Genomic DNA, 91,897 nt, shown 5'->3' on the forward strand with positions numbered 1-91,897 from the left:
CGAACCCGTCAGCTAACTCGGTAGGCGGTTGCTGAGGAAGAAACGGAGAGCCGCCGCCCGTGGCGACCCCCCGCCCTGCCCTGGGGCATGCACGCGAGAAGTCCACACCCACCACCCGGATCGCCGGCCCGCACCGCCCGTCGCGGGCCCGCCGCCTCGGCCGGGTCACCCTGGTCGGCACCACCGCCGCGCTGACCCTCACCCTGCTGTCCGGCACCGCGGCCGCCGACCCCGAGCGGGCCGGCACCCCGGAGCAGGCCGCCCAGCTCGCCGCCGAGGCCGGTCACCGGCTCGAGGTCGTCACCGAGCAGGTCAACGAGGCCCGCGAGGTACTCGCCCAGCAGCAGGCCGCCGCCGACGAGGCCGACCGGGCCGCCGCCGAGGCGCAGGACCGGCTGCAGGACCTCGACGGCCGGATCCGCGAGGTGGCCCGCAGCGCCTACACCGCCGGCAACGGCGACGGCTTCGCCGGGCTCGACCTGCTGATGACCAGCGACTCGGCCGAGGACTTCGTCGCCTCGCTGGCCACCCTCGGCCAGATCGCCGACCACACCACCTCGGTCCTCGACCAGGTGAACGAGGCGGCCGCCGCCGCCCGGCAGGCGCAGGCCGACGCCGAGGCCGCCGAGACCGGGGCGCAGCGCACCCTCGACGACCTGAGCGCCCAGGAGGCGCAACTCCAGGGCGACATCGCGGACTACCAGGCGCAGTTCGCGGCGCTCACCGAGGCGCAGCGGCAAGCCGCGCTCGCCGCGCAGGAGGCCGGCCTGGCCGCGGGCGCGCAGGCCGGGCCCGGCGGCGCGGGTGAGGAGAGCGCGCCGACCACCGCGGGCACGCAGGCCGCGGCCCCCGCTGCGGCCCCGGCGCCGTCGGCGGGCAGCGGCGGCAGCGGTGCCGCGCAGACCGCGGTGCAGACGGCGCTGGCCCAGGTGGGCGACCCCTACGTGTGGGGCGCCGGCGGGCCGAACGCCTTCGACTGCTCGGGCCTGACCCAGTACGCCTACGCCGCGGCCGGCATCAGCCTCCCGCACTCCAGCAGCATGCAGTCGCGCATGGGCACCGCCGTCTCGCGGGCGGACCTGCAGCCGGGTGACCTGATCTTCTACTACAGCCCGGTCAGCCACGTCTCGATGTACATCGGCAACGGCCAGATGGTGCACGCCTCCACGTCGGGGCAGCCGGTGAAGGTCGTGTCGGTCGACTCGATGGGCGGCATCACCGCCATGCGCCGCATCGCCTGACGGAGGACCTCCCTGCCCCCACCGCTCGCGAGCTCGCGGCGGGCCCTGCAGGGAGGCCGTTCCAGCACGTCGCGCGGCCGAGGGCCGGTGACCCGGACGGGTCGCCGGCCCTCGGCGTCCGCCGGGGGAGCGCACGGTGCGGCACCGGCGCGCGCCTAGGATCGGCCGGGTGGGCAGGGCGGGCGGGACGAGCACCCGCCCCGGCCCCGAGGCCACCCGGCCCGACCGCACCGGCTCCCGCCGGGCCGCGCTGCTGGTCGCGCTCGTGCTCGGCGCGGCGCTCGTCCTCGTCATCGCGCTCCGGACGCCCTGGACGCCGCTGCCCACCCCGCCCGGCGGCGCCTCCCCGGTCACCGACGACGCCGGGCTGCCCGCCGAGGTCGTCCGCCGCGCCGAGGCCCTCGCCGCCGACATCCGTCCCGCGTCGCTGACCAACCTGGTGCTCGGGCTCGCGGTCTCGGCGCTGCTCGGCCTCACCCGCCTGGGCAGCCGCCTGGTCACCGCGGTCGGCCGGGCGGGAGGCCGCCGCTGGCCGCTCACCGTGCTGCTCGGCACGGTCACGCTGGTCGTCGTCGGCCGGCTGGCGACGCTGCCGATCTCCGCCTACGGCGAGGTCGTGCGGCACCGCTACGGGCTGTCCACGCGCTCCTGGCCGCTGTGGCTGCGCGACGTCGCGGTCTCCACCGCCATCGACGCCGGGCTCACCGCCCTGGGCCTGCTGGTGCTCGTCGCGCTGGCCCGCCGCGCCCCCCGCGCCTGGTGGGCGTGGGCGGCCTGCGGCGCGGCCGCGCTGGTCGTCGTCGGCTCCTTCCTCCACCCGGTGGTCATCGAGCCCGCGTTCAACAGCTTCACGCCGTTGCCGGCCGGCGAGCTGCGCACCGACCTGCTCCGGCTGGCCGAGGAGAGCGGCTCCCCGGTCGAGGACGTCCTGGTCGCCGACGCGTCCCGGCGGACGACGTCGCTCAACGCCTACGTGTCCGGGTTCGGCTCGACCCGCCGGGTGGTGCTCTACGACACGCTGCTGGCCGACGTCCCCCCGGACGAGATCGAGTCGATCGTCGCCCACGAGCTCGGGCACGTGGCCACCGACGACGTCCTGACCGGCACGCTCATCGGGGCGCTCGGCGCGGCCGCCGCCGTCGCCCTGCTCGGCTGGCTCCTGACCTGGGCGCCGTTGCTGCGCCGCGCCGGCGCGGACTCGGCGGGCGACCCGCGCGTGGTGCCGCTGGTGCTGCTCCTCGTCGCGGTGGGGTCCCTCGTGTCGACGCCGGTGCGGAACCTGGTCTCCCGGCACGTCGAGGCCCGGGCGGACCTGGCCGCGCTCGACCTCACCCGGGACGCCGCCGCGTTCATCGAGATGCAGCGCCGGCTGGCCGAGACCAACGTCTCCGACCCGAGCCCGCCGGCGCCGTGGCAGTGGTTCTTCGGCTCCCACCCGACGGCGGCCGAGCGGGTCGCGATGGCCGAGGACTGGCTGCGGCTGGGCGACCGGTGAGCGACCGCGGCCGCACGCTCGTCGTGACCAACGACTTCCCGCCGCGGCAGGGCGGCATCCAGACCTTCGTCGCGGCGCTGCTCGAGCGCCGACCGCCGGACTCCCTCGTCGTGCTGGCCTCCCGCTCACCGGGCTGGGAGGCGTACGACGCGCGGCTGCCCTACCGGGTGGTCCGGCAGCGGACGGCGGTGCTGCTGCCCACGCCGGCGACCGCCCGGGCCGCGACGGCCCTGGCCGCCGAGCACGGCTGCGACACCGCCTTCTTCGGCGCGGCCGCGCCGCTGGGCCTGCTGGCGCCCGCCCTCCGCGACGCCGGGGTGCGGCACCTGGTCGGCGCCACCCACGGGCACGAGACCGGCTGGGTGGCGCTGCCCGGCGCCCGCCGGCTCATGCGCCGCATCGCCGGCGGCCTGGACGTGCTGACCTACATCAGCGAGTACACCCGCAGCCGCCTGGAGCCGGCGCTCGGCGGGCGCACCCGGCTGGCGCAGCTGTCGCCCGGGGTCGACGTCGACCGGTTCACCCCCGCGGTCGACGGCACCGCGGTGCGGCGGCGGCACGGGCTGGGGGAGTCGCCGGTCGTCGTCTGCGTGTCCCGGCTGGTGCCGCGCAAGGGGCAGGACGTGCTCGTGGCCGCCTGGCCGCAGGTCCTCGCGCGGCACCCGGGCGCGCGGCTCCTGCTGGTCGGCGGCGGCCCGGACGAGGCCCGGCTGCGCCGCGCGGTGGCCGACCGGCGGCTGGGCGACTCGGTGGTGCTCACCGGCCCGGTGACCCCGGACCGGCTGCCCGAGCACTACGCGGCGGGGGACGTGTTCGCCATGCCCTGCCGCACCCGCCGCGGCGGCCTGGACGTCGAGGGCCTGGGCATGGTCTACCTGGAGGCCGCCGCCGTCGGGCTGCCCGTCGTCGCGGGCACCTCGGGCGGGGCGCCGGAGGCGGTGCGCGACGGCGAGACCGGCACGGTCGTCCCCGACCCGCGCTCCCCGGACGCGGTCGCCGCCGCGGTCACCGCGCTGCTCGACGACCCCGCCCGGGCGCGGGCCATGGGCGCCGCCGGGCGGGTGTGGGTGGAGCGGCGCTGGTCGTGGACGACGATCGCCGCGCAGTTCGCCGGGCTCCTGGAGCCCCGCGACGACTGAGGCCCGCGACGACCGAGCCCCACCACGACCGACGGCCCGCCACGACCGAGCCCCGCCCCACGCAGCGGCGGGACGGGGCTCGGACGATCCGGTTCAGCTGTTGTAGAGGGCCTCGACCTCCTGGTCGAACTCCTTCATGACCACCGCGCGCTTGAGCTTCAGGCTCGGCGTCAGCATCCCGTTGTCCTCGGTGAAGTCCGTGGTGAGGACGCGGTACTTCTTGATCGCCTCGGCCTGGGACACCGCCCTGTTGGCGTCGGCGACGGCGGCGTCGATCTCGGCCCTGACCTCGGGGTCGTCGACCAGCGCGGAGGGCGGGGTGTCGGCCGGCTTGCCCTTGCTCTCCAGCCAGGCGGGCAGGGCCTCGGCGTCCAGGGTGATGAGCGCCGCGATGAACGGCCGCTGGTCGCCGACGACGATGCACTGGCTGACCAGCCGGTGGGCGCGCAGCCGGTCCTCGAGCACCGCGGGGGCGACGTTCTTGCCGCCGGCGGTCACCAGGATCTCCTTCTTGCGGCCGGTGATCCGGGTGAAGCCGTCGGCGTCGATCTCACCGATGTCCCCGGAGTGGAACCAGCCGTCGGTGTCGATCGCCTCGGCGGTGGCCTGCTCGTTCTTCCAGTAGCCGCGCATGACGACGCCGCCGCGGATGAGGATCTCGCCGTCGTCGGCGATCCGGAACGAGACGCCGGGCAGCGGGCGGCCGACCGTGCCGATCCGCAGCGCGCGGTCGTGGTTGACCGAGGCGGCGGCGGTGGTCTCGGTGAGGCCGTAGCCCTCGTAGACGGTGACGCCGGCGCCGCGGAAGAAGTGGCCGAGCCGCTCGCCGAGCGGGGCGCCGCCGGAGATGGCGCCGAGGCAGCGGCCGCCGAGAGCGGCGCGCAGCCTGCTGTACACGAGCCGGTCGAACACCGCGTGCTGGACGCGCAGGCCGAGGCCCGCGCCGCCGGTGTCCTGGGCGCGGGACCAGGCGACGGCCACCTGGGCGGCCCGGTCGAAGATCCTCCCCTTGACCGGGCTGTCCGCCTCGGCCTTGGCCTTGGCCTGGTTGAAGACCTTCTCGAACACGCGCGGGACGGCCAGGACGAACGTCGGCCTGAACCCGCCGAGGTCCTCGACCAGGTTCTTCACGTCCGGCGTGTGGCCGATGACGGTGCGGGTCTTCACCGCGCCGACCTGCATGACGCGGGCCAGCACGTGCGCCAGGGGGATGAACAGCAGCAGCGAGCCCTGCACGTTCATGAACCGGTCGAGCAGGCTCATGCCGTTGCCGACCTCGAACAGGAAGTTGCCGTGGGTGAGCTCGCAGCCCTTGGGGCGGCCGGTGGTGCCCGAGGTGTAGATGAGCGTCGCCAGGCTGTCGGCGTTCAGCGTCGCGCGGCGGGCCTCGAGCTCGCTGTCGGGGACGGCCTCACCGGCGGCGGTGAGCGTGCCGACGGCGTCGTCCTCGATGACGTACAGCGGGCCGAGGTCGGGGGCCTGGTCGCGCACCGAGTCGACGGCGGTGGCGTGCTCGGCCTTCTCGACGATCGCGGCGACCGCGCCGGAGTCGGAGAGGATCCAGGCGACCTGGTCGGGGCTGGAGGTCTCGTACACCGGGACGGTGACCGCGCCGGCCGTCCAGATGGCGAAGTCGATGACGGTCCACTCGTAGCGGGTCTTGGCCTGCAGCGCGACCCGGTCGCCGGGCTGCACGCCCGCGGCGACCAGCCCCTTCGCGACGCCGGCCACCTGCTCACCGAACTCCCGCCAGGTGACGTCGACCCAGCGGCCGTCCCGCTGCCTGCGCAGGCCGACCTCGTCGCCGTGCTCGGCGACGTTCTCCGCCAGCATGTCGGTGAGCGCCTCCGAGGCACCCACCTCGGTCGTCGCCGGGACGCTGTACTCGCGCACGCTCCGTCCTCTCCTCCCCGTGCGGCCGGGGCGCCGCTGCCCGCGGTCCCCGCGCGGGACACGTCCCGCCGAATCTACCGGCTGGGGCTACCGGTGAGTAGGCGTGCCCGGTCCACCCACCCTGCGTCTTCCGGGTGAACGGCTAGCCTCAGGCGCATGGCGGAGCAGTCCACCCAGTCGATCGTCGTCTCCGCGCCGGCGGCCGAGGTGATGGCCGTGATCGCCGACTTCGAGGCGTATCCGCAGTGGGTCAAGGCGGCCCGGACGGTCGAGGTGCAGGAGCGTGGGCCCGACGGCCGCGCCCGCCGCGTCCGGTTCGTCATCGACGCGACCGTCCTCACCGACGAGTACGTCCTCGACTACACCTGGGACGACGACCGGCAGGTCTCCTGGACCCTGGTCACCAGCAAGATCATGAAGCGGCAGGACGGCTCGTACACGCTGCGCGAGACCGGCGGCGGCACCGAGGTGACCTACCGGCTCGCCGTGGACATCGGTGTCCCCATGCTCGGGATGATGAAGCGCCGCGCGGAGAAGGTCATCCTCGACACCGCGCTCAAGGAGCTCAAGAAGCGCGTCGAGGGCTGAGCCCGTGCGCACGCTGCTCCTCACCGGCCCCGGCGGGGCCGGCACGACCACCCTCGCCGCCGCGGCCGCGGTGCGCGCCGCCCGGGGCGGGCGCCGGGTGGTGCTGGTGACCCGCCAGCCGGTCCCCGACGGGACGGCGGCGGCGGGCGTCGAGGTGGTCGTCGCCGAGCCGCAGGCCGGGCTCGAGGCGCTGTGGGCCGAGCGGGTGGTGGGCCCGGCGTCGGCGGTGCCCGACCTCGAGCTGCCGCCCGCGACCTCGGTGGTGCCGCTGCCCGGCGCCGGTGAGCTCGGCGTCCTCGCCGCGCTCGGCCGGGTGCGGCCGGACACCGACCTCGTCGTCCTCGACGCCGGGCCCCTGCCCGCCGCCACGGGGCTGGTCGCCCTGCCCGGCGCGCTGCGGTGGTGGTTGCAGCAGGTGCTGACCACCCGCGTGCGGGTGCTCGCCGCCGTCCGCACCGCCGCCGTCCGCGCCGGCACGGTCCGCCGCGGCGCCGCCGACCTCGCCCTCGACGCGGTGCCCGACCTCGAGGCGCTGCTCGACCGGCTGCGCCTGACCGACCCCGCCGCCACCGCGGTCTGGCTGGCGGGCCGGCCGCGGCCCTCCGCCGTCGCCGCGCTGCGGACCGCGACCACCGCCCTGGCCGTGCACGGACAGCACCCGGTGGGCGTGCTCGCCCGCCGGCTGCCCGCGGCGGCCGGGCCGGCGGACTGGGCGGTCGCCCGGGCCGCCGAGGAGGAGGCCGCGCTCGCCGGGCTGGCCGGGATCGCGCCGGTGCGGGACGTCGCCGAGGCCCCGGTCGAGCCGGCCGGCGCCGAGGCGCTCGCCGCGCTGCTGCCCGACCTGCCCGACCTGCCCGGGCCCGCGGGCGACCCCGCCCCGCCGGTGCCCGCACCGGAGCGCGTGGACGGCGGGTGGCGGCTGACGCTCCCGCTGCCCTTCGCCGAGCGCGCCGGGGTGCGGCTCACCCGCTGGGACGACGACCTGGTGGTCACCGCCGCCGGCACCCGCCGCTCGCTCCGCCTGGACCCCCTGCTGCGCCGGTGCGTGGTCACCTCGGGCACCCTGGCCGACCCGGGCACCGCCGCCGCGCGGCTGGAGGTCGGCTTCGCCGCCGACCCGCAGCAGTGGCCGGCCGACCTGCTGGCGGCCGTCGGGGCGGACGGTGCGGAGGGAGCGCCGTCGAGCGGTGCGGCGGACGGCCCGGCGGACGACAGGGGGACACGGTGAGCGAGGGAGCCGACTGGCTCGATCAGGCGCGGCGGCTGGCCGCCGGGCTGGGACAGGCCTGGGCCGAGACCGGCGCCGCCGCGGAGGGGGAGACGCCCGGGCATGAGCCGGGCGGGGACTGCCGCTGGTGCCCGCTGTGCCGGGCGGCCGCCGTCGCCCGCCGGCCGGACGTCAGCGAGGCGCTCGCCGACCTGCTGACCAGTGCCGCGGGCGCCCTGCGGTCGGGAGCCGCCCCGCCGGCACCGCCCGCGCCGGAGCCGGCCCCGGCGCCGGAGCCGGCGCAGGTCCAGCACATCGAGCTCGGCTGAGTGGCCGGCGACCGCACCGGTCCCGCCGCCCTGCCCGCGCTCGGCGTCGACGTCGGCGGGACCAAGGTGGCCGGCGGCGTCGTCGCGCCGGACGGGACGGTGCTGGACACCGCCCGCCGCTCGACGCCGACCGCGTCGGTGACCGAGACCGAGGCCGCGATCGCCGGGGTGGTCGAGGAGCTCGCCGTCCGGCACGGCGGCCCGCTGGCGGCGGTCGGCGTCGGCGCGGCCGGCTGGTTCGACCGCACCGGCGACGTCGTGCTGTTCAGCCCGCACCTGGCCTGGCGGCACACCGCCCTGCGCCGCGACCTCGCCGCCCGCCTGCAGCGGCCGCTGTGGGTGGGCAACGACGCCGACGCCGCCGCGTGGGCCGAGTACCGCTTCGGCGCCGCGCGGGGGGCCGAGCTGGCCCTGTGCATCACCCTCGGCACCGGCATCGGCGGCGGGATCGTCGCCGGCGGCCGGCTGCAGCGCGGCGCGCACGGGGTGGCGGGGGAGTGGGGGCACATGCGGGTGGTCCCCGACGGGCGGCTGTGCGCCTGCGGCAACCGCGGCTGCTGGGAGCAGTACGCCAGCGGCAGCGCCCTGGCGACCACCGCCCGCGAGGTGGCCACCCGCTCGCCGGCCGCGGCGGCGCGGCTGCTCGACCGCGTCGACGGCGACCCGGCGCGGCTGAGCGGCGAGGACGTGGCCCGCGCCGCGGCCGACGGCGACCCGGTGGCGCTCAGCCTGGTGAGCGACGTCGGGGAGTGGCTCGGCCAGGGCATCGCCGACCTGGCCAGCGTCCTCGACCCGGACGTCGTCGTCATCGGCGGCGGGGTGAGCGTGCTCGGCGACATGGTGCTCGACCCGGCGCGCGAGCGGCTCGGGCGCGCGCTGCCCGGACGCGGCTTCCGGCCCGGCCCGCGGGTGGTCGCCGCGGCGCTCGGCGCCTCGGCCGGCCTGGTCGGCGCGGCGGACCTCGCTCGCGCGGCGGTCTGCGCCGGGCTCTAGACGACGGCCCCGTCGTCGCCGTCGTCGTCGCGGTCGCGCATCCGGGACAGCGCCAGGGCGGCGCTGCCGACCAGGGCCGCGACGCCGAGCACCAGGCCGGTCTCGGTCCTCAGGCCCAGCACGCCCGGCGCGCCGACCAGCACCACGCCGGCCGCGGCCAGCAGCACCGCGTAGAGGGTCGACGGGGAGGGCATCGGCACCGGCGGGGCCGGCGGGGGCTCGTAGTGCTCCTCGGCGAGCGGGTCGTCCTCGTCGTCGTCGGCCGGCGGCGCGGCGGGCCGGACGACGGCGGGCTCCGCGGGGTCGGCGTCCTCGACGACGGTGCGCCCGTGCTCGGCCTCGTAGGCGGCGACGATGCGCGCCCACTCGGCGTCCTCGTCGAGGTCGCGCCGCAGCGGGCGCCGCTCGGCCGCGGGACCGCCGGCGGGGGCGTGGTCGTCGGCGTGCCGCTCGACCAGGGACCGGCCCTCGCCCAGGCGGGTGCGGTCGACGAACAGCCGGTCGGCCGGCGGGCTGGGGAGGAAGACGGTGCGGGTGTAGGGCCCGACGTCGGCGGCCGGCTCCAGGTAGGCGGCGATGCCGGCGTCGCGCAGCACGTCGAGCAGGTGCTCGCCCACGCGCGGGTCGACGTCGCGCAGCGGCGCCCAGAGCGCGGCGTCCAGGCCGTTGTCGCGGCGGCCCCGCCCGCGCCGCGGCCCCGTCACGCCGCGGCTCCCCGGGGGAGCGGCCGGTCAGCAGCCACGGTGGTCCTCCTCCGGGGTCGGGCGCGGGTGCGGCCGGGACGACGCGCGGAGCCGATTGTCGCCGGGGCACCCGGATCCCTAGTCTGGCAGTTCGACAGGGAGGCGTGTTGTTCTACTGGTTCCTCAAGTTCGTGGCCATCGGGCCGGTCGTGAAGCTCGTGTTCCGCCCGCGGGCCGAGGGGCGCGAGCACGTCCCGGCCGACGGCGCCGCGATCCTGGCCAGCAACCACCTCTCGGCCTCGGACTGGATCTTCATGCCGCTGTCGCTGCGGCGCCGGGTCACCTTCCTGGCCAAGCAGGAGTACTTCACCGGCACCGGCGTCAAGGGGTGGCTGCAGCGGGCCTTCTTCTCCGGCGCGGGGCAGGTGCCCATCGACCGCTCCAGCGCCACGGCCGCCGAGGACGCGATCCGCACCGGCCTCCGGATGCTGCGGGAGGGCCGGCTGCTGGGCATCTACCCCGAGGGCACCCGCTCGCCCGACGGCCGCCTGTACCGCGGCAAGGTCGGCGTGGCGCGCATGGCGCTGGAGACCGGCGTGCCGGTCGTCCCGGTGGCGATGGTCTACCGGCCCCGGCGGATGCCGTTCGGCAGGAAGCTGGTCCGCGTGTGCGTGCGCTTCGGCGAGCCGCTGGACTTCTCCCGCTACGAGGGCCTGGCCGGCGACCGCTTCGTCGAGCGGTCCATCACCGACGAGATCATGTACGAGATCATGACGATGTCGGGCCAGGAGTACGTCGACGTCTACGGCGCCACCGTCAAGAAGTCGATGCAGGCCACCGGCGCCAGCGCCTCCGACGTCGTCGGGCGGCTGCAGCCGCCGGCCGGCGAGGCCGGCGACCGGGCGCCGGACACCCTCGCCGGCTGAAGGACCCCGGCACGCCTCGCAGGCGCAGGCGGAGGGCCCCCGAGGGGTGGCCGTCCCAGCAGGTCACCTCCGGAGCAGTCGCTCCAGCAGGTCGGTGAGCAGGGCCAGCAGCTCCTCGCGGCTGGTCGCGGGCTCGCGCACCCACTGGTGCACGAGGTCCTCGGTGAAGGCGAACCACGAGCGCACCAGCTGCCGGCGCAGCGGGTCCTCGAGCCCGCCGAGCGCGCCGATGCCGAGGTCGACCAGCGCCTCGCGGGTCTCCTCGTAGACCTCGGCCACCCACGGGTCGCCGCCGGCCGCGCCGCGGACGAACGCCAGGTGCGACTCCCGGTAGGTCTCCACCCAGCCGACGTAGCGGTCGAGCATCCACGCCGGGCGCTCCGCGGCCGGCAGGTCCGCCGGCGGGGTGAGGTGGGCGCGCAGCAGGTCGGCCGCCGCGCGCGTCACGGCCTGGTAGTACTCCCGCTTGGACGGGAAGTAGTGGAACAGCAGGCTGCGGCTGATGCCGGCCCGCCGGGCCACCTCGTCGATGGTCAGCTCCTGCACCGGCGTGGTGGGCAGCAGCTGCAGGCCGATGCCGACCAGCTGCTCCCGCCGGTCGGCGGCCGACCGGCGGGAGCGCCCGGGGGGAGACGACACCGGCGGCCGGCTCAGGCGGCGGCCCGGGACGCCGCGGCGTCGGTGAGCAGCCGCGCGATCGACGCGGTCACCAGCGACGGCCGCTCGTTCGGGAGCATGTGCCCGGTCCGCGGGACCACCTGCACGTGCGCGCCGGGCAGGGCCTCGGCGAGCCGGCGGGTGTGGCGCACGGGGGTCAGCTTGTCGGAGTCGCCGACCAGCACCTCGACCGGCACGCGGGTCAGCGCGGCGAGCTCGGCGAGCTCGTCGTGCTCGAGCAGCGCGGGCAGGAACGCGGTGAACGCCCGCACGGTGGTCGCGTGCACGATCTCCGCCCCCGCGCGCACCATCGCGTCGGTGGCGTCGGCGCCGTAGAGCAGGTCGCGCACGACCGCCCGGTGCCGCGGGTGCTCCGGCGGCACCAGCCGGCGCAGCCGCTCGACGACGCGGGCGCCGGCCAGCGCCAGCGCCAGCGCGCCGGGGGTGAGCCGCTGCCGGACCCGCTCGGCGCGGGTGCGCGGCGGCCGCTGCAGGTCCCCGGCCGACGTCGACACGAGCGCGACGCCGAGCACCCGGTCGCCGAACAGCTCGGGCCGGGCCGCGGCCAGGCCCATGACCGTCATCCCGCCCATCGAGTGCCCGGCCAGCACCACCGGGCCGGACGGCGCCAGCTGGTCGAGCACCGCGGCGAGGTCCGCGCCCAGCCGGTCGATCGAGACGTCCGCGGTGCCCCAGCCGGAGCGGCCGTGGCCGCGCTGGTCGTAGCGGACCAGGCGCAGCCGGCCGTCGGCGACCTGCGGGGTGAGGAGCGCGGCGACGTCGTCCCAGGCGGCCTGCGCCAGCGTCCAGCCGTGCACGAGGACCAGGGTGACCGGGGCGTCGTCGGGACCCTCGACGGTGGCGTGCAGCAGGGCGCCGTCGGGGGTGGCGACGGCGGCGGTGCGGCGCAGGCGCGGGGGAGCGGTCGTGCTCACGCGGCCACCTCCGGGGTGCGGGCGGGCACGCCGGCGGGGGTGCCGACGTAGTTCTCCCGGTCCAGCCGCCGGGTCAGCCTCCGGAAGCGGAAGGTGAAGTCCGGCCAGAGCGTGGTGTTGTGGCCGTGCCGGTCGAGGTACCAGCTGCCGCAGCCGCCGGTCAGCCACACCGTGCCGCGGGACCGGCGGGCGACGAGCTCGCGGTAGGCCTCCTGCGCCTCCGGGGTGGTCTCGAGGGCGTCCAGGCCCTCGGCGGCCATGGTGCGCAGCGCGTCGTCGACGTAGGCCACCTGCGACTCGATCATGTAGACCATCGACGTGTGGCCGACGCCGACGTTCGGCCCCACCAGCAGGAACAGGTTGGGGAAGCCGGCGACGGTGCTGCCCCGGTTGGTGACCATGCCCCCGTCCCACACCTGCGCGAGGGTGCGGCCGTCGCGGCCGGTGATCCGCCGGGCGATCGGCAGGTCGGTGACGGAGAAGCCGGTGGCCAGCACGATCGTGTCGGTGGGCCGCTCGACGCCGTCGACGGTGACGACCGAGTGCGGCCGGACCTCGGCGATGCCCGCGGTGACCAGCTCGACGCCGGGTGCCGACACCGCCGGGTAGTAGTCGTTGCTGATCAGGATCCGCTTGCAGCCGATGGTGTAGTCCGGCGTCAGCGCCTCGCGCAGCCGCGGGTCCCGGACCTGCCGCTGCAGGTGCGCCTTCGCCACCCGCCCCACGGGCGTCAGGAACCGCCGGTGCTTGGCCAGGCCGAGGACGAGGAACTCGCGGATCAGGTACAGCACCGCGCGGACCAGCCGCTGGAAGCCGGGGGCCAGCCGGTACAGCTGCTGTACCCACGGGGACACCGGGTGGTCGGTGCGAGGCACGATCCACGGGGGCGTGCGCTGGTAGACGGCGAGGCTGCCGACGCGCGGCTGGATCGCGGGGACGATCTGGACGGCCGAGGCGCCGGTGCCGACGACGGCGACCCGCTCGCCGGTGAGGTCGTGGTCGTCGTCCCAGCGCGCCGAGTGCACGACGGTGCCCCGGAACGAGTGCAGCCCCGGGATGTCGGGCCGGTGCGGGTCGGCCAGCGCACCGGCGGCGGAGACGAGCACCCGGGCGCGGAACCGGCCGGCCGTCGTCTCGACGTCCCAGCGACGGTCGGCGTCGTCCCAGCGGGCGGCGGTGACCTCGGCGCCGAACACGCAGTGCCGCCGGACGTCGAAGCGGTCGGCGGTGGCCTGCAGGTAGGCCTGGATCTCCGGCTGCTCGGAGTAGGAGCGCGGCCAGTCCGGGTTGGGCGCGAAGGAGAAGGAGTAGAGGTTGGACTGCACGTCGCAGGCGGCGCCGGGGTAGTGGTTGTCGCGCCAGGTGCCGCCGACGTCGCGCGCCCGCTCGAGCACCACGAAGTCGGTCTCGCCGCGCTGCCGCAGCCGGATCGCCATGCCCAGGCCCGCGAACCCGGAGCCGATGATCGCCACCCCGACCTCCCGGGTGTCCTCCGCGCCCGGGGCGGGCCTGTCCAGCGTGCTGGTCACCGGGTGCTCCTCCTGCAACGACGTCCGGCTTGCTGAGCAACGCTCGACAAGCTACAACCCTCGTTGAGCAGTGCTCAACAGGAGCGGCCGAGACCCAGGGAGCACCGATGGCGCTGTCGCCCCGCAGGAGGACCCGCACCCCGCTGGCCGGGAGGGCCGTGCTGGTCACCGGCGCCGCCCGCGGCATCGGCGCCGAGCTGGCCCGCCGGGCCGCCGCCCGCGGCGCCCGGGTGGCGCTGGCCGGCCTCGAGCCGGAGCTGCTGGCCCGGGTCGCCGACGAGCTCGGCCCCGGGCACCTGTGGGTGGAGTGCGACGTCACCGACGCCGAGGCGCTGCGGGCCGCCGTCGCCCGCGCCGTGGACACCTTCGGCGGCCTCGACGTCATCGTCGCCAACGCCGGGATCGCCCCGCTCACCACGGTGATGACGAGCTCGGCGCACGCGCTGTCCCGGACGATCGAGGTGAACCTGACCGGCGCGGTGCTGACCGCGCACGCCGCGCTGCCCGAGGTGGCGCAGCGGCGCGGGCACGTGCTGCTGGTGAGCTCGGCGGCGGCCTTCACCGTGCTCCCGGGCATGAGCGCCTACTGCGCGGCCAAGGCGGGGCTCGAGCGCTTCGGCGACGCGCTGCGGCTGGAGGTGGCCCACCGCGGCGTCACCGTGGCCAGCGCCCACCCGACCTGGATCGACACCGACCTGGTGCGCGACACCGAGGCGGCGCTGCCCACCTTCGCCGCCACCCGCCGGTCGCTCCCGGGGCCGCTGGGCGCGTACACGTCGGTGGAGGACTGCGCCGAGGCGCTGGTGGAGAACCTGGAGACCCGCGGCCGCCGGGTGTTCGTGCCGCGCTCGGTCGGCGTCGTCTCGGCGCTGCGCCAGGCGGTCACCGGCGCGGTGGCGGAGAAGCTGATGATCCGCCTGTCGGCCGCGCGGGTGCCGCAGCTCGAGCGGGACGTCGCCGCGCTGCAGGGCCGGGAGTTCGGCCGGTCCTCGGTCGGCGGCCGCCGGGCCGGCTGAGCGCACCTACGGTGGGCGGCGTGCGGCGGTACTTCTACGACACCGAGTTCATCGAGGACGGGACGACGATCGACCTCGTCTCCATCGGCGTCGTCGACGAGACCGGCCGGGAGTTCTACGCCGTCAGCACCGAGTTCGACGAGCGCCGGGCCATCCCGTGGGTGCGCCGCAACGTGCTCGACCAGCTCCCGCCGCCGTCGGACCGGGCCTGGCGCAGCCGCCGGCGCATCCGCGACGACCTGCTCGCCTTCCTCACCGGCCCGGGGGAGGAGGTCGAGCTGTGGGCGTGGTTCGCCGCCTACGACCACGTGGCGCTGGCCCAGCTGTGGGGGCCGATGACGGCGCTGCCGCGGGCGGTGCCGCGGTTCACCCGGGAGCTGCGGCAGCGGTGGGACGACGCCGGCCGGCCCGAGCTCCCGCCCAGGCCGGCCGGCACGCACGACGCGCTCGTCGACGCCCGCTACAACCTCGCCCGCTGGAACGCGATCGAGGCCGCCCGGGCCCGCTGAGCAGGGCCCGGACGGCCTCGACGGGTGCACCTCCGCGGAGGTGCGCGGCTACACCGTGAAGACGGCGAGCAGGCGGGTGAGCTCCTGGGACAGCCCGTCGAGCTCCACCGCGGCGGCGTGCGCCCGCTCGACGTCGTCGGCGCTGTCCCGGGCGTCGGCGCTGACCGTGGTGAGCGTGGCGGACACCGAGCCCGCGCCCTCGGCGGCCGCGGCGACGCTGCGGGTGAGCTCGCGGGTGGTCGCCGACTGCTCCTCCACCGCGCTGGCGATGGTGAGCTGGTGGTCGTTCATCGCGTGCACGACCTCGGCGATGCGGGTGATCGAGCCGACCGCGGCGCCGGTGTCGGCCTGGATGGCCTCGACCTTGCGGGCGATGTCGTCGCTGGCCCGGGCGGCCTCCTGCGCGAGCTCCTTGACCTCGTTGGCCACGACGGCGAAGCCCTTGCCCGCCTCACCGGCGCGGGCGGCCTCGATGGTCGCGTTGAGCGCGAGCAGGTTGGTCTGCTCGGCGACGGCGGCGATGACTCGCACCACCTCGCCGATCTCCGCGGAGCTGGTGCCCAGCGCGGCGATCGCGCCCTCGGTCCGGCGGGCGAGCTCGGCGGCCTGCCGGCCCACCTGCGCGGCCTCGGCGGCGCTGCGGGCGATGTCGGTGATCGACAGGCCCATCTCCTCCGCGCCGGCCGCGGCCGCGGACACGCCGGTGCTGATGTCGCTGGCCGCGGCGTGCGCCGACTGCGCCTGGTCGCGGCCGCGGGCGGCGCGGGTGGCGAGCCCGTCGGCGACCGCGGCCACGCCCGACGCCGACGCCGCCACCTGGCGGGCGCAGCCGCCGATGTCGCGCACGGTGCCGGCGACCTTCTCCACGAACCGGTTGAACGCCGCGGACAGCTGGCCGACCTCGTCGTCGCCGCTGACCGTCATGCGCTGGGTCAGGTCCCCCTCGCCGTCGGCGATCTCGGCCATGCGGGCGCGAAGCTGGTGCAGCGGCGCGGTGAGCCGGCGGCCCAGCTGCCGGGCGACGACCCCGCCGAGCAGCGCGACGAGGACGGCGGCGAGGACCAGCGCGGTGACCATGGCGGCGCGGCCGTCGGCGAGCCGGTCGACCGGGCCGGTGAAGTCGGCGTCGCGGGCGATCGTGACCAGCACCCAGTCCCACGGCGCGTAGTAGGTGACGGTCGCGGTGCTCGCGCCGGCCTCGGGGTCGGTGAAGCGCACGGTCGCCTGCGCGCCGTCCTCCAGCGCCACGGCGGCCTCGACGATCTCCCGGGCGTAGGGCTTCCCGTCGGCGTCGGTCGCGTCGATCAGCTGCTCGCCGTCGCGCTCGCCGCCAGGGCTGACCAGCACGGTGCCGGCCCGGTCGCCGGTGCCGCCCCAGACCTCGACGTGCCCGTTCTCGCCGACCCGGGTGGCCTCGAGGCTCTCCCGCAGCGCCGGGATGGACTGCTGCTTCTCGCCCACGTAGAGCATGCCGACCAGCTGGCCGGCCCGGTCGAGCAGCGGCGTGTAGGCGGCGACGTACCAGGAGTCGACGACGAAGGCGTTGCCCCGGTAGGTCTGCCCGGCGGTGACCGCCGAGACGACGGGGTTCGGCGTGCCGCCGGGGTCGGTGGCCGGGATGTAGGTGCCGATCGCGCGGGTGCCGGCGGCCGACGTGACGTTGGTCGCCACGCGCAGCATGTCGCCCGACAGCGTCCGCTGGAAGATCGTCGCGGTGCCGCCGACCAGCGCCTCGACCTGGTCCACGACGGCGGTGGGCACGGCGGGGTCGGCGTTCTGGCCGAGCCAGGCGCCCCCGACGGTCACCCGCGGCAGGTCCACCGGCGTGACCTCCCCGGAGAGCTGGTTCCTCGCCTCCCAGCGCACCGGCCCGCCGGGGCCGCCCACGGCCAGCCCGCCGGAGCGGGCGAGCACGTCGAGGGCGACGGCGAGCTGGCTGTCGACCCGCGCGGCGGTGGACTGGCCCTGGGTGGCGACGACGTCCCGCACCCCGGCCGCGGTGCGCGCGACGCTCTCCTCGACCAACTCGGTCACCGACTCCTGCGTGGTGTCGGCGAACCGCGCGCTCTGCCACGCGCTCACCCCGGCCATCGCGCCGCCGGTCGCCGCCACGCTGGCGACGGCCAGCGCGACCACCTTCGTCCTGATGCCCCACCGTCCGAGCACGCCGTCCCCCTCCCGGCCCGGGCAGAGCACCCGGCACCGCGCCGCAGCGTCGGCACGCCGCGGCCGGTCCTGTACCGGAACCGGCGGCGCCGGGGCGGCTGGGGCGGGTGGGGCGGACCGTGACTCAGGCGGGTCCGAGCACGGCCTGGGTCTGGGTGACCGAGGCGACCGGGCGCCCGTCGTCGTCGGTCACCTCGGTGAGGACGACGACCGTCGAGCGGCCGACGTGCAGCGGGCGGGCGGTGGCGTGCGCGGTCCCGCCGCGGACCGCGCGCAGGAGCGACGTCGACGAGGCGAGGGTCGACGTCGAGGCCCCGGGCGGCAGGTTGAGAAAGGCGCACACCGCGCCGACGGTGTCGGCCAGCGTCATCAGCGCGCCGCCGTGCAGCACCCCGCCGGCGGTGCACCGCTGCGGCGCCCACGGCAGCCGGCCGGCCACCTCGCCGGGCCCGGCCCGGTCCAGCTCGACGCCGGTGGCGACGGCGAAGGGCATCAGCGCGAGCAGTTCGGCGGGTTCCACGCCGGCGATCCTGCCGGTTCCGGCGCGTAGACGGTGACCGCGGTCACCGATCGGGTGCAGGATCGTGCTGACCTGCGGTTCGTCCCTCCGGGAGGCGTCGTGCGCATCGGGATCCTGACCGGCGGGGGAGACTGCCCCGGCCTCAACGCGGTCATCCGGGCCGTGGTCCGGTGCGGCATCGGCTCCGGGGACGAGGTGGTCGGCTTCCGCGACGGCTGGCGCGGGCTGCTCGACGACGACGCCGTCCCCCTGGACCTGGCCGCCGTCCGCGGGCTGCTGCCCCGTGGCGGCACCGTGCTCGGCACCTCCCGCACCAACCCCTACGCCATCGACGGCGGGCCCGCGCGGGTGATGGCCACCCTCGAGCGGCACGGGATCGAGGCGCTGGTCCCGGTGGGCGGCGAGGACACCCTCGGCGTCGCCGCGAAGCTGACGGGGGAGGGGGTGCGGGTGGTCGGCGTCCCCAAGACGATCGACAACGACCTCGACGGCACCGACTACACCTTCGGCTTCGACACCGCGGTCGGCGTCGCGATGGAGGCCATCGACCGGCTGCACACCACCGGTGACAGCCACCACCGGACGCTGGTCGTCGAGGTGATGGGCCGGCACGCCGGCTGGATCGCGCTGCACGCGGGGATGGCCGGCGGCGCCACCGTCGTGCTGGTGCCCGAGCGCCCGTTCGACGTCGAGGCCGTGGTCGCGCACTGCCTGCACCGCTTCGAGTCCGGCTACTCGCCGATCGTCGTCGTCTCCGAGGGGGCGCGGCCGGCCGACGGCGACCTGGTGACCGCCACCGGCGAGCGGGACGCCTTCGGCCACGTCCGGCTCGGCGGCATCGGCGCCGCGCTGGCCGCGCTGCTCGAGGAACGCACCGGCCGGGAGGCGCGCGCGGTGGTGCTCGGGCACATCCAGCGCGGCGGCACGCCGTCGGCGTTCGACCGGGTGCTGGCCACCCGCTTCGGCCTGGCCGCGGTCGGCGCGCTGCACGAGGGCCGCTCCGGTGTCATGGTGGCCCTGCGCGGGACCGACGTCGTCCCCGTGCCGATCGCGGAGGCGACCGCGCGACTGAAGCTGGTCCCCCTGGAGCGGTACGCCGAGGCCGAGGTGTTCTTCGGGTGAGGAGCTGACCGCCGTACCCTCGACCGCGTGAGCCTGTCCCCATCCCCGCAGCCGGTGCCCGGTCTCGACCGGTGGCGGGAGCTCCCCGCCGCCCAGCAGCCGACCTGGCCCGATCGCGCCGCGCTCGACGGCGTCCTGAGGACGCTGTCGTCCGTGCCGCCGATCGTGGCGCCCAGCGAGGTCGACGAGCTGCGCGGCCGGCTGGCCGAGGTGGCGCAGGGGCGGGCGTTCCTGCTGCAGGGCGGGGACTGCGCGGAGACCTTCGACCTCAACACCGACGCGCACCTGCAGAGCACCACGCGCACGCTGCTGCAGATGGCCGTCGTCCTCACCTACGGCGCGAGCGTGCCGGTGGTCAAGGTCGGCCGGGTGGCCGGGCAGTACGCCAAGCCGCGCTCGTCGGACACCGACGCCCTGGGCCTGCCGTCCTACCGGGGCGACATGGTCAACTCGCTGGAGCCGGTGCTCGAGAAGCGCATCCCCGATCCGAACCGGCTGGTGCGCGCCTACGCCAACTCGGCCGCGGCGATGAACATGATCCGCGCCTACGCGCACGGCGGCCTGGCCGACCTGCACGCCGTCCACGACTGGAACAAGGACTTCGTCGCCAACTCGCCGGCCGGTGTCCGCTACGAGGTCATCGCCCGCGAGATCGACCGGGCGCTGGCGTTCATGAAGGCCTGCGGGGTCGACGACAGCGCGCTGCGCGGCGTCGAGCTCTACAACAGCCACGAGGCGCTGGTCCTCGACTACGAGGCCGCGCTGCTGCGGGTGCACGAGGGCCGGCCCTACGCCGCCTCGGCGCACTTCGTGTGGATCGGCGAGCGCACCCGCCAGCTCGACGGCGCGCACGTGGAGTTCATGTCGCGCATCGCGAACCCGATCGGCGTCAAGATCGGGCCCTCCACCACCCCGGAGCAGGCCACCGAGCTGGTCGAGCGGCTGGACCCCGACGGCGTCCCGGGCCGGCTGACGCTGATCAGCCGCATGGGCAACGGCAAGATCCGCGACGTCCTCCCCGCCATCGTGGAGAAGGTCACCGCCGGCGGCCACCAGGTCGTGTGGCAGTGCGACCCGATGCACGGCAACACCCACGAGTCCTCGACCGGCTACAAGACCCGGCACTTCGACCGGATCGTCGACGAGGTGCTCGGCTTCTTCGACGTGCACCGCGCGCTGGGCACCTGGCCCGGCGGCATCCACGTCGAGCTCACCGGCGAGGACGTCACCGAGTGCCTCGGCGGGGCCATGGAGATCAGCGACGAGGACCTCAACAGCCGGTACGAGACCGCCTGCGACCCGCGGCTGAACACCGGGCAGTCCCTGGAGCTCGCCTTCCTCGTGGCGGAGATGCTGCGTGGGTAAGGGCCTCGTCCTCCTCATGCCTCGCGGGCCCGGGACGAGCCTCGGGACGAGGCCGTGATCGACCTCCGGTCCGACACCGTCACGAAGCCCACCCCCGGCATGCGCCGGGCGATGGCCGAGGCCGAGGTCGGCGACGACGTCTACGGCGAGGACCCGGCGATCACCGCGCTCGAGGAGCGCGTCGCGGACCTGTTCGGCCACGAGGCCGCGCTGTTCGTGCCGTCCGGGACCATGGGCAACCAGATCGGCATGCGGCTGGTGTGCGAGCCCGGCCAGGAGGTGCTCTGCGACGCGGACGCGCACGTGGTCACCTACGAGATGGGTGCCGCGGCCGCGGTGTTCGGCATCTCCACCCGCACGGTGGTGTCCTCCGGCGGGCTGCTCGACGCCGGCGCGCTGATCGACCAGGTGCGCCCGCGCGGTGACTGGCACCTGACCGCCACCGCCGCCGTCGCCGTGGAGAACACGCACAACCGCGGCGGCGGGCGGGTGCAGCCGCTGGCCGAGCTCGAGCGGCTGTTCGCCTGGTCCCGCGACGCCGGCGTCGCCGTGCACCTCGACGGCGCCCGGATCTGGAACGCCTCCGTCGCCGCCGGCACCGACCTCGCCACCTACGGGCGGCTGGCCGACACCGCGTCGGTCTGCCTGTCCAAGGGGTTGGGCGCGCCGGTCGGGTCGGTGCTGGTCGCCTCCGCCGAGCGGATCGCCGCCGCCCGGCTGTGGCGCAAGCGCCTCGGCGGCGGCATGCGGCAGGCCGGGGTGCTGGCCGCGGCCGGGCTGTACGCCCTGGACCACCACCTCGCCCGGCTGGCCGAGGACCACGAGCACGCCCGGCTGCTGGCCAAGCGGCTGGGCGTGGACCCGGCGATGGTCGAGACGAACATGGTCGTGGTCGACGACGTCCCGGCGCCGGTCGTGGCCGAGGCCGCCAAGGCGCGTGGTGTGCTGGTGTCCCAGGTGAGCCCGCGGCGGATCCGCCTGGTCACCCACCTCGACGTCGACCGGGCTGCGGTCGACCGCGCCGGCGACGTCCTCGCCGACCTCCTCGACCGCTAGGCCCCGAGGACGGGGAGCGATCCCCACGTCCTCCCGCCGAGGACGCGCGGATCGCTCCCTACGCCGCGGAGGCCTGCAGTGGGTGGCCGTCGCGCAGGGCGCACAGCAGGGCGATGTCGCGGGCGTGGCCGCGGTCGGCGCTCGGCGTCTCGACGACGACCGGCACCCCGGCCATCGACGGGTGCGCCATCAGTTCGCCGAAGGCGCCGACGCCGATCGAGCCCTCGCCGATGGTGGTGTGCCGGTCCCGCTTGGAGCCGCGCTCGTCGAGGGAGTCGTTGGCGTGCACCAGCCCGAGCCGACCCGGGCCCACGGTGGCCTCCAGCGCGTCCAGGGTCGCCGTCGTCCCGCCGGGGGTGGCCAGGTCGTGCCCGGCCGCCCACGCGTGGCAGGTGTCCAGGCAGACGCCGACCCCCGGGTGCCAGTCCAGCGCCGCGAGGTAGGGGCCGAGGTCCTCGACGGTGGCCGCCAGCGACCGGCCGCCGCCCGCCGTCGGCTCGACCAGCAGCCGCGGGCCGTCGTCGGGGAGGGCGTCGAGCACCGGCAGCAGCCGCTCGTGCAGCTGGCGCAGCGCGGCCTCGTAGCGGTCCTCGTCGACGGCGGACCCCGCGTGCACGACGACGCCGCGCACGCCGAGCTGCACGCCGCGGGCGAGGTCGGCGGCGATCGTCTCGACCGAGCGGTCGACGGTCGCCGGGGTGGGCGAGCCGACGTTCACCAGGAACGGCGTGTGCACGAACGACGGGACGCCGCGCTCGGCCAGGCCCGCGACGAACGCGGCGTCCTGGGCGGGGTCGCCGGCCGACCGCTTCCAGCCGCGCGGGTTGCCGACGAAGACCTGCACCGCCTGCGCGCCGACGTCGTCGGTGTAGCGCAGCCCGCCGGTGGCCAGGCCCCCCGCGACCTGGACGTGCGCACCGACCGGGGTGGAGGGGGCGCCGCTCACCCGAAGCTGAGCAGCAGGCTCACCTGGCTGCCCTGGTCGACGACGGTGCCCGCGCCCGGGCTCTGCCGGTACACGCGGTCGCCGGTGATGAAGGTGGACGTGGTGACCGTCAGGCCCGCGGCCTCCAGGGCCGCGGTCGCCTCGTCCTCGCCCATGCCGGTCACGTCGGGCACGGTCACCTGCGGCACGCCGACGGAGACCTGGATGGTCACCTCGCTGCCGTAGGGCGCCTCGGTGCCCGGCCCCGGGGTGACCGCCATGACCGCCCCCGTGGGGACGTCGGCGCTGCGGCCCTCGGTGCGGACGACGGTGAAGTGCTGGGCCTCCAGGTTGGCCTGCGCGGCGTCGGCGGGCTGGCCGACGACGTTGGCGACCGCGACCGGCGCCGGCCCGCGGCTGACGAACACCGTCACCGGGTCGCCGCGCCTGACCTCCGTGCCGGCCTCGGGCTCGAAGCCGGTGACCGACCCGACCGGGATCTCCTCGTCGTAGTCCTGCTGCTCGGTGGGGACGACGGGGATGCCGGCCAGCGCCTCGCGCACCGCCTCGACCGGCTGCCCGACCAGGTCGGTGGGCACGGTGAACCGCTCGGGCCCCTTGGAGACCACCAGCTCGACGTCGCTGTTGCGGATCGCCTCGCCGCCGTCGGGGTCGGCGGCGATGACCGTGCCCTCGGGCACGGTCTCGCTGAACTGCTCCTCGGCGAAGACGGGGTCCAGGCCCGCCTCCTGCAGCAGGTCGACCGCGGCGGCGCGGTCGCTGCCGACCAGCGAGGGCACCTGCGTCCAGCGGCCGGAGCCCATCCACCAGCCGATCGCGCCGATGGTGACCGCCAGCAGCAGCACGACCGCGACGGCCAGCCGCGCGCGGCGGCGCCGCACCTGCGGGGAGACGCCGGTGCGCTGCGGCGGCGCGGGCCGCCGCCCGCCGACGTCGGCCGTCGAGCCGGTGCCCACGCTCGGCAGCAGGCTGGTGCGCCCGGCGCGGGAGGGACGGCTGCCGCCGAGCACCTCGGTGCCGGGCTCGCTGCCGTCGCCGGGGTCGCTGGGGTGCCGGCGCGGGGGCCGGTTGGTCGGGCGGATGGTGGCGGGGCCCGCGGAGCTGCGCCCGGTGGGGACCGGCACGCGGGCCAGGCCCAGGTCGCTGCGGACGTCCTCGAGGTCGGCGAGGAAGGCGCCGGCGTCGAGCGGGCGGACGGCAGGGTCGCGGCGCGTCGTCCGCTTGACCAGCTCGTCGACCTGCCACGGCACGGCCGGCACCTCGGCCGAGGGCAGGGGCACGTCGTGGTGCACGTGCTGGTAGGCCACCGCCAGCGGGGTGTCGCCGCCGTAGGGCGGGTGGCCGGTGAGCATCTCGAACAGCACCAGCCCGGCGGCGTAGACGTCGCTGCGGGCGTCGGCGCGGCCGCGCTCGAGCTGCTCGGGGGACAGGTAGGCGACCGTGCCGATGAGCACGCCGCCGGTGTGGCTGGTCTGCCCGGTGCCGGTGAGCGCGCGGGCCAGGCCGAAGTCGGCGACCTTCACCGTGCCGTCGTGGCCGATGAGCACGTTCTCGGGCTTGACGTCGCGGTGCACGATGCCGGCGCGGTGCGCGGCCGACAGCCCGGCCAGCACCGGCTCGAGGACGGCGAAGGCCTCGGCGACGGTGAGCCGGCCGCGGGCCTGCAGCAGGTCGCGCAGGGTGCGGCCGCGGACCAGCTCCATCACCAGGAAGACCAGCCCCTGGTCGCTGCCCTGGTCGCTCACCCCGACGACGTTGGGGTGGCTGAGCATCGCGGCGGCGCGCGCCTCGCGGGTGAACCGGCCGACGAACGTCGGGTCGTGCGCCAGGTGCTCGGCCATGACCTTGACCGCGACCGTGCGGTGCAGCCGGAGGTCGGTGGCGGCGTAGACGGTGGACATGCCGCCGCGCGCCAGCCGCTCCTCGAGGCGGTAGCGCCCCTCGAGGACCAGGCCGACCACGGAGTCGGTCACGGCGGTGTCCACGAGCAGGATTCTAGGAGCGCCCGGCCCGGGAGCGGTCCGCACACGCGCAGGCGGGCGGGCCGGCGCACCCTCCCGTCACACCGGTCACGGGAGGGTCCGCCCGCGTGCTCCCGCCCCGGCGGGGGTAGGCGTGCGGGCACCGACCGACGAGCGAGAGGACGAGCACGTGAGCGAGCAGACACCCGAGCCGGGCCCGCAGGACGAGGCCGGGGTCGAGCGGGGCGGGATGGACGAGGCCAGCGGCGCCCCGGTCACCGAGACCGAGATCGAGACGTCGAAGAAGCCCGAGGACCGCGACAGCGACGTCTGACGGTCCCGGCCCGGGGCACCCGCCCCGGGCCGGGCCGCCGTCGCGGGCTCAGGACAGCTCGAGCCCGGGGTAGAGCGGGTGCGCGGCGACCAGCTCGGCCGCGGCCGCGCGGGTCTTCTCGGCCAGCCCGCCGTCGACGACGTACCTGGCCTTCGACGGCGAGCCGTCCCTGGTCGCGGTCGGGCTGGTGTGCGACAGCACGTCGACGATGAGCTCGGCGGTGCGGTCGAACTCGGCGGCGCCGAACCCGCGGGTGGTCAGCGCCGGGGTGCCCAGCCGCACGCCGGAGGTGTACCAGGCGCCGTTGGGGTCGGCCGGGATCGCGTTGCGGTTGGTGACGATGCCGGCGTCGAGCAGCGCCGACTCGGCCTGCCGGCCGGTGAGGCCGAAGCCGGAGACGTCGAGCAGCACGATGTGGTTGTCGGTGCCGCCGGTGACCAGCCGGGCGCCGCGGCGGGACAGCCCCTCGGCGAGGGAGACGGCGTTGTCGACGACGGCCTGCGCGTAGCCGGCGAACTCCGGGCGGCGCGCCTCGGCGAAGGCGACCGCCTTGGCGGCCATGACGTGCGGCAGCGGGCCGCCGAGCACCATCGGGCAGCCGCGGTCGACGGCGTCGCTGTACTCCGGCTGGGCCAGCACGAACCCGCCGCGCGGGCCGCGCAGCGACTTGTGGCTGGTGCTGGTGACCACGTGCGCGTGCGGCACCGGGTCGAAGTCGCCGGTGAAGACCTTCCCGGCGACCAGGCCGGCGAAGTGGCTCATGTCCACCACGAGCGTCGCGCCGACCTCGTCGGCGATCTCGCGCATCCTCGCGAAGTCGACCTTGCGCGGGTAGGCGGAGTAGCCGGCCATGAGGATCAGCGGGCGGAACTCGCGGGCGCGGGCGGCGACGGCGTCGTAGTCGAGCAGCCCGGTCCCCGGGTCGGTGCCGTAGGAGGACTGGGCGAACATCTTGCCGCTGATGTTCGGCCGGAAGCCGTGGGTGAGGTGGCCGCCGGCGTCGAGGCTCATGCCGAGCATCCGCTGGTCGCCGAGGGCGTGGCGCAGGGTGGCCCAGTCCTCGTCGGTGAGGTCGTTGACGTGCCGCACGCCGGCCCGCTCCAGGGCGGGGGACTCGATCCGCTGGGCGAGCACCGCCCAGAACGCGACCAGGTTGGCGTCGATGCCCGAGTGCGGCTGGACGTAGGCGTAGGGGGCGCCGAACAGCTCGCGGGCGTGCTCGGCGGCCAGCGCCTCGACGGTGTCGACGTTCTGGCAGCCGGCGTAGAAGCGGTGGCCGACCGTGCCCTCGGCGTACTTGTCGCTGAACCAGTTGCCCATGGTCAGCAGCACCGCGGGGCTGGCGTAGTTCTCGCTGGCGATGAGCTTGAGGGAGGCGCGCTGGTCGGCGAGCTCCGCGCCGATCGCGTCGGCCACCCGCGGCTCGACCTCGGCGATGACCGACAGGGCGCTGCGGTAGGCGGTGGACGCGGCGGCGGCGTCGAAGGAGGGGGTCACGTCGCTCATGGGGGCTCCTGGCGGGTGTCGGCGTCAGCGGTGCCCAGGCGCCCGGCGGGGGAGTGCAGGCCGCTCCCCGGTGGTGCCCCACCTCGATGCGCCAGTCACGGCCCGCTGCCGATGGTAGCCGGGTCCCGCGCCGTCCTAGGCTCGGACCGTGCAGTCCGACGAGATCAAGACCCTCACGCCGGCCGAGGTCGCCGACGCGCTCGGGGTCTCGCCCAACAAGGTCCGGCAGCTGGTCCGCGAGGGCAAGCTCATGGCCGTGCCGGGCAGCGGCAACAGCCGCATCCCCGCCGACTTCCTGCAGGACGGCGCCGTGCTGCGGCACCTGCCCGGGCTGATCACCGTCCTCAAGGACGGCGGGTTCACCGACGCCGAGGTCTTCGAGTGGCTGTTCCGCGCCGACGAGTCGCTGCCCGGCACCCCGGTCGAGGCGCTGCGCGGGGACCGGCACACCGAGGTCACCCGGCGCGCGCAGGCCCTGGCCTTCTAGGAGCGCCGCCTCCTCAGCCGCACCGCCTGGGCGCTCGCGAGGCAGCGGGCGAAGACCCCGAGCCGGCGCGGCCTGGACACCGTCACCCGGCGGTCGAGCACCCGGTAGTCGGCGCGCTCGATCTCGGTGAGGATCCCGCCGTAGAGCGCCGTGGCCGCGCGCACGCAGTCCCGGGACTCGGGCGCGAGCATCGGCGTCCCGGGGGCGGCGTCGTCGTAGCGGCGGCGGACGATCTCCACCATCTCCTGCATGAGCGCGCGGAAGCGGGCGTCGTGCCGCTTGGCCTCGATCTGCTCGCGGGTCACGCCGTGGGCGGCCATGACGTCGGCGGGGAGGTAGACCCGGCCGCGGTCGGCGTCCTCGGCGACGTCGCGCAGGAAGTTGGTCAGCTGGAACGCCTCGCCGAGCGCGATGGCGTGCGGCGCGGCCTCCTCCTGCGTGACGCCGGGCGCGGTGCCCAGGACGGGCAGCACCTGCAGGCCGATCACCGACGCCGAGCCCCACATGTACCGGTCCAGGGCGGCGATGTCGGCGTAGCCGGTGACGGTGAGGTCGCTGGTCATCGCGGCGAGGAAGTCGACGAGGTGCTCGACCGGGATGCGGTACCGGCGGTAGGTGTGCACCGTCGCCAGGCGCACCGGGTCGTCGGACCAGCCGGCCTCCAGCTCGCCCAGCAGCGCCCGCGACCAGTCGGCGAGGTCGGCCTCGGGGTCGGCGCCGGGGTGGTCGACGAGGTCGTCGGCGGTGCGCGCCGCGGCGTACAGCGCGTGGATCGCCGGACGGCGGTCGGCGGTGAGCAGCCGGGTGGCGAGGTGGTAGCTCTTGCCGTGCTCGGCGTTGACCGCGGCGCAGTACCGGTAGGCGGCGTCGAGCCGCTCCTGCCGCTCGGCCTGGCTCAGCGGCCGCTCGGTCGCCGTCACCGCGTCACCGGCCCGGTGATCCGCTCGGCGGCCAGCCGGCCGCTGATCACCACCATCGGCACGCCGACGCCGGGCTGCACCGACGAGCCGGCCAGCACCACGTTCTCCGGGCCGCGGCGGGGCAGCGTCGGCGTCCGGAAGGGACCGGTCTGGCCGAAGGTGTGCGCCAGGGCGAACGGCGTGCCGGCCGCCATGCCCTGCCGCGCCCAGGTCAGCGGGGTGTCCACGTGCTCCACCTCGATCGCGTCGGAGATCCCCGTCCAGCCGCGGGCCTCGAGCACGCCCAGCACCTCCTCGCGGTAGCGGGGGGCGAGGGCGTCCCAGTCGATGCCGGGGTTGCCGCCGGAGTGCGGGTCGAGGTTCGGCGCGGGCGCGACGACGCTGAGCACCTGCCCGCCGCCGGGCACCAGCGACCGGTCGGTGACCGAGGGCGTGCTCACGAGCAGGCTGGGGTCGCTCATCGGCCGGCCGTCGCGGGTGAGCTCGTCGAACACCTGCCGCCAGGCCGCGCCGAAGCTGATCGTGTGGTGCGCCTGCCCGGGCAGCTCGTTCCGCACGCCGAGGTGCAGCGTCACGCACGACGGCGAGTAGGTGGGCCGCCGGCGGCGGGCGAAGCCCGGCACCAGCCGCTCGGGCACGTCGGCGGTCACGACGACGGCGTCGGCGGGCAGCCGCTCGCCGCCCGCGAGGCAGACGCCGGTGACCCGCCGGCCGCGCAGCTCCAGCTCCTCCACCGTCGCGCCGTACCGGAACACCACGCCGGCGTCCGCGGCCGCGGCGGCCATCGCGCGCGGCACCGCGCCGATCCCGCCGACCGGGTGCCAGACGCCCGCGCCGATGTCGAGCTGCGCGATGACCGCGTACGCGGCGATCGCCCGGAACGGCGACACCCCGGCGTAGAGGGCCTGGAAGCTGAACAGCCGGCGCAGCCGGTCGTCGGTGAAGAAGCGCGCCACGTGGCTCGACAGCCGCCCGAACCCGCCGCGCCGGACCAGCGCCCACAGCTCGGGGCCGAGCAGGTCCAGCGGGGTGTCGAGGTTGCGGTCGATGAAGGTGTCCAGCTGCAGCCGGTACAGCTCGGCGAGGTCGGCGAGGTAGCGCCGCAGCGCGGCGGCCTCGGCCGGGCCGGCCAGCGTCTCGACCTCGGCGGCGAACCGGTCGACGTCGGCGTGCACGTCCAGGTGGGAGCCGTCGGCGAACTGCGCCCGGTAGGTGGTCTCCAGCGGCACCAGCGTCAGCCGGTCCTCGAGCTTCTCGCCGACGGCGGCCAGCGTGTCGGCCACCAGCTCCGGCGCGGTGAACACCGAGGGGCCGGTGTCGAGGACGTAGCCGTCGCGGGCCACGACACCGGCGCGCCCGCCGGGGCCGTCGCCGCGCTCGACGACGGTCACCTCGCGGCCGGCGCCGCGCAGCCGCAGCGCCGTCGCGAGGCCGGCGAGGCCGGCGCCGACGACGACGACCCGGTCGGTCGGCCCGGGGACGGTGCGCACGTTCAGGCGGTCCGCGAGGTCGCCGCGACCGCGAGCGCGTCGAGGGCGGCGCGGGCCTCGTCGGCGATCGGGGCGTCGGCGATCGCGCGGCGGGCGGTGGCGGTGCGCTCGGCGATCCGCTCCTCGACCCGGGCGCGGGCGCCGGTGTCCTCCATCAGCCGGCGCAGCGCGTCCAGCTGCTCGGCGTCGCAGTCCGGGTTGCCCAGGCAGGTGCGCAGCAGGCGGCGGCCGGCGTCGTCGGCGGCCTCCTCGGCGAGGGCGACCAGCAGCGTCTGCTTGCCCTCGCGCAGGTCGTCGTCGGCGGACTTGCCGGTGACGGCGGGGTCGCCGAACACACCGAGGACGTCGTCGCGCAGCTGGAACGCCTCGCCCAGCGGCAGGCCGACGGCGGTGTAGACGTCGGCGGCGCGGGGTCCGGCGCCGGCGATGGCGGCGCCGAGCTGCAGCGGTCGCTGGACGGTGTAGCCGGCGCTCTTGTAGCGGGCGACGGTGAGCGCGCCCTGGGCGCCGGGCAGGCCGCCGGCGGCGCGCAGCAGGTCGAGGTACTGGCCGGCGGTGACCTCGGTGCGCATGGTGTCCCAGACCGAGCGGGCGCGGGCCAGCGCCGGGGCGCTGATGCCCGAGCGGCGCAGCAGCTCGTCGGACCAGACGAGCGCGAGGTCGCCGACGAGGATGGCCGCGCCGACGCCGAAGGCCTCGCCGTCGCCGGACAGGCCGCCGTCGCCGTGCCGGGCGGCGAAGCCGACGTGCGTGGCCGGACGGCCGCGGCGGGTGAGCGCGCCGTCCATGACGTCGTCGTGGACCAGGGCGCTGGCGTGGACGAACTCCAGCGCGGCGACCGCGCGCAGCACCGCGGCCTCGTCCTCGGCCGGGCCGCGGACGTCCTCGGTGACCCCGCGCCAGCCCCAGTAGGCGAACAGCGGGCGCAGCCGCTTGCCGCCGTCGGCGAGCGCGCAGACCTCGTCGACGACGGGAGTGAGCGCCGGCGCCATCCCCGCGAGCGTGGTCCGCTGCTCCTCGAGGAACCCGGTCAGCGCGGCGGAGACGGCGCCGCGGATCCGGTCCAGGTCGGCGGCCTCCAGGGGCGGCGCCAGCGGCCGGACCACGGACTCTGCCTCTGCCGCCCCGGTGATCACGCGGCCAGTATCGCCCCATCGAGTCGCGCGCGTCCTGTCCAGGGGCCGGTGGTGGGCGCTCACGGGACCTCCTCGCCGCGCTGCCGTCGCGGTGTCGTCGTCTTCCCCGGGTCTTCTGCCGGGAGCGTGTGGACGGATGCAGTGGCTGCGACTCCCCGTACCCTCGGCACCCGTGACCCGAAGCGTCCGCGAGCTGCTCGCCTCGTCGCGGCCCACGTGGTCGTTCGAGTTCTTCCCCCCGAAGACGCCCGAGGCCGAGGTCCAGCTGTGGACGGCGCTGCGGCAGCTCGAGCGGCTGCAGCCGTCGTTCGTGTCGGTCACCTACGGCGCCGGCGGCTCGACCCGCGAGGGCACCGTCGCCGTCACCGAGCGGATCGCCGCCGAGACGACGATGACCCCGCTGGCGCACCTGACCGCGGTCAACCACTCGGTCGCCGAGCTGCGGCACGTGGTCAGCCGGCTGGCCGCCGCGGGCGTGCGCAACCTGCTGGCGCTGCGCGGCGACCCGCCGGGCACCGATCCGCAGGCCGAGTGGGTCCGGCACCCCGAGGGCCTGGAGTACGCCTCGGAGCTGGTGGAGCTGATCCGCTCGATGGGCGACTTCTCCGTCGGCGTCGCGGCCTTCCCCGAACGGCACCCGCGCTCGCCGGACTTCGAGACCGACGTCGAGATGTTCGTGCGCAAGTGCCGCGCCGGGGCGGACTTCGCGATCACGCAGATGTTCTTCCGCGTCGAGGACTACCTGCGGCTGCGCGACCGGGTCGCCGCCCACGGCTGCGACGTGCCGGTGATCGCCGGGGTCATGCCGGTCACCAACGCGCGGCAGATCGCGCGCATCGTCCAGCTGTCGGGCCAGGCGTTCCCCGAGGAGCTGGCCGCGCGGTTCGCCGAGCTCGACGGCGACTCACCCGAGGAGAAGGCGGCGGTGCGCGCCTACGGCGTCGAGGTGGCGACGTCGATGTGCCGGCGGCTGCTGGACGAGGGCGTGCCGGGCATCCACTTCATCACCATGAACCGGTCGACGGCGACGCGGGAGGTCTTCACCAACCTCACCGACGCCGGTACCGGGACCTCGGTGCCCTCGACGCTGGCCGCCACCCCCTGACCGACGCGGTTGCTCCGCCTCCTGCGGGCAGCGGCTCCCCGTCCCGCACGTCCGGCACGACCGTTCCGGGCGTCGGCTCACCCCCTCCGGTGGTGAGCCGACGCCGAACTGATCTCCTGACTCAGAACGGTGGCGGGTCGTCACCCGGGTCGGCCGGCGGCATCCCGGCGTCCTCGGGCGGTGGATCCGGTTCCTCCGGTGGCGGGTGCAGGCCCGGTGGCCGGGTGGTGCGGGTGATCCCGGACGGGGTGGTGACGGTGAGGGTCCCGTCGGCGCTCATGTGGAAGCGCCAGCCCGTCGCGAAGGTCTTCAGGCGGTGGTGGCTGCGGCACAGGCAGCACAGGTTGGCGCAGTCGGTGGCGCCGCCGGCGGCATGGGGGGCGACGTGGTCGGTGTCGGCCCAGCCGACGCGCTGGCCGCAGGTGGGGAAGCGGCAGGTGCGGTCGCGGGTGTGCACGAACCGCTCCAGCGCTGCGGACGGCTCGTAGTTGTCCGTCTCGGCCGGGCGGTCGAGCACCGCGCACTCGCAGTCGGCGTCGGCCGGGTGGTCGGCGCAGCCGGTGCGGGTGAGCCGGCGCAACCGGTCGAGCGTGGTGGTGGCCCGCAGCGTGCCGTCGTCGTCGACCAGCGCCAGCGTCACCGACCCGCCCTCCGGTGCCCGGACGCCGAGTGCCTCCAGTTGCTGCAGGAGCTCCCGCAGGTGGGCAGCGGTGATCGGCAACCCGTTGACCTGGCCGGCCTCGCTGCTGCGGCCGGTCAGCGCGGCGAGGGTGGCGATGACCTGCAGGTGCGCGGTGACCGGCGGGCGGCCGGTCTCCCCCGGGCGCTGCAGCAGATCGGCGTAGACCAGGGTGCGCAGCTGCCCGATCGGGCGGGGGTCGCCGTCGGCCTTGAGCATCCGCGCGAGGGAGTCGATGAAGGCGTGGCAGGTGGCGGCGACGTCGGCGGGCAGGTCGGCGGCGAGGGTGGCCATGCCGTCGAACGCGCAGTCGTACAGCCGCACGTCGGCGTGCCGCTCGGCCTGCTCCCGGCGGCCGTCGATGGCCTCGGCGTCGGCTGCGAGCAGCAGCGCCAGCGCGCGGTCCTTGAGCTTTCGCACCGTCAGGGACATGGCCTCCGGCAGCAGGTGGGCCTCGATCGTCCGGGCGGTCGCCGCGCTCGTGTGCTCGAGCACGTCGACCAGCGCCTTGGCGCGCGCCTCGTCCAGCCGCCCGGCGGCCAGCGCCGCCCAGGTGCCGGGCAGTCTCTCCCGGTAGGTCCACGCCCGGTGCGCCAGCTGCGCGGCGGCCAGCCGCCCGCAGTTGAGGACCATCGCGAGCTCGGCGGGGAAGAACTCCGACACCCCGGGCAGCTCGGCATCCGGCGCCCACGACCCGCGGCGGGCGCCCGGGGTGCCGGGCGCGGGATCCAGATCGGCCGGTGTGTCGTCGGCGAGACCGAGGACGAGTTCGGCCTTGTACGCGGCGGTCCTCGCCTCCAGCGCGGTGATGCGCTGCAACTCGGCGGCCTTCTGCTCCCGGGACAGCAGCGCCACCGGCAGCCGGCGGAAGGGCGCGGGCAGCTCGATCACCGCGTCGAGCAACGCCTGCTCGACCGGTGACCGGTACTCCGCGACCTCCTCCACACCCCGCACGCTACGGCCGGGGTACGACAGTTCCCGCAGCTCAGAGGGGCATGCGGCCGAAGAAGATCACCGCACGCTGACGCGGCGGCCGGGCTCCAGCAGCTCGGCGGTCATCCGGGCGGCGCGGCGCAGCGCCTCCCGCTCGGCGGCGTACCCGCCGAGGACGCCGACCACCGGCAGCTGGGCCAGTGCCCGCGCGCCGATGCGCCCCTTCGGGCGGGCGTCGAGCGCCTCGTCGATGCGGCCGAGCAGCCGGGAGGCCCGCCAGATGGTGCGCACGACGCCCCGCAGGCCGGCCCGCTCCTCCTTCGCGCCGATCGCGGTCTCGGTGTAGGCGCCGCGCACCCGTTCCAGCAGCGGGCGGACCCGGCCGGGCGGGAGGTCGCGGTCGAGCAGGACCTCCGACAGCAGGGAGACCCGCTCCGCGGGGTCGGTGACGCCGTGCTCGTTGGCCACGCCGAGCACCACGAGCGACTGGACCGCCGTCCCGACGGTGTTCTGCAGCGGCAGGAGGTCGGCCAGCCGGCCGGCCACCCGCGGCAGGCTGCTCGCGACCGCGCCCACCTGGGCGGCCTGCTCGGCCCACCAGGCGTCGCGCTGGGTGGTCGGGAGCTCCGGTGGGCGGGCCAGCCGCCGCACGAGAGGGGCGGTGAGCCGGTCCAGCCGGCGCAGGACGTCGACGACGACGGCGTCGCTCAACGGGGGTGCCATGCCCATGGGCTACCCGTGGCGCGGCGCTCGTACCGTGGCCGTCATGGCCGCACGCGGGTACGGGCGGGCCCGCCGCTGGACGGTCGTGGTCGGGCTGGTCGCCGTCCTCGCGTCACTGCCCGCGCTCGTGGGCGCACTGCCGGCCGACGACGCCGACGTCCCCGCCGCCGACCTGCGGGAAGCCGTCCTCGCCAGCGACGGCGTCGGCTTCTCCGGCTACGCCGTCTCGGCGGGCGGGCTCGCGCTGCCCGTGGGCGACCAGCTGCCCGCCGTCGCCGACCTGCTCAGCGACCGCACCGCGATGCGCGTCTGGTGGCGCGGCCCCGAGGAGCACCGCGTCGACGTCGTGTCGGCGACGGGGGAGACCGGCGTGCACGTCGACGTGGGCGGTGCGTGGACGTGGGAGTACGAGTCCGCGACCGCCACCCGCACCGCCCCGGCCCCGCTCACCCTGCCCGCCCCGCCGGACCTGGTGCCGGCGACCCTGGGCCGGCGGCTGCTGTCGGAGGCCACCGACGACGAGCTGTCCCGCATCGGCGCCCGGCGGGTCGCCGGCCGCGACGCTCTCGGCCTGCGGCTGGTGCCCGCGGCGCCGGCCGCCTCCGTGGCGCGCGTCGACGTCTGGGCCGATGCGGGGACCGGCCTGCCGCTGGCCGTGGAGGTCGTCGCCGGCGGCACGTCGGTCCCCGCGCTCGACACCCGCTTCCTCGACCTCGACCTGACCGTCCCGCCGGCCCGCGTCGTCGCGTTCGTCCCGCCGGCCGACGTCCGCGCCCGGGCCGGCCAGGACGCCGAGGGCCTGCTGCGCGAGGCCGACCGCCGGCTGCGGCTCGTCCCGCTGCCCCGCGAGCTGGCCGGCCTGCCGCGGCGGGAGCTGGCCGGGGCGCCGGAGGTGATCGGCGTGTACGGCAGCGGCGTGACGCTGCTGGCCGTGGCGCCGGTCCCCGGCCGGCTGGCGGCGGCCGTCCGCTCCGCGCTGGCCGCCGCCCCCGACGCCGTGCGCGACGAGCGCGGCACCCGGGTCGCCGTCGGCCCGCTCGGCCTGATGCTGCTCGACACCCGGGGCTCCGGCACCTACCTGCTGACCGGGACCGTCACCCTCGACGCGCTCGCCGACGCCGCGGCCGGCCTCCCCGGGGCGCCGTCGTGAGGGTGCTGTCGTGACGTCGGTGGTCGTCACCCGGGGGCTGGTCAAGCAGTACGGCCGGGTGCGCGCGGTCGACGGCATCGACCTCGACGTCCGCGCCGGCGACGTCTACGGCTTCCTCGGCGCCAACGGCTCGGGCAAGACGACGACGGTGCGCATGCTGCTGGGCCTGGTGCTGCCCACCCGCGGCGAGGTCGAGCTGCTGGGCGAGCGGATGCCGCGGGCCGGGCGCCGGGTGCTGCCCCGCGTGGGCGCGCTCATCGAGGGCCCGGCGCACCACCGGCACCTGTCGGGCGCGGCCAACCTGGCGCTGCTCGACGCCGCCGGCCCGGGCGGCTCCCGCCGCACGCGGCGGCGGCGGATCGCCGAGGTGCTCGACCAGGTCGGCCTGGGCGGGGTGGGACGGCGGAAGGTCGGCGCCTACTCCCTCGGCATGCGCCAGCGCCTGGGCCTGGCCGGCGCGCTGCTGCGCCGGCCGGAGCTGCTGGTCCTCGACGAGCCGACCAACGGCCTGGACCCGCAGGGCATCCACGAGGTCCGCGAGCTGCTGCTCGAGCTGCACCGCGGCGGGACGACGGTGTTCCTCTCCAGCCACCTGCTGGCCGAGGTCGAGCAGCTGTGCAGCCGGGTCGGCGTCCTCGACCGCGGGCGGCTGGTGCTGCAGGACGAGATCGCCCACCTGACCGCGCCCACCGGCGCCACCGTCGTCGACACGCCGGCGCCCGAGCGGGTGCGCGCGGTGCTCGACGGGCGCGTGCTCGGCACCGACGGCGGCCGGGTGGTGGTGCGCGGCGCGGACCCGGCGGAGGTCAACGCGCTGCTCGTCGGCGCCGGCGTCCCGGTGGCGGGGCTCGCGCTGCAGCGGCCCACGCTCGAGGAGGTCGTGCTCGCCGCCGCGGGCACCAGCGCCGACCGGGTGGAACGGGCGTGATCGGCCGGGAGCGGGCGTGATCGGCGTCGAGCTGCGCAAGACCTTCGGCCGGCCGCGCACCTGGACGACGATCGCCGTCCTCAACGCGCTGCCGGTGCTGGTGGCGGTGCTGCTGCAGGTCACCGACCTCGCGCCGCGGCCGGGCGAGGGCCCGCCGTTCCTGTCCGCCGTCCTCACCAACGGGCAGCTGTTCCCCCTGGCCGCGCTGGCGATCGTGCTGCCGCTGTTCCTGCCGATCGCGGTCGCGGTGGTCAGCGGCGACGCCGTCGCCGGGGAGGCGCAGGCCGGGACGCTGCGCTACCTGCTCGCCCGCCCGGCCGGCCGCACCCGGCTGCTGGTGGCCAAGCTGGTCGCGGTGCTGGCGTTCGTCGTCGTGACCGTCGTGGTGGTCGCCGCCGTCGGCTACCTGGTGGGCACCCTGCTCTTCGACGCGCAGCCGGTCGCGGCCGGGACGTCGGTGTCGGGGACCTCGCTGACGCCGGAGGAGCTGGCCGGCCGGACGCTGATGGCGATCGGCTACGTCGCGGTCTCGATGCTCGGCGTCGCGGCGTTCGGGCTGTTCTTCTCCACGCTCACCGACTCGCCGCTGGCCGCCGCGCTCGGCGCGCTGGCGGTGCTGGTGACCTCGTCGCTGCTGTTCACCCTCGACGCCGCCTCGCCGATCGCGCCGTACCTGCCCACGCGCTACTGGCTGGCGTTCGTCGACCTGTTCCGCGACCCGGTCCTGTGGCGCGACGTCGTCCGCGGGCTGGCGCTGCAGGGCGTGTACGTCGGCGTGCTGCTGACCGCGGCGTGGGCGAACTTCACCACCAAGGACGTGACCAGCTAGCCGCCGAGGCGGGCGCAGTCGGCGGGGCCCAGCGGCACGGGGTCGCCCGGCGCCAGCTCGGCCAGCACGATGGCCTGCACCAGCGGGTCGCGCGGCAGGTCACCGTGGCCGACCTCCGCCTGCGCGCACACCGACTGCACGGTCAGGTTCAGCGCGCCGTCCAGGCGGGCGGAGTCCGGCGGGGTCACCGTCGCGTCCTGCGTCGTCCACACCGACACCCACGTCGGTCCGGCGGGCGTCTCGTCGTCGGCGTTGAGGCCGGCGAGCAGCTCGCTGTCGGTGGCCAGCTGCCGGCACGCCTCGGGGCACTGGCCGGGCGCGACGCCTGCGGCGAGGTCGGCCAGCGTGGTCCCGTGGTGCGGCGAGCCGAGGGTCACCACCCGGCGGGCCACCTCCACGCCGTCGCCGGCGGCCCAGAGCCGGGCGACGACGCCGCCGGCGGAGTAGCCGACGACGTCGACGCTCCCGGCGTCCGTGCGCTCGAGCGCGGCGTCGGCGGCGTCGTCCAGCGCGCCGGCCGCGGCGGTGAGGTCGCCGGTGCCGTTGCCGGGCAGCGCGACCACCGTGGCGTCGCGGCCCGCGGCGGTCAGCCGGTCCGCCAGCGACGTGAGCGATCCCGTGGCGCCGCCGTAGCCGGGGACCAGCAGCACCGGGCCGGGCTCCTCCTGCGACACCGGCGCGGCCGGGCCCGGCCCGTCCGCCCGGGTGAGGAGCAGGACGGTCGCGGCCACGGCGGCGACGAGGAGGAGGGCCAGCACGGCGAGGACCAGGCGGCGGCGGGCGGGGGACAGGCCGGCGAGCACCCGTCCACTGTCCCCGGTCCCGCCGGCGTCGGCCCGCACTGGGGGAGACTGCGCCAGTGAGAGGGTGCCCGTGCTGAGCCGCGACGAGTACCTCGCCGAGTGGTCGCGGTGGCACGGCGGCACCGACCCGGCCGCGAGCCGGCTGGTGCACGGCTGGCTGTCGCTGGCCTACGCGCTGGCCCGCGCGCTGTCCTGGCTGCCGCCGCTGGCCGCCACCGCGCTCGGCCTGCTCGTCGCACTAGCCGCCGTCGGCCCGGCGCTGGCCGGCGGCGCGTGGCTCGTGGCCGGTGGCCTGCTGATCGGCCTGTCGGGCCTGCTCGACTCCCTCGACGGCGCGCTCGCGCTGGCGGGCGGGCGGGCGTCGCGGCGCGGCTACGTCCTCGACTCCGCCGTCGACCGGCTCACCGAGGCCGCGTACGCGCTCGCGCTGTGGGCGGCCGGGGCGCCGGGCTGGCTGGCCGCCGTCTTCGGGGCGCTGTGCTGGCTGCCGGACTACCTGCGCGCCCGGGCCGGGCAGGCCGGGGTGGCCGAGACGGGGGCGATCTCGGTGTGGGAGCGGCCCACGCGGGTGGCGATGGCCGGGTTCACCGTCGGCGGGGCCGGGATCGTCGCGGCCACCGGCCTGGACGCGCTCGCCGGCGTCGACGACGGCCCCGCGGTCGTGGTCACCGCCGGGGCCGCCGTCGGGGCCGTGCTCGGGCTGGTCGGCACGGCGCAGCTCGGGATCTCGCTGCGCCGGGCGCTGGGGGACTAGTCGTTCGCCTCGGCGTGCTCGGTGAGGCGGTCCAGCGCCGCCTGCTTGTCCGGCTCGGGGTCGCTGCGCCAGCCGCAGGCGCAGACGGCGACGTGGTCGCCGAGGCTGCCCTTGCCGTGGCCGAGGTCGAGCTTCTCCATGGTCGCGAGGGTGTGCCGGTCGCTCATGGGACGGCCCTACCCGTTCCGTCCCGGCGCACGCCGGGGCGCGTGTGACCGGGACCGCCTTCTAGGGTTGCCGTGCTCGCCGTCCCGCCCGCCCGTCCCGAGGAGCCCCCGTGCCCGTCGTCGTCACCGGCTCCATCGCCACCGACCACCTGATGACCTTCCCCGGCCGGTTCACCGAGCAGTTCGTCGAGGGGCAGATGGAGAACGTCTCCCTGTCCTTCCTCGTCGACGACCTCATCCAGCACCGCGGCGGCGCCGGCGCCAACATGGCCTACGGCCTGGGCCTGCTCGGCCTCTCGCCGGTGCTGGTCGGTTCGGTGGGCAGCGACTTCGCCGACTACGACGCCTGGCTCACCCGCCACGGGGTCGACACCCACGCCGTGCGGTGGTCCGAGCTCAAGCACACCGCCCGGTTCGTGTGCACCACCGACGCGGTCAACAACCAGATCGCGTCGTTCTACTCGGGTGCGATGAGCGAGGCCGGCGAGATCGAGCTCGGGCCGGTCTGCGACCGCGTCGGCCACCCCGACCTCGTCGTCATCGGTCCCAACGACCCGAAGGCGATGGTGCGGCACACCCAGGAGTGCCGGGACCGCGGCTACCCCTTCGCCGCCGACCCCAGCCAGCAGCTGGCCTGGGCCGACGGCGAGATGATCCGCGAGCTGGTCGACGGCGCGGACCTGCTGTTCACCAACGAGTACGAGTCGGCGCTGCTCACCCAGAAGACCGGCTGGGACGCCGGGGAGGTCCTCGCCCGGGTCGGCACCTGGGTCACCACCCGCGCCGCCAAGGGCGTGCTCGTCCGGCAGCAGGACGCCGCCCCGATCGAGGTCATCGCCGTCCCCGAGACCAAGCCGGTCGAGCCCACCGGCGGCGGCGACGCGCTGCGCGCCGGGTTCATCGCCGGCCGCACCTGGGGACTGGGCCTGGAGCGGGCCACCCAGCTGGGCTCGGCGGTGGCCACCGAGGCCGTCGAGGTCGTCGGCACCCAGGAGTACGAGCTGCGCCGCGAGCCGTTCCTCCGGCGGTTCGCCGCGGCCTTCGGCGACGACGCCGCGGCCGAGGTCGCCGAGCACCTGCCGGCCTGACCTCCTCCGCCCGGGGAGCGGGCGGTCACCTGCCGCGGACCTGCTCGCCGATCGAGGGGTCCTCGGCCCACCGGGTGTAGGGGATGCGCGGGATCGCGCGCACCTCGCCGACCGTGCACCACTCGTTGCCGCCGAGCCGGGCCAGCGGCCGCAGCGCCTCGATCCGCGGGCGGCCGTCGCGGACGGCGTCGGCCCACACGCTGATCCACTCGACCCGGCCGAAGACGACGGTGCTGTCGCCGAGTCGCACCGTCGAGTGCAGCGTGCACTCGATGCTCACCGGCGACTGCGCCACCCGCAGCGCGCCCACCCGCTCGCTCGGCTCCAGCCGGACGCCGGCGGCCTCGGCCTCGCTCTGGTCGGGCGGGAAGTCGGTGCCGGTGGCGTTGGCCTGCTCGAACAGCTCCTCGGGGACCAGGTTGACCGTGAAGTCGCCGGTGGCCTCGACGTTGTTCAGCGAGTCCTTGCGGCCCACCGAGGTGAACTGCACGACCGGCGGCCGCACGCACGCCACCGTGTAGAAGGAGTGGGGCGCCAGGTTGTGCACCCCCTCGGCCGAGCGGCTGCACACCCAGGCGATCGGCCGCGGGACCACCACCGAGTTCATCACCCGGTAGAAGTCCGTGGGGCGCATGTCCCCGGGGTCGAAGGCGGTGCGGGCCGGGCTGCTCGAGGGCGAGGTCACGCCCCATCCTGGCCCGGGTCAGGGCAGCGCGCGTCCGCGCCAGGTGAGCGTGCCCCGCCGGTGCCCGGCCACCGACCCGGCCAGCAGCACGTCCAGGGCCAGCAGCGACAGCGGGTGCGCCAGGGCGTCGGGCCACACCCGCCCGCCGGTCGCCGCCGCGCTCACCGCCCGCCCCGCCACCCCGGCCAGCCAGCCGGTCAGGCCCGCCCGCGACCCGCGCAGCGCCGCCAGCGGCGGGACGAGGCCGACGGCGGTGAGCACGGCCGCCGCGGCCACCGACGCCGCCGGCGACCCGCCGACCGACGCCCACAGCGACTTGCCGTAGCCCTCGCGCATCGCCGCCCAGCCGTCGTACATCCGGCACTCGGCCAGCGTCGCGCCCGCCGCCGGCACCGCCCGCCCGCCGGACCGCTTGACCGCCCGCGCCAGCGCGACGTCCTCCACCACCTCCGCGCGCACCGCCGCGTGCCCGCGGGCGCGCAGGTAGCCGCGCCGGGTCAGCGCGAGGAACTGGCCGTTGGCCGCGGTCAGCGACGGCCGCGGCGAGCGCTCGGCCACCCGCAGCGGCAGCGTCGTCATCCACAGCCACGGCGACAGCGGCTGCACCAGCCGCTCGGCGAGGGTGCCGGCCACCGGCCGGGGCCACGGGGAGACCAGGTCCAGGCCGTGCGCCTCGAGCAGCCACGCGGCGGCGGCCAGCGCGCCGGGCGCCACCCGGACGTCGGCGTCGAGGAACACCAGCACGCCGTCGTCGGTCCCCGTCCGCGCGCCGACCCAGCAGGCGTGCGGCTTGCCCAGCCAGCCCTCCGGCGGGTCCCCGGCGGGCACCAGCCGCACCCGCGGGTCGCCGGTGCCGCGGACCACGGCCGCGGTGCCGTCGGTGGAGCCGTCGTCGACGACGACCACCCGCAGGTCCGGGACGCGGGCCGAGGCCAGCACCGCGGCCAGGCAGTCGCCGACCTGCGCCTCCTCGTTCCGGACCGGGACGACGACGGTGACCGGCCGGGTCGCCTCCGGCGGGTCGGCCGGCGGGCGGCGCAGCAGGACGGCGTTGACCGCGGCGTGCGCGGCGCCGGCGACCGCCAGGCCGGACAGGACCCGGACGACCGCGCCGCTCACCGGCGGCGGGCCTGCACCACGAGGACGGCGGCGACGACGGCGGTCAGCGCCGCGCCCCACGCCGCGGAGCCGGGCAGGCCCAGCCAGACGCCGTGCGCGAGCGCCCCGCCGGCCACCATCCAGGCGATCACCAGCAGCGGCGCGGCGTCGACGCGGACGGTCGGGGGGACGGCCAGCTCGAGCAGCGTCATGAGCACCAGCCCGGCGAGCAGCCAGCCGGCGAGGTTGGTCAGCGGCACGGTGTCGATGCCGGGCAGCCCCGGGGTGGGGTGCGCCCAGGTCCAGTAGCCGGCCTGCACCAGCTGCGGGTCGAGGACGACGTCCCAGCCGGCGAACACCGCGGCGGCGACGGCGACCCGCGCGACCCGCCGGCGGCCCGGCCGCACCCGGCGGGTGAGCAGCCCGGCGAGGACCCGGCTCGGCCAGGCCATCATCAGCCAGGCCAGCGGCACGAGGAACGGCACGCCGAGCAGCGTCGGGCCGAGGGCGTCGCTGTAGGAGTAGGCGCCGTAGGGGACGCCGGTGGCCAGCCCGACCGACTCGAACGCGACCGCGGTGACCGCCACCAGCCCGAGCACCGCGGCGCCGGTGCGCGCGCCGTGCGCGGCGGCGGCCGAGGTCACCGACACCGCCGAGCCGAGCAGCACGATCGTCCAGGACACCGTGTCGCGGGCCGCGCCGTCGGTGAGCGGGTAGGCGACCGCGGCCAGCACCAGCAGCACGGCGAGGGCCAGCGGCAGGCGGGCGGGCGCGGGTGCCCGCCGGAGAGCCGCCACACCGGGACCCGCTGCTGCGCTCACCGGGCCGCCCGCGCGAGCCGCCCCGCCGCCGCGCGGGCGCGGGCGAGCGGCCGCCGGTCGGCGAGCACCACCCGCGCCGCCGTCCGGCCGGAGTTGCCCGAGACCCCGCCGCCGGGGTGGGTGGAGGCGCCGGCCAGGTACAGCCCGGCCAGCCCCGGCACCCGGTAGCCGGCCAGCGCCGGCGTCGGGCGCAGTGAGAACATGCTGGCCAGGCCCATCTCCACGTGCATGACGTTGCCACGCGGCAGCGACAGCTCGCGTTCCAGCAGCACCGGCGTCTGGACGTACACGTCCTGCACCGAGGCGGCGAAGCCGGGGGCGTACCGGTCGACGGCGGCCACCAGCCGCTGCGCCTCGGCGTCGGCGAGGGCGTCCCAGTCGCCGCCGTCGGCGAGGGCGTAGGGGTACCACTGGCCCCACACGGTGACCACGTGCCGCCCGGGCGGGGCGAGGGTGTCGTCGCCGGCGGAGAAGGACATCGCCAGCGGCACCGGCTCGCGCGGCAGCCGGCCGCCCAGCCAGTCGCCGTGCGCGGCGGCCAGCTGCGCGCGGTCGGTGCACAGCAGCTGCAGGCCCTGCGCCGACACGGCCGGGTCCACGCCGGGGTAGGCCGGCAGCGCGTCGGTGAGGCAGCGCAGCACGAGGCCGAAGCCGTTGCCCACCGGCGGGGCGGCGTCCGCGAGGGCGGGCGGGGCGGCCTCGCCGGCGAGGTCGCGGGTGGCCAGGACGTGGCAGGCGGCGACGACGACCGGCGCGGACACCCGCCGTCCCGACTCCGTCTCGACGCCGGTGACGCGGCCGCCGTCGGTCAGCAGCCGCGCGGCGCCGTCGCCGAGGACGGCCCGGCCGCCGTCGGCCTCCAGCCGGCGCCGGAGCGCCTGGGTGAGCCCGCCGGAGCCGCCCACCGGGTGGCCCGGCGGGGTGTCGTGCAGCAGCGCCACCCAGGCGACCATCGCCGCGGTGCCGGGCTCGCTCGTCGGCGGGCCGGACTGCGCGCCGAACCAGGCCAGCGCCGCCTTGAGCCGCTCGCTGGTGAACCAGCGGTCCAGCAGCGCGTCGCCGGAGCCGAGGAAGTCGGCGGCGAGGTCACCGCCGGGGGTGCGCGGGGCGCCGCCGGTCGGCGCGCCCAGCGGCCAGAACGCGCGGGCCAGGCCCAGCGGGGTGGGCCGGCGGCCGAAGGAGTCGACGACGGCCCGGCTGCGCGGGCCCCAGACGCCGACGAACCGGCGGTAGGCGTCGGCGTCGTCGGGCCCGCAGGCGGCGGCGATCGAGGCGCAGGTGGCGTCGAGGTCGACGGAGAACACCAGCGGGCGGCCGTCCGGGCCGGGGCCGCCGGGCGCCGGGGCGGGTGCGAAGCCCCACGGGTCGCAGTCCACGTAGCGCAGGCCGTGGGCGGCCAGGTCGAGCTCCTCGACGACGCCGCTGTGCCGGACGATCACGTGCGCGCTGGAGCCGCGGTCGACCCGGACCCCGGGCCAGCGCTCCACGGTGGACACCGCCCCGCCGAGGACGTCGTCGCGCTCGACCACCTCGACGGCCAGCCCGGCGCGCGCCAGGTAGCAGGCGGCGACCAGCCCGTTGTGGCCGGCGCCGACGACGACGGCGTCGACGGCCCGGTCCGGCTCCCGCACGCTCAGGTGCCGGGGACCGGCCGCAGCGGCAGCCGGGCGCCGAGGATGGCGAAGGGCCGGGCGTCCCCGGGGAAGTGGTGGCCGCGGGCGAGGTCGACGAAGCCGTCGGCGTGGTACAGCCGGAACGCCTTGGTGTCGGCGTCGGGGGTGGACAGCAGCGCGGCCGGCGCGTCCACGCCCTCCACCAGCGCGTGCAGCAGGCGCCGGCCCAGCCCGCGGCTCTGCGCCTCGGGGTGCACGTGCAGCTCGCACACCTCGAACGCGCCGGGCAGCCAGCGCTTGGCGGTCCGCCGGTCCAGCGCCGCGCGCACCTGGTCGTGCCACCACTGGCCGGGGGCGACGAGGTAGCCGTAGCCGAAGCCGACCAGCTGCTCGCCGTCCGGGGTGGCGGCGAAGGCGCCGACCGCGCGGAAGCCGGGGCGCTCGGTGTGCTGGACGGCGTAGCCGTAGCGGCCGGCGACCACCGAGGCGTCGTAGCCCATCGCCTCGCCGTAGATGGCCAGCGCCTCGTGCATGTGCTCGCGCAGCCAGCCTGCGGGCAGTTCGGTCACCCGCGTCGCGGGCGTCGTGCCGGTCACGGGGTTCTCCTCGTTCACGGGCCCACCGCGGCGGGGTGGGGAGCGGCGGCCGGACCGTCGGCGGTCGGGCCGCTCCCGACCTCGGCGGGGGTGCCGGCGGTCAGTCGCAGCAGCTCGTCGTAGCTGGTGGGGAAGACGGCCGACGGGTGGCCGGCGGCGGCCCAGACGCGGTCGTACCGGGCCAGCTCGACGTCGACGAGCGTGCCGATCGGCCCGGGGTGGCCGATGGGGGCGACCCCGCCGATCGGCTGGCCGGTGTGCTCGCGGACGAAGGCGGCCGAGGCGCGCTCCACGCGGGGCACGCCGAGCAGGGCGGCCACCTTCGCGACGTCGACCCGGTGCGCGCCGCTGGTCAGCACGAGCAGCGGCTGCCCGCCGACGTCGAACACCAGGCTGTTGGCGATGGCCCCGACCGGGACGCCGAGCTGTGCGGCGGCCGCGGCGGCGGTGTGCGCGCCGTCGGCGAGCTCGTGGACCCGCCCGGTGGCGCCGGCCCCGGCGAGCAGGTCGGCGATCGCGGCCACCCGGGGGTGGGCGGGTCGGCTCATGCGCTGATCCTGCCACCGCTGTCGGACCCCCGCCGTACCGTCCGGCACGCGGTCGGGAGGGGCTCCTCCCGGGGAGGACGCGGTGGCGCGTCCGGCTTGACGGGACCGGCGCGGTCGGGTCTACTCGACCTGTTCGAACACACGTTCGAACAGGTCGGCCACCGCCCCGGGACCTTCCCCGCCCGGGCGGTGGGCGGACCGTCGGACGGCACGGGGTGGGGAGACGGGCATGAGCCGGGTGCTGGGTGACGTCGGCGAGCGGGCCGGCGAGGAGGTGCAGGTCGAGCGCGGTCCGCTCGGGCCGGCGCAGTTCTGGCGCGGGCAGGGCCGCTACGTCGTCGGCGAGCTGCTCGACTCGTGGGTCGAGACCGCGCCGTGGTGGCAGCGGGCCGCCGGCACCACCGGCGGCGCCTCGGCCGACCTGGTCGCCCCCCGCGAGGTGTTCCGGGTGGAGGCGCTGCGGGCCGGCCGCTCGCGGATGAGCTTCGCCGGTGTCTACGACCTGTGCTGGGACGCCGCGGACAACCGCTGGTCGCTCGTGCGGGTGCACGACTGATGGGCGCCGCGCGCGCCGTGGCCGAGCAGCTGCCCCTGCCCCCGCCGCTCCCGGCGGCCGCGGGCCAGCTGCTGGACCAGGCCACCCGGGCCCTGGCCGAGGCCCGGCACGCCCCCGACGCGTGCCGGCGCTACGCCACCGCGCACCTGGCGGCGCTGCGGGCCGCCGCGGGGGTGCTGGCCGCCCGCACCCGGCCGGAGAGCGGCCGCCGCCGGCCGCGCAGCGCCTGGGTGCTGCTCGAGCAGGTCGCCCCCGAGCTGGGGGAGTGGGCCACCTTCTTCGCCGCCGGCGCGGCCAAGCGCGCCGCCGCCGAGGCCGGGCTGTCCCGCGCGGTCACCGAGCGCGAGGCCGACGACCTGGTCCGCGACGCCGGGACCTTCCTCGCCGTGGTCGAGGAGCTGCTGGCCACCACGCCCGAGCCGGCGCCCCGGCCGCGCGTGGTCGGCGGCACCGCGCACCGTCCCGCCCGCGGGCGGTGAGCGGGGACCCCTTCGTCCACCTGCACGTCGCCTCCGGCTACTCCCTGCGGTACGGGGCCAACCACCCGGCCGACCTGGTCGCGCGCGCCGCCGAGCACGGCATGACGGCGCTGGCGCTGACCGACCGCGACGGTCTGTACGGCGCGGTCAAGTTCGCGCTGGCCTGCCGGTCGGCCGGGCTGCGGCCGGTGTTCGGCGTCGACCTCGCGGTCGCGCCGGCGGTGGACACGACCGTGCCGCCGGCACGGGCGCACGTGCTGGGCGAGGACGAGTTCTCCCTGCGCCGCACCGGGCACGCCCCCGCGCGGCCGGCGCCGGCGCGGCGCAGCCCCGTGCGGGGCGGCGCCGGCGTCGACCCGCGGCTGCCGCGGGTCACCTTCCTCGCCCGCGACGGCGCCGGCTGGCGCTCGCTGTGCCGGCTGACCAGTGCCACGCACCTGCGCGGCACCCGCGGCGAGCCGGTGGCCTCGCTCGCGCTGGCCGCCGAGCACGCGCCCGGGCTGGTCGCGGTGCTGGGACCGGACTCGCCGGTGGGCCGGGCGCTCGCGGCCGGGCGGGCCGACGTCGCCTCCGCGCGGCTGGACGCCTGGCGGTCGGTGTTCGGCCCGGGCTCGCTGGTGCTGGAGGTGGTGCACCACCGCGGCCGGGGCGACCGCTCCCGCGCCCAGCGGCTGCTGCGCTTCGCCGAGGAGGAGGGCGTGCCGGCGGTGCTCACCAACGCCGTCCGCTACGTCGACGCCCTCGACGCGCCCACCGCCGACGTCCTCGACGCCTCCCGGCGGCTGGTCGCCCTCGACACCCGGCACGTCGACCGGCGCACCGCCGAGGGCTACCTCAAGTCGGGCAAGGAGATGGCCGAGGTCGCCGCCGACCTCGCCGGCCCCGACCGCGACGCCGCGCTGCGGCTGACCGAGCGCACCGCCCGGCTGGCCGAGCAGTGCGCCGTCGACGTCCGCGAGGACCTCGGCATCGGCACCGTGCGCTATCCCGAGCTCGACGTCGTCACCGCGCCCGGCGAGCGCGGGACGGACCCGTCCGAGGTGCTGCGCGCCCGCTGCGAGGCCGGGCTCGGCCGGCGCGGGATGGCCCGCACGGAGAAGGTGACCCGGCGGCTCGAGGAGGAGCTCGCCGTCATCGACTCCCTCGGCTACCCCTCCTACTTCCTCACCGTCGCCGACGTCGTCGACCTGATCAGGGGCCTGCGGGTCCGGGCCGCGGCGCGGGGGTCGGGCGCGGGCAGCCTGGTCACCTACCTGCTCGGCATCTCCGACGTCGACCCGATCCGCTACGGCCTGCTGATGGAGCGGTTCCTCTCCCCGCTGCGCCACCAGCTGCCCGACATCGACATCGACGTGGAGTCCGCCCGGCGGACGGAGGTCTACGACGCGGTCCTCGACCGCTTCGGCGCCCACCGGGTCAGCTGCATCTCGATGATGGACACCTACCGGGTGCGGCACGCCATCCGCGACGTCGGCGCCGCGCTCGGCCTGCCGCCGGCCGAGATCGACGCCGTCGCCAAGGCGTTCCCGCACGTCCGGGCCAACCAGGTGCACGCCGCGCTGCGCGACCTGCCGGAGCTGCGGGCCAGCCGGATGGGCTCGCGGCGGGGCGGCGGCACCGGCGACCTCGACCTGCTGTTCGACCTGGTCGCCCGGCTCGACGGCCTGCCCCGGCACATCGCGCTGCACCCGTGCGGCGTGCTGCTGTCCGACGCCACGCTGCTCGACCGGACGCCGGTGGAGAGCAGCTACCTCGGTTACCCGATGAGCCAGTTCGACAAGGACGACGTCGAGGAGCTCGGGCTGCTCAAGCTCGACCTGCTCGGCATCCGGATGCAGTCGGCGATCGCGCACGCCCTCGACGAGGTGGCCCGGGTCGACGGCGAGACCGTCGACGTCGACGCCGTCCCGCGCGACGACCCGACGACGTTCGAGCTCATCCGCAGCACCCGGACGCTCGGCATGTTCCAGATCGAGTCGCCGGGGCAGCGGGAGCTGGTCGGCAAGTTCGGGCCGGAGACGTTCGAGGACATCGTCATCGACATCTCGCTGTTCCGGCCCGGGCCGGTGAAGAGCGACATGGTGACGCCGTTCCTGCTGGCCCGGAACGGCTGGCAGGACCCGGTCTACCCGCACGAGGACCTCGCGCCGTTCCTGCGGGAGACCGCCGGGGTCGTCGTCTTCCACGAGCAGGTGCTGCAGATCGTGGCGCAGATGACCGGCTGCGACCTCGCCCAGGCCGACGAGGCGCGCCGCGCGCTGGGCGACCGGGAGCTGCACCCGGAGGTGCGGGCCTGGTTCGTGCCCGAGGCGCTGCGGCGCTACCCGGTCGACGTCGTCGAGAGGGTGTGGGAGGTGCTCGTCGCCTTCGGCTCGTTCGGGTTCTGCAAGGCGCACGCGGCGGCGTTCGCGCTGCCCACCTACCAGTCGGCGTGGCTGAAGACCCACCACCCGGCGGCCTTCCTCGCGGGGGTGCTCACCCACGACCCGGGCATGTACCCGAAGCGGCTGATCCTCGACGACGCCCGCAACTTCGGGATCCGGGTGCTGGGCCTGGACGTCAACGCCTCGACCGGCACCTACCGGGTGGAGCGGCTGGCGCCGGAGGACCGGCGGGAGGACTGGCGGCGGCCGGAGTGGATGCCGGCGGCGATGCCCGACCCGTCGGGCTACGGGATCCGGCTGTCGCTCACCGACGTCAAGGGCATCGGCGAGGACGAGGTGGAGCGGATCGTGGCCGGGCAGCCCTACCGGTCGCTGACCGACTTCTGGTCGCGGGCCGCGGTGTCCCGGCCGGTGGTCGAGCGGCTGGTGCTCGCCGGCGGGTTCGACTCGCTCTACGGGTTCGGCGTGCGCGACCGCGAGGCCGGCCGGCCCACCCGCTCACGCCGGTCGGTGACCCGCCGCGACCTGCTGCTGCAGATCGGCGAGCTGGACCGGTGGAGCCGCAGCGGGGCGAAGGCCGGGTCGGTGGGGCAGCTCAGCCTGGACCTGCTCGGCCTCGACCCCGGGGACGCGGGACCCCCGGGAGGAGGCGGTCCCGAGCAGACCGGGCCGGAGTGGGGCGGGGGGTCCGGGCTGCCGGAGTTCACCGACGCCGAGCTGGTCCGTGCCGAGCTGGAGGTGCTCGGGCTGGACGCCAGCCGCCACGTCGTCGACTTCTACCGGCCGTTCCTCTCGGCGATCGGGGCGGTGCCGGCGGGGGAGCTGCTCGGTGCCCGCAGCAGCGCCGAGGTGCTGGTGGCCGGGGTCAAGGTGGCCACCCAGACCCCGCCGATCCGGTCGGGGCGCCGGGTGGTGTTCGTGACCCTCGACGACGGCACCGGCTGCACCGACTCGACCTTCTTCGAGGACGTGCAGGGCCCCTACGCGGCGACGGTGTTCCACTCGTGGCTGCTGGTGATCCGCGGGGTGCTGCGGCGCACCGGCCCGCGCGGGGTGTCGATCCGGGCCACCGGCGCCTGGGAGCTGCCCGCGCTGTACGAGGCCTGGGAGACCGGCGGCCTCGCCGCGGTGGCCGAGCACATGGCTGCGCCGGGGGAGTACACCGACCAGGCCATCGCCGGGGCGGCGGCCTCGCACGGCTCGCGGCCGGTGGTGGTCAAGCCGGTGCTCGTGCACCCGACCGGCTTCCGGATGTCGCCGTACGCGGACGTCAAGCCCGCCGGGGACGACGCCGCGACCGCCGCCCGCCGCGCCGCGGCAGGACGGAGCGCCGCGGCAGGACGGAGCGCCGCGGCAGGACGGAGCGCCGCAGCGGCCGCGCCGCGCAAGGTCTGGCACTCCAGCCCGGGCAGCTCCGGCCACTGACGCCCGCCCGCCCCGCACCGGCCGGCGCACCGATGAGTCCCGGGCGTCCGCGGCGTCTGCCCTCCCGAGCGCCGGCGTCCCGGCCGGCACCGTGGAGGAGGACAGCCGTGCCGAAGCAGATCCCGTGCCTGTGGTTCGACACCGAGGCCGAGGAGGCCGCGCGCTTCTACACGTCGATCTGGCCGGACGCCGAGGTCCTCGGCACCGTCCGCTACGGCGCCGAGGACCCCGCGCGGGAGGGGCAGGTCCTCACGGTCAGCTGGCGGCTCGGCGACACCGAGTACGTCGGCCTCAACGGCGGCCCGCAGGACTGGCGGTTCAGCGAGGCCATCTCCTTCCAGGTCCTGTGCGCCGACCAGGCCGAGGTCGACCACTACTGGGACCGGCTCACCGACGGCGGCCAGGAGGCCCCCTGCGGCTGGCTGAAGGACCGCTTCGGCGTCTCCTGGCAGGTCGTGCCCGTCCGGCTGCTGGAGCTGCAGGCCGACCCCGACCCCGACCGGCGGCGCCGCGCCGTCGAGCAGATGTTCACCATGCGGAAGATCGTCGTCGCCGACCTGGAGCGCGCCGCCGACCCGGTCTCCGCCTGAACCGGCCGCGGGCCGGTGCGGGGAGACCCCCGCCACTAGGGTCGGACGGGTGACCGCCCCCGCACCGTCCACCGGCGAGCAGCTGCCCGTCCGGACCGCCGCGGTCTGGGCCGCGCTCGACCCGCTGGCCGGCGCGGGGACCCCGCTGCGGGTCCTCGACGTCGGCGGCGGCAGCGGCGTCTTCGCCGTCCCGCTGGCCCGCCGCGGCCACGAGGTCACCGTCGTCGACCCCAGCGCCGACGCGCTGGCCACCCTCGAGCGCCGGGCGCAGACCGCCGGGGTGGGCGACCGGGTCCGCGGCCTGCAGGGCGACGGCGACCTGCTGCACGAGCTGCCCCTCGGCAGCGACGGTCCCGACGGCGGCGGCTACGACCTCGCGCTGTGCCACGCGGTGCTCGAGGTGGTCGACGACCCCGCCACCACCCTCGGCGAGATCACCCGCGCGCTGCGCCCCGGCGGCCGGGTGAGCGTGGCGACCGCCAACCGGGCCGGCGCCGTCCTCGCCCGGGCGCTGGGCGGCCACCCCAAGGAGGCGCTGGCCCTGCTCGAGGACCGCGACCCCGCCCCCGGCCGCACCCGCCCCGCCCGCCGCCGGTTCGCCGCCGAGGACCTGCTCGCGCTGCTGCGCAACGCCGGGCTCGAGCCGGAGGAGTGGCGCGGCGTCGCCGTCGTCGCCGACCTGCTCGACGCGAGCTCCGGCGCCGACCCCGAGGCCGTCCGCCGCCTCGAGCTCGCGCTGGCCGGCACCTCGCCCTACCGCGACGTCGCCGCCGGCCTGCACGTCCTGGCCACGCGCCCGTGACGGCGCTGCCGCCGGACCTCGTCCGCCCCGCCTACGGCGCGGCCAGCCTCGCCGACGTCCTGCCCGGCGCGGCCGCCGCCCTGGGGGTCGGCGTCGACCGCGGCGGCCTACCCGCCGACCCGCTCGGCCTCACCGCGGCCCTGGCCGGCGCCCGCCGGGTCGCGGTCCTGCTCGTCGACGGCCTCGGCGCGCACCTGCTGCGCGCGCACGCGCACCTCGCCCCGGCCCTCGCCGCGCTGGCCACGCCCGCCGGCGACCTCGCCGCCCCCTGCCCGAGCACCACCCCGGTCAGCCTCGCCACGCTCGGCACCGGCGTCCCCCCGGGCGGGCACGGCGTCCTCGGCTTCGTCACCGCCGTCCCCGGCGAGGACCGGCTGCTCAACCACGTGCAGTGGGCCGACGACCCCGACCCCCGCGACTGGCAGCCCCGCCCCACGGTCTTCGAGCAGGCCGCGGCCGCCGGCCTGCCGGTCACCGCCGTCGCCCCCTACGCCTACGCCGGCTCCGGCCTCACCACCGCCGTGTACCGGGGCGCGGCCTACGCGGGCACGGTCGGCGCCGGCGACCTCGCCGCCGTGCTGCTGCAGTCGCTGGCCGCCACCCCCACCGGGCTGGTCTACGGCTACACCCCCGAGCTCGACCTCACCGGCCACGTGCGCGGGGTCGACTCCGCCAGCTGGCGGGTGCAGCTCACGCTGGTCGACCGGGTGGTCGAGCAGGTGGTCGCCGGCCTGCCCGACGACGCCGCCCTGCTGGTCACCGCCGACCACGGCATGCTCGACGTCCCCGCCGGCACCCGCCTCGACGTCGACGACGAGCCCGCCCTGCTCGACGGCGTCGCGCTGCTGGCCGGCGAGCCCCGCGCCCGCTACGCGCACACCGTCCCGGGCGCCGCCGCCGACGTCCTCGACGCCTGGCGCGGCGTGCTCGGTGACCGGGCGTGGGTGGCCGGGCGGGAGGAGGCGGTCGCCAGCGGGGTGTTCGGCGCCGTCGGCGAGGGGATGGCCGCCCGCATCGGCGACGTCGTCGCGCTCGCCCGCGGCCCGTGGGCGGTCACCGCCTCGGCCACCGAGCCGGGACCGAGCCGGCTGGCCGCCTACCACGGGTCGCTCACCGACGCCGAGGTCGCGATCCCGCTGCTGCTCGCCCGCGGCCGGGCGCTGGCCTAGCGGCCGGGCTCAGCGGACCGGGGACACCGACAGCGCCGTCCACGTGCGCGGGTGCGCCGCGTGCACCGCCCGGCAGGTCAGCTGCGCCGCCTCGTCCGCCGGCCGGCTCTCCACCCGCACCACGACGTCGCCGTCCGCGCCGCCGAGCACCACCTCGAACCGCTCGACGCCGTCGGCGTCCTCCGCCGCGGTGGCGGCCAGGCGCCGGGAGCCGCGCACCGGCAGGTCGTCGACGCCGAGCAGACCCAGCCGCTCACGGGCGGCCTGCTGGGCGGCCTGCGCGGGCAGCGGCAGCCCGGCCCGCCCGCGCAGCCACGGCAGCGCCACCTCGCCGCGCGCGTGCGCCGCGACCAGGTCGGCGCCGTCGCCGGGCACCTGCCCGTAGGCGAACCCGTGCGGCAGCACCAGCACGTTGGAGGCGAACCGGCAGCCGCCGAGGTGGCTGCACTCCCAGACGTCGGCGGGCGCGGGCATCGCCGCGGCCAGCGGCCGGCCGCGCAGCGCGCAGCAGGCGTCGTGCTGCCCGTGCGTGCACACCAGGTACACCGGCCGGTCGGCGCGGTCGCCCACCGAGCCGTCCCAGGGCACCTCGACCAGGTCGGCGTCGTCGGTGCGGGTGGACCACCACAGGCCCTCGCGGCCCGGGCGGCCGTCGGCGTAGGCCCAGCGGCGCCCGGAGTCCGCGGCCCGGTCGCCGGGCCGGCGAACGAGCAGCACCCGCACGCCCTCGGCGCGGGCGCGCGCGGCCAGCCGGGCGGTCACCGCCGGGTCGATGCGGGAGCCGGTCAGCGCGTCGCGGCCCCACGGGCCCGGCTGCTCGACGAGCAGCCAGCGCTGCGCCGGCCCGGCCGTGGCCACGGGGGAGTCCCCCCGGACCAGGGCCGTGACCGAGCAGCGGGTGGCGTCGAGCCGGCCGGCGCGCGCGGGGACGGGAGCGGTCACCCGGGGGCGGGTGACGGGGTCACGACCCGGTCCCGAGGGCGTCGGCACGCTCCCCATCGTCCCCGCCGGCGTCGGGCGCCGGGGCGCCCGGTCCGTGCGGGCCCGGCTCGGGGGCGGTGGCCGGGACGCCGTCGAACCCGTGCGCGCCCTGCACCGCCGCGTCGGCGACGAGCGCGATCGACTCGGTGACCAGCCGGCGGGCGAGGACGAGGCGGTCGTCGGCGTCGAGGCCGGCCAGGTCGGCGACCTTGAGCTCGCCGGCGGCCAGCAGCCCCTCCAGCGCGGCGCGGGTCGAGGCGGGGAACTCCAGCCGGCGGCGGCCGGCCAGCAGCGCCACCCGCTCGCCCTCGGCGGTGGCCGGGGCCTCCCGCAGCGCGCAGCGCAGCCGGCGGCGCAGCCGCAGCACGGTGTCCGGGGTGAGTGCGGCCGCCGCGGTGGCCTGGGCCAGCGGCGCCACCGGCTCGGGGCGCACCTGCGACCAGGTCCGCGAGCGCAGCCGCTCGGCGACCTCGCCGGGGTCCACCCGGCCCAGCCACTCCTGCAGCGCGGTCACGACCGTGGCGACGTCGTCGCGGACCGACGCCGGGTCGGACAGGTCCAGGCCCAGCGGCAGGGCGCGGCGCAGCTCCCGGTCCTCGGCGGCCAGCACCCGCACCAGGTCCAGCGCGGACTCGGCCGCGGCCCAGCGGGTCACCGAGTGCACGCCGATGGTCAGGTGTGCGCTGGTCCGCCCGAGCGCGACCGCCGAGTGCAGGTAGCCGCGCGGCAGGTAGAGGGTGTCGCCCGGGCGCAGCACGGCGTCGACCACCGGCTCGCGCCCGGCGGCCGCGGCGACGGCGGCCCGGCGGTCGGTCCACGGCTGGGTGCGCAGCGGCTCCTCGAGCACCGGCTCGTGGACGGTCCAGTGCTTCTCGCCGGCCACCTGCAGCACGAAGACGTCGTGGACGTCGTAGTGCGGGCTGAACCCGCGCGAGGACGGCGGCGTGACGTACGCGTTGACCTGCGTGGGGTGCCCCAGGTCGGCGGCGAGCTGGTCGGCGAACTCGATCAGCGGCGGCCACAGCCGGTGCAGGCCCTGCAGGACCACGGTGCTGCCGTCGGCGAACAGCCGCAGGACGGCGTCGGAGGAGACCTGGTCGGCCACCTCGGCGCCGGCGCCCCCGGAGGTGGTGAACCGCTGGGTGTCGACGACGGCGCCGTCCTTGGCGATGCGCAGGAACGGCGTGCGCAGGCCGCGCCGCGACAGCAGCTCGTCGACGTCGGTCAGCGTCAGCAGGTCGGTGAACGACTCCCCGGTGTCCTCGGCGCGGGCGAGCAGCGGGCGGCGGGACCAGTACTGCTCGGCGAAGACCGCGGGGTCGAGGTGCGTGCACCGGCGCAGGGCCGGGCGGGCGTCAGCCCCGCCCGGCCCCGCGGCGGTCGGGTCCTGGCTCAGGCCGAACCGTCCGCGCCACCGTCGGCACCGCCGTCGGCACCGCCATCGGCACCGCCATCGGCGCCACCGTCCGCGCCGCCGTCGGCGCCACCGTCCGCACCGCCGTCCGCACCGCCGTCCGCGCCGCCGTCGGCACCGCCGTCGGCGCCACCGTCCGCACCGCCGTCCGCGCCGCCGTCGGCACCGCCGTCGGCACCGCCGCCGGCCGCGCCACCGTCGGCCGGGCCGTGGCCCGCGCCGCTGTCGGCACCGCCGTCGGCGCCGCCGTCGTGCTGGCCGGGCGTGCCCTCGCCGGCTCCGCTGTCGGCCGGACCCTCCGTGCTGGTCATGTCGTCGTCGTCGAGCGCCATCGGGCTCCTCCGGGATCCGGGTCGGGACCGTCCGCCGGACGGCGGTCGGTGGTGTCCCACCTACCTCGCCCGTGGGCCGGTCACACATGCGCCGACCAGCGTCTTCCCGAGGCGCCCGGACACGCCGGGGACGGCGCGCCGCCTCTCGGGGAGGGCCGCTAGTCTCCGAACACGTGTTCGAACGGGGAGGTCGCGTGGGGTCGTCGGGGGGGCGTGCCGAGGGGTGCGCGGTGCTGCACGTCGACATGGACGCGTTCTTCGCCAGCGTGGAGGTCCGCCGTCACCCCGAGCTCGCCGGCACGCCGGTCATCGTCGGCGGCGCGGGCAACCGCGGGGTGGTCACCTCGGCCACCTACGAGGCCCGCGCGTACGGCGTGCACGCCGCCATGCCGACGGCGCGGGCGCTGCGCCTGTGCCCGACGGCGACCGTGCTGCCGGGGGACACGGCGCTGTACGCCGAGGTGTCCCGCGCGGTCATGGCGCTGTTCCGGTCGGTGACCCCGCTGGTGGAGCCGCTGAGCCTGGACGAGGCCTTCCTCGACGTCGGCGGGGCCGGGCGCCGGCTGGGCGACGCCGCCGAGATCGGGGAGTACCTGCGCGCCCGCGTCTTCGACGAGCAGGGCATCACCTGCTCCGTCGGCGTGGCCGGCACCAAGTTCGTGGCCAAGCTCGCCTCCACCCACGCCAAGCCCGACGGGCTGCTCGTCGTCCGCCCGGCCGAGGTCATCGACTTCCTGCACCCGCTGCCGGTCGGCGCCCTGTGGGGTGTGGGCGCGAAGACCGAGCAGGTGCTGCTGCGGCTGGGGCTGCGCACCGTCGGCGACCTCGCGCACGTCCCGGCGCGCACCCTGCAGCGGGCGCTGGGCCCCGCCGCCGGCGGCCACCTGCACGAGCTCGCCTGGGGCCGCGACCCCCGCCGGGTGGTGCCCGACGAGCCGGAGCGGTCGACCGGGCACGAGGAGACCTTCCCCACCGACGTCGACGACCCCGCGGTCGTCCACCGGGAGCTGCTGCGGCTGTCCGAGCGGACGGCGGCCCGGCTGCGCGCGGGCGGCTGGCTGACCCGCACGGTGAGCATCAAGGTCCGCTTCGCCGACTTCACCACCCTCACCCGCAGCCGCACCCTCGGCGTCCCCACCGACGTCGGACAGGACGTGTACGAGACCGCGCGCGCCCTGTTCGACGCCCTCGGGCTGGACCGGGCGCGGATCCGGCTGGTCGGCGTGCGGGCCGAGCGGCTGGTCCCGGCCGGCCAGGCGCCCCGCCAGCTGGAGCTCGGCGCCCGCGAGCACGGCCGCCGCGACGCCGAGCTGGCCGCCGACCGGGCCGCCCGCCGGTTCGGCGCCGGCGCGGTGCGGCCGGCCACCCTGCTGCACCGCGACCGCGACCGCCGGGTGCGCTGAGACGGGCCCGGGGACCGCCCGGGGACCCCCCGGAGGGGTGGTCACGACGGCGGTACGGCGGGTCGCCGCGCACTCGCCTTTCGCACCCCGCCGACGGCTCGTATCCTCGGTGTCACCACCGGGTACGGACCCGGCGGTGTCTGGCTCCGCCCACCTGGAGGTCTCGGTGCCGCTCTCCGAGCACGAGCAGCGACTGCTGGAGCAGATCGAGCGCGCCCTCGTCGACGACGATCCCAAGTTCGCCTCCTCCGTCCGCACCGGCGACCGCAGGCTCAGGGCGCGGCGGAAGCTGCAGCTCGGTGCGCTGCTGGTCGTGGTGGGCCTGGCCGTCCTCGTCGGTGGTGCCGTCGTCCCGTCCGTGCCGCTGGGCGTCCTCGGGTTCCTCGTCATGTTCGGCGGCGCCGCGCTCGGCGTCCTCAACTACCGCTCGGCCACCGGCGCCGTCGAGACCGGCCCGGCCGGTGCCCGCGGCGCGCAGGGCGGCCGCGGCCGGGGCGGCAGGCCCCGCAAGCAGCCGCTGAAGAACCGGCTCGAGGAGCGCTTCCGCCGCCGCTACGACCAGTAGCCCGCGAGACCCCGCGACGGCCGCCGTCCCACCCGGGACGGCGGCCGTCGCCGTTCCCGTGGCCGCGGGAGCCGACCCGTCCCGGGGGGACGAGGACGATGGGGCCTGCCCCACGAGCCGATCGGGAGGGGGAGTCCGGACGACGCAGACACAGCCCCTGGAGCACCTGTCCTTCGACCGCCCCGACGAGGTCCGGCAGGGTGAGAACTGGCGGCTGGAGCTGCTGCACCTGGCCGGCGGCGCCGAGGTCGGCCGCATCACCGTCCAGCCCGGCTGGCGGTGGTCCGAGCACGTCCGGCCGGTGGCCGGCGCGGACCTGTGCCAGGCCCCGCACCAGCAGTACCAGGTCTCCGGCCGCATCCACGTCGTGATGGCCGACGGCACCGAGATCGAGTCCGGTCCCGGTGAGGTCACGTCGCTGCCGCCGGGGCACGACGCCTGGGTGGTGGGGGACGAGCCGGTCGTGGCCATCGACCGGCACGGCGCCTCGGTCCGGGCGGCCCGGCCGTAGCCCCGCCGGCCCGGGACCGGCGGGGCGGGCTCAGGCGGCGGGGTTCCGGCGGGGGAGCCTCGCGGTGACCGCGGCCGCGAGCGCGTCGCCCAGCGACGCGGGCCACAGCAGCGCCCGCAGCCGGGCCCGCGGCGCCGCCGCCGCGGTCAGCCCCCGCCGCGCCCGGGTCAGCGCGGCGCCCAGGGACGGGTCGGCGGGCGCGCCGGGGCGGCCGTAGCTGGCCGCCTCCTCCGCCCGGGCCAGCCGCCCGACCGCGTCGGCCGCGTCGGGGACGCCGGCCCGGTGCGCGCCCCCCGCGACCGCGACGCCGTCGAGGGTGCGGGTCAGCGCCGCCGCCTGCTGCCGCGGGGTCTGCGCGGGGTCCCAGGGCAGGCCCAGGTCCCGCGCGGTCGCGGCGAGCTCGTCCCACAGCGCGGCGGGGCTCCCGCCGGCCACCCGGCGGCGCCGCTGCAGCGCGCGGGCGCCGGCCGGAGCGGCCAGCAGCGCGGCCAGCCCCAGCAGCACGCCGGCGGCGACCAGCACCGGCCGCGCCGACGACGTCTGCGCGGCCGTCGTGCCCTGCGGGGTGGCGCCGTCCACCCGGTCCTGCTGCGGCGTCGGGACGCTCTGCGGCGCGGTCGGCGCGGTCGGGACGTCCTGCGGGCGCTCGAGCACCTCCTGGTCGGCCGGCCGCGGCGCCCACGGCAGGTCGACGGCGCGCTCGCTGTCGATCGGGGTGGGGTCGAACGGCACCCAGCCGAGGTCGTCGAAGTACACCTCGACCCAGGCGTGCGCGTCGTCGCTGGTGACCAGTCGCCCGCCGCCGGGCTGCACCCGGCCGGGCGTGTAGCCCAGCGCGACCCGGGCGGGGATGCCCGCGGCCCGCACCATGGCGGCCATCGCCCCGGCGTACTGCTCGCAGTAGCCCTGCTTGAGCTGCAGGAAGTCGACGAGGTCGTCGCCGCTGGTGCCCGGCCGGGTCGCGAGGCTGTAGACGAAGCCGTTCGCGCGGGAGAAGTGGCCCTGGATGGCGCGCACCGCGTCGTAGGGGGTGGCCGCGCCCGCGGTGAGGCTCGCGACCAGGTCGGTGACGGCGGGGTCCAGCGGCGGCAGCGCGGTGTCGCGCTCGCGCACCGGCGAGCCGGGCGGCACCTCGCCGGCGGCGCGCAGGTCGTCCTCGGTGGGGCGGGCCTCGACGGCGGTGACCCGGTAGCTCTGGGCCGCGGTGGTGACGTCGCGGCCGAAGACGGTGCCGGTGGTGGGGTCGAACCGCCAGGCCCCGGGGTCGGCGATCTCCACCGTCAGGGGGGAGGTGAGCACCGGCAGGAAACGGTCGTCGTGGCCGACCGCGGTGATCGTGGCCTCGACCCGCCGGCCGTCGCGGCGCCCGGGCAGCGGCGCGAGGTCGTCGGGCTGCCCCACCGACGTCTCGCCGTCGAGGTTGCCCACCGTCCAGCCGTCCTCGGCGCTGTAGACGTCGAGGGTCACCACGCGCAGGTAGCCGGGGTCCAGGACCGAGGCGTCGAACCGCAGCAGGTCGATCGGCTGGGGCAGCGTGAGCTGGCCCTGCAGCGCCGCGGCCGCGTCGAGTGCGGTGCCGGTCGACCCGCCGCCGCCCCCGGGACCGAAGCCGGCGACCACCCGGCCCTCGGGCAGGGTCGGCACCACGCTGCCGCCCACCAGGGCGGCGGCCAGGGCCAGCGCGGCGGTGCCGGTCGCGGCGAGCCCGCCGGCGCCGCCGCGCCGCCCGGCCCGCGCGGCCAGCCGCCGCGCCTGGTCGGCCCACAGCAGCAGCGCCAGCCCCGCGGCCGGGGCCGCGACCGCCGTCAGCCCGATGCTGCCGGTGACCGTGCTGACCGGCACGCAGAACAGGACCAGCAGCCCCAGCCCGGCGAGGGCCGGCTGCCGACCGCCGACGGCGATCAGGTCGACGACGACGGCGACGATCCCGACCAGCAGCACGGTGAGCGTGAGCAGGCCGGTCAGCGGCAGCGCCGGTGTGGACTGCTCGCGGATCTCGGCCGAGCCGTCGGTGAGCACCGCGGCGAGGTCGCCGAGGGAGCCGGGGGTGGGCAGCCAGCCGCCGATCGCGTCGCCGGGGGCGAACAGCGCCGTCATCAGGCAGAGCAGGGCGGCCAGCTGGCCCAGCGGCACCAGCGGGACGCCGGCGGCGCCGGCGCGGGCGGGCAGCGCCCGGCCGCCGGACGCCCACGCCCACAGCGCCGGCCCGGCCGCGCGCAGCGCCAGCCCGGTGAGGGCGACCACCGCGATCGCCGCCAGCGCCGGCGGCGCCCAGGCCGGGCGGGTGAAGACCGGCGCCAGGGCGCAGCTGCCCAGCGCGGTGGCGACCGCGGCGGCCAGCGTCGTGCCGCCCTCGCGGGACAGCGTGCCCGGCGGCACGGGCGCCGGCGGGGGGGCGGGGACCGGCGGCGGGACCGGCCGGCCGGACCGGACCGGGGGCGGCGGCGGGGCGAGCGTGGTCACGCCGGCACCCCCAGGACGCCGCCGCCCCGGACCCCGGCGGAGGCCGGGGCGAGGTCGGCCCACACGGCCTCGACGGTGCACGAGGAGCCGGCGACGACGACCTGCCAGCCCGCGCCGCGCAGCAGCGTCGCGGACTGCTCCAGCTGGGCGGTCAGCGCCGCGCGCGCCGTGGCCGACAGCCCGCGCTTGCTGCGGGCGCCGGGATCGGCCCAGCTGGCCACGTCGAGCAGGACCGCGACGTCGGCGGACGGGCCCGAGCGCGCGGCGACGAGCTCGGTGAGGTCGTCGGGGCCGACCGCGCCGAGCAGCGCGACGACCGGGCCCTCGCCCGCCACGCGGTGCAGGAGCTCCGCGGCCGGTCCCAGGCCGGTGCCGCGGCCGGGGCCGAGCGTGGCCAGCCGGTCCAGCAGCTCGCCCGGTCCCAGGGCCGCCCGCGCGGCGGGGGCGGCGCGGCCGCCGTCCGGCGCGGTGGGGGTGAGCTCGCCGGCGGTGGTGACCACGCGCAGCGCCGCCCCCCGCCGTGCCAGCGCGGTGCCGATGCTCGCCGCGGCCTCCACCAGCCACTCGAGGCTGTCCTGCGGCGGCGTCGGGTCACCGGGCGGGCCGGGGACGGCGCCGCCGGCGACCGGTCCCGGGCCGGCGGCGCGGGTGAGCAGGTGGGCGCGGGTGCGGGTGTCGAGCAGCAGCGCCGCCTGGGCGCGCCAGGGCCGCTCCTCCAGCCGGACCATGAGCTCGCCGGTGCGGGCGGTGGCCCGCCAGTGCACCTTCCGCAGGTCGTCGCCGTGCCGGTACGCGCGGGTGCTCACGTCGTCCTCGCCGTGCACCGCGATCGAGCGGCGGGCGCCCTCGCCGCCGCCTCCGTGCCCGCCGCCCGGGCCACCGGGCCCCAGCGGCCGGACCCGCGGCACGACCACCAGCGGCGCGCCGTCGGTGCCGCTGGTGGTGCGCTGCACCAGCCCGAAGGGGTCGACCAGGCGCAGCCGCAGCGGGCCGAGCCGGAACCGGCCGCGGCGGGCGCCGGCCACCCGGTACCGCATGCCGGCGGTCGCGGCGGCGGGCAGCCGCTCGACGACGAACGAGGGGGAACGGCCCAGCTCGGGCGGCAGGTGCTCGGACAGCAGCCACAGCCGTCCCGTCCGCCGGTCGGCGTTGGTCACCTCGAGCAGCACCTCGGCGTCCTGGCCGCGCGGCACCCGAGACGGCGACACGGTGCGCCGGACGCCGACGCGGAACCGCTGCCGGGCGACGGCGACCGCCGACACCAGCGGCAGCGCGAGCACGAAGACGGCGATCTGCACCAGCGGCCGCTCGCCGAGCAGCGCGCCGAGCCCGAGCAGGGTGGCCCCCGCGGCGACCAGGCAGCGGCCGCGGAGGGTGAGCGAGGTCAGCGCCGTGCGCAACGGCCCACCCACGGCGGTCAGCGCCCGCGGAGGACGGGCACGGTGGACAGCAGGGCGGTGACCACCTGCTCGGCGGTGCGGCGCGCGGCCGCGGCGTCGGCGGTGAGCAGCAGCCGGTGGGCGAGCACCGGGACGGCCATCGCCTGCACGTCGTCGGGGAGCACGTGGTCGCGGCCGGACAGCGCCGCCGACGCGCGGGCGGTGCGCAGCAGCTGCAGCCCGGCCCGCGGGGAGGCGCCCAGCCGCAGCTCGGGGGAGCGGCGGGTGGCCTCGACCAGCGCGACGACGTAGCGGCGGATCGCGTCGGAGACGTGCAGCGACTGCACCGCCGTCACCAGCGCGCGCACCGTGCCGGCGTCGGCCACCGGCGCAAGGGAGGCCAGCGGGTCGGCGGTGCCGCGGTCGTCGAGCATGGCGACCTCGGCCTCGCGGTCGGGGTAGCCCATCGAGACCCGCGCGGTGAACCGGTCGCGCTGGGCCTCGGGGAGGGGGTAGGTGCCCTCCATCTCCACCGGGTTCTGGGTGGCCATCACCAGGAACGGCCGGGCCAGCTCGTAACTGACGCCGTCGACGGTGACCTGCCGCTCCTCCATGCACTCCAGCAGCGCCGACTGCGTCTTGGGCGAGGCCCGGTTGATCTCGTCGGCGACGACGACGTTGGCGAAGACCGCGCCGGGCTTGAACTCGAAGGCCCGGGTCTCCTGGTCGTAGACGGCCACGCCGGTGACGTCGCTCGGCAGCAGGTCGGGGGTGAACTGGATGCGCCGCACGCTGGCGTCGATCGAGCCGGCCAGCGCCTTGGCCAGCGTCGTCTTGCCGGTCCCGGGCACGTCCTCCACCAGCAGGTGGCCCTCGGCGAGCAGCACCACGAGGGCGAGGCGGACGACGTCGGGCTTGCCCTGGACGACGCGGGACACGTTGGCCGCGATCCGCGCGCCCTCCGCGGCGACGTCCACCGGCAGCCCCGCCGTCCCGCCCGCCGCACGCATGGTGTCGGTCACCCGGCCCACGGTACGTGCCCGGAGCGGTCCGCAACGTGTCCGCGCACCGCCCCCACCGGGCCCCTCCCGGGTCCCCACCACGACGGCCCCCGCGACCCCTCCCGGTGGGCCGTCCCCCCACCGTGCCCCACCCGGCCGCCCCCCGCCGTCCCCGCGCCCCTGACCTGCACGCCAACGGGTGGAGCGGGTGGGTCACGACATGGTGTCGAGTGGTGTCTGGTGGGGCGTAGTGGGTTAGTGTGTGGCGCGGTGGGGAGCCAGGGCCCGTCCCGGGTCCGCGGAGGACACGAGGAGGACCACATGGGGGAGGTGATCCGGTGTTCGTCGGCAGCTTCGCCCTGCGCCTCGACGAGAAGGGCCGGCTCGCGCTCCCCGTCCGGTTCCGCGACCAGGTGGCCGACGGCATGGTGATCAAGAAGGGCCAGGAGCGCTGCGTCTACGGCCTGACCATGGCCCGGGTCGCCGAGCAGAGCCGCGCCGCCGCCAGCATGGCCCCCGCCGACACCGCCGAGGCCCGGATGCGCGCCCGCATGAGCTTCGGGTCGATGGTCGAGGTCGAGCCCGACAAGGCCGGCCGCATCACCATCCCGGCCAACCTGCGCCAGTACGCCGGCCTCGACCGCGACGTGGTCGTCGTGGGTGTCGACACCCGCTTCGAGATCTGGGACCAGGCCACGTGGGACGCCTACGTGGAGGAGCAGGAGGCGGCCTTCGCCGCCATGGAGAGCGAGGGGATGCCCACGCTGTCCTGACCCCGTCCCGCCGGTCGCCCCGACCCCCGCGCGCGCCCGTCCGCGAGCCGACTTCCCCGCGGCTCGACCGGGTGCGGCCCGAACCGTCTTCCCCGCGGCTCGGACCCCGTGCGCAGGCGGCGTTCCCCGCCGCCGGTCGGACCGGCCACCGGCATCCGGCGACCCCCGCTCCCGCGGCCGCCTCCTGACGCTCTTCCCCGGCGCCAGGCGGCACCGCGGGGGCGGGGGTCTCCCTTTCCCCGGGCCACCCCGCCGGCTCCCTCCCCGGGCCCGCGGCGCCGTTCCCCGCGCGGCACGCCCGGCCGGCTCCCCCAGCCGGAGCGCCGTCCGCGCCACCATGAGACACCCGCCCTGCCCGCCCCGCCGGGCCCGACCCGCGAGGAGGACGACGTGAGCGCACCGGCCGTCCACGTCCCCGTCCTCCTCGACCGCGTCACCGACCTGCTCGGCCCGGCCTGCGCCGCCGACGGGGCCGTGCTGGTCGACGCCACCCTGGGGCTGGCCGGGCACTCGCTGGCCCTGCTCGACGCCCACCCCGGGCTGCGCCTGGTCGGACTGGACCGCGACCCGCACGCCCGCGCCGAGGCCGCAGCCCGCATCGCCGCCGCCGGCCACACCGACCGCGTCACCCTCGTGCCCGCCGTCTTCGACGAGCTGCCCGAGGTGCTCGGGGGCCTGGGCCTGGCCGAGGTGCAGGCGGTCCTGTTCGACCTCGGCGTCTCCTCGCTGCAGCTCGACCGCGCCGACCGCGGGTTCAGCTACGCCGCCGACGGGCCGCTGGACATGCGGATGGACCCGGGCGCGCCGCGCACCGCCGCCGACGTCGTCAACACCTACTCCGCGGCCGAGCTCACCCGCGTGCTGCGGGTGTACGGGGAGGAGCGCTTCGCCTCCCGGATCGCCGCGGCGATCGTGCGCGAGCGGGCGCGCGAGCCGTTCACGCGCACCGAGCGGCTGGCCCACCTGGTGCGCGACTCCATCCCCGCCGCCACCCGCCGCACCGGCGGCAACCCGGCGAAGCGGACCTTCCAGGCGCTGCGGATCGAGGTCAACGACGAGCTCGGTGCGCTGCAGCGGGCCCTGCCCGCGGCGCTGGACGCCCTCGCCGTGGGCGGCCGGATCGCCGTCATCACCTTCCACTCGCTCGAGGACCGCATCGTGAAGCAGACCCTCGCCGCCGGTGCCACCGACCGCACGCCGCCGGAGCTGCCCGTCCGGCTGCCCGAGTACGGCCCCGTGCTGCGGCTGCTCACCCGCGGCGGCGAGGGCCCCACCGACGACGAGGTCGCCGCCAACCCGCGCGCGGCGTCGGCCCGCGTCCGCGCCGCCGAGCGCATCCGGCGGCCGGCGTGAGCGCCGCCGCGCGCGCGTCGCGCACCGAGCCGTCGGCACCGGGGGAGCGGGTCGCCCGGACCCTGCCCTCCCGCCCGCTGCGGGCGCTGCCCTCGCGGCCGGCCCGCACCCGCACCACCGGCCCCGCGCCCCGGGTGGGGACCTCCCGGACGGCGGCCCGCACCACGGCCCGCACCACGGCCCGCACCACGGCCCCCGAGCTGCGGCTGCTGCCCGGCGGCGCGGCGCGCACCCGCTCCGCGGCGGCCCGGCGCCGGGCGCCGTTCGCGCTGCTGGTCGTCGCGCTGCTGGTGCTCACCACCATCGGCCTGCTGGTGCTCAACACCTCCATCGCGGTCAACTCGCTGCGGGCCACCGAGCTGCGCAACGCCAACGCCGAGAAGGCCGAGGAGGTGCAGGAGCTGGAGCAGCAGGTCGTCTCCGGCAGCACGCCGGTGCAGCTGGCCGCGGCCGCCGTCGCCGCGGGCCTGGTCCCGGCCGGCGCGGCCGGGCACCTGGTGATCGGCGCCGACGGCAGCGCCACCCTGCGCGGGACCCCGGAGCCGGCCCCGGACCCCGCCGCGGCCGGGGACGAGGGCTGAGCGTGCTCCCGCCCGCCCGCGGTCCCCAGCCCGCCCGCCGCGCCGCCCCGCGCACCGCCGCCCGCGGCGGCCGGGGCGCGGTGCCCCGACCCGTCCCGCGCGCCGGTGGGCCCCGCGGCGCGCGGGAGCCGCTGCCCCGCTCGGGCGCCTTCGTGCCGCGGCGCGCCCCGGGCAGCCGCCGGGTGGGCCGGCCGCTGCGGATGGGCGCCAAGCGGCTCCGGTGGGGACTGGTGCTCGTCGTCGTCCCGCTGCTGCTCGTCACCGGCAAGCTGGTGCTGCTGCAGGGCGTGGACGGCGCCGACTACGCCAACGCCGCCGAGCAGGACCGGCTCGCCGAGTACCCGATCTCCGCCCTCCGCGGGGCGATCGTCGACCGCGACGGCCACCCGTTCGCCTACACCGTCGACGCCTCCCGGGTCGTCGCCGACCCCACCGTCGTGGAGGACCCCGAGCGCACCGCGCTCGCGCTCACCGCCCTGCTCGACGTGCCGGTGCCCGAGCTCACCGAGCTGCTCGGCCGCGACGGCCGCTACGTCGTCCTCGCCCGCCAGGTCTCGCCGGAGACCGTCGACGCCATCGACGCCCTGGGTCTCGCCGGCATCGTCTTCGAGGACGACCCGGTGCGGCTCTACCCGACCGGGGCCGTGGGCGGCCAGGTCGTCGGCTTCGTCGGCCGCGACGGCGACGGGCTGGCCGGGATCGAGCAGCGGTTCCAGGACGAGCTCGGCGGCACCGACGGCATGCGGCGGGTGGAGGTCGGCAGCGGCGGCCACCCGATCCCCTCGGGCATCGACGAGTCCACGCCGGCCACCGACGGCAGCACCGTCGAGCTGACCCTCGACCAGGACGTCCAGTTCACGACCGAGCAGCGGCTCGCGGAGGCCTGCTCCGACGGCGCCACCACCCGGGCCTCGGCCGTGGTGCTCGACGCGCACACCGGCCAGGTGGTCGCGATGGGCTCCTGCCCCGGCTACGACCCCTCCCAGGCCGGCAGCACCGACCCCGAGCTGCTGGGCAACCCCGCGGTGTCCAGCATCTTCGAGCCCGGCTCGGTGATGAAGGCGGTGACCCTGGCCGCCGCCGTCGAGGAGGGGAAGGCCACCCCGGACCGGGTGCTGAACGTCAACGGCCACATCCAGGCCGGCGACGCCGTCGTCACCGACGCCCACGACCACGCCCCGGTCGACTGGACGGTCACCGGCATCCTCGCCAAGTCCAGCAACGTGGGCACGATCATGCTCGCCCGCGAGGTCGGCGACGCCACGCTCGAGCGCTACCTGCGCGCCTTCGGGGTGGGGGAGGAGACCGGCGTCGAGCTGCCCGGCGAGAGCGGCGGCCTCCTCGCCGCCTCCGACGAGTGGGAGGCCAGCCGGGCCGCGAACATCGCCATCGGCCAGGGCGTGTCGGTGACGACGCTGCAGATGGCCTCGGTCTTCCAGACGATCGCCAACGGCGGCGTCCGCGTCCCCCCGCGGGTGGTCGCCTCGGTGACCGCCCCCGACGGGACGACGTCGACGCCGGACGCGCCCGAGCCCACCCGCGTGGTCAGCGAGGCCACCGCCGACGACCTCGCCCACATGCTCGAGGCCGTCGTCGGCCCGGGCGGCACCGCGCCGCTGGGCGAGGTCGAGGGCTACCGGGTGGCCGGCAAGACCGGGACGGCGCAGCGGGCCAACCCCGAGTGCGGCTGCTACGCGGGCGGCGGCTACGTGACGACGTTCGTCGGGTTCGCCCCCGCCGACGACCCGCAGTACGTCGTCGCCGTCGAGCTCGAGCGGCCCAGCAGCTCCGCCGAGGGCGGCCAGGTCGCGGCACCCGTGTTCGCCGACGTCATGCGCTACGTGCTCACCGAGCGCGGCGTGGTGCCGTCGGGGACGCCGCGGCCGGACTTCGCGCTCACCGGCGAGGACCTCGCCGAGGCCGCGACCGGCGGCCCCGCAGGGGACTAGTCGCGCACCGCCGAGGCCGTGCGGGTGCGCGGGACGGGCGGGTGCCGACGGTAGATTGGCCAGACGTGAGCCCGACCGGAACCGGGTCGGTGCCCCGGCCTGCGGGGACCCGCCCGCTCGCCCTCAGCGCGCTGCGCGACCTCGTGGGCGACCCCGTGCAGGGCGACCCCGCCACGCCGGTGCGCGGCGTGACCCTGGCCACCCCCGAGGTGCGGCCGGGCGACCTCTACGCGGCCCTGCCCGGCGCCCGCACGCACGGCGCGCGCTTCGCTGCCGACGCCGCCGGCCGCGGCGCGGTCGCCGTCCTCACCGACCCCGCCGGCCGCGACCAGGCGGTGGCCACGGGCCTGCCGGTGTGCGTCGTCGACGCGCCGCGCGCGCTGCTCGGCGACGTCGCCGCGCGCGTCTACGGCGAGCCGGCCCGCCGGCTGCCGGTCGTCGGCATCACCGGCACCAACGGCAAGACGACGACGGCGTACCTGGTCGAGGCGGGCCTGGCCGCCGCCGGGCACGGCACCGGGCTGATCGGCACCGTGCAGACCCGCACCCGCGCCCGCGGCGCCGAGACCGCCTTCCCCAGCGTCCGCACCACGCCCGAGGCGCCCGTGCTGCACGCGCTGCTCGCCACCATGGCCGAGTCCGGCGTCGACACCGTGGTCATGGAGGTCTCCAGCCACGCGCTGGTGCAGGGCCGGGTCGGTGGCGTCCCGTTCGCCGCGGCCGGGTTCACCAACCTCAGCCAGGACCACCTCGACTTCCACCGCGACCTCGAGGACTACTTCCGGGCCAAGGCGCTGCTGTTCGACGGCCGCGCCGCCCGCGAGGTCGTCGTGGTCGACGACGGGCACGGCCGCCGCCTGGCCGGGATGCTCGGCGGGCGCGCGGTCACCGTGTCCGCCGAGGGGAACCCGGCCGACTGGACCGCCGCCGACGTCGCGCCGGCCCCCGACGGCGGCTCGGTGTTCACCCTCACCGGCCCCGGCGGCACGTGGCCCGCCCGCGTGCGGCTGCCCGGCCGGTTCAACGTCACCAACGCCGCGCTCGCCGTCGCGCTGCTCGACGCCGTCGGCGTGCCGGTGGCCGCGGCGCTGGAGGGGATCGCCACCGCCGTCGTGCCCGGGCGGATGGAGCCGGTCGACGCCGGCCAGCCCTTCACCGCGGTGGTCGACTACGCGCACACCCCCGACGCCGTCGCCTCGGCGCTCGCCGCGCTGCGCGGCGCCACGACCGGCAGGCTGGTGACCGTGCTCGGCTGTGGCGGCGACCGCGACCCCGGCAAGCGCCCCGCGATGGGCGCCGCCGCGGCGCTCGGCAGCGACCACCTCGTCGTCACCGACGACAACCCGCGCTCGGAGGACCCGGCCGCCATCCGCGCCGCCGTCCTCGCGGGCGTGCCGGCGGAGCGGCGCGGCAGCGTGGAGGAGATCGGCGACCGCCGGGCGGCCATCGCCCGCGCGGTGGAGCTGGCGCGGCCCGGGGACACCGTCCTGGTCGCCGGCAAGGGACACGAGACGGGGCAGGAGGTCGCCGGCACCGTGACGCCGTTCGACGACCGCGCGGTGCTGCGCGAGGTCCTCACCGCGGCGGCCGCCGGGGCGGCCCGCCGGTGATCGCCCTGACCCTCGCCGAGGTCGCAGAGGCCGTCGGCGCCGCGCTGACGCCCGCCGCCGACCCGGCGGCGACCGTCACCGGCGTCACCCTCGACTCCCGCACCGTCGCCGCCGGCGACCTGTTCGTCGCGGTCGCCGGCGAGCGGGTCGACGGGCACGAGTTCCTCGACGCCGCGGCCACGTCCGGCGCCGTCGCCGCGCTCACCACCCGCCCCGGCGGTCCGCTGCCGGCGCTCGTCGTCGACGACACGGTGGACGCCCTGGGCCGGCTGGCCGCCGCGGTGCACGCCCGGCTGGCCGCGGGCGGGCCGCGGGCAGACGGGTTGCTGACGATCGGCATCACCGGCTCCTCGGGCAAGACCTCCACCAAGGACCTCCTCGGCCAGGTGCTCGCCGCCGCCGGCCCGACGGTCAGCCCGCCCGGCTCGTTCAACAACGACATCGGCCTGCCGCTGACCGTGCTGTCCGCCGACGAGGGCACCCGCCACCTGGTGCTGGAGATGGGCGCGCGCGGCGTCGGGCACATCGCCCGGCTGTGCGCGGTCGCCCGCCCCGACGTCGGCGTGGTGCTCAACGTCGGCTCCGCCCACCTCGGCGAGTTCGGCTCGGCCGACGTCATCGCGCAGGCCAAGGGCGAGCTGGTGGAGGCGCTGCCGGAGACCGGCACCGCCGTCCTCAACGCCGACGACCCGCGGGTGGCCGGCATGGCGCCGCGCACCCGCGCCCGGGTGGTCACCACCGGCCGGTCCGACGGCGCCGACGTCCGCGCCACCGGCGTCACCCTGGACGACGCCGCCCGCGCCCGCTTCACCCTCGTCGCCGGCGGGGAGGAGCACCCGGTCGCGCTGCAGGTGGTCGGCGGGCACCAGGTGGCCAACGCGCTGTCGGCGGCGGCCGCCGCGCTCGCCGCCGGCATGACCCCCGCCGCCGTGGCGCAGGCGCTGTCGGCCGCCGAGCCGCGCAGCCGCTGGCGCATGGAGGTCACCCGCCGCGCCGACGGCGTGACCGTCGTCAACGACGCCTACAACGCCAACCCCGAGTCCATGCGCGCCGCGCTGGCCGCCCTCGCCGGGCTGCCCGCGACCCGGCGGGTCGCCGTCCTCGGCGGGATGGCCGAGCTCGGCCCCGACGCCGGCGCCGAGCACGAGCGGCTGGGCCGCGACGCGGTCGGCGCCGGGGTCGACCTGCTCGTCGCCGTCGGACCCGATGCGGTAGGGATGGTGTCGGGTGCCACGGCCGCCGGTGCCCGCCACGGGGAGGGCCCCGGGCCGCAGGTCGCGTCCGTGCCCGACCGAGCGGCCGCTCTCGACCTGCTCTCGGAGGTGCTGGTGCCCGGTGACGTCGTGCTGGTGAAGGCCAGCCGGGCCCACGGGCTGGAGGTCCTGGCCGACGGCCTGCTGACCGCCGGGGCAGGCGCGTGAAGTCCGTCCTCATCGCCGCGGCCTTCGGGCTGTTCATCTCGATCCTGTGCACCCCGCTGGCGGTGCGGGCCTTCCGCCGGCGCGGGTTCGGGCAGGAGATCCGCGACGACGGCCCCGAGAGCCACCTGTCGAAGAAGGGCACGCCCACCATGGGCGGCACCGTCATCGTCGGGGCGACGGTCGGCGGCTACCTGATCTCCCACCTGTTCCTCATCGGGCAGCCCAACCGCGGGGTGACCGCCAGCGGCCTGCTGGTGCTGTTCCTCATGGTGGGCCTGGGCACCGTCGGGTTCCTCGACGACTACCTGAAGATCCGCTTCCGGCGCAGCCTCGGGCTCAACAAGACCTCGAAGCTGGTCGGGCAGCTGGTGGTCGGCGTCGCGTTCGCGGTGCTCGCGATCAACTTCCCGGACGAGGCCGGGGTCACCCCGGCGTCGGAGTTCGTCTCCTTCGTCCGCGACATCGACCCGCTGTTCCTCGGCTCGGTCGGCTTCGTGGTCCTCGCCTACCTGTTCATCGCCGGGTTCTCCAACGCGGTGAACCTGACCGACGGCCTGGACGGGCTGGCGGCCGGCTGCTCGGCGATGGTCTGCGGCGCCTACACGATCATCTCGTTCTGGCAGTTCACCCACGACTGCTCCGGCGAGCTGGTCGACGGCTGCTACCAGGTGCGCGACCCGCTCGACGTCACGCTGGTCGCCGCCGCCGGGCTCGGCGCGTGCCTGGGCTTCCTGTGGTGGAACACCAGCCCGGCGCGGATCTTCATGGGCGACACCGGGTCGCTGGCCCTCGGCGGCCTGCTCGCGGGCCTGGCCGTGGTCACCCGCACCGAGCTGCTGCTCATCGTCCTCGGCGGCCTGTTCGTCGCGGTGACGCTGTCGGTGGTCATCCAGGTGGCCTTCTTCCGCGCCACCCGGCGGCGGGTGTTCCGGATGGCCCCGCTGCACCACCACTTCGAGCTCGCCGGGTGGGCGGAGAACACCGTCATCGTGCGGTTCTGGCTGGTGACCGGGATGGCCGTGGCCTTCGGGCTCGGCCTGTTCTACGCCGACTGGCTCTCCGTCACCGGGCTGTGAGAAGGGACCGCCTCGCCCCCCACGCCTCGCACGCTCGGCGCGGGCCCCTGCGAGGGGGCCGCTCCGGCACCTCACCGCGGGGCCCGGTCGGCGACGACCGGACGCGACACGCGCCGCCGGTGCTCCTGCTGCGCGGGCGCAGCGGCGACGATGGCGGGATGGACGGCCGGAGCGAGTCCACCCGCCCCCGGCGCACGGCCCGCCGGGTGCCCGTGGCCGCGGCGCGCCGGCGGCTGCGTGGGCCGGCCTGGCTCGACGGGCCGATGACCAGCTGCCACCTGGTGATCGGCGCGGCCGGGCTGCTGCTGGCCATCGGGCTGGTCATGGTCTTCTCCGCCTCGGCGATCGAGGCCGCGCTGGCCGACCAGCCGGCCTGGCGCCCGGGCGTGGACCAGCTGCTGTTCGCCGCGCTCGGCCTGGTCGCCCTCGGCGTCGCGGTGCGGCTGCCGGCCGGGCTGGTGCGGCGCTGGTCGCCGGTCGCGCTGCTGGTCGTCGTCGTGCTGCTGGTGGCCGTGCTGGTCCCGGGCATCGGCGTGGAGTACAACGGCTCGCGGGCGTGGATCAGCCTCGGGTTCACCGACTTCCAGCCCTCCGAGCTGTCCAAGCTCGTCGTCTCCCTGTGGGGGGCGCACGTGCTGGCCGTGCACGGGCGGCACCTCACGGTGAAGACGCTGCTGCTCCCGCTGCTGCCGGTGTTCGGCCTGCTGTCCCTGCTCCTCATGCTCGAGCCGGACTTCGGCGCCGTGATCAGCCTGCTGCTCGTGGTCTCGGGCCTGCTCTACGCCGGGGGCATGCCCTGGCGGCTGTGGGCGGTAGGCGGCGCGACCGTGGTCACCGGCGTGGTGCTGCTGGTCGTGGCCGAGCCGTACCGGATGGAGCGGATCACCGCGTTCCTCCACCCCTTCGACGACCCCACCGACACCGGCTTCCAGGCCATCCGCGGCTTCTACGCGCTGGCCAACGGCGGCCTGTGGGGGGTGGGCCTGGGCAACAGCGCCATGAAGTGGAACCTGCTGCCCGAGGCCGAGTCGGACTACATCTTCGCGATCATCGGCGAGGAGCTCGGCTTCCTCGGCTGCCTGGTCGTGATCACCCTCTACGCGGTGCTGGCCTACGCCGGCTTCCGCATCGCCTGCCGCGCCACCGACCGCTTCGTGTCGCTGGCCAGCGTGGCGATCACCGTCTGGCTGGTCGGCCAGGCGGCCCTGAACATGGGCTACGTGGTGGGCCTGCTCCCGGTCACCGGGGTCACGCTGCCGCTGGTCTCCGCCGGTGGCACCTCGCTGGTGCTCACCCTCTTCATCGTGGGACTCCTCATCCGCTTCGCCCGATCCGAGCCCGACGCCATCGAGCACCTGCGCCGCACCCCCCGCGGCCGCCTCGCCCGCTGGCTGCTGCCCGTCCCCGCCCACGCCGTCGACCCGGTCCGGCCGCCCCGGTCCCGGCCCGGGCGCGCGCCCCGCCCGGTGCCCCGCCGCCCGGTGGAGGCCCACCCCGTGCGCCGGCCCGCCGAGGACCGCCCGGCCGAGCGCCGGGTGCCGCCCCCGCCCGCGCGCCGCCCCGACCGCGACCGGGTGCCCGCCCGGCCCGCCGACCGCGGCCCCGTGCGCCCGGCCGACCGCCCGGTGCGCCCCGCCGACCGTCCGGGACGGTCCCGGTGAGCGCGCCGTCGGTCGTCCTCGCCGGCGGCGGCACCGGCGGGCACATCGAGCCGATGCTGGCCCTGGCCGACGCCCTGCGGCGGCGGGACCCCGGCCTGCGGGTCACCTGCCTGGGCACCGCCCGCGGCATGGAGACCCGGCTGGTGCCCGCGCGCGGCTACGACCTGCGGCTGATCCCGCCGGTCCCGCTGCCGCGCAAGCCCACGCTGGACCTGCTGCGCGTGCCCGGCCGGGTGCGCCGCTCGGTCCGCGACACCCGCGCGCTGCTCGACGAGCTCGCCGCCGACGTCGTCGTCGGGTTCGGCGGCTACGTCGCGCTGCCGGCCTACCTGGCCGCGCGGCGGGCCGGCGTGCCGGTGGTCGTGCACGAGCAGAACGCGCTGCCCGGGCTGGCCAACCGGATCGGCGCGCGGATCGCCGCCCGGGTGGCGGTGACCGTGCCCGGCACGCCGCTGCACCGCGGCGAGCACGTCGGCATGCCGCTGCGGACGGCGATCAGCGGCCTGGACCGCGCCGCCCGCCGCGCCGAGGCGCGCGCCGCCTTCGGCCTGGACGCCGACCGGCCCACGCTGCTGGTGTTCGGCGGCTCGCAGGGCGCGGCCTCGCTCAACCGGGCGGCGGTCGCCGCGGCCGACGCGCTCACCGCCGCCGGGGTGCAGGTGCTGCACGCCCGCGGCCCGAAGAACACCGACGTCGAGGTGCCGCCGCGGCCGGCCGGCGCCGCGCCCTACGTCGTCGTCGACTACCTGGAGCGGATGGACCTCGCCTACGCAGCCGCGGACCTGGCGCTGTGCCGCTCGGGCGCGGTGACCGTGGCCGAGCTGTCCGCGGTCGGCCTGCCCGCGGCGTTCGTGCCGCTGCCCATCGGCAACGGCGAGCAGCGGCGCAACGCCCTGCCGGTGGTCGAGGCCGGCGGCGGGCTCCTGGTCGACGACGCCGACCTCTCGCCCGCCTGGATCGAGGCGACCCTGCTGCCCCTGCTCACCGACCCCGCGGCGCTGTCGGGGTACGCCGCGCACGCCGCCGCGGCCGGGGTCCCCGACGCGGACGAGCGGCTGGCCGACATCGTCCTGGAGGTGGCGAGCGGTGACCGCTGACGCGACCGCCGCGTGGTCCGGGCCGGTGCCCTCGCTGGAGCAGCTCGGCGCGGTGCACTTCATCGGCATCGGCGGCGCCGGCATGAGCGGCATCGCCCGCATCCTGCTGGCCCGCGGGGTGCCCGTCTCCGGCAGCGACCGGCGCGACACCCCGACCCTGCTGGCGCTGCGGGCCCTCGGCGCCCGGGTGGAGGTCGGGCACGACGCCGCGCACCTCGGCGACGCCGACAGCGTCGTCGTCTCCTCCGCGATCCGGGAGGACAACCCGGAGCTGGCCGCCGCACGCGCCCGCGGGCTGCGGGTGCTGCCGCGCGCGGTGGCGCTGGCCGCGGTGATGGCCGGGCGGCGCAGCGTCGCCGTCGCCGGCACCCACGGCAAGACCTCGACCACCTCGATGCTGACCGTCGCCGTACAGGCCTGCGGCGTCGACGCGTCGTTCGCCATCGGCGGCACGCTCAACGAGTCGGGCAGCAACGCGCACGCGGGGGAGGGCGACGTCTTCGTCGCCGAGGCCGACGAGAGCGACCGCTCGTTCCTGCTGCTGGCCCCGCACGGCGCGATCGTCACCAACGTCGAGGCCGACCACCTGGACAACTACGGCGACCTCGCCGCGGTCGAGGCGGCCTTCGACCGGTTCCTCGGCACGGTGGACCCCGCCGGGTTCGTCGTCCTGTGCGCCGACGACCCCGGCTCGGCCCGGCTGCGCGGCGTCCCGACGCCGGCCCGGGTGCGCACCTACGGCACCGCCGAGGACGCCGACCTGCGGATCGTCGACCTCGACGTCGGCCCCGACGCCACGAGCTGGACCGCGGTCCTCGACGGCGCGGTGCTCGGCCGGGTCCGGATCCGGGTGCCCGGCGAGCACATGGCCCGCAACAGCGCCGCCGCGCTGCTGGCCGGGCTCGGGCTCGGCCTGCCCGCCGACGGGCTGGTCACCGGGCTCGAGCGCTTCGGCGGGGTGCACCGCCGGTTCGAGCTCAAGGGCGTCGCCGCCGGCGTCCGGGTCTACGACGACTACGCCCACCACCCAACCGAGGTGACCGCCCAGCTGCACGCCGCCCGTGCGGTGGCGGGGGAGGGGAGGGTGGTCGTGGCGTTCCAGCCGCACCTGTACAGCCGCACCCGCGAGTTCGCCGGCGCCTTCGGCGAGGCCCTGGGCCTGGCCGACGAGGTGGTGGTGATGGACGTCTACGGCGCCCGGGAGGACCCGGTGCCCGGCGTCACCGGCGCGCTGGTCGCCGACGCCGTGCCGCTGCCGCCCGACCGGGTGGCCTTCGAGCCGTCCTGGTCGGCGGCCGCCCCGGCGCTCGCCGACCGCGCCCGCCCCGGCGACGTGGTCATCACCATGGGCGCCGGCAACGTCTCGATGCTCGGCCCCGAGGTGCTCACCGCCCTCGGTGGCGGGGCCGCCGGCGCGGAGGGTGCGGCGCGGTGAGCCGCACCGGCCTGACGACCGCCGACCGGGAGCGCGGGGTCCCGGCCGACGTCGCCCGGCCGGCCCGCCGCCGACGCCGGCGGGACAGCCCGGCCGACCGACGCCGCCGTCGCGTCCTGGGAGCCGCGGTCGCGCTCGTGCTCGTCGCCGCGGCGGGCTGGGCCGTGTGGGCCAGCCCGCTGCTGGCCGTGCGGACCGTCCGCGTCGACGGCGCCACCACGCTCACCGCCGAGCAGGTGCGCACCGCCGCGGGCGTCCAGGAGGGCACGCCGCTGCTGCGGGTCGACACCGACGCCGCCGCCGCGCGGGTGGCCCGGCTGCCGCAGGTGGCCGACGTCACGGTCACCCGCGGCTGGCCGCGCAGCGTCGTGGTGACCGTGGTCGAGCGGCGGCCGGTCGCCGTCGTCGAGCAGGCCGGCACGCGCTCCCTGGTCGACCGCGACGGTGTGCCGTTCGACACCGTCACCGGCGAGGTGCCCGACGGCGTCGTCCCGCTCGACGTCGCCACGCCGGGCCCGGACGACCCGGCCACCCGCGCCGCGCTCAGTGCGCTCGTGTCGCTGCCGGCCGACGTCCGCGGGCGGGTCACCGGCGTGCAGGCCACCACCGGCGAGGACGTGACGCTCGCCCTCGCCGACGGCACCACCGTCGTCTGGGGCGGCGCGGACGGCGCCGACACGAAGGCCGCGGCGGTGGTCGCGCTGCTGGACCAGGTCGCGTCCGGGGTGATCGAGCCGGCGACGACGATCGACGTCAGCTCGCCACGCGCCGTCGTCCTGCGCTGAGCCGGCGGACCGCTCGCGCTCCGTGTGCGGCCGTTCGCGGACGGCAGCCGGAGCGGCGCGCCGCCGACACGCCGGTCCTCGCGACACGCCCGACACGCTGCACGGGTCAGATTCACCTCCGTGCCGCCGGCGTCCCGGGTCTCGACCTCGGGATGAGGCCTGCGACAGGCGGGTCGTCACCGACGGTGGTGCAGTTGTGACACCGGGGTCGTCAGGTGACGGTGGGGTGTCGCCCTGGCGACACGCCGGGCCGGGGAGGGTGCTTGTAGGGCCCGACGCGGCCCACCTAACTTCGTCCGCGTCGACCCAGTTGACATAACACTAAGTCTGTACTTGAGGATGAGGGTCGAGGTCGGGAGCCCCACATGACACCTCCGCACAACTACCTCGCGGTCATCAAGGTCGTCGGCATCGGCGGCGGCGGTGTGAACGCGGTCAACCGGATGATCGAGGTCGGTCTGAAGGGGGTGGAGTTCATCGCCATCAACACCGACGCCCAGGCGCTGTTGATGAGCGACGCCGACGTCAAGCTCGACGTCGGCCGCGAGCTCACCCGCGGCCTCGGCGCCGGCGCGCAGCCCGACGTCGGCCGCCAGGCCGCCGAGGACCACCGCGAGGAGATCGAGGAGGTGCTCAAGGGCGCCGACATGGTCTTCGTGACCGCCGGCGAGGGCGGCGGCACCGGCACCGGCGGTGCGCCGGTGGTCGCCTCGATCGCCCGCAAGCTCGGCGCGCTCACCATCGGCGTGGTCACCCGGCCGTTCTCCTTCGAGGGCAAGCGCCGCGCGGTCCAGGCCGAGTCGGGGATCGAGGAGCTGCGCAACGAGTGCGACACGCTCATCGTCATCCCCAACGACCGGCTGCTGCAGCTCGGCGACCGCAACGTCAGCGTGATGGACGCCTTCCGCACCGCCGACCAGGTGCTCCTCTCCGGTGTCCAGGGCATCACCGACCTGATCACCACCCCCGGCCTGATCAACCTCGACTTCGCCGACGTCAAGTCGGTCATGTCCGGCGCCGGGTCGGCGCTCATGGGCATCGGCAGCGCCCGCGGGGACAACCGCGCGCTGCTCGCCGCGGAGCAGGCCATCGCCAGCCCGCTGCTGGAGGCCTCGATGGAGGGCGCCCACGGCGTCCTGCTCTCTATCTCCGGCGGCTCCGACCTCGGCCTGTTCGAGATCAACGAGGCCGCCTCGCTGGTCTCCGACGCCGCCCACGCCGACGCCAACATCATCTTCGGTGCGGTCATCGACGACGCCCTGGGCGACGAGGTCCGCGTGACCGTCATCGCCGCGGGCTTCGACGGCGGCCGGCCCTCCGCCCGCAAGGACGCCACCGTCGCGGCCACCCCGGCCCCCGCCCCGGCCGCCCCGCCGGCGCCGAGCCGGTTCGGCGGCAGCCCGCCGCCGGTGGCGTCGGCCGCGCCGCGCGCGACGGGGGAGCGCCTGGTCCCGTCGGCGCCCGCGGTCGCCCCGGTGCCCGTCAGCCCGGCCCCGGTCCGCCCGGCCCCGCCGGCCGGCGGGGGGATCACCGTCCCGCCGCTGCCGCCGGTGCAGAACGCCGCGGCTGCCGCCGCGGGCCGCCGGCCGCTGGGCAACGAGGACTTCGAGGAGGAGCTCGACATCCCGGAGTTCCTGCGTCAGTGAGGGAGGAGTCCAACTCCTCGGCCCCCTCGCAGGGGCCCGCCGCGAGCGTGCGGGCGGTGGGGGGCGAGGGGGCCCTTCGTCCGCCGGCGGTGCGACCCCGCCGGGTCGTCACCGACCGGCGGGGCGGCCGCTCGCGTGCGCCCTACGACTCGTTCAACCTCGGCGGCCACGTCGGCGACGACCCGGCCGACGTCGCCGCCAACCGGGAGCGGCTCGCCCGCGAGCTGGGCGTGCCCGGCGACCGGCTGGTGTGGATGGACCAGGTCCACGGCACCGGCGTCGCGGTCGTCGACGGCCCGGCCGACCGGCCGCTGCCGGCGACCGACGCCCTGGTGACCCGCACCCCCGGCCTGGTGCTGTGCGTGCTGGTCGCCGACTGCGTGCCGGTGCTGCTGGCCGACCCGGTCGCCGGCGTCGTCGCCGCCGTCCACGCCGGCCGGGAGGGGGTCCGGCAGGGCGTCGTCCCGGCCACCCTGGCGGCCATGGCCCGGCTGGGCAGCCGCCCGGCCGACACCACCGCGCTGCTCGGCCCGGCCGTCTGCGGCGCCTGCTACGAGGTCCCGCGGGAGATGCAGGCGCAGGTGGCCCGGGTGGCGCCCGCGGCCGCCGTGCGCACGCGCAGGGGCGCGCCGGGGCTCGACCTGCGCGCCGGGCTCGCCGAGCTGCTCGGCCGCGCGGGACTGGCCCAGGTGGTGCACGACCCGCGCTGCACCGTCGAGGACCGGCGGCTGTACAGCCACCGCCGCGACGGCGTCACCGGCCGCCAGGCCGGCGTCACCTGGCTCGGCTGACGGTCGCCGCCGCGCGGGATGATCGTCCCGTGACCACCCCGGCCGACCGCCTGCGCGCCGTCCGCGAGCGCATCGCCGCCGCCGCCCGCGCCGCCGGGCGCGACCCCGCCTCGGTGGCGCTGGTGGCCGTGAGCAAGACGCGGACGGCCGGCGACGTCCGCGAGCTCGCCGCGCTCGGCCAGGCGGCGTTCGGCGAGAACCGCGCCCAGGAGCTCACCGCGAAGGTGGCCGACCTCGCCGACCTGCCGCTCGAGTGGCACTTCGTCGGCCAGCTGCAGCGCAACAAGGCCGCCGCAGTCGCCCGCACCGGCGCCGTCGTCCACTCCGTCGACCGGCTGCCGCTGGCCCGGGCCCTCGCCCGCGCGGGGGAGGAGGCCGCCCGGCCGGTGGAGGTCTTCGTGCAGGTCGACCTCGGCGGGGCGGCCGGGGAGATCGCCGAGCGCGGCGGCGCCGCACCGGACGACGTCCCCGCCCTCGCCGACGCCGTCGCCGGCCTGCCCGGCCTGCGGCTGCGCGGCCTCATGGCCGTCGCCCCGCGGGACGAGCAACCCGCCCCCGCCTTCGCCCGGCTGGCCGCCCTCGCCGACCGCGTGCGCGCCGACCACCCCGGCGCCGCGGAGCTGTCCGCCGGCATGAGCGGCGACCTGGAGGAGGCGATCGCGGCCGGCGCCACGCTCGTGCGTGTCGGAACCGCGCTCTTCGGTCCCCGGCCCCTACCCTCGCCCGCAGTCACACCAGTCACAGGGGTCCCACCCGGGACGCCGGAGGAGGTCGTCTGATGGCCGGTGCCATGCGGAAGATGGGCATCTACCTCGGACTCGTCGAGGACGACGACGCCCGCGCCTACGGGCGCTACGACGCCCGCCAGCCCGACCACCACGACCGGTACGACGAGGGCCGCTACGACGAGGGCCGCTACGACGAGGGCCGCTACGACGACGGCCGGTACGACGAGGGGCGCTACGACGGCGCCCGCTACGACTCCGGGCGCCTGGAGGCCCCGCGGCTGGACGCGGGCCGGTACGACTCGGGCCGTTACGACGAGCGCCGCTACGACCGGTTCGACGACTCCTACCCCGGTGACCGCGCCGACGAGGGCCGCCGTCCCGCCGGCGACCGGCTCGACGGCGACCGCTTCGACGACCACCACGCCGGCGACCGTGCCGACGAGGACCGCCCCGGCCCGCGCGTCGCCGCGCCGGCCGCGTCCGAGCCCGCCCCCCTGCGCCGCGCGGGCGCGACCCGTCTCGGCCTGGCGCAGCAGCCGCCGTCGGCCGCGACCCCGGCCGCGGCCTCGGGCCCGTCCCGGCTGGGCTCGGTGAGCGGCGGCACCGGGGGCGCGGCCGCCGGCCTGGCCGCCCGCGAGCCGGTCGCCGCGCCGGAGCCGGCGCCCGTGGCGCAGCCCTACCGGATCACCGCGCTGCACCCGAAGACCTACAACGAGGCCCGCGCGATCGGCGAGGCGTTCCGCGAGGGCAGCCCGGTCATCATGAACCTGACCGAGCTCGACCACGCCGACGCGCGGCGACTGGTGGACTTCGCTGCAGGGCTCGTCTTCGGACTGCGCGGTAGCATCGAGCCCGTCACGGCCAAGGTGTTCCTGCTCAGCCCGCGGGACGTCGACGTGACGGCCGAGGACAAGGCCAAGATCCGCGAGGGCGGGTCCTTCCCCGAGTCCTGAGCCGTCGGCCGGGGCGCGGAGGGCAGGCAGAGACGGCACCGCAGGTGCCCCGGGACGAGCGAGGACAGTGGCTCTCTTCTGGCAGATCGTGTCGTCGATCCTGCTCGTCTTCCTGATCCTGCTGTTCGCGCGTTTCGTCGTGGACTGGGTGATGGTGCTGGCGCGCAGCTGGCGCCCGTCCGGCTTCGTCGCCGCGGGCCTGGAGGTCGTGTACGCGACCACCGACCCGCCGCTCAAGGCGATCCGGAAGGTGATCCCGCCCCTGAACCTGGGGTCCATCCGCCTGGACCTCGCGTTCATGGTGTTATTGATCGCCGTCTACATCCTGCGGAGCATCACGTCCGGTCTCGCCCTCACCGCGTGACCGACGTGCGCGCGCCCCGCGCGTGATCCGACAGAACCCGTATCCGCCGTCCGACCCGAGGTGAGCCCCTTGCCACTCACGCCAGCCGACGTGCACAACGTCGTCTTCAAGAAGCCGCCGATCGGTAAGCGTGGCTACGACGAGGACGAGGTCGACGCGTTCCTCGACGTGGTGGAGGCCGAGCTCGCCCGCCTCATCGAGGAGAACAACGAGCTGCGCGCGGGCTCGGGCACCGGCCGTGTCGCCGCCCAGCCGGTCGCCCCGGAGCCGGCCCCGGCTCCCGCCCCGGTCCCGCCGCCGGCGGCGCGCGAGGACGACACCACGCGCGCGTCCCGGATGCTGGCGCTGGCGTCGGAGACCGCGGACCGCTACGTCAACGAGGCCAAGGCCCAGGCCGACCAGATGGTCGCCGGCGCCAAGACCCAGAGCGACCGGATGGTCGCCGAGGCCCGCGCCAAGAGCGAGCAGATGGTCAACGAGGCGCGGCAGCGCGCCGAGTCGATGGTGAACGACGCCCGCACCCGCGCCGACACGATGGAGCGCGAGGCGCGCGCCAAGGCCGCCGCCCTCGACCAGGACGCCGAGCGCCGGCACCGCGAGGTCATGGGCCCCCTCGAGGAGAAGCGGCAGAACCTCGAGCGCAAGATCGAGGAGCTGCGGACCTTCGAGCGCGAGTACCGCACCCGCTTCCGGTCCTACCTCGAGTCGCACCTGCGCGACCTCGACGCCCGCGGCTCCGCCGAGCCGTCGTCGGCCAGCCGGCAGACGCAGCACGCGCCCGCCTGACAGCACCCGCACAGGGCCCCCGGACCACCGGTCCGGGGGCCCTGTCGCGTCCCGGGGCCGGTCCGCGCGGGCGACGGCGCCGGGGACGCGGAGGGCCCCGGACGTCGCGTCCGGGGCCCTCCGCCCGCCTGCACCCCGCTGCCGGCGCGGGGACCTCCCTCAGCCCTTGACGCTCCCGGCCAGCAGGCCCCGCACGAAGTAGCGCTGGAGGCCCAGGAACACCGCCAGCGGCAGCACGATGGAGACGAACGCCCCCGCCGCGAGCAGGTACCAGTCCGAGCCGCGGGTGCCGGCGAGCTCGGCGACCCGCACGGTCAGCGGCACGACGTCGGGCGCGCCACCGGCGAAGGTCAGCGCGACGAGCAGGTCGTTCCACACCCACAGGAACTGGAAGACGGCGAACGCCGCGATGGCCGGCGTCAGCAGCGGCAGCAGCACCTGGAAGAAGATCTTCACGTGGCCGGCACCGTCCATCCGGGCGGCCTCCACCAGGGAGGGCGGGATCTCCTTCATGAAGTTGTGCAGCAGGAAGACCGCCAGCGGCAGCGCGAAGATCGAGTGCGACAGCCAGATGGTCCAGAAGGAGCCGGCCAGCCCGGTGTCCACGTAGAGGCTCAGCAGCGGGATGAGCGTCACCTGGATCGGCACGACCTGCAGGGCGAACACGGCGACGAACAGGATGTTGCGTCCCCGGAACGGGATCCACGCGAACGCGTAGGCCGCCAGCAGCGCCAGTGAGATCGGGATGACGACCGCCGGCAGCGTGATCACCAGCGAGTTCACGAACAGCGAGGCGAAGTTCGTCCCGCCGCCGTAGAGGACCTCGTTGTAGTTGTCGACGGTGAACGTCGGGTCGGTGAACACCGTCCACCAGCCGGAGCGGCGGATGTCGAGCTCCGGCCGGAAGGAGGTGATGAGCAGGCCGAGGGTCGGCACCGTCCACAGCACCGCGATGACCAGCGCGATGACCGACGCCGCGGGCGAGCTGAGCTTCGTCCGGGCGGCGACCGCGCGGCGCTCGGCCCGGGTGAGCCGGCGCTCGTCGGCGGGGACGGGCGCCATGACCGGGGTGGTCGTGGTCATCGGATCTCCTCGGCGAGACGCAGCTGTCGGACGTTGTAGGCGATGATCGGGACGACCAGCACGAACAGCAGGACGGCGAGGGCCGCGCCCAGACCGACGTTGAACTGGCGGAAGGCCTGCGTGTAGAACTCGTTGGCCACGACGCTGGTGCCGAACTGGCCACCGGTCATCGTCCGCACCACGTCGAAGACCTTGAGCGTCACGATCGCGACCGTCGTCAGCACCACGACCAGGGCGGGCCGGATGCTGGGCACGGTGACGTAGCGGAACATCTGGAGGCCGCTGACGCCGTCGAGGCGGGCGGCCTCGACGATGTCGTCGGGGATGGCCTTGATGGCCGCCGACAGCACGGTCATGGCGAAGCCGGCCTGGATCCAGATCATCACGACGATCAGGTAGAAGGTGTTCGACGGCGCGTCGAGCAGGAACTGCCGCGGCTCGATGCCGACCATGACCAGCAGCTGGTTGAGCAGGCCGATCTGGTTCACGCCGGGCTGGTCGGGGCGGTACTCGTAGACGAACTTCCAGATGACGCCGGCGCCCACCATCGAGATCGCCATCGGGAGGAACACCAGCGCCTTGGCCAGGCCCTCGAACCGCGTGCGGTCGACCAGGTAGGCGTAGACCAGCCCGAGGCCGGTGGTCACCAGCGGGACGAGGACGACCCACAGGAGCGTGTTGAGCAGCACGGTCTGGAAGTTGTCCTCGGTGAAGACCGTGACGTAGTTGTCCAGGCCGACGAACTCCGAGCCGTCCCGGTCGTAGAACGACCCGCGGATGGTGTCGAGGGCGGGGTAGACCAGGCCCACCGCGAGCAGCAGGAGCGTCGGGCCGACGAAGCCGGCCGCGACGACCCAGTTCGGCACCCGCCGGGGCCGGTCGACGGCGAACAGGATCGCCGCCATCACGGCGGCGAACAGGAGGATGGCGACCACCATCAGGGCGATCTTGTGCCCCGTGGTGCTCGCGTCGAGGAACCACTGCACGGCTGACGACCTCTCTCCGGCAACGGAGGGCCGGGGGGACCGCAGCCGTGACTGCGGTCCCCCCGGTCTCCAGGGATGGGTACGGCGGTCCCGTCAGCCGGTGGCTGCCGGGACCGCGGGGATCAGGCCGTCGGCCAGGCGTTCTCGACGTCGGTGAGGACCTGCTGGGTCGGCTTGTCGGACGCGATCCAGTTGGTCAGCTCGGTCCACAGCGCACCGGCACCGATCTCACCGGGCATCAGGTCCGACCCGTCGAAGCGGAAGACGGCGTCCGGGTTCTGAAACTGCTCGGCGGCCAGCTGGTCGATCGGCGAGACGAGGTTCCCGACGTCGAGGCCGGTGTTGGCGCTGACCCAGCCGGGGCCGGAGACCTGGGCCTTGACGTTGGCCCAGTCCGCCGAGGACAGGTAGGTCTGGAACGCCTGGGTCGCCGGGTCGTCGTTGAACGCCGCGGTGAACTCGCCACCGCCGAGCACGGGGGCCGCACCGTCGCCCTCGATGGCCGGCAGCGGGAAGGCGAAGACGTCGCCGTCCTCGGCGACCTCGGTGCCCTCGGGCCAGTTGGCCTGGTAGAAGGACGCCTGGCGGTGCATCCAGCAGCTGCCGTCGAGGATGGGCAGGCCCGCGTCGCCGAACTCGGTGGAGGCGATGGACTGCACCTCGCCGAGGCCGCCGTTGACGTAGGCGGGGTTCTTCAGGATGCCGCCGACGGTGTCCAGCGCCTCGACGATCTGCGGGTCGTCGAACGGGATCTCGTGGGCGACCCACTGGTCGTAGACGTCGGGACCGGCGGTGCGCAGGACGACGTCCTCCAGCCAGTCGGTGGCCGGCCAGCCGGTCGCGTCACCGGAGCCGATGCCGGCGCACCAGGGCTTGGCGCCGGAGGCGGCGATCTCGTCGGAGAGCGCGACCATCTCGTCCCAGGTCGTCGGGACCTCGTAGCCGGCGTCCTCGAACGCCGACGGGGAGTACCAGACGAAGGACTTGGCGTTGGCGCCCAGCGGAGCCGCGTAGAAGGTGCCGTCGACGGTGCCGTAGGCCTTCCAGCTCTCGTCCCAGTACTCGTCGACGTTCGCCTCGACCTGCTGCGGGGCCGGGACGACGGCGCCGGTGCCGGCGAGCGTCGCCAGCAGACCCGGCTGCGGGATGAAGGCGATGTCGGGGGCGTTGCCGCTCTGGACGCGGACGACGAGCTGCGCCTCGAACTCGCGCGAGCCCTCGTACTGCACGTCGATCCCCGTGCACTCCTCGAACGGCACGTAGGAGTCGATGTGGGGCTGGTCCTCGGGGTCGACGATCGACGTGTAGACGCTCACCGTCTCGCCCTCGACGTCGCCGAACTCCTCGTACGGAGCGCAGTCGATCGTCAGGTCGGAGGCAGCCGCCGTCCCGCCGCCGCCCCCGCTGGTCTCACTGGCGCCGCAGCCGGCGAGCACCAGTGCCACGCCCAGGCCGCCGGCCAGCGCACCCTTGCGCCGGCCTGTCGCGCGCATCGTCATGTACGTCCCTTCAGGGTTCCCGCGGTCGTCGACCGCGGCGTGTGGTCACGTGCGAACGGGCCGGTCAGCTGCCGGCCCGTCTGGTACGCCGGGGGACCATAACCTCGCGGCCGACGCCGTCCGGGCACGTTGCCGAAACCGTTATGCAACGCGTGCCCCGTCCGGGGGAGGAGACCCCGGTCACGGTCCGCGCAGGTCACGGGCCGGTCACGGTCGGCGGCCCGGACGGGTGCTGCCCGGGCGGGGCGCTGGTCCCCGGCGAACGCTGCGTGTCACAGTGGGCGCGCTCTGCACCGGCGCAGAAGGGATGCTGAACGAACGCCATGGCCGCCATCACCTACGACCGGGCCACGCTCGTGTACCCGGCGGCGACCCGCCCGTCGGTCGACGCGCTCGACCTGTCCATCGCCGACGGCGAGTTCCTCGTCCTGGTCGGCCCGTCGGGCTGCGGCAAGTCCACGTCGCTGCGGATGCTGGCCGGCCTCGAGGACGTCACCGACGGGTCGATCCGCATCGGCGACCGGGACGTCACGCACCTCCCGCCCAAGGAGCGGGACATCGCGATGGTCTTCCAGAACTACGCGCTGTACCCGCACATGACGGTGGCCGACAACATGGCCTTCGCGCTCAAGATCGCCGGCATGTCCAAGGAGGACCGGCTGACCCGGGTGCGCGAGGCGGCCCGGCTGCTCGACCTGGAGCAGTACCTCGACCGCAAGCCCAAGGCGCTCTCGGGCGGCCAGCGGCAGCGGGTGGCCATGGGCCGGGCGATCGTGCGCAACCCGCAGGTCTTCCTCATGGACGAGCCGCTGTCCAACCTCGACGCCAAGCTCCGCGTGCAGACCCGCACCGAGATCGCCGCCCTGCAGCGCCGGCTCGGGACGACGACGGTCTACGTCACCCACGACCAGGTCGAGGCCATGACCATGGGCGACCGGGTCGCGGTCCTCAAGGAGGGCGTCCTCCAGCAGGTGGACACCCCGCGCGCGCTCTACGACCGGCCGGTCAACGAGTTCGTCGCCGGTTTCATCGGCTCCCCGGCCATGAACCTCGTCACCGTGCCGCTGCGCGAGGGCGGCGCCGTCCTCGGCGGCCACCCGGTGCCGCTCTCCCGCTCGGTGCTCGACGTCCTCGCCCAGGACGGCGGGGGGACCGCCACGCTCGGCTTCCGGCCCGAGGCCGTCCAGTTCGTCGGGGCCGGGGAGGGGTTCCCGGTCGAGGTCCAGGTGGTGGAGGAGCTCGGCTCAGACGCCTTCGCCTACGGACGGCTCCGGGCCGCGGGCGGCATCGAGGCCGCAGAGGGCACCGAGCGACCCCTGGTGCTGCGGGCCGACGCGCGCCGGCCCCCGGCCAAGGGTGAGGTCGTGCACGTGGCGATCCGCCCGGGCGAGGCGCACGTCTTCTCCGCCCTGACCGGACGGCGGATCGGCCATGCCGGGGACTGACCGGCGCCCGGCGCCCGGGAGCCGCCGGTGATCGTCGCCGCGGCGCTGCTGGTCCTCGCGGGCCTCGCGCTGTTCGTGCTCGGCGTCGTCACCGCCGTCACCGCCTGGTACTGGGCCTGCGTCGGCGCCTGCGCCCTCGCCGCGGTCCTGCTGGTGGTCGCCCGGCTGCGCGCCCCCGCAGGCACCCGCGTCCCGGCCGCCGGCCGCACCCCGGACCGCACGGACGCCCCTCCCCGCACGGAGCGGACCAGCACGGAGCGGACCGGCACGGAGCGGACCAGCACGGAGCCGGCCCGCTCAGCCGGGCGGACCGCGGACCGGCCCGCGGAGGCGCCGCGGACGGGCGAGGCGCCCGCCGCGCCGGTCCGTGCCGAGGAGGCCGCGGCCGGCGAGCCCGCCCCGGCGGAGCGGCCGGCCCGCGCCGGGCGGCACGAGGCCCCCGAGACCGACGGGCCACCCGCCGGGCCCGCCGCCGAGGCGCCCGCCCGGGCCCCCGCGCAGCCCGCCCGCGGCGCCGCCACGGGCGCGTCCCTCAACGGCGGCGACACCCCGGAGGAGGACGTCGAGGTCACCGACCTGCTCCTGGTCGTGGACCTGACCGACGAGGTGCTCGTCGTCGACGAGCACCCGCGCTACCACCTGGCCGACTGCCCCTGGCTGGCCGGCCGGGAGACGATCCCGCTGCCGGTGGACGAGGCGCGCACCGACGGGTTCACCCCGTGCGCGGTTTGCGGACCGGACGCGCACCTGGCCACCGTCGAGCGCGCCCGCAGGGCCGCCCGCCGCGGCTGACCGCGGCGGGCGGCCGCGTCAGGCCGCCGCGTCAGGCGGCCACGAGGTCAGGCCCGGGCGAGCCAGAAGCGGGAGCCGTTCGGCCCCTCGACGCCGGCACCCTCACCCGCGGTGCCCGCGTGGACGGCGGTGGCGAGCACCTCGCCGGCCAGCTGCTCGCCGGACGCGGTGAGCGCCTCGGCCATCGGCCCGTCGGCGGTCCACCACAGCTCGATCCGGTCGCTGACCGCCAGGCCCGCGTTCTTGCGGGCCTCCTGCACCAGCCGCACCGCCTCGCGGACCAGCCCGGCCCGCTCCAGCTCCGGGGTGAGCGTGAGGTCCAGCGCCACGGTCAGCCCGGCGGCGCTGGCCACCGTCCAGCCCTCGCGCGGGGTCTCGGTGACCACCAGGTCGCCCTCGGCCAGCGGCACCGCCCCGCCGTCGACGTCGACCGACGCCGTCCCGGCCCGGTAGGCCGCGACCAGGGCGGCGGGGTCGGCCGCGGCGACGGCCTTCGCCACCGCCTGCACCTGCTTGCCCAGCCGCCGCCCGACGGCGCGGAAGTCGACCTTGACGCTGACGTCGACCAGGTCGCCGCCCACCGCCGCCAGCTCGTCGAGCTCGGCCACGTTGAGCTCGTCGGCGACCTCGGCCACCAGGTCGCGGCCCATCGCGGACCAGCCGGGCGCGGCGACCAGCGCCCGCGCCAGCGGCTGGCGGGTGCGCACCTTCGCCGAGGTCCGCGCCGCCCGGCCCAGCTCCACCAGCCGGCGCACCAGGTCCACCTGCGCCACCAGCTGCGGGTCGCGGGCGTCCTCGTCGACGGCCGGCCAGGACGCCAGGTGCACCGAGTCCGGGGCGTCGTCGCCGAGGCCGGGCCGCACGACGCGCGTCCAGACCTCCTCGGTGACGAACGGGGTGAACGGCGCCATCAGCCGGGTCAGCCCGTCGAGCACCTCGTGCAGGGTGCCCAGCGCCGAGGGGTCGCCGTCCCAGAACCGGCGCCGCGAGCGGCGGACGTACCAGTTGGACAGGTCGTCGACGAACTGCGCGAGCAGCCGCCCGGCGCCCTGGGTGTCGAAGGCCTCCAGCGCGTCGGTGACGCCCTCGGTGACCGCGGCCAGCTGGGCGAGCGCCCAGCGGTCCAGCAGCGGCCGCTCGGCACGCGGGGGAGCGGGGGAGGCGGCCGGGTCCCAGCCGTTGGTCTCGGCGTACAGGGTGAGGAAGCTGGCGGTGTTCCAGTAGGTCAGCAGGACCTTGCGGACCACCTCGGACAGCGTCTCGTGCCCGACCCGCCGCGCCGACCACGGCGAGCCGCCGGCCAGCATGAACCAGCGGACGGCGTCGGCGCCGTGCCGGTCCATGAGCGGGATCGGCTCGAGGATGTTGCCCAGGTGCTTGCTCATCTTGCGGCCGTCCTCGGCGAGGATGTGGCCCAGGCACAGCACGTCCTCGTAGGAGCTGCGGCCGAACACCAGCGTGCCGACGGCCATCAGCGAGTAGAACCAGCCGCGGGTCTGGTCGATCGCCTCGCAGATGAACTGCGCCGGGTAGGCCGCCTCGAACTCCTCCCGGTTCCGGTGCGGCGCGCCCCACTGCGCGAAGGGCATGGAGCCGGAGTCGTACCAGGCGTCGATGACCTGCGGCACGCGCCGGTAGGTCCCCTCCTCGCCGGGGCGGGTGAAGGTCACCTCGTCGATGAAGGGGCGGTGCGGGTCCAGGTCGGACAGGTCGCGGCCGGCCAGCTCCGACAACTCCGCCAGCGAGCCGACGACGACCGTGCGGGACGGGTCGGCGTCGTTGCGCCAGATCGGCAGCGGGGTGCCCCAGTACCGGTCACGGGACAGCGCCCAGTCGACGTTGTTGTTCAGCCAGTCGCCGTAGCGGCCCCACTGGATGGTCTCGGGGTGCCAGTGCGTCTTCTCGTTCTCGGCGAGCAGCTGGTCCTTGACCGCGCTGGTGCGGATGTACCAGGACGGCTGCGCGTAGTACATGAGCGGCGTGTGGCAGCGCCAGCAGTGCGGGTAGCTGTGCTCGTAGCGCTGCTCGCGCCACAGGACGCCGCGCTGCTGCAGGTCGACGACGAGGGCGTCGTCGGCGGCCTTGAAGAAGCGCCCGCCGACCAGCGGCACCTCCGGCAGGAAGTGGCCGGAGGCGTCGATGGGGTTGACCACCGGCAGGCCGTAGGCGCGGCAGACGGCGAGGTCGTCGGCGCCGAACGCGGGGGACTGGTGGACCAGGCCGGTGCCGTCGTCGGTGGTGACGTAGTCGGCGAGGACGACGTAGTGCGCGTCCTGTGGCCGACCGTCGGGGCCCTCGGGGAAGTCGACCAGCTCGAACGGGCGCCGGTAGTGGGTGCGCTCCCAGTCGCGGCCGGTCGTGCGCGCCAGCACCTCGACGTCGTCGGTGTCGCCGAAGACGGCGCCCAGCAGCGGCTCGGCGACGACGAGGGTGGGGCGGGCCGGGTCGGAGTTGTCGCGCGCCACCAGGTACGTGACGTCGGGGTGCACCGCGACGGCGGTGTTCGACGGCAGCGTCCACGGCGTCGTCGTCCAGACCAGCAGGTCGGCCTTCCCGGCCCACTCGCCGTCGGTGACCGGCAGCCGGACGTACACCGAGGGGTCGGTGATCGACTCGTAGCCCTGGGCGACCTCGTGGTCGGACAGGCCGGTGCCGCAGCGCGGGCAGTACGGGGCGACGCGGTGGTCCTCGACCAGCAGGCCCTTGTCGAAGACCTGCTTGAGCGACCACCAGACGCTCTCGATGTAGGAGGGGTCCATCGTCCAGTACGCGGTGGACATGTCGACCCAGTAACCCATGCGGCGGGTGAGGTCGCTGAACGCGTCCACGTGCCGCATGACCGACTCGCGGCAGCGGGCGTTGAACTCGGCGATGCCGTAGCGCTCGATGTCGGGCTTGCCGGCGAAGCCGAGCTCCTGCTCGACGGCGATCTCGACCGGCAGGCCGTGGCAGTCCCAGCCGGCGCGGCGGGGCACGTGCCAGCCCTGCATCGTCTTGAAGCGGGGGAAGACGTCCTTGAACGCCCGGGCCTCGATGTGGTGGGTGCCCGGGCGCCCGTTGGCGGTGGGCGGGCCCTCGTAGAAGACCCACTGCGGGCGGCCCTGCGAGGCCTCCAGCGACCGGGCGAAGACGTCGGCGTCCTCCCAGCGGCGCAGCACGTCCTGCTCGAGCGCGGGCAGGTCGACCTGGGGCGGCAGCGCACGGAACGGAGAGCTCACGGACCGATCCTCCCACCCGGCCCTCCCCTCGTCCCCGAGCCGTCGAGCCCGTCCGCGTGCAGGCGCGGCGGGCCGGACGCGGTCGTACGGGAGACTGGCCGCCATGGGTGGCGGGCGGTGAACACCACGGTCACCCTCGCCCTCGCCGTCGGGGCGCTGGTCGTGCTGGTGGCCGCCGTCGCCCTGCGGCTCGCCGACCGCCTCGGCCTGCCCAGCCTGCTGCTCTACCTGGCCCTCGGCGTGGCGCTGGGCGAGAGCGGTCTCGGGGTCCAGTTCGAGGACTACCGGCTCACGCACACGCTGGCGTACGCCGCACTCCTCGTCATCCTCGCCGAGGGAGGCCTGACGACGCGGTGGGCCGACGTCCGTCGGGCGGTCGGACCCGGGGTCTCGCTGTCCACCGTCGGTGTGGCGGTCAGCGTGGGCCTGACCGCGGCCATCGGGGTCCTGGTCCTGGGCTTCGACTGGGGCTTCGCCCTCCTGCTTGCCGCGGTCATCAGCTCGACCGACGCCGCCGCCGTCTTCGCGACCCTGCGGCGGCTGCCTCTCCCGCGCCGGGTGGCCGCCTCCCTCGAGGCCGAGAGCGGCCTCAACGACGCCCCGGTCATCCTGCTCGTGACCGTGCTGGCCGAGTCGCTCGCGGGGGCGGCGACGCAACCGTGGTGGCTGGTCGGCCTGGTGGTGGTCGTCGAGCTCATCGGAGGCGCCGTCATCGGGGTCGGGATCGGCTTCGGGGGTGCGGCGCTGCTGCGCCGGGTGGCGCTCTCCGTGGCCGGGTTCTACCCACTGGCGACACTGGCGCTCTGCGTGCTCGCGTACTCGTCGGCGTCACTGGCGCACACCTCCGGCTTCGTCGCGGTCTACCTGTGCGGTCTGGTGCTGGGCAACGCCACGCTGCCGCACCGGGCGGCGAGCATCGGGTTCGCCGAGGGCATGGCCTCCCTCGCCCAGATCGGCCTGTTCGTGCTGCTCGGTCTCCTCGTCTCCCCGGGCCGGCTGCCCGAGGCCGTGGGACCGGCGCTCGTCGTGGGCGGCGCGCTGCTGCTGCTCGCCCGGCCCCTGTCGGTGGTGGCCAGCCTGGTGTGGTTCCGCTTCCCGTGGGCGCAGCAGGCGTTCATCTCCTGGGCCGGCCTGCGCGGAGCGGTGCCGATCGTGGCGGCGATCATCCCGCTGACCGCGGAGGTCCCGAGGGCGACGACCGTCTTCGACACCGTCTTCGTGCTGGTCGTCGTCTTCACCCTCGTGCAGGGGTGGTCGCTGCCGTGGGTGGCGCGGCGCCTGCGGATCGCCACCCCGGTCACCCCCCGTGACGTGCAGGTCGAGGCGGCGCCGCTGGAGGAGCTGGACGCCGAGATGATGCAGCTGACCGTGCCCGAGGGCTCGCGGCTGCACGGCGTCTACCTGCCCGAGCTGCGGCTGCCCGAGGACGCCGCGGTGGTGCTCATCGTCCGCGACGGCCGCTCGTTCGTGCCGGACGCGACCACCCGGCTCATGCGTGGTGACCAGGCGCTGCTGGTGTCGGCCCGCCGCTCCCGCCCGGAGGCCGAGCGCCGGCTGCGGGCGGTCAGCCGCGCGGGCCGGCTGGCCACCTGGCGCGGCGAGCAGGGCGCCGCGACCGAGGCCGACTGAGCGGCCCCCGGACGACGACTGCGGGGGGGGGGGGGGGGGGGGGGGGGGGGGGGGGGGGGGGGGGGGGGGGGGGGGGGGCGGGGCGCGCGCGCGCGGGCGGCGCGGTGCGCGGG

General features: G+C 76.7%; 83 protein-coding genes and 2 riboswitches (1 of these 85 only partly in view). Of the genes, 50 read left to right on the forward strand and 33 right to left on the reverse strand.

The annotated features are described in order from the left end of the window. A riboswitch (cyclic di-AMP (ydaO/yuaA leader) is annotated at positions 1 to 43 on the forward strand; it begins 135 nt to the left of the window's first position. Positions 44 to 59: 16 nt separating this feature from the next. From ACI8AB_RS12035 to ACI8AB_RS12045, 3 genes are all read left to right on the forward strand, one after another. Then, positions 60 to 1,241: a C40 family peptidase gene (locus ACI8AB_RS12035; RefSeq protein WP_456950318.1), complete on the forward strand. Its 1,182-nt coding sequence runs from the start codon at positions 60 to 62 to the stop codon at positions 1,239 to 1,241. 169 nt (positions 1,242 to 1,410) lie between these two features. Then, positions 1,411 to 2,736, forward strand: coding sequence for a M48 family metalloprotease (locus ACI8AB_RS12040; RefSeq protein WP_456950319.1), 1,326 nt, complete (start codon positions 1,411 to 1,413; stop codon positions 2,734 to 2,736). Beyond that, positions 2,733 to 3,875: a glycosyltransferase family 4 protein gene (locus ACI8AB_RS12045; RefSeq protein WP_456950320.1), complete on the forward strand. Its 1,143-nt coding sequence runs from the start codon at positions 2,733 to 2,735 to the stop codon at positions 3,873 to 3,875. Before ACI8AB_RS12040 ends, ACI8AB_RS12045 begins: the two co-directional genes overlap by 4 nt. Positions 3,876 to 3,968: 93 nt before the next feature. Here the strand turns inward: ACI8AB_RS12045 and ACI8AB_RS12050 are convergent, their stop codons facing one another. Continuing rightward, entirely contained in the window at positions 3,969 to 5,768 is a 1,800-nt protein-coding gene (locus ACI8AB_RS12050; RefSeq protein WP_456950321.1) for an AMP-dependent synthetase/ligase, read from the reverse strand. Between the two features lie 156 nt (positions 5,769 to 5,924). Between ACI8AB_RS12050 and ACI8AB_RS12055 the strand changes: the two genes are divergently transcribed. From ACI8AB_RS12055 to ACI8AB_RS12070, 4 genes are read left to right on the forward strand one after another with little or no spacing between them, the layout of a single operon-like run. Further along, positions 5,925 to 6,356, forward strand: a complete 432-nt coding sequence (locus ACI8AB_RS12055; RefSeq protein WP_456950322.1) for an SRPBCC family protein — start codon at positions 5,925 to 5,927, stop codon at positions 6,354 to 6,356. 4 nt (positions 6,357 to 6,360) lie between these two features. Next, positions 6,361 to 7,584, forward strand: coding sequence for an ArsA family ATPase (locus ACI8AB_RS12060; RefSeq protein ID WP_456950323.1), 1,224 nt, complete (start codon positions 6,361 to 6,363; stop codon positions 7,582 to 7,584). Then, positions 7,581 to 7,892, forward strand: coding sequence for a hypothetical protein (locus tag ACI8AB_RS12065; protein ID WP_456950324.1), 312 nt, complete (start codon positions 7,581 to 7,583; stop codon positions 7,890 to 7,892). Before ACI8AB_RS12060 ends, ACI8AB_RS12065 begins: the two co-directional genes overlap by 4 nt. After that, positions 7,893 to 8,885, forward strand: coding sequence for an ROK family glucokinase (locus ACI8AB_RS12070; protein WP_456950325.1), 993 nt, complete (start codon positions 7,893 to 7,895; stop codon positions 8,883 to 8,885). Here ACI8AB_RS12070 and ACI8AB_RS12075 read toward each other — a convergent pair. Continuing rightward, entirely contained in the window at positions 8,882 to 9,589 is a 708-nt protein-coding gene (locus ACI8AB_RS12075) for a hypothetical protein (RefSeq protein ID WP_387989291.1), read from the reverse strand. The genes ACI8AB_RS12070 and ACI8AB_RS12075 overlap by 4 nt on opposite strands. A 143-nt stretch (positions 9,590 to 9,732) precedes the next feature. Here ACI8AB_RS12075 and ACI8AB_RS12080 point away from each other — a divergent pair, with 143 nt between their 5' ends. Then, entirely contained in the window at positions 9,733 to 10,494 is a 762-nt protein-coding gene (locus ACI8AB_RS12080) for a lysophospholipid acyltransferase family protein (protein WP_387989294.1), read from the forward strand. Positions 10,495 to 10,557: 63 nt separating this feature from the next. Here ACI8AB_RS12080 and ACI8AB_RS12085 read toward each other — a convergent pair whose 3' ends face one another. Genes ACI8AB_RS12085 through ACI8AB_RS12095 form a run of 3 tightly spaced genes read right to left on the reverse strand, consistent with a single transcriptional unit; the run spans position 10,558 to position 13,615 of the window. After that, positions 10,558 to 11,133: a TetR/AcrR family transcriptional regulator gene (locus tag ACI8AB_RS12085; protein ID WP_456950326.1), complete on the reverse strand. Its 576-nt coding sequence runs from the start codon at positions 11,131 to 11,133 to the stop codon at positions 10,558 to 10,560. Between the two features lie 11 nt (positions 11,134 to 11,144). Next, positions 11,145 to 12,086 carry an alpha/beta fold hydrolase gene (locus ACI8AB_RS12090; RefSeq protein WP_456950327.1) on the reverse strand — a complete coding sequence of 314 codons (942 nt, stop codon included), beginning with the start codon at positions 12,084 to 12,086 and terminating at the stop codon, positions 11,145 to 11,147. Beyond that, positions 12,083 to 13,615 (reverse strand): flavin-containing monooxygenase, encoded by a 1,533-nt coding sequence (locus ACI8AB_RS12095; protein ID WP_456950328.1) that lies wholly within the window; start codon positions 13,613 to 13,615, stop codon positions 12,083 to 12,085. The genes ACI8AB_RS12090 and ACI8AB_RS12095 overlap by 4 nt, the downstream gene beginning before the upstream one ends. Before the next feature lie 107 nt (positions 13,616 to 13,722). On the opposite strand from ACI8AB_RS12095, the gene ACI8AB_RS12100 reads away from it, so the two are divergent. Together ACI8AB_RS12100 and ACI8AB_RS12105 are read left to right on the forward strand one after the other, a co-directional pair. Continuing rightward, a complete protein-coding gene (locus ACI8AB_RS12100) occupies positions 13,723 to 14,631 on the forward strand; it encodes a short-chain dehydrogenase/reductase (protein WP_456950329.1) in 909 nt (302 codons plus the stop codon). A 20-nt stretch (positions 14,632 to 14,651) separates the two neighbouring features. Then, positions 14,652 to 15,140 (forward strand): polyadenylate-specific 3'-exoribonuclease AS, encoded by a 489-nt coding sequence (locus ACI8AB_RS12105; RefSeq protein WP_456903180.1) that lies wholly within the window; start codon positions 14,652 to 14,654, stop codon positions 15,138 to 15,140. A gap of 48 nt (positions 15,141 to 15,188) precedes the next feature. Here the strand turns inward: ACI8AB_RS12105 and ACI8AB_RS12110 are convergent, their stop codons facing one another. Together ACI8AB_RS12110 and ACI8AB_RS12115 are read right to left on the reverse strand one after the other, a co-directional pair. Beyond that, complete coding sequence (locus tag ACI8AB_RS12110; RefSeq protein ID WP_456950330.1) at positions 15,189 to 17,306, reverse strand: methyl-accepting chemotaxis protein; 2,118 nt, start codon at positions 17,304 to 17,306, stop codon at positions 15,189 to 15,191. 124 nt (positions 17,307 to 17,430) lie between these two features. Next, positions 17,431 to 17,826, reverse strand: coding sequence for a PaaI family thioesterase (locus tag ACI8AB_RS12115; protein WP_456950331.1), 396 nt, complete (start codon positions 17,824 to 17,826; stop codon positions 17,431 to 17,433). A 99-nt stretch (positions 17,827 to 17,925) separates the two neighbouring features. Between ACI8AB_RS12115 and ACI8AB_RS12120 the strand changes: the two genes are divergently transcribed. The 3 genes from ACI8AB_RS12120 to ACI8AB_RS12130 are packed head-to-tail and all read left to right on the forward strand — an operon-like array spanning position 17,926 to position 21,369. Next, on the forward strand, positions 17,926 to 18,948 hold the full coding sequence (locus tag ACI8AB_RS12120) for an ATP-dependent 6-phosphofructokinase (RefSeq protein WP_387989319.1): 1,023 nt from the start codon (positions 17,926 to 17,928) through the stop codon (positions 18,946 to 18,948). 27 nt (positions 18,949 to 18,975) lie between these two features. Continuing rightward, on the forward strand, positions 18,976 to 20,313 hold the full coding sequence (locus ACI8AB_RS12125) for a class II 3-deoxy-7-phosphoheptulonate synthase (protein WP_456950332.1): 1,338 nt from the start codon (positions 18,976 to 18,978) through the stop codon (positions 20,311 to 20,313). A 54-nt stretch (positions 20,314 to 20,367) separates the two neighbouring features. Next, a complete protein-coding gene (locus ACI8AB_RS12130; protein WP_456950333.1) occupies positions 20,368 to 21,369 on the forward strand; it encodes a threonine aldolase family protein in 1,002 nt (333 codons plus the stop codon). A gap of 58 nt (positions 21,370 to 21,427) precedes the next feature. On the opposite strand, the gene ACI8AB_RS12135 is transcribed toward ACI8AB_RS12130, so the two are convergent. Both ACI8AB_RS12135 and pknB read right to left on the reverse strand, forming a co-directional pair. Beyond that, positions 21,428 to 22,315, reverse strand: a complete 888-nt coding sequence (locus tag ACI8AB_RS12135) for a deoxyribonuclease IV (protein ID WP_456950334.1) — start codon at positions 22,313 to 22,315, stop codon at positions 21,428 to 21,430. Next, on the reverse strand, positions 22,312 to 24,300 hold the full coding sequence (gene pknB / locus ACI8AB_RS12140; protein WP_456950335.1) for a Stk1 family PASTA domain-containing Ser/Thr kinase: 1,989 nt from the start codon (positions 24,298 to 24,300) through the stop codon (positions 22,312 to 22,314). The genes ACI8AB_RS12135 and pknB overlap by 4 nt, the downstream gene beginning before the upstream one ends. A gap of 166 nt (positions 24,301 to 24,466) precedes the next feature. On the opposite strand from pknB, the gene ACI8AB_RS12145 reads away from it, so the two are divergent. Beyond that, positions 24,467 to 24,610: a hypothetical protein gene (locus ACI8AB_RS12145; RefSeq protein WP_456903185.1), complete on the forward strand. Its 144-nt coding sequence runs from the start codon at positions 24,467 to 24,469 to the stop codon at positions 24,608 to 24,610. A 48-nt stretch (positions 24,611 to 24,658) separates the two neighbouring features. Here the strand turns inward: ACI8AB_RS12145 and ACI8AB_RS12150 are convergent, their stop codons facing one another. Then, positions 24,659 to 26,116: a glycine hydroxymethyltransferase gene (locus tag ACI8AB_RS12150; RefSeq protein WP_456903186.1), complete on the reverse strand. Its 1,458-nt coding sequence runs from the start codon at positions 26,114 to 26,116 to the stop codon at positions 24,659 to 24,661. Between the two features lie 25 nt (positions 26,117 to 26,141). After that, positions 26,142 to 26,225: riboswitch (ZMP/ZTP riboswitch) on the reverse strand. 39 nt (positions 26,226 to 26,264) lie between these two features. Here ACI8AB_RS12150 and ACI8AB_RS12155 point away from each other — a divergent pair. Further along, complete coding sequence (locus ACI8AB_RS12155) at positions 26,265 to 26,603, forward strand: Rv2175c family DNA-binding protein (RefSeq protein WP_456950336.1); 339 nt, start codon at positions 26,265 to 26,267, stop codon at positions 26,601 to 26,603. Here the strand turns inward: ACI8AB_RS12155 and ACI8AB_RS12160 are convergent. The 3 genes from ACI8AB_RS12160 to ACI8AB_RS12170 are packed head-to-tail and all read right to left on the reverse strand — an operon-like array spanning position 26,600 to position 30,119. Next, complete coding sequence (locus tag ACI8AB_RS12160; protein WP_456950337.1) at positions 26,600 to 27,523, reverse strand: phytoene/squalene synthase family protein; 924 nt, start codon at positions 27,521 to 27,523, stop codon at positions 26,600 to 26,602. The genes ACI8AB_RS12155 and ACI8AB_RS12160 overlap by 4 nt on opposite strands. Beyond that, on the reverse strand, positions 27,520 to 29,013 hold the full coding sequence (gene crtI, locus ACI8AB_RS12165) for a phytoene desaturase family protein (protein ID WP_456950338.1): 1,494 nt from the start codon (positions 29,011 to 29,013) through the stop codon (positions 27,520 to 27,522). Before crtI ends, ACI8AB_RS12160 begins: the two co-directional genes overlap by 4 nt. A 2-nt stretch (positions 29,014 to 29,015) precedes the next feature. After that, positions 29,016 to 30,119: a polyprenyl synthetase family protein gene (locus ACI8AB_RS12170; protein ID WP_456950339.1), complete on the reverse strand. Its 1,104-nt coding sequence runs from the start codon at positions 30,117 to 30,119 to the stop codon at positions 29,016 to 29,018. Positions 30,120 to 30,321: 202 nt separating this feature from the next. Between ACI8AB_RS12170 and metF the strand changes: the two genes are divergently transcribed. Next, positions 30,322 to 31,254 (forward strand): methylenetetrahydrofolate reductase [NAD(P)H], encoded by a 933-nt coding sequence (gene metF, locus ACI8AB_RS12175; protein ID WP_456950340.1) that lies wholly within the window; start codon positions 30,322 to 30,324, stop codon positions 31,252 to 31,254. A gap of 121 nt (positions 31,255 to 31,375) precedes the next feature. On the opposite strand, the gene ACI8AB_RS12180 is transcribed toward metF, so the two are convergent. Together ACI8AB_RS12180 and ACI8AB_RS12185 are read right to left on the reverse strand one after the other, a co-directional pair. After that, positions 31,376 to 32,878, reverse strand: coding sequence for a DUF222 domain-containing protein (locus tag ACI8AB_RS12180; protein WP_456950341.1), 1,503 nt, complete (start codon positions 32,876 to 32,878; stop codon positions 31,376 to 31,378). Between the two features lie 66 nt (positions 32,879 to 32,944). Continuing rightward, complete coding sequence (locus ACI8AB_RS12185; RefSeq protein WP_387994096.1) at positions 32,945 to 33,589, reverse strand: hypothetical protein; 645 nt, start codon at positions 33,587 to 33,589, stop codon at positions 32,945 to 32,947. Positions 33,590 to 33,632: 43 nt separating this feature from the next. Here ACI8AB_RS12185 and ACI8AB_RS12190 point away from each other — a divergent pair, with 43 nt between their 5' ends. The 3 genes from ACI8AB_RS12190 to ACI8AB_RS12200 are packed head-to-tail and all read left to right on the forward strand — an operon-like array spanning position 33,633 to position 36,496. Then, positions 33,633 to 34,739 (forward strand): transcriptional regulator, encoded by a 1,107-nt coding sequence (locus ACI8AB_RS12190; protein WP_456950342.1) that lies wholly within the window; start codon positions 33,633 to 33,635, stop codon positions 34,737 to 34,739. Positions 34,740 to 34,749: 10 nt separating this feature from the next. Beyond that, a complete protein-coding gene (locus ACI8AB_RS12195; RefSeq protein ID WP_456950343.1) occupies positions 34,750 to 35,667 on the forward strand; it encodes an ABC transporter ATP-binding protein in 918 nt (305 codons plus the stop codon). Between the two features lie 16 nt (positions 35,668 to 35,683). Beyond that, positions 35,684 to 36,496 carry an ABC transporter permease gene (locus ACI8AB_RS12200; protein WP_387994087.1) on the forward strand — a complete coding sequence of 271 codons (813 nt, stop codon included), beginning with the start codon at positions 35,684 to 35,686 and terminating at the stop codon, positions 36,494 to 36,496. Here ACI8AB_RS12200 and ACI8AB_RS12205 read toward each other — a convergent pair. Continuing rightward, positions 36,493 to 37,299, reverse strand: coding sequence for a lipase family alpha/beta hydrolase (locus tag ACI8AB_RS12205; protein WP_456950344.1), 807 nt, complete (start codon positions 37,297 to 37,299; stop codon positions 36,493 to 36,495). The two genes, ACI8AB_RS12200 and ACI8AB_RS12205, sit on opposite strands and share 4 nt — an antisense overlap. Before the next feature lie 64 nt (positions 37,300 to 37,363). Between ACI8AB_RS12205 and ACI8AB_RS12210 the strand changes: the two genes are divergently transcribed. Continuing rightward, positions 37,364 to 38,053, forward strand: a complete 690-nt coding sequence (locus ACI8AB_RS12210; RefSeq protein WP_387994082.1) for a CDP-alcohol phosphatidyltransferase family protein — start codon at positions 37,364 to 37,366, stop codon at positions 38,051 to 38,053. On the opposite strand, the gene ACI8AB_RS12215 is transcribed toward ACI8AB_RS12210, so the two are convergent. Then, on the reverse strand, positions 38,050 to 38,220 hold the full coding sequence (locus ACI8AB_RS12215) for a hypothetical protein (RefSeq protein WP_387994076.1): 171 nt from the start codon (positions 38,218 to 38,220) through the stop codon (positions 38,050 to 38,052). The two genes, ACI8AB_RS12210 and ACI8AB_RS12215, sit on opposite strands and share 4 nt — an antisense overlap. Positions 38,221 to 38,330: 110 nt before the next feature. Between ACI8AB_RS12215 and ACI8AB_RS12220 the strand changes: the two genes are divergently transcribed. Continuing rightward, positions 38,331 to 39,308: a carbohydrate kinase family protein gene (locus ACI8AB_RS12220; protein ID WP_456950345.1), complete on the forward strand. Its 978-nt coding sequence runs from the start codon at positions 38,331 to 38,333 to the stop codon at positions 39,306 to 39,308. A 25-nt stretch (positions 39,309 to 39,333) separates the two neighbouring features. Here ACI8AB_RS12220 and ACI8AB_RS12225 read toward each other — a convergent pair whose 3' ends face one another. Genes ACI8AB_RS12225 through ACI8AB_RS12250 form a run of 6 tightly spaced genes read right to left on the reverse strand, consistent with a single transcriptional unit; the run spans position 39,334 to position 44,669 of the window. Beyond that, positions 39,334 to 39,993: a flavin reductase family protein gene (locus ACI8AB_RS12225; protein ID WP_387994070.1), complete on the reverse strand. Its 660-nt coding sequence runs from the start codon at positions 39,991 to 39,993 to the stop codon at positions 39,334 to 39,336. An 18-nt stretch (positions 39,994 to 40,011) separates the two neighbouring features. Continuing rightward, positions 40,012 to 41,112: a glycosyltransferase gene (locus ACI8AB_RS12230; RefSeq protein WP_456950346.1), complete on the reverse strand. Its 1,101-nt coding sequence runs from the start codon at positions 41,110 to 41,112 to the stop codon at positions 40,012 to 40,014. Next, positions 41,109 to 41,888, reverse strand: coding sequence for a carotenoid biosynthesis protein (locus tag ACI8AB_RS12235; RefSeq protein ID WP_456950347.1), 780 nt, complete (start codon positions 41,886 to 41,888; stop codon positions 41,109 to 41,111). Before ACI8AB_RS12235 ends, ACI8AB_RS12230 begins: the two co-directional genes overlap by 4 nt. Positions 41,889 to 41,908: 20 nt before the next feature. Then, the gene (locus ACI8AB_RS12240) at positions 41,909 to 43,543 is read right to left on the reverse strand and encodes a phytoene desaturase family protein (RefSeq protein ID WP_456950348.1); all 1,635 of its coding nucleotides are present in this window, start codon (positions 43,541 to 43,543) and stop codon (positions 41,909 to 41,911) included. Positions 43,544 to 43,545: 2 nt separating this feature from the next. Then, positions 43,546 to 44,121 (reverse strand): GNAT family N-acetyltransferase, encoded by a 576-nt coding sequence (locus ACI8AB_RS12245; protein WP_387994060.1) that lies wholly within the window; start codon positions 44,119 to 44,121, stop codon positions 43,546 to 43,548. A gap of 14 nt (positions 44,122 to 44,135) precedes the next feature. Then, positions 44,136 to 44,669, reverse strand: coding sequence for a YbaK/EbsC family protein (locus ACI8AB_RS12250; protein WP_456903197.1), 534 nt, complete (start codon positions 44,667 to 44,669; stop codon positions 44,136 to 44,138). Between the two features lie 229 nt (positions 44,670 to 44,898). Between ACI8AB_RS12250 and ACI8AB_RS12255 the strand changes: the two genes are divergently transcribed. From ACI8AB_RS12255 to ACI8AB_RS12280, 6 genes are all read left to right on the forward strand, one after another. Beyond that, positions 44,899 to 45,225: a DUF6504 family protein gene (locus tag ACI8AB_RS12255; RefSeq protein WP_456943523.1), complete on the forward strand. Its 327-nt coding sequence runs from the start codon at positions 44,899 to 44,901 to the stop codon at positions 45,223 to 45,225. Beyond that, entirely contained in the window at positions 45,225 to 45,704 is a 480-nt protein-coding gene (locus ACI8AB_RS12260) for an SAV_6107 family HEPN domain-containing protein (protein ID WP_387994051.1), read from the forward strand. Before ACI8AB_RS12255 ends, ACI8AB_RS12260 begins: the two co-directional genes overlap by 1 nt. After that, complete coding sequence (locus ACI8AB_RS12265) at positions 45,701 to 49,513, forward strand: DNA polymerase III subunit alpha (RefSeq protein ID WP_456950349.1); 3,813 nt, start codon at positions 45,701 to 45,703, stop codon at positions 49,511 to 49,513. Before ACI8AB_RS12260 ends, ACI8AB_RS12265 begins: the two co-directional genes overlap by 4 nt. A 107-nt stretch (positions 49,514 to 49,620) precedes the next feature. After that, on the forward strand, positions 49,621 to 50,103 hold the full coding sequence (locus ACI8AB_RS12270) for a VOC family protein (protein WP_456950350.1): 483 nt from the start codon (positions 49,621 to 49,623) through the stop codon (positions 50,101 to 50,103). A 49-nt stretch (positions 50,104 to 50,152) separates the two neighbouring features. After that, on the forward strand, positions 50,153 to 50,905 hold the full coding sequence (locus tag ACI8AB_RS12275; protein WP_456903201.1) for a class I SAM-dependent methyltransferase: 753 nt from the start codon (positions 50,153 to 50,155) through the stop codon (positions 50,903 to 50,905). After that, a complete protein-coding gene (locus ACI8AB_RS12280) occupies positions 50,902 to 52,074 on the forward strand; it encodes an alkaline phosphatase family protein (RefSeq protein WP_387994039.1) in 1,173 nt (390 codons plus the stop codon). Before ACI8AB_RS12275 ends, ACI8AB_RS12280 begins: the two co-directional genes overlap by 4 nt. Before the next feature lie 9 nt (positions 52,075 to 52,083). Here ACI8AB_RS12280 and ACI8AB_RS12285 read toward each other — a convergent pair whose 3' ends face one another. From ACI8AB_RS12285 to ACI8AB_RS12295, 3 genes are all read right to left on the reverse strand, one after another. Then, entirely contained in the window at positions 52,084 to 53,016 is a 933-nt protein-coding gene (locus ACI8AB_RS12285) for a sucrase ferredoxin (protein WP_456950351.1), read from the reverse strand. Positions 53,017 to 53,035: 19 nt separating this feature from the next. Next, the gene (locus ACI8AB_RS12290; RefSeq protein WP_456950352.1) at positions 53,036 to 54,160 is read right to left on the reverse strand and encodes a cupin domain-containing protein; all 1,125 of its coding nucleotides are present in this window, start codon (positions 54,158 to 54,160) and stop codon (positions 53,036 to 53,038) included. Between the two features lie 287 nt (positions 54,161 to 54,447). After that, a complete protein-coding gene (locus ACI8AB_RS12295) occupies positions 54,448 to 54,801 on the reverse strand; it encodes a BatC protein (RefSeq protein WP_456950353.1) in 354 nt (117 codons plus the stop codon). Between the two features lie 230 nt (positions 54,802 to 55,031). Here ACI8AB_RS12295 and dinB point away from each other — a divergent pair, with 230 nt between their 5' ends. The 3 genes from dinB (at position 55,032) to ACI8AB_RS12310 (ending at position 57,280) form a co-directional block, all read left to right on the forward strand. Then, the gene (gene dinB / locus ACI8AB_RS12300; protein WP_456950354.1) at positions 55,032 to 56,204 is read left to right on the forward strand and encodes a DNA polymerase IV; all 1,173 of its coding nucleotides are present in this window, start codon (positions 55,032 to 55,034) and stop codon (positions 56,202 to 56,204) included. Positions 56,205 to 56,340: 136 nt separating this feature from the next. Then, positions 56,341 to 56,769, forward strand: coding sequence for a DUF3040 domain-containing protein (locus ACI8AB_RS12305; protein ID WP_387994028.1), 429 nt, complete (start codon positions 56,341 to 56,343; stop codon positions 56,767 to 56,769). Positions 56,770 to 56,827: 58 nt separating this feature from the next. Then, positions 56,828 to 57,280 (forward strand): cupin domain-containing protein, encoded by a 453-nt coding sequence (locus ACI8AB_RS12310; RefSeq protein ID WP_456950355.1) that lies wholly within the window; start codon positions 56,828 to 56,830, stop codon positions 57,278 to 57,280. A 30-nt stretch (positions 57,281 to 57,310) separates the two neighbouring features. Here ACI8AB_RS12310 and ACI8AB_RS12315 read toward each other — a convergent pair whose 3' ends face one another. The 3 genes from ACI8AB_RS12315 to ACI8AB_RS12325 are packed head-to-tail and all read right to left on the reverse strand — an operon-like array spanning position 57,311 to position 62,144. Beyond that, entirely contained in the window at positions 57,311 to 59,743 is a 2,433-nt protein-coding gene (locus tag ACI8AB_RS12315; protein WP_456950356.1) for a transglutaminase family protein, read from the reverse strand. Beyond that, entirely contained in the window at positions 59,740 to 61,143 is a 1,404-nt protein-coding gene (locus ACI8AB_RS12320) for a DUF58 domain-containing protein (protein WP_456950357.1), read from the reverse strand. The genes ACI8AB_RS12315 and ACI8AB_RS12320 overlap by 4 nt, the downstream gene beginning before the upstream one ends. Positions 61,144 to 61,160: 17 nt before the next feature. Then, on the reverse strand, positions 61,161 to 62,144 hold the full coding sequence (locus ACI8AB_RS12325) for an AAA family ATPase (RefSeq protein WP_456950358.1): 984 nt from the start codon (positions 62,142 to 62,144) through the stop codon (positions 61,161 to 61,163). Positions 62,145 to 62,461: 317 nt separating this feature from the next. On the opposite strand from ACI8AB_RS12325, the gene mraZ reads away from it, so the two are divergent. The 17 genes from mraZ to ACI8AB_RS12410 all read left to right on the forward strand — a co-directional run bounded on the left by mraZ (position 62,462) and on the right by ACI8AB_RS12410 (position 81,132). Then, positions 62,462 to 62,896 (forward strand): division/cell wall cluster transcriptional repressor MraZ, encoded by a 435-nt coding sequence (mraZ, locus tag ACI8AB_RS12330; protein ID WP_387994466.1) that lies wholly within the window; start codon positions 62,462 to 62,464, stop codon positions 62,894 to 62,896. A 390-nt stretch (positions 62,897 to 63,286) separates the two neighbouring features. Beyond that, positions 63,287 to 64,249: a 16S rRNA (cytosine(1402)-N(4))-methyltransferase RsmH gene (gene rsmH, locus ACI8AB_RS12335; protein ID WP_456950359.1), complete on the forward strand. Its 963-nt coding sequence runs from the start codon at positions 63,287 to 63,289 to the stop codon at positions 64,247 to 64,249. Further along, a complete protein-coding gene (locus ACI8AB_RS12340) occupies positions 64,246 to 64,830 on the forward strand; it encodes a hypothetical protein (protein ID WP_456950360.1) in 585 nt (194 codons plus the stop codon). The genes rsmH and ACI8AB_RS12340 overlap by 4 nt, the downstream gene beginning before the upstream one ends. 2 nt (positions 64,831 to 64,832) lie before the next feature. After that, a complete protein-coding gene (locus tag ACI8AB_RS12345; RefSeq protein ID WP_456950361.1) occupies positions 64,833 to 66,779 on the forward strand; it encodes a peptidoglycan D,D-transpeptidase FtsI family protein in 1,947 nt (648 codons plus the stop codon). Positions 66,780 to 66,844: 65 nt separating this feature from the next. Continuing rightward, on the forward strand, positions 66,845 to 68,389 hold the full coding sequence (locus tag ACI8AB_RS12350) for a UDP-N-acetylmuramoyl-L-alanyl-D-glutamate--2,6-diaminopimelate ligase (protein ID WP_456950362.1): 1,545 nt from the start codon (positions 66,845 to 66,847) through the stop codon (positions 68,387 to 68,389). After that, positions 68,386 to 69,810, forward strand: a complete 1,425-nt coding sequence (locus ACI8AB_RS12355; RefSeq protein ID WP_456950363.1) for a UDP-N-acetylmuramoyl-tripeptide--D-alanyl-D-alanine ligase — start codon at positions 68,386 to 68,388, stop codon at positions 69,808 to 69,810. The genes ACI8AB_RS12350 and ACI8AB_RS12355 overlap by 4 nt, the downstream gene beginning before the upstream one ends. Beyond that, positions 69,807 to 70,886, forward strand: coding sequence for a phospho-N-acetylmuramoyl-pentapeptide-transferase (gene mraY, locus ACI8AB_RS12360; protein ID WP_387994433.1), 1,080 nt, complete (start codon positions 69,807 to 69,809; stop codon positions 70,884 to 70,886). The genes ACI8AB_RS12355 and mraY overlap by 4 nt, the downstream gene beginning before the upstream one ends. 158 nt (positions 70,887 to 71,044) lie before the next feature. After that, the gene (gene ftsW, locus ACI8AB_RS12365; RefSeq protein WP_456950364.1) at positions 71,045 to 72,547 is read left to right on the forward strand and encodes a putative lipid II flippase FtsW; all 1,503 of its coding nucleotides are present in this window, start codon (positions 71,045 to 71,047) and stop codon (positions 72,545 to 72,547) included. Then, entirely contained in the window at positions 72,544 to 73,644 is a 1,101-nt protein-coding gene (gene murG / locus ACI8AB_RS12370; protein WP_456950365.1) for an undecaprenyldiphospho-muramoylpentapeptide beta-N-acetylglucosaminyltransferase, read from the forward strand. The genes ftsW and murG overlap by 4 nt, the downstream gene beginning before the upstream one ends. After that, complete coding sequence (gene murC, locus ACI8AB_RS12375) at positions 73,634 to 75,079, forward strand: UDP-N-acetylmuramate--L-alanine ligase (protein WP_456950366.1); 1,446 nt, start codon at positions 73,634 to 73,636, stop codon at positions 75,077 to 75,079. Before murG ends, murC begins: the two co-directional genes overlap by 11 nt. Next, positions 75,076 to 75,864 (forward strand): cell division protein FtsQ/DivIB, encoded by a 789-nt coding sequence (locus ACI8AB_RS12380; RefSeq protein ID WP_456950367.1) that lies wholly within the window; start codon positions 75,076 to 75,078, stop codon positions 75,862 to 75,864. The genes murC and ACI8AB_RS12380 overlap by 4 nt, the downstream gene beginning before the upstream one ends. A gap of 365 nt (positions 75,865 to 76,229) precedes the next feature. Continuing rightward, entirely contained in the window at positions 76,230 to 77,510 is a 1,281-nt protein-coding gene (gene ftsZ / locus ACI8AB_RS12385) for a cell division protein FtsZ (protein WP_456950368.1), read from the forward strand. Positions 77,511 to 77,599: 89 nt separating this feature from the next. Then, positions 77,600 to 78,301, forward strand: coding sequence for a peptidoglycan editing factor PgeF (gene pgeF / locus ACI8AB_RS12390; RefSeq protein ID WP_456950369.1), 702 nt, complete (start codon positions 77,600 to 77,602; stop codon positions 78,299 to 78,301). A gap of 29 nt (positions 78,302 to 78,330) precedes the next feature. Beyond that, positions 78,331 to 79,080, forward strand: a complete 750-nt coding sequence (locus ACI8AB_RS12395) for a YggS family pyridoxal phosphate-dependent enzyme (RefSeq protein ID WP_456950370.1) — start codon at positions 78,331 to 78,333, stop codon at positions 79,078 to 79,080. Further along, a complete protein-coding gene (locus ACI8AB_RS12400; RefSeq protein ID WP_456950371.1) occupies positions 79,080 to 79,982 on the forward strand; it encodes a cell division protein SepF in 903 nt (300 codons plus the stop codon). Before ACI8AB_RS12395 ends, ACI8AB_RS12400 begins: the two co-directional genes overlap by 1 nt. A 67-nt stretch (positions 79,983 to 80,049) precedes the next feature. Continuing rightward, positions 80,050 to 80,346 carry a YggT family protein gene (locus tag ACI8AB_RS12405; RefSeq protein WP_073422422.1) on the forward strand — a complete coding sequence of 99 codons (297 nt, stop codon included), beginning with the start codon at positions 80,050 to 80,052 and terminating at the stop codon, positions 80,344 to 80,346. 60 nt (positions 80,347 to 80,406) lie between these two features. Further along, the gene (locus tag ACI8AB_RS12410; protein WP_456903225.1) at positions 80,407 to 81,132 is read left to right on the forward strand and encodes a DivIVA domain-containing protein; all 726 of its coding nucleotides are present in this window, start codon (positions 80,407 to 80,409) and stop codon (positions 81,130 to 81,132) included. Between the two features lie 159 nt (positions 81,133 to 81,291). Here ACI8AB_RS12410 and ACI8AB_RS12415 read toward each other — a convergent pair whose 3' ends face one another. The 3 genes from ACI8AB_RS12415 to ACI8AB_RS12425 form a co-directional block, all read right to left on the reverse strand. Next, complete coding sequence (locus ACI8AB_RS12415) at positions 81,292 to 82,215, reverse strand: carbohydrate ABC transporter permease (protein ID WP_387994369.1); 924 nt, start codon at positions 82,213 to 82,215, stop codon at positions 81,292 to 81,294. After that, positions 82,212 to 83,201, reverse strand: coding sequence for a carbohydrate ABC transporter permease (locus ACI8AB_RS12420; protein ID WP_456950372.1), 990 nt, complete (start codon positions 83,199 to 83,201; stop codon positions 82,212 to 82,214). Before ACI8AB_RS12420 ends, ACI8AB_RS12415 begins: the two co-directional genes overlap by 4 nt. Positions 83,202 to 83,323: 122 nt before the next feature. Beyond that, positions 83,324 to 84,694 (reverse strand): ABC transporter substrate-binding protein, encoded by a 1,371-nt coding sequence (locus ACI8AB_RS12425; RefSeq protein ID WP_456950373.1) that lies wholly within the window; start codon positions 84,692 to 84,694, stop codon positions 83,324 to 83,326. A 329-nt stretch (positions 84,695 to 85,023) separates the two neighbouring features. Between ACI8AB_RS12425 and ACI8AB_RS12430 the strand changes: the two genes are divergently transcribed. Both ACI8AB_RS12430 and ACI8AB_RS12435 read left to right on the forward strand, forming a co-directional pair. After that, the gene (locus tag ACI8AB_RS12430) at positions 85,024 to 86,145 is read left to right on the forward strand and encodes an ABC transporter ATP-binding protein (protein ID WP_456950374.1); all 1,122 of its coding nucleotides are present in this window, start codon (positions 85,024 to 85,026) and stop codon (positions 86,143 to 86,145) included. Positions 86,146 to 86,172: 27 nt separating this feature from the next. Continuing rightward, positions 86,173 to 86,937, forward strand: a complete 765-nt coding sequence (locus ACI8AB_RS12435) for a hypothetical protein (RefSeq protein ID WP_456950375.1) — start codon at positions 86,173 to 86,175, stop codon at positions 86,935 to 86,937. Between the two features lie 47 nt (positions 86,938 to 86,984). Here the strand turns inward: ACI8AB_RS12435 and ileS are convergent, their stop codons facing one another. Then, positions 86,985 to 90,155, reverse strand: coding sequence for an isoleucine--tRNA ligase (gene ileS / locus ACI8AB_RS12440; protein ID WP_456950376.1), 3,171 nt, complete (start codon positions 90,153 to 90,155; stop codon positions 86,985 to 86,987). A 117-nt stretch (positions 90,156 to 90,272) separates the two neighbouring features. Here ileS and ACI8AB_RS12445 point away from each other — a divergent pair, with 117 nt between their 5' ends. Then, positions 90,273 to 91,784: a potassium/proton antiporter gene (locus ACI8AB_RS12445; RefSeq protein WP_456950377.1), complete on the forward strand. Its 1,512-nt coding sequence runs from the start codon at positions 90,273 to 90,275 to the stop codon at positions 91,782 to 91,784. Positions 91,785 to 91,897 lie beyond the last annotated feature (113 nt).

The sequence above is a fragment of the Geodermatophilus sp. SYSU D00698 genome, assembly GCF_054050335.1.

What these genes read in the sequence shown, in the direction of transcription:
- ACI8AB_RS12250 (WP_456903197.1), bottom strand. Translation starts at nt 44,669, where the DNA reads ATGAGCCGACCCGCCCACCCCCGGGTGGCCGCGATCGCCGACCTGCTC.
- ACI8AB_RS12400 (WP_456950371.1), top strand. Translation starts at nt 79,080, where the DNA reads ATGGCCGGTGCCATGCGGAAGATGGGCATCTACCTCGGACTCGTCGAG.
- ACI8AB_RS12215 (WP_387994076.1), bottom strand. Translation starts at nt 38,220, where the DNA reads ATGAGCGACCGGCACACCCTCGCGACCATGGAGAAGCTCGACCTCGGC.
- ACI8AB_RS12185 (WP_387994096.1), bottom strand. Translation starts at nt 33,589, where the DNA reads ATGGCACCCCCGTTGAGCGACGCCGTCGTCGTCGACGTCCTGCGCCGG.
- ACI8AB_RS12100 (WP_456950329.1), top strand. Translation starts at nt 13,723, where the DNA reads ATGGCGCTGTCGCCCCGCAGGAGGACCCGCACCCCGCTGGCCGGGAGG.
- ftsZ (WP_456950368.1), top strand. Translation starts at nt 76,230, where the DNA reads ATGACACCTCCGCACAACTACCTCGCGGTCATCAAGGTCGTCGGCATC.
- ACI8AB_RS12415 (WP_387994369.1), bottom strand. Translation starts at nt 82,215, where the DNA reads ATGACCACGACCACCCCGGTCATGGCGCCCGTCCCCGCCGACGAGCGC.
- ACI8AB_RS12295 (WP_456950353.1), bottom strand. Translation starts at nt 54,801, where the DNA reads ATGGCGCTCGACGACGACGACATGACCAGCACGGAGGGTCCGGCCGAC.
- ACI8AB_RS12425 (WP_456950373.1), bottom strand. Translation starts at nt 84,694, where the DNA reads ATGCGCGCGACAGGCCGGCGCAAGGGTGCGCTGGCCGGCGGCCTGGGC.
- ftsW (WP_456950364.1), top strand. Translation starts at nt 71,045, where the DNA reads ATGGACGGCCGGAGCGAGTCCACCCGCCCCCGGCGCACGGCCCGCCGG.
- ACI8AB_RS12190 (WP_456950342.1), top strand. Translation starts at nt 33,633, where the DNA reads ATGGCCGCACGCGGGTACGGGCGGGCCCGCCGCTGGACGGTCGTGGTC.
- ACI8AB_RS12430 (WP_456950374.1), top strand. Translation starts at nt 85,024, where the DNA reads ATGGCCGCCATCACCTACGACCGGGCCACGCTCGTGTACCCGGCGGCG.
- ACI8AB_RS12055 (WP_456950322.1), top strand. Translation starts at nt 5,925, where the DNA reads ATGGCGGAGCAGTCCACCCAGTCGATCGTCGTCTCCGCGCCGGCGGCC.
- ACI8AB_RS12260 (WP_387994051.1), top strand. Translation starts at nt 45,225, where the DNA reads ATGGGCGCCGCGCGCGCCGTGGCCGAGCAGCTGCCCCTGCCCCCGCCG.
- ACI8AB_RS12255 (WP_456943523.1), top strand. Translation starts at nt 44,899, where the DNA reads ATGAGCCGGGTGCTGGGTGACGTCGGCGAGCGGGCCGGCGAGGAGGTG.
- ACI8AB_RS12150 (WP_456903186.1), bottom strand. Translation starts at nt 26,116, where the DNA reads ATGAGCGACGTGACCCCCTCCTTCGACGCCGCCGCCGCGTCCACCGCC.